The 115,343-nt window shown below is 74.9% G+C and carries 75 protein-coding genes and 2 pseudogenes (1 of these 77 running past the window's edge); 44 read left to right on the top strand and 33 right to left on the bottom strand.

Annotated elements, in window-relative coordinates; genetic code table 11:
- The 4 genes from AC067J_RS34800 to AC067J_RS34785 all read left to right on the top strand — a co-directional run.
- A protein-coding gene (locus AC067J_RS34800) for a SpoIIE family protein phosphatase (RefSeq protein ID WP_478306120.1) crosses the window boundary here: on the top strand, positions 1 to 518 show its final stretch. 1,903 nt of this gene lie to the left of the window's left edge; 518 of the gene's 2,421 nt are visible here — the last part of the coding sequence; its start codon lies beyond the left edge, outside the window; it ends in the stop codon at positions 516 to 518.
- 334 nt (positions 519 to 852) lie between these two features.
- Complete coding sequence (locus tag AC067J_RS34795; RefSeq protein ID WP_478306118.1) at positions 853 to 1,725, top strand: SigB/SigF/SigG family RNA polymerase sigma factor; 873 nt, start codon at positions 853 to 855, stop codon at positions 1,723 to 1,725.
- A 164-nt stretch (positions 1,726 to 1,889) separates the two neighbouring features.
- Positions 1,890 to 2,045 carry a DUF6131 family protein gene (locus tag AC067J_RS34790; protein WP_478306116.1) on the top strand — a complete coding sequence of 52 codons (156 nt, stop codon included), beginning with the start codon at positions 1,890 to 1,892 and terminating at the stop codon, positions 2,043 to 2,045.
- Positions 2,046 to 2,382: 337 nt separating this feature from the next.
- Positions 2,383 to 2,925: a hypothetical protein gene (locus AC067J_RS34785; protein ID WP_478306114.1), complete on the top strand. Its 543-nt coding sequence runs from the start codon at positions 2,383 to 2,385 to the stop codon at positions 2,923 to 2,925.
- A gap of 349 nt (positions 2,926 to 3,274) precedes the next feature.
- Here AC067J_RS34785 and AC067J_RS34780 read toward each other — a convergent pair whose 3' ends face one another.
- Positions 3,275 to 4,495, bottom strand: coding sequence for an MFS transporter (locus AC067J_RS34780; RefSeq protein ID WP_478306112.1), 1,221 nt, complete (start codon positions 4,493 to 4,495; stop codon positions 3,275 to 3,277).
- Positions 4,496 to 4,903: 408 nt separating this feature from the next.
- Here AC067J_RS34780 and AC067J_RS34775 point away from each other — a divergent pair, with 408 nt between their 5' ends.
- A complete protein-coding gene (locus AC067J_RS34775; protein WP_478306110.1) occupies positions 4,904 to 5,800 on the top strand; it encodes a LysR family transcriptional regulator in 897 nt (298 codons plus the stop codon).
- 105 nt (positions 5,801 to 5,905) lie between these two features.
- On the opposite strand, the gene AC067J_RS34770 is transcribed toward AC067J_RS34775, so the two are convergent.
- Positions 5,906 to 7,615: a proline--tRNA ligase gene (locus tag AC067J_RS34770; protein WP_478306108.1), complete on the bottom strand. Its 1,710-nt coding sequence runs from the start codon at positions 7,613 to 7,615 to the stop codon at positions 5,906 to 5,908.
- Positions 7,616 to 7,971: 356 nt separating this feature from the next.
- Between AC067J_RS34770 and AC067J_RS34765 the strand changes: the two genes are divergently transcribed.
- Entirely contained in the window at positions 7,972 to 8,457 is a 486-nt protein-coding gene (locus tag AC067J_RS34765; protein WP_478306106.1) for an N-acetyltransferase family protein, read from the top strand.
- 122 nt (positions 8,458 to 8,579) lie between these two features.
- Here the strand turns inward: AC067J_RS34765 and AC067J_RS34760 are convergent, their stop codons facing one another.
- On the bottom strand, positions 8,580 to 10,952 hold the full coding sequence (locus AC067J_RS34760) for a collagenase (protein ID WP_478306104.1): 2,373 nt from the start codon (positions 10,950 to 10,952) through the stop codon (positions 8,580 to 8,582).
- 418 nt (positions 10,953 to 11,370) lie between these two features.
- Between AC067J_RS34760 and AC067J_RS34755 the strand changes: the two genes are divergently transcribed.
- The 6 genes from AC067J_RS34755 (at position 11,371) to AC067J_RS34730 (ending at position 19,077) form a co-directional block, all read left to right on the top strand.
- A complete protein-coding gene (locus AC067J_RS34755; protein ID WP_478306102.1) occupies positions 11,371 to 12,558 on the top strand; it encodes an aminotransferase class V-fold PLP-dependent enzyme in 1,188 nt (395 codons plus the stop codon).
- Between the two features lie 368 nt (positions 12,559 to 12,926).
- Entirely contained in the window at positions 12,927 to 14,267 is a 1,341-nt protein-coding gene (locus tag AC067J_RS34750) for an ABC transporter substrate-binding protein (protein WP_478306100.1), read from the top strand.
- A gap of 32 nt (positions 14,268 to 14,299) precedes the next feature.
- Entirely contained in the window at positions 14,300 to 15,190 is an 891-nt protein-coding gene (locus AC067J_RS34745) for a carbohydrate ABC transporter permease (protein WP_478306169.1), read from the top strand.
- Positions 15,187 to 16,077, top strand: a complete 891-nt coding sequence (locus AC067J_RS34740; RefSeq protein WP_478306098.1) for a carbohydrate ABC transporter permease — start codon at positions 15,187 to 15,189, stop codon at positions 16,075 to 16,077. Before AC067J_RS34745 ends, AC067J_RS34740 begins: the two co-directional genes overlap by 4 nt.
- Before the next feature lie 2 nt (positions 16,078 to 16,079).
- Positions 16,080 to 17,870 carry a glycoside hydrolase family 36 protein gene (locus AC067J_RS34735; protein ID WP_478306097.1) on the top strand — a complete coding sequence of 597 codons (1,791 nt, stop codon included), beginning with the start codon at positions 16,080 to 16,082 and terminating at the stop codon, positions 17,868 to 17,870.
- A 19-nt stretch (positions 17,871 to 17,889) separates the two neighbouring features.
- Positions 17,890 to 19,077 carry a LacI family DNA-binding transcriptional regulator gene (locus tag AC067J_RS34730; RefSeq protein ID WP_478306095.1) on the top strand — a complete coding sequence of 396 codons (1,188 nt, stop codon included), beginning with the start codon at positions 17,890 to 17,892 and terminating at the stop codon, positions 19,075 to 19,077.
- A gap of 249 nt (positions 19,078 to 19,326) precedes the next feature.
- On the opposite strand, the gene AC067J_RS34725 is transcribed toward AC067J_RS34730, so the two are convergent.
- Entirely contained in the window at positions 19,327 to 20,094 is a 768-nt protein-coding gene (locus AC067J_RS34725) for an SDR family NAD(P)-dependent oxidoreductase (protein ID WP_478306093.1), read from the bottom strand.
- Positions 20,095 to 20,318: 224 nt separating this feature from the next.
- On the opposite strand from AC067J_RS34725, the gene AC067J_RS34720 reads away from it, so the two are divergent.
- The gene (locus AC067J_RS34720; protein WP_478306092.1) at positions 20,319 to 21,686 is read left to right on the top strand and encodes a styrene monooxygenase/indole monooxygenase family protein; all 1,368 of its coding nucleotides are present in this window, start codon (positions 20,319 to 20,321) and stop codon (positions 21,684 to 21,686) included.
- Positions 21,687 to 21,822: 136 nt separating this feature from the next.
- Here AC067J_RS34720 and AC067J_RS34715 read toward each other — a convergent pair whose 3' ends face one another.
- Complete coding sequence (locus AC067J_RS34715) at positions 21,823 to 24,666, bottom strand: hypothetical protein (RefSeq protein WP_478306090.1); 2,844 nt, start codon at positions 24,664 to 24,666, stop codon at positions 21,823 to 21,825.
- Between the two features lie 305 nt (positions 24,667 to 24,971).
- On the opposite strand from AC067J_RS34715, the gene AC067J_RS34710 reads away from it, so the two are divergent.
- Together AC067J_RS34710 and paaI are read left to right on the top strand one after the other, a co-directional pair.
- Positions 24,972 to 26,420, top strand: coding sequence for a WGR domain-containing protein (locus AC067J_RS34710; protein ID WP_478306088.1), 1,449 nt, complete (start codon positions 24,972 to 24,974; stop codon positions 26,418 to 26,420).
- Between the two features lie 137 nt (positions 26,421 to 26,557).
- Positions 26,558 to 27,004 (top strand): hydroxyphenylacetyl-CoA thioesterase PaaI, encoded by a 447-nt coding sequence (paaI, locus tag AC067J_RS34705; protein WP_478306086.1) that lies wholly within the window; start codon positions 26,558 to 26,560, stop codon positions 27,002 to 27,004.
- Between the two features lie 98 nt (positions 27,005 to 27,102).
- Here the strand turns inward: paaI and AC067J_RS34700 are convergent, their stop codons facing one another.
- The 11 genes from AC067J_RS34700 to AC067J_RS34650 all read right to left on the bottom strand — a co-directional run bounded on the left by AC067J_RS34700 (position 27,103) and on the right by AC067J_RS34650 (position 40,916).
- Positions 27,103 to 28,359 (bottom strand): phenylacetate--CoA ligase family protein, encoded by a 1,257-nt coding sequence (locus AC067J_RS34700; protein WP_478306084.1) that lies wholly within the window; start codon positions 28,357 to 28,359, stop codon positions 27,103 to 27,105.
- Positions 28,360 to 28,430: 71 nt separating this feature from the next.
- Complete coding sequence (locus AC067J_RS34695) at positions 28,431 to 29,357, bottom strand: SDR family NAD(P)-dependent oxidoreductase (RefSeq protein ID WP_478306083.1); 927 nt, start codon at positions 29,355 to 29,357, stop codon at positions 28,431 to 28,433.
- Positions 29,354 to 30,670, bottom strand: coding sequence for an MFS transporter (locus tag AC067J_RS34690; protein ID WP_478306082.1), 1,317 nt, complete (start codon positions 30,668 to 30,670; stop codon positions 29,354 to 29,356). The genes AC067J_RS34695 and AC067J_RS34690 overlap by 4 nt, the downstream gene beginning before the upstream one ends.
- Positions 30,667 to 31,896, bottom strand: a complete 1,230-nt coding sequence (locus tag AC067J_RS34685) for a phenylacetate--CoA ligase family protein (RefSeq protein ID WP_478306080.1) — start codon at positions 31,894 to 31,896, stop codon at positions 30,667 to 30,669. Before AC067J_RS34685 ends, AC067J_RS34690 begins: the two co-directional genes overlap by 4 nt.
- Positions 31,893 to 32,945, bottom strand: a complete 1,053-nt coding sequence (locus AC067J_RS34680; RefSeq protein WP_478306078.1) for an ATP-grasp domain-containing protein — start codon at positions 32,943 to 32,945, stop codon at positions 31,893 to 31,895. The genes AC067J_RS34685 and AC067J_RS34680 overlap by 4 nt, the downstream gene beginning before the upstream one ends.
- A 20-nt stretch (positions 32,946 to 32,965) precedes the next feature.
- Positions 32,966 to 34,345, bottom strand: a complete 1,380-nt coding sequence (locus AC067J_RS34675; protein WP_478306076.1) for a KamA family radical SAM protein — start codon at positions 34,343 to 34,345, stop codon at positions 32,966 to 32,968.
- A 36-nt stretch (positions 34,346 to 34,381) separates the two neighbouring features.
- Complete coding sequence (locus tag AC067J_RS34670; protein WP_478306074.1) at positions 34,382 to 36,115, bottom strand: class I adenylate-forming enzyme family protein; 1,734 nt, start codon at positions 36,113 to 36,115, stop codon at positions 34,382 to 34,384.
- Between the two features lie 269 nt (positions 36,116 to 36,384).
- Entirely contained in the window at positions 36,385 to 37,806 is a 1,422-nt protein-coding gene (locus AC067J_RS34665; RefSeq protein ID WP_478306072.1) for a flavin monoamine oxidase family protein, read from the bottom strand.
- Entirely contained in the window at positions 37,803 to 38,042 is a 240-nt protein-coding gene (locus AC067J_RS34660) for a phosphopantetheine-binding protein (RefSeq protein WP_478306070.1), read from the bottom strand. Before AC067J_RS34660 ends, AC067J_RS34665 begins: the two co-directional genes overlap by 4 nt.
- A gap of 129 nt (positions 38,043 to 38,171) precedes the next feature.
- Positions 38,172 to 39,971 carry an AMP-binding protein gene (locus AC067J_RS34655; RefSeq protein ID WP_478306068.1) on the bottom strand — a complete coding sequence of 600 codons (1,800 nt, stop codon included), beginning with the start codon at positions 39,969 to 39,971 and terminating at the stop codon, positions 38,172 to 38,174.
- Positions 39,972 to 40,427: 456 nt separating this feature from the next.
- The gene (locus AC067J_RS34650) at positions 40,428 to 40,916 is read right to left on the bottom strand and encodes a cupin domain-containing protein (RefSeq protein ID WP_478306066.1); all 489 of its coding nucleotides are present in this window, start codon (positions 40,914 to 40,916) and stop codon (positions 40,428 to 40,430) included.
- 127 nt (positions 40,917 to 41,043) lie between these two features.
- Here AC067J_RS34650 and AC067J_RS34645 point away from each other — a divergent pair, with 127 nt between their 5' ends.
- The 4 genes from AC067J_RS34645 to AC067J_RS34630 all read left to right on the top strand — a co-directional run bounded on the left by AC067J_RS34645 (position 41,044) and on the right by AC067J_RS34630 (position 44,174).
- Positions 41,044 to 41,940: a LysR family transcriptional regulator gene (locus tag AC067J_RS34645; RefSeq protein WP_478306064.1), complete on the top strand. Its 897-nt coding sequence runs from the start codon at positions 41,044 to 41,046 to the stop codon at positions 41,938 to 41,940.
- A gap of 59 nt (positions 41,941 to 41,999) precedes the next feature.
- A complete protein-coding gene (locus AC067J_RS34640; protein WP_478306062.1) occupies positions 42,000 to 42,308 on the top strand; it encodes a phosphodiester glycosidase family protein in 309 nt (102 codons plus the stop codon).
- 152 nt (positions 42,309 to 42,460) lie between these two features.
- Entirely contained in the window at positions 42,461 to 42,772 is a 312-nt protein-coding gene (locus AC067J_RS34635; RefSeq protein WP_478306060.1) for an ArsR/SmtB family transcription factor, read from the top strand.
- 193 nt (positions 42,773 to 42,965) lie between these two features.
- Positions 42,966 to 44,174 (top strand): MFS transporter, encoded by a 1,209-nt coding sequence (locus AC067J_RS34630; protein WP_478306058.1) that lies wholly within the window; start codon positions 42,966 to 42,968, stop codon positions 44,172 to 44,174.
- A 96-nt stretch (positions 44,175 to 44,270) separates the two neighbouring features.
- Here AC067J_RS34630 and AC067J_RS34625 read toward each other — a convergent pair whose 3' ends face one another.
- The 7 genes from AC067J_RS34625 to AC067J_RS34595 all read right to left on the bottom strand — a co-directional run bounded on the left by AC067J_RS34625 (position 44,271) and on the right by AC067J_RS34595 (position 53,031).
- Entirely contained in the window at positions 44,271 to 44,798 is a 528-nt protein-coding gene (locus AC067J_RS34625) for a hypothetical protein (RefSeq protein WP_478306056.1), read from the bottom strand.
- Between the two features lie 143 nt (positions 44,799 to 44,941).
- Positions 44,942 to 46,417: a GuaB1 family IMP dehydrogenase-related protein gene (locus tag AC067J_RS34620; protein ID WP_478306054.1), complete on the bottom strand. Its 1,476-nt coding sequence runs from the start codon at positions 46,415 to 46,417 to the stop codon at positions 44,942 to 44,944.
- 164 nt (positions 46,418 to 46,581) lie between these two features.
- The gene (metK, locus tag AC067J_RS34615; RefSeq protein ID WP_478306052.1) at positions 46,582 to 47,790 is read right to left on the bottom strand and encodes a methionine adenosyltransferase; all 1,209 of its coding nucleotides are present in this window, start codon (positions 47,788 to 47,790) and stop codon (positions 46,582 to 46,584) included.
- Positions 47,791 to 47,970: 180 nt separating this feature from the next.
- Positions 47,971 to 49,998 carry an FAD/NAD(P)-binding protein gene (locus AC067J_RS34610; protein WP_478306050.1) on the bottom strand — a complete coding sequence of 676 codons (2,028 nt, stop codon included), beginning with the start codon at positions 49,996 to 49,998 and terminating at the stop codon, positions 47,971 to 47,973.
- Positions 49,999 to 50,157: 159 nt separating this feature from the next.
- Positions 50,158 to 51,132 (bottom strand): quinone oxidoreductase family protein, encoded by a 975-nt coding sequence (locus AC067J_RS34605; protein WP_478306048.1) that lies wholly within the window; start codon positions 51,130 to 51,132, stop codon positions 50,158 to 50,160.
- Positions 51,133 to 51,155: 23 nt separating this feature from the next.
- Positions 51,156 to 52,118 carry a DMT family transporter gene (locus AC067J_RS34600; RefSeq protein ID WP_478306046.1) on the bottom strand — a complete coding sequence of 321 codons (963 nt, stop codon included), beginning with the start codon at positions 52,116 to 52,118 and terminating at the stop codon, positions 51,156 to 51,158.
- Positions 52,119 to 52,173: 55 nt separating this feature from the next.
- A complete protein-coding gene (locus AC067J_RS34595; protein WP_478306044.1) occupies positions 52,174 to 53,031 on the bottom strand; it encodes an SAM hydrolase/SAM-dependent halogenase family protein in 858 nt (285 codons plus the stop codon).
- A gap of 560 nt (positions 53,032 to 53,591) precedes the next feature.
- On the opposite strand from AC067J_RS34595, the gene AC067J_RS34590 reads away from it, so the two are divergent.
- From AC067J_RS34590 to AC067J_RS34510, 17 genes and pseudogenes are all read left to right on the top strand, one after another.
- On the top strand, positions 53,592 to 55,235 hold the full coding sequence (locus AC067J_RS34590) for an alkaline phosphatase D family protein (protein ID WP_478306042.1): 1,644 nt from the start codon (positions 53,592 to 53,594) through the stop codon (positions 55,233 to 55,235).
- Positions 55,236 to 55,623: 388 nt separating this feature from the next.
- Positions 55,624 to 56,877, top strand: a complete 1,254-nt coding sequence (locus tag AC067J_RS34585; RefSeq protein ID WP_478306041.1) for a helix-turn-helix domain-containing protein — start codon at positions 55,624 to 55,626, stop codon at positions 56,875 to 56,877.
- Between the two features lie 406 nt (positions 56,878 to 57,283).
- Positions 57,284 to 57,715, top strand: a complete 432-nt coding sequence (locus AC067J_RS34580; RefSeq protein ID WP_478306167.1) for a cobalamin B12-binding domain-containing protein — start codon at positions 57,284 to 57,286, stop codon at positions 57,713 to 57,715.
- A complete protein-coding gene (locus tag AC067J_RS34575) occupies positions 57,712 to 59,211 on the top strand; it encodes a methylaspartate mutase (protein WP_478306039.1) in 1,500 nt (499 codons plus the stop codon). The genes AC067J_RS34580 and AC067J_RS34575 overlap by 4 nt, the downstream gene beginning before the upstream one ends.
- Positions 59,208 to 60,209, top strand: a complete 1,002-nt coding sequence (locus tag AC067J_RS34570; RefSeq protein ID WP_478306037.1) for an asparagine synthetase A — start codon at positions 59,208 to 59,210, stop codon at positions 60,207 to 60,209. The genes AC067J_RS34575 and AC067J_RS34570 overlap by 4 nt, the downstream gene beginning before the upstream one ends.
- Positions 60,206 to 61,474, top strand: a complete 1,269-nt coding sequence (locus AC067J_RS34565; RefSeq protein WP_478306035.1) for a glutamate synthase-related protein — start codon at positions 60,206 to 60,208, stop codon at positions 61,472 to 61,474. The genes AC067J_RS34570 and AC067J_RS34565 overlap by 4 nt, the downstream gene beginning before the upstream one ends.
- A 285-nt stretch (positions 61,475 to 61,759) precedes the next feature.
- Complete coding sequence (locus tag AC067J_RS34560; RefSeq protein WP_478306165.1) at positions 61,760 to 66,613, top strand: amino acid adenylation domain-containing protein; 4,854 nt, start codon at positions 61,760 to 61,762, stop codon at positions 66,611 to 66,613.
- The gene (locus AC067J_RS34555; protein ID WP_478306033.1) at positions 66,613 to 71,226 is read left to right on the top strand and encodes an amino acid adenylation domain-containing protein; all 4,614 of its coding nucleotides are present in this window, start codon (positions 66,613 to 66,615) and stop codon (positions 71,224 to 71,226) included. The genes AC067J_RS34560 and AC067J_RS34555 overlap by 1 nt, the downstream gene beginning before the upstream one ends.
- A 105-nt stretch (positions 71,227 to 71,331) precedes the next feature.
- Complete coding sequence (locus AC067J_RS34550) at positions 71,332 to 73,260, top strand: non-ribosomal peptide synthetase (RefSeq protein ID WP_478306031.1); 1,929 nt, start codon at positions 71,332 to 71,334, stop codon at positions 73,258 to 73,260.
- Positions 73,257 to 74,150, top strand: coding sequence for a thioesterase II family protein (locus tag AC067J_RS34545; RefSeq protein WP_478306029.1), 894 nt, complete (start codon positions 73,257 to 73,259; stop codon positions 74,148 to 74,150). Before AC067J_RS34550 ends, AC067J_RS34545 begins: the two co-directional genes overlap by 4 nt.
- Positions 74,144 to 75,328 (top strand): cytochrome P450, encoded by a 1,185-nt coding sequence (locus AC067J_RS34540; RefSeq protein ID WP_478306027.1) that lies wholly within the window; start codon positions 74,144 to 74,146, stop codon positions 75,326 to 75,328. Before AC067J_RS34545 ends, AC067J_RS34540 begins: the two co-directional genes overlap by 7 nt.
- A gap of 312 nt (positions 75,329 to 75,640) precedes the next feature.
- Positions 75,641 to 75,853 carry an MbtH family protein gene (locus AC067J_RS34535; RefSeq protein WP_478306025.1) on the top strand — a complete coding sequence of 71 codons (213 nt, stop codon included), beginning with the start codon at positions 75,641 to 75,643 and terminating at the stop codon, positions 75,851 to 75,853.
- Positions 75,854 to 75,861: 8 nt separating this feature from the next.
- Positions 75,862 to 76,860, top strand: coding sequence for a TauD/TfdA family dioxygenase (locus AC067J_RS34530; protein WP_478306023.1), 999 nt, complete (start codon positions 75,862 to 75,864; stop codon positions 76,858 to 76,860).
- Between the two features lie 64 nt (positions 76,861 to 76,924).
- Positions 76,925 to 90,712, top strand: a pseudogene (locus AC067J_RS34525) (non-ribosomal peptide synthetase); the annotation flags it as partial.
- Positions 90,713 to 90,718: 6 nt separating this feature from the next.
- A complete protein-coding gene (locus AC067J_RS34520; RefSeq protein ID WP_478306021.1) occupies positions 90,719 to 92,017 on the top strand; it encodes an MFS transporter in 1,299 nt (432 codons plus the stop codon).
- Between the two features lie 74 nt (positions 92,018 to 92,091).
- Positions 92,092 to 92,943, top strand: a complete 852-nt coding sequence (ddaH, locus tag AC067J_RS34515) for a dimethylargininase (protein ID WP_478306019.1) — start codon at positions 92,092 to 92,094, stop codon at positions 92,941 to 92,943.
- 198 nt (positions 92,944 to 93,141) lie between these two features.
- Positions 93,142 to 93,354 (top strand): hypothetical protein, encoded by a 213-nt coding sequence (locus AC067J_RS34510; RefSeq protein WP_478306017.1) that lies wholly within the window; start codon positions 93,142 to 93,144, stop codon positions 93,352 to 93,354.
- A gap of 230 nt (positions 93,355 to 93,584) precedes the next feature.
- Here the strand turns inward: AC067J_RS34510 and AC067J_RS34505 are convergent, their stop codons facing one another.
- The gene (locus tag AC067J_RS34505) at positions 93,585 to 96,797 is read right to left on the bottom strand and encodes an AfsR/SARP family transcriptional regulator (protein ID WP_478306015.1); all 3,213 of its coding nucleotides are present in this window, start codon (positions 96,795 to 96,797) and stop codon (positions 93,585 to 93,587) included.
- Between the two features lie 414 nt (positions 96,798 to 97,211).
- On the opposite strand from AC067J_RS34505, the gene AC067J_RS34500 reads away from it, so the two are divergent.
- Positions 97,212 to 98,234 carry a hypothetical protein gene (locus AC067J_RS34500; RefSeq protein WP_478306013.1) on the top strand — a complete coding sequence of 341 codons (1,023 nt, stop codon included), beginning with the start codon at positions 97,212 to 97,214 and terminating at the stop codon, positions 98,232 to 98,234.
- Between the two features lie 56 nt (positions 98,235 to 98,290).
- On the opposite strand, the gene AC067J_RS34495 is transcribed toward AC067J_RS34500, so the two are convergent.
- The gene (locus AC067J_RS34495; protein WP_478306011.1) at positions 98,291 to 98,773 is read right to left on the bottom strand and encodes a hypothetical protein; all 483 of its coding nucleotides are present in this window, start codon (positions 98,771 to 98,773) and stop codon (positions 98,291 to 98,293) included.
- 264 nt (positions 98,774 to 99,037) lie between these two features.
- Here AC067J_RS34495 and AC067J_RS34490 point away from each other — a divergent pair, with 264 nt between their 5' ends.
- Positions 99,038 to 99,904 (top strand): S-methyl-5'-thioadenosine phosphorylase, encoded by an 867-nt coding sequence (locus AC067J_RS34490; RefSeq protein ID WP_478306009.1) that lies wholly within the window; start codon positions 99,038 to 99,040, stop codon positions 99,902 to 99,904.
- Between the two features lie 78 nt (positions 99,905 to 99,982).
- Positions 99,983 to 100,312, top strand: coding sequence for a hypothetical protein (locus AC067J_RS34485; RefSeq protein ID WP_478306007.1), 330 nt, complete (start codon positions 99,983 to 99,985; stop codon positions 100,310 to 100,312).
- A 13-nt stretch (positions 100,313 to 100,325) separates the two neighbouring features.
- Here AC067J_RS34485 and AC067J_RS34480 read toward each other — a convergent pair whose 3' ends face one another.
- Positions 100,326 to 104,786: a CHAT domain-containing protein gene (locus tag AC067J_RS34480; RefSeq protein ID WP_478306005.1), complete on the bottom strand. Its 4,461-nt coding sequence runs from the start codon at positions 104,784 to 104,786 to the stop codon at positions 100,326 to 100,328.
- A gap of 79 nt (positions 104,787 to 104,865) precedes the next feature.
- Between AC067J_RS34480 and AC067J_RS34475 the strand changes: the two genes are divergently transcribed.
- Complete coding sequence (locus AC067J_RS34475) at positions 104,866 to 105,249, top strand: hypothetical protein (protein ID WP_478306003.1); 384 nt, start codon at positions 104,866 to 104,868, stop codon at positions 105,247 to 105,249.
- 1 nt (position 105,250) lies between these two features.
- Positions 105,251 to 106,099: a hypothetical protein gene (locus AC067J_RS34470; protein WP_478306001.1), complete on the top strand. Its 849-nt coding sequence runs from the start codon at positions 105,251 to 105,253 to the stop codon at positions 106,097 to 106,099.
- Positions 106,100 to 106,214: 115 nt separating this feature from the next.
- Here AC067J_RS34470 and AC067J_RS34465 read toward each other — a convergent pair whose 3' ends face one another.
- The 3 genes from AC067J_RS34465 to AC067J_RS34455 all read right to left on the bottom strand — a co-directional run bounded on the left by AC067J_RS34465 (position 106,215) and on the right by AC067J_RS34455 (position 108,147).
- A complete protein-coding gene (locus AC067J_RS34465; protein ID WP_478305999.1) occupies positions 106,215 to 106,706 on the bottom strand; it encodes a MarR family transcriptional regulator in 492 nt (163 codons plus the stop codon).
- Positions 106,703 to 107,197, bottom strand: coding sequence for a MarR family winged helix-turn-helix transcriptional regulator (locus tag AC067J_RS34460; RefSeq protein ID WP_478305997.1), 495 nt, complete (start codon positions 107,195 to 107,197; stop codon positions 106,703 to 106,705). Before AC067J_RS34460 ends, AC067J_RS34465 begins: the two co-directional genes overlap by 4 nt.
- A gap of 134 nt (positions 107,198 to 107,331) precedes the next feature.
- Positions 107,332 to 108,147 carry a class I SAM-dependent methyltransferase gene (locus tag AC067J_RS34455; protein WP_478305995.1) on the bottom strand — a complete coding sequence of 272 codons (816 nt, stop codon included), beginning with the start codon at positions 108,145 to 108,147 and terminating at the stop codon, positions 107,332 to 107,334.
- A 415-nt stretch (positions 108,148 to 108,562) separates the two neighbouring features.
- Here AC067J_RS34455 and AC067J_RS34450 point away from each other — a divergent pair, with 415 nt between their 5' ends.
- The 3 genes from AC067J_RS34450 to AC067J_RS34440 all read left to right on the top strand — a co-directional run bounded on the left by AC067J_RS34450 (position 108,563) and on the right by AC067J_RS34440 (position 109,814).
- On the top strand, positions 108,563 to 108,988 hold the full coding sequence (locus AC067J_RS34450; protein WP_478305993.1) for a hypothetical protein: 426 nt from the start codon (positions 108,563 to 108,565) through the stop codon (positions 108,986 to 108,988).
- Between the two features lie 161 nt (positions 108,989 to 109,149).
- Positions 109,150 to 109,482 (top strand): hypothetical protein, encoded by a 333-nt coding sequence (locus AC067J_RS34445; protein ID WP_478305991.1) that lies wholly within the window; start codon positions 109,150 to 109,152, stop codon positions 109,480 to 109,482.
- The gene (locus AC067J_RS34440; RefSeq protein WP_478305989.1) at positions 109,482 to 109,814 is read left to right on the top strand and encodes a hypothetical protein; all 333 of its coding nucleotides are present in this window, start codon (positions 109,482 to 109,484) and stop codon (positions 109,812 to 109,814) included. The genes AC067J_RS34445 and AC067J_RS34440 overlap by 1 nt, the downstream gene beginning before the upstream one ends.
- 62 nt (positions 109,815 to 109,876) lie before the next feature.
- Here AC067J_RS34440 and AC067J_RS34435 read toward each other — a convergent pair whose 3' ends face one another.
- The 4 genes and pseudogenes from AC067J_RS34435 to AC067J_RS34420 all read right to left on the bottom strand — a co-directional run.
- Positions 109,877 to 111,778 carry a serine/threonine-protein kinase gene (locus AC067J_RS34435; protein WP_478305987.1) on the bottom strand — a complete coding sequence of 634 codons (1,902 nt, stop codon included), beginning with the start codon at positions 111,776 to 111,778 and terminating at the stop codon, positions 109,877 to 109,879.
- A 324-nt stretch (positions 111,779 to 112,102) separates the two neighbouring features.
- Entirely contained in the window at positions 112,103 to 113,866 is a 1,764-nt protein-coding gene (locus tag AC067J_RS34430; protein ID WP_478305985.1) for a hypothetical protein, read from the bottom strand.
- Positions 113,867 to 114,280: 414 nt separating this feature from the next.
- On the bottom strand, positions 114,281 to 114,616 hold the full coding sequence (locus AC067J_RS34425) for a hypothetical protein (protein ID WP_478306173.1): 336 nt from the start codon (positions 114,614 to 114,616) through the stop codon (positions 114,281 to 114,283).
- 258 nt (positions 114,617 to 114,874) lie between these two features.
- Positions 114,875 to 115,204 (bottom strand): annotated as a pseudogene (locus tag AC067J_RS34420) (NUDIX domain-containing protein); the annotation flags it as partial.
- Positions 115,205 to 115,343: the final 139 nt, after the last annotated feature.

Here is a 115,343-nt window from a genome sequence, read left to right as displayed (position 1 = left end):
ACGGACTGCGGGCCGCCGCCGGCATGGCGCAGCTGCGCGACGCCCTGCGCGGCCTGGCCTTCACCGGCGCCGAACCGGAACGGCTGCTCCAGCTCCTCAACGAGATGCTCTGCCACCTCGGCGCCGACTTCATCGCCACCGCCGTCTGCGGCCGGCTCGACCCCGTACGGCGCACCCTGACCTGGGCCCGGGCCGGGCACCTGCCGCCGCTGCTGGTCCACGACGGGGTCGCCCGCTACCTGGAGCCGCCCGTCGGGCCGCTGCTCGGCGCCCACCCGGCAGCCGTCTACCGCAGCACGGTCCTGACCCTCGCACCGGACGACCTGGTCCTGCTCTTCACCGACGGGCTGGTCGAGCGGCGCGACGAGGGCCTCGACCGGGGCCTCGAACGGCTGCTCAGGGCGGTCGAGGAGTACAAGGTGCCGGGGATCCCGGGCTGCCTCGACCACGTGCTGCGCCGGCTCCGGGCCCCCAATCCGCAGGACGACACCTGCGTCATCGGCATCCGGCTGGCCTGAAGGGCCGGCCCGGACGGTGGGCGCGGTCCGGGCTGGGGCGTGTGGTCCTACCGGTGGCGCACAGGATGATTCATCCGCCGATGGGTGGGTATCACCAGAGAACGGAGTGTTCGGGCCCACGGCCCCTCCGTACCGGCGGTCCGCATCCGCCGGGTTCACGGCACGCTCACCGTGCCGGGATGCCGCCGCCTGAAGAAGCCGGGTGCCACGGTCTCCCATCCCCTTTCCTGCGCGCCCCCGCCGCCGGCCGTCCGTCGCCGTCCCGCGGGTGGACGCGGCGCCCCGTTCGTCCGGGGCGCGGCGGCGCAGGGACCAGCCAGGGAGATGACCCCCCGTGCCCACCCTCACCACCTCGACGCCGCCCGCACACGCCCCGACCGAGCAGGACTTCCCCCGACCGACCCCCGCCCGGATGCGGGCCATGGGCAAGGCCGAGGCCAGGGCGGTGAGCGACGCGCTGTTCGAGCGCCTCGCCGCACTGGAACCCGAATCGGCCGCCTACGGCTACGTGCGCGGCACGATCATCGAGCTCAACATGCCGCTGGTGCGGTTCGTCGTCGCGGGCTTCCGCAACGGCTCCGCCGAGCGGGAGGACCTCCTTCAGGTCGGCACGGTCGGCCTGATCAAGGCGGTCGACGGCTACGACCACCGGCGGGGCGTGGTGTTCGTGACGTACGCGATCCCGACCATCGCGGGCGAGATCAAACGGTTCTTCCGTGACACCTCCTGGCCGGTGCGGGTCCCGCGCAGCCTCCAGGAGCTCTACCTGAAGGTCGCCCGCCGCTCCACCGTCCTGGAGCAGGAGCTCGGACGGCTGCCCACCGTGGAGGAGCTCGCCCGGGAGCTGGACCTGGACGCCGACGAGGTCGCCGCCGCGCTCGGAGTGGGCCGTGCCTACCGTTCCGACTCGTTGGACGCGCTGCGCGAGGACCGCGAGGACGAGACCGGCAGCGCGCTGATCGACCGCCTGGGGGAGCAGGACCGCAACCTCGCGCTCGTCGAGTTCCGGGAGTCCGTGCGGCCGCTGCTCGGGGACCTCTCGCCGCGCGAGCGCACGGTCCTGATGCTGCGGTTCTGGGGGGACTGCACCCAGTCGGAGATCGCCGGGGAGCTCGGCTGCTCCCAGATGCAGGTCTCCCGGCTGCTGGCCGCCACCCTCGGCAGCCTGCGGGAGCGGCTGGCCGACCCGGCGGCGGAGAGCCGCTGAGGGAGTCGTCGGGGAGCCGTCGGAGTGTCCGACCGGTGGGTCGACCGGTGGGCCGAAGGGCATTTCGCGCCCGCCCGATTGAAGAGCCGGGAACAGGAAAGGCGCAGGAGTGGCCTCCGCAACGGCGGAGGGCGACAGCCGAGGGGGGCAGAACGGAGATCGTCGTGATCGTCCTCGGAGTCATCCTCCTCGTCATCGGATTCGTCACCGGACTTTCCATCCTGTGGACCATCGGAATCATCCTGGCCCTCATCGGCGTGATTCTGTGGATCATGGGCGCGGTCGGCCACGAGGTCGGCGGCCGCCGCCACTACTACTGACCGGCCCGGTGTGCCCGGGCCGAGGGCGGCCGCCCCGGCCGCCCGAGCCGCCCCCGGCTGCCCGAACCACCCGTCCGCCAGATCCGCCAGATCCGCCAGATCCGTCAGACCCGTCAGACCCGCCCGACCTTCGCAGTACCGAACCGTCCCGCCCGGCGCCTTCGCCGGGCGGGACGGTTCCGGTTTCGCGCCACGGCCGGGTGATCACGCCTGGTGACGATCCGATGCCCGGATCGTGCGAGGTCCGTGCCGCCGGTTGAGAGTGTCGGTCCGTACCGGAACCGCGAGGGGCCGGTCGCCTTCGCACGACGTATCCGCAGCCTCCGGAGGAATCCTCATGACCCGCACCAAGCGCCTCGCCGCCGCGGCGGCGGCCGTCACCGCGGCCGTCCTGGTCCCGTTGACCGCCGCCCCGGCGAACGCCGCGCCCGGTCCCGCCACCCACCTCGGCATGACCTGGGAGCTCCTCAACTACGGGCCCGACGGCTCCGTCCAGGTGGGCGGCCCGGGCGGCAGCCCGAGCAACGCCTACCAGGGCGACACCCCGCCGTCGGCCTCGCTGCCCGTGCTCTGCCTCAAGGTGGACGGCAGCCCGGTCCCGGTCGGCATCACCCCCGCCTTCCACAGCGGCTGGGCCCTGGGCACCGTCGCGCTCAGCGCCCCGGTGAAGGGCTACCGCCTCAACAGCCGTGCCGCGGCCGACACCATCTGCCAGGCCACCTTCGGCGCCGGCTGGCGCCAGGCCGAGTTCCACGACGGCCACTACGGCCCGGACCTCGCCCAGACCGGCGGCTGGACGTTCTGGGCCTACGGCAACATCCCCAACAACACCCGCTTCTGGACCGCGATCATCGGCCAGCCGGCCAACCCCTGGGACTGACCCCCACCCCGACGGCCGCCCCCGCCCGGTCCGGGCGGGGGCGGCCGTGCTCGGGCGTGTTTGCAGAGTCCCGCCGGGGCCGCGACTCTGCAAACACGCCCGGCGGTCCACCACCTCGGTGGCAGGTCGTCAGGCCTGCTGCGGCAGGGAGGCGGTGCGTCCGGTGCCGCGCGGGTCAGGACGGCGCCCGTTCGTCACCCGCCGTCCCGCCGGCCGGGCTCGGCGCCGCCCGCAGCCTCCTTCGGTGCCACGGTCCGGAGGGCGGCGTCGGCACCGGCCTCCCCGACGGGGCCCGGTGCCGGCTGCGGGAGGGGGAGGAGGACGAACGGGCGGGTGACGAGCCAGGTCGTCAGGGCGAGGTCCTGCGGGCGCGCCAGACCGTCAGGGTGGTCAGCAGGCCGATGGCCGCACCGGTCCAGAGGGTGGTGGTGAGGTCGGCCGCGTCGACCACGAGGCCGCCGCAGAGGGCCCCGAGGGCGATCGCGAGGTTGAACACGGAGGCGTTGAGGGCGGTGGCGGCCTCGGTGTCGCCGGGGGCGGACCGCAGGATCCAGGTCTGGACGCTCACCGGGACGCCGCCGAAGGCGAGCCCCCAGCCGATCAGCAGCACGATGCCGCCGACCGGCGCCGTGCCGACGAGCGGGAAGAGCGCCAGGACCACGGCGAGCGCCAGGCCGATGGCCATGATGATGCTGCGGATGTCGCGCCCCACGGCCGCGCCGACGACGAAGTTGCCGATGATGCCGGCGACGCCGAAGGCCAGCAGGAGCGGGCCGACCATCCCCGCGTCGATGCCCGAGACGTCCTGCAGGATCGGGCTCACGAAGGTGAAGGCCGCGAAGTGGCCGCCCACGAGCAGGAAGGTGGTCAGCACCCCGGCCCGCACCGCCGGGTTGCGGAACTGTGCGACGAGGGTGGCCGGCCGGACCGGTTCGGCGGCGGGCATCGCCGGCAGGAGGGCGAAGAGGGCGGCCACGACGAGCAGCCCGAGCCCGCCGACGGTCGCGAAGGCCGCCTTCCAGCCGCTGAACTCCCCGATCAGCGTGCCGGCCGGCACACCCAGCACGTTGGCGGCGGTGGCGCCGCCGAAGGTGATGGCGGTGGCCCGGCCGACGAAGGCGGCCGGCACCATTCGGACCGCGATGCCGGCGGCGAGCGCCCAGAAGCCGCCGATGCTGATGCCGATCAGGAAGCGCGCCCCCAGCAGCACGGGGAAGTTCCGCGCCGTGACGGAGAGCAGGTTCGCCGCGGCCATCAGGCCGAGCAGGGCGATCAGGACGGTCCGGCGGTCCCGCCGCCCGATCAGCACGGGCAGCAGCGGCGCGGTGGCGGAGGCGACCAGCCCCGGCACGGTCACCATCAGGCCGGCGGCCCCTTCGGAGACGTCGAAGGCACCCCCGATGGGTGTGAGCAGCCCCATCGGCAGCTGCTCGGCGGTCACCATGGCGAAGGTGCCGACGGCCACGGCCACCAGGGCCAGCCATCGTCGCAGCGGTACGGTCTCCGGGCCGGGGCCGGGGGCCGGCGGGCTGTCGGTGGGGTGCGGCCGGACGGGTTCGACTGTCGTCATGTGGGACGTTCCTCGGGTGGTGGCGGGCCGGCGGGTGCGGTCGCCGGGCGGAGGGTTCGGACGGGGGACGGCGCGGAGTGCGGGGACTGCGGGATGGGCGGGGAGTGGAGGGGGAGCGGGGCGGGCGGGCCCGGCCGGCCGGGCCCGGATCCGTTCCGCCGAGGACCGCCTGACGGACAGGCAGGCGGGAGGGGGGAGCGGGCCGGAAGGCGGGGCCGGGCGGTCCGGTGGGCGCGATGTCGGGGCAACACAGCCGCAGGTCAGGTGAGTTGCACCGGGCCAGGGCCTCGGTGGACGGCGCTGCCGCGGACCCTCCCACCTTCCCCCCGCGGCGCTTTCGCGATCAACGTAGACTTCGCGCGCTGATCGATAACTCCGGGGTTATCGCACGGGAGGGGGCGGACAGCCGTGGAACTGCGTGACATCGAGATCTTCCTGGCGCTGGCGGAGGAACTGCACTTCGGCCGGACCGCCGAGCGGCTGCACATATCCCAGGCGCGGGTGAGCCAGGCCATCAAGAAGCAGGAACGGCGCATCGGCGCCCCCCTGTTCGACCGCACCAGCCGCACCGTGACGCTCACCCCCGTCGGCCACGTCCTGCGCGTCGAGCTCCAGCAGGCCTACGACCTGATCCACGGCGGTCTCGCCCGCGCCAGCGATGCCGCGCTGGGTGTGCGGGGCACGCTCCGGCTGGGGGTCATGGGCGTGCTCGGCAACGAGATGCGCCCGGTCATCGACGCCTTCGAGGCCCGCCACCCGGAGTGCACCGTGGAGGTCGTCGAGTACCAGTTCAGCGACCCGTTCGGCATGCTGCGCGCCGGCAGGCTCGATGTGCAGGTGATCTGGCGCCCGGTGCACGAACCGGACCTCAGCGTCGGCCCCACCGTCCTCACCGAGGGCCGCGTCCTGGGTGTCGCGACCGACTCGGACCTCGCCGGGCGCGAGTCCGTCTCGCTGGAGGACCTCGCCGGCCGGGCGATCCTCGACCCGGGCCCGGGGGTGCCCGGGTACTGGATCGACGCGATGCTCCCCACGTCCACCCCGAGCGGGCGCCCCATCCCGCGCGGCCAGTCCGTGCGGACCTTCCACGAACTGCTCTCGCTCCTCGCCGCCGGCCAGATCGTCTGCCCGGTCAACGCCCACGTCCGCCGCTACTACACGCCGCCCGGCATCACCTTCGTGCCCATCCACGACGCCCCGCTCACCGAGTGGGCCCTCGTCTGGCCCACCGCGGGGAAGTCCGCCCGCCTCGAAGCCTTCCTCCGGACAGCCGCCGAACCGGACGCCGCCCGGCAGATCGGCTGAGCCGACGGCGGCACGGGGCCGGAACCGGGTCCGTGCCGCCGTCGGACGGGTGGGGTGCGGACGCGTTCGCGTACCCGCTCCGGCCCGGCCGGGGCGTGCACAGCCTCAGCTCGCCCGGGCGACGGCCTTCCGGACGTGGGCGGAGACCTCACCGAGCGGGACGTCGAGGGTCTCGCCGGTCGCGCGCTCGGTGAACTCCACCGTGCCGCCCGCCAGTCCGCGCTTGCCGACCGTCACCCGGAACGGGATCCCGACCAGCTCGCTGTCCTTGAACTTGACGCCGGGCCGCTCGTCCCTGTCGTCGAGGAGGGTCTCCACGCCGTCCGCGAGCAGCTGCCCGTACAGCTGCCCGCCGGTGGCCGCGACCTTCTCGTCGGCCGGCTGGGCGACCACGATCACGGCCTGGAACGGCGCGACCGGGACCGGCCAGACGATGCCGCGGTCGTCGTGGTGGCACTCGACGATCGAGGCCATGGCCCGCTCGACGCCGATGCCGTAGCTGCCCATGATCACGTCGGTGGGGGTGCCGGTCGCGTCGAGGACGCGCACGCCGAGGGCCCGGCTGTACTTGCGGCCCAGCTTGAAGATGTGCCCGACCTCGACGGCCTTCTGCACCTGCAGCGGCTCGCCGCACCGGACGCAGGGCTCGCCCGCCGCCACCTCGCGCAGGTCGGCCCAGCGGGTCGCCCCGATGTCCCGGGCCGGGTCGACGCCGCGCAGGTGGACGCCGTCCCGGTTGGCGCCGGTGAACATGTCGGTGCGGCCGCGCAGCGCCTCGTCGGCCAGCACCGGGAGCTCGTCCGCGACGCCGACGGCGCCCAGGCTGCCGGGCAGGGCGCCGAGCGCCTCCCGGATCTCCTCGGGCCGGGCCGGCCGGACCTCGGTGGCGCCGGTCGCGTCGGCGAGCTTCTGCTCGGACAGGGCGTGGTCGCCGCGGAGCAGGACGAGGGTGAGGGTGCCGTCCAGGACGTGGACCAGGGTCTTGATCTGGCGGTCGGCCGGGGCGCCGAACCGGGTGGCCAGGTCGTCGATCGTGCGGACGTCCGGCGTGTCGAAGGGTTCGGGGGCGTCCGGGCCGGCACCGTCCGCGCTCGGCGGGAGGGCGGAGGAGGCCTTCTCGACGTTGGCCGCGTAGCCGCAGGCGGGACAGTGGACGACGAAGTCCTCGCCGACCTCCGACAGGCACATGAACTCCGTCGAGGCCGAGCCGCCCATGCTCCCGCTGGACGCCTCGACCGCCAGCGCGGGGATGCCCAGCCGGGCGAAGATCCGCTCGTAGGCCGCCCGGTGCAGCTCGAACGAGCGGTCGAGCCCCTCGGGGGCCAGGTCGAAGCTGTAGGAGTCCTTCATGGTGAACTCGCGGGTGCGCATCAGCCCGGCCTTGGGGCGCGGCTCGTCGCGGAATTTGGTCTGGAACTGGTACCACATCTGCGGGAGTTGACGATAGGAGTTCAGTTCGAGGGCGAGTGTGGCGAAGATTTCCTCGTGCGTCATTCCCAGCGCCAGATCGGAGCCCCGGCGGTCCTTGAGACGGAACATCTCGTCACCCATGGAATCCCAGCGCCCGGTGCGCTGCCAGATCTCGGCGGGGTGCATCGCGGGCAGTGAGAACTCCTGCGCGCCGATCGCGTCCATCTCCTCGCGGACGACGGCGACCACCTTGGCGCGCACCCGGACGGCCAGCGGCAGCAGCGAATAGTGACCCGACATCAACTGCCTGATGTATCCGGCCCGTTGCAGGAGCTGATGGCTCGGTGCTTCGGCTTCCGCCGGGTTCTCCCGGAGGGTCGGGATGTGCATCTGGGACCAGCGCATGGCCGACTGCTTTCTTCGGGGATCCCGGTTCCGACCCGGCCGGTTCCGCGGGACCCCGAGGAGAGGGAACGTGGGTGGCGATCTGCGGTGCCCGGGGGAGGGCGGCGGTACCCGCCGGGGACCGCCGCGGGGCGGGCGCGATTCCGTGCCCCGGCCCCCGGGGTGGGAGACGAATTTTCCAGAGTCGGCAGGGGAAGGCAAGCCGATATGCCGGGAATCGCCGCTCGGTGCCGGTGGAGCGGCGCCCGGCGGCACCGGCGGTACTGGCGGCATCGGCGGTATCGGCGGCTCCGGCCCCTCCGGGGCTTGGCATAAACAGGTCACGATCGGCGGGGCGGGCGCGTACGCTGTCGCGGATGAAGATCCGAATCGCCTCCGACGAGGACTGGCCGAGCATCTACCCGTTCTACTCCGCGATCATGGCGGAGGGGCGGACGTACGCGTTCCCCGAGCGGCAGAGCCTGGAGGAGGCGAAGCCGTGGTGGATGGAGGCGCCGCCGGGGCGGACGGTGGTGGCCGTCCTGGACGGGGTGATCGTGGGCTCGGCGAAGATGGGGCCGAACAAGCCCGGGCGCGGCGCGCACATCGGGACCGGCTCGTTCCTGGTCGACCCGGCGTACCAGGGCCGCGGGGTCGGGCGCGCGCTCGGCGAGTACGTGGTCGCCTGGCACCGCGAGCAGGGGTTCCACGGGATCCAGTTCAACGCGGTGGTGGAGGTCAACGAGCCCGCGGTGCACCTCTGGACGTCGCTGGGGTTCGAGGTGGTCGGCACCGTGCCGGAGGTCTTCGACCACCCCGAGCACGGACTCGTCGGCCAGCACGTGATGTTCCGCCGGCTCTGAGGCCCGCCGGCTCCGGGGCCCGGCCGCGGGGCGGGGGCCGGGAGGAGGGAGCGGGGCGGACGCGGCGGGAACCGGGCCGCTCGGCCCGGTTCCCGTTCACGCGGTGCGGTGGTGCCGCGCGGTCAGCGGCGCAGCGGGCCCTCGCAGGTGTAGTCGGCGGTGCCGGCCTGGCCGGTGGGCCAGACGTCCACCTTGCCGAACCAGCAGTTCATGTCGGCGAGGTTGTTGGCGGCGCCGGCGCCCCGGTCGAGGAGGTAGTAGTCGATGGTGCCGGCCATGTCCTTGCTGATCTTCGCGGCGTCGAAGGAGCTGGTCAGGTTGGCGGTGATCCGGCCGGAGCAGCTGAAGCGCATCTTGTTGGACCAGTCGCCGTTGTCCTTGCACACGGGGGTGTTCTGGGTGGCCCGGGTGAAGGCGTCGCGGACCTCCGAGGCCCAGGCGTAGTTGAGCGTGCTGTTGGCGGTGTAGGTGGTGACGGGCACGTACAGGCTGGGGAGGCGGCCGATCGCGCTGTCGAGGTACGCGGTGTAGTCGCGCTGGAGGCCGGCGTCCCTGCCGAGGCGGTCGCGCCAGGCGTTGTAGCCGTCGAGGTCGTCGGCGCGCAGCAGGCGGTACATCTCGGTGAACTGGTCGGGGTGCTGCTCGCCGAGCATGTTGAAGAACGCGGCCGCGTACGGGTAGGCGCGGAACTGGTACTGGTCCCAGGTGGCGTGCAGGATCTGGTCGACCGTCAGACGCGTCTTGCCGGCCTGGTCCTCGGCGTGGATCTGGTCGATCATGGTCCGGCGGGCCCGGACGCCGTCCGCGGAGGTGGAGCCGGCGAAGTACTCGGCCGTGCCCTCGTTCATCGCGAAGGTGGCCGCGCTGGGCCAGCGGTCGGTGTAGCCGCTCTCCGGGATGGCCCAGCGGGCGTTGAGGTAGTGGGTGTACTCGTGGCGGAAGAGCTCCTCCAGGCTGAGGGTGGACTCGTGTGAGGTGCGCTGGTAGGTGAAGAAGGTCGAGATGCCTTCCAGGAACATGCCGCCGTTCTCGACGTCGTTGATCCCGAAGAGCAGGTACTGCAGCGCCTTGTAGTCGGTCTTGGTGCCGTACAGCTGCACCGTCAGCACGGGGTGGGTGTCGTCGGCCAGCGGCTGGTCGGTGCCGACGGTCCGGAAGAACTGCGCCTTGACCTGCTTGGTCGCGTAGTAGAGCTGGTCCGCGGTGGCCCGGTCGAGCGGGGTGCGGACGATCAGCGTGCCGTTGTCGTAGCTGTAGGTGTTGGGGAGGATCTCGCGCTGGAGGTCGGTCCGACAGGCCTCGTACTGCCCGCAGATGCCGGTGTCGTTGGTGAGGACGGCGATGTAGCCCCACTGGGGGCTGAGCCGGCCGAAGGTGTTCCGGACGCTGGTGATCATGCTGCCGGCGTTGGCCTTCAGCTCGGGCCTGAGCGACTCGATCGCGAAGAGCCGGGCGTACTCCGACATCGCGTCGCGGACGGCCCAGTCGCTCGCGGTGCCCTTGAGGTGGCCGTAGTAGGCGTAGGCGCGGAGGGCCTCGCGGAAGGCGGGGTCGGCGGCGACCTTTTCCCGGTAACTGCCCTTGTCCTCGACGACGTTGAGGACGCCCTGGTAGTTGATCTGGAGGGCCTGCTGGACCGCCCAGTTCCACCCCGTGTCGCCGATGGCGGGGCCGCCGGGGGCGAAGTACCCCAGCACCCGTGTCATGAGCGGGAGGCTGCCGGGGCGCAGCCCGGGGGCGGTGGCGGCCGCCAGCAGCTCGCCCATGGCGTAGCCGTTCTCGGTGGTCGGCTCGAACATCCGGGGGTTGCCGGTGTAGGCGGCGATGGCCCGCTTCATCGCGGCGGTGGTGGTCTCGTCGTTGAAGTCGAACTCGCCGTGGTTGAAGTCGAACAGGACCGCGACGTGCAGGAAGTACCAGAGTCCGCGCTGGTTCAGGTTGTTGGTGGGCTCGAAGCGCGGCGCGAGGCTGCTGATCCGGTCGGCGACCGTGCGGACGTGCTCCTGGGTGAGGACCTTGGCGAGCTCGGGGCGCCATTCGCCCAACAGCGGGCGCAGGCAGTCGTCGTAGGTGTGGGCGGGGTCCGAGAGGAAGTCCGCCAGTGCCGCCGGGCCGAGGGAGGTGAAGAGGGCCGGGGAACAGGCCGCGCTCGGAGCGGCGAGGGGGGTGACGGGGGTGCCCGCGGGGTCGGCGACCGGCTGCCCGGCGGTCGTCTTCGGCTGCAGGGCGGCGGAGGACGGAGCGCCCTCCGGAGCCGGAGGGCCTTCCTGGCCCGGGTTCCCGTGGGCGGCGCCCCCGTGGGCGACGTCCCCGTGGGGGCCGGCGAGGCTGCCCGGCGCCGGAGTGGCGGCGGGCGCGGCCGAGCCGGGGGCGGACGTGGATGCGGCTGCGCCGGGGGTGGCGGCCTGGGCGCTCTGGATGAGCGGGGCCGCCAGGGTCACCGCGAGTGCTGCCGAGAGCAGGACTGTGCGCAGGCGTGGAGCGGTGGGGGTCACCTGGACTCCTGAGGAGGTGTGAGGGCGTGCTGATGACGTGGAGCAGTGGGGTGCGCAAGCCACCACGTAGGCCGGGGGTGGGGGAGGCAGCCGTACGGAATTGCCCGTGCGGGTCGGCGGCGGTCGGCGGGGCCGGTCCGGAGCCGGGGCGCAACGGGGTCAGAGGTGGGGGTGAAGGAGTCGGCGATGGGGTTGCCGACTCATCGATAAGTAAAATAGTAATGTCAAATTGCATTGCGCAAGTGGGTGTTGTGAGGAGTTCGGGCGCTGGGTAACGAGAGGGTCTCGGACTGCGGTTTTGCGGTGCAGAGGTCTTGACGGGAACTCGGCGGCGGGCGTTTGCTGGCACCCGCTCGTTCGGGGCTGATTGGTTCTGTTTGTTTGTGTGGGTTTGAACGTTCAAATCGAGGGTGAGGCCATGACGGTGCTGGTTGTGCCGGAGTACCTGCGGCAGTTCGCCGAGCCGTTCGGCTATGTGGACTTCGCGCGGTTCGGACCGGTTTCGGCGCGGGTGACCGAGGTGCTGACCGGGTCGGCCGAGCGCCTCCACCGCGAGGGCTGGGAGGTGCTGGAAGGGCTCGACGCGCAGACGGAGACGGCGGCGCGGACGGCGGGCGACGTGCTCGGCTGCGCGCCGCACGAGATCGCGTTCGTGAGCTCGACCTCGCACGGCCTGTTCGCCGCCGCCCACGCGCTCGGCGCCGCCGCACCCCGCGCGGCGTCCGGGGCGTCCGGGGCGTCCGGCGGGACGGTGCTGGTGAGCCGGTCCGACTTCCCCGGTGCGCTCTACCCCTGGCTGCGCGCCGAGGGGAACGGCGGACTGGCGGTCCGCCAGCTCGACGGCCCGCTGACGGCGGACACCGTCCGGGCCCACCTGGACGAGCGGGTGCGCGCGGTCGCGGTCTGCGCGGTCGACGCCGCCACCGGCGCCCGGGCGCCGATCGCCGCGATCAAGGAGGCGATCGGCCCGCACCGGGTCCTGGTCGTGGACGCCATCCAGGCGCTCGGCGCCGTCGAGTTCGCCGCCGAGGCGGCGGACGTCCTCGCCGCGGGTGGCCAGAAGTGGCTGCGGGCCGGCTGGGGCGCCGCCGTCCTGATGGTCCGCGACCGGGTGGCCGGGCAGCTCGCGCCGGGGCTCGGCGGGTGGTCCGGCGTCGTCGACCCGATCGAGGCCCCCGGACACCCCTGCCCCGCCCGGCCGGGCGCCGTCGCGCACACCGTCACCAACCCGGACGGTCCCGCCGTCGCCGCCCTGGGCGCCGCCCTCGCGCTGGCCAGGGACGTCGGCATCGGCCGGATCAACGCCCTGATCGGCGAGGCGCTCGACGGCCTGCTCGGCGCCGCCCGCGCGGCCGGCGCCGAGACCCTCGGCGGCGAGCGGACCGGCGGCGAGACGCCCGGCGTCAGCGGGATCGCCCGGCTGCGACTGCCCGGCGCCGACCCCGCCGCCGTCCACCGCACGCTCGCCGAGGCCGGCGTCTCGACCACCCTGCGCGGTGGCTGGATCCGGCTGTCGCCGCACGCCAGTACCGGCCCGGCGGCGGCCGAACTGCTGGGCGACGCGCTACGGGCCGCCCGCACCGCCCACGCCCTCCGAGCCGCCTGACCCCGGCTCCCACCCGACCCCCCGCTCCCTCCCCACCGCGTCCCGGCCGGACCACCCCCACCGGCCGACCGACCGAACGCCGGACCGCCCGCCCGACCGGCGGAGGACCCACCGCCCGACCGCGTACCACCCGTACCGCCCGTACCACCCGTACGTCCTGTACGACCCGTACCGCCCGAACGCGTACCGCCCGTACGTCCTGTACGACCCGTGCCGCCCGACCACCCGCCCGACCGGCGGAGGGTCGTACCGCGCGGGGGCCGTCCGCACCCGCCCGACCGGCGGGCCGCCCCCACCTCCGGGCCCACCGCCCGCCCCCACCCGATGTTCCCGTCCGCTTGCCGCTCCCCCCTTCCGAAAGGCATGCCATGTCACACCTCTCCCGTCGTGACCTCCTGCGGGCCTCCGGCGCAGGCCTGCTGGCCCTCTCCGCCGGCGGCGCCCTGTCCGCCTGCGGAGGCTCCGACTCCGGCTCCTCCGGCGGCGACGCCGCCACCGGCACGATCACCGTCTGGTCCTGGACCACGGCGGCCGAGGCGCTGCGCGGCGTCGTCCCGGCGTTCGAGAAGGACAACCCCGGGATCAAGGTCGACGTCCAGGACGTCGGCAACCCGGCGATCTGGGACAAGATCACGGTCGGCCTGGCGGCCGGCGGCCAGGGCCTGGCCGACGTCCTCCACATCGGCTGCGACTACCTGCCCGGCTACCTGGAGAAGTTCCCCGGCGGCCTGGCCGACCTGTCGGCGCTCGGCGCCGACGGCTACAAGGACAAGTTCGCCCAGGGCCTGTGGCCGGCCGTCTCCGACAAGGAGGGCCGCGTCCGCGCGCTGCCCTGGGAGGTCAACGCGCAGGGCTTCTTCTACCGCAGCGACATGTTCGACCGGGCCGGGATCGACCCGACCACGTTCCAGACCTGGGACGACCTGATCGCCGTGGCCGAGAAGTTCAAGGCCGCCAACCCCGGCGTCGCGCTGTTCGGCATCAACAAGTCCGGCACCCCCTCCTCCGACCTCGACTTCCTGCAGTCGCTGATGCAGCAGCAGGGCGCCTTCTACTTCGACCTCAAGGGCGACATCACCGTCTCCTCCCCGGAGGCGATCCGCGCGCTGACCCTGGTCAAGCGCCTCGACGACGCCGGCCTGATCCTCGACGCCGCCAGCTCCACCATCTGGCGCAGCCAGATCAAGGAGGGCAAGCTCGGAGCCAACCCGCTGGCGTCCTGGGGCGCGCACTGGATCGAGACCAAGTTCCCCGAGCAGAGCGGCAACTGGCGCCTCACCCAGCCGCCGGCGGTCACCCCCGGCGGCAAGCGCACCGCCATCGTCAACTCCACCCACCTGGCCGTCTCCGCCACCAGCCCCCGGCGCACCGCGGCCTGGAAGTTCGTCGAGTACGCCCTCACCCGGCCCGCCTCCGTCAACTCGATGTTCAACGCCGGCGGCGTCTTCCCCGCGCTCACCGCGGCCTACCAGGACCCGATCTACAGCGCGCCCAACGCCTACTACGGCGGCCAGCCCGTCCTGAAGACCTTCGCCGACCTGCTCGGCCAGGGCGGCGACGCCACCAACTACTCCGGTGACTTCGCCCGCGCCCTCAAGCTCGTCAACGACGCCCAGGCCAAGGTCCTGACCAAGGGCGCCGACCCGGCCGCGGCCCTCCAGGACGCCGCCAAGCAGCTGGCCCAGCAGACCGGGCGCAAGATCAAGTGACGACCGCACTCCGCCCCGCCGCCCCGCCCCGGATCCCGGCGCCGCCACCCTCCCGGCGCCGCGCGGTCCTGCGCCGAAAGGCCCTGCCCTACCTGCTGCTGGCTCCCGCGCTGGTGACGTTCGGGGTGTTCAAGGCCTACCCGATCATCTCCTCGCTGCTGTTGTCGCTCACCACCGGCTCCGGCGCGAACACGCGCAACGCGGGTCTGGCGAACTACCGCAAGCTGCTGGACGACCCGCTGTTCTGGACGGCGCTGGGCAACACCGCCCGGATCCTCGTCGTGCAGGTCCCGCTGATGCTCGCGCTCGCGCTCGGGCTCTCGGTCGCCCTCCACGCGGCGCTCGTCCGCTTCCGCACCGTCTGGCGGCTGGGCATCTTCATGCCCTCCGTCACCGGCCTGGTCGCCACCGGCGTGGTGTTCGCCTTCCTCCTCGACACCGACCGCGGCGCCGTCAACAGCCTGCTGGAGGCGATCGGCCTGTCCGGCGTCGACTGGCTCGGCGACGGCTTCTGGGCCCGGATGGCCGTCGTCCTGGTCCTCACCTGGCACTACACCGGCTACAACGCCGTCATCTACCTGGCCGGCCTGCAGGGCATCCCGAAGGAGCTGTACGAGGCCGCCATGGTGGACGGCGCCGGCCCGCTGCGCCGGTTCTTCGCGATCACCCTGCCGGCGCTGCGCCCCGTCCTGCTGTTCACCGTGGTGCTGTCCACCATCGGCACCCTCCAACTGTTCGACGAGCCGTACGTCCTCACCCGCGGCGGCCCCGACAACGCCACCCTCACCGTCTCGATGTACCTGTACGACAACGGCTTCCGGTACTTCGACTTCGGCTACGCCTCCGCCATCGCCTACGCGCTCACCCTGATCGTCTCGGTGCTCGGCGCGGTCCAGATGCGCCTGATGGGAGAACGCGAATGACCCTGACGACGCGGGCGACCCGCGTGGCACCTCCGACCACCGGGACGACGGCGGGCAAGGGGCTCCGGGCCCGGCTGCGCGGCTGGCCCACGACCCTGATCCTGGCGGCGGTCACCGGCCTGTCCGTCGCCCCCTTCTACTGGCTGGTGGTCTCCGCCACCCACAGCGACGCCGACATCTTCTCCTGGCCGCCCAAGCTGCTGCCCGGCTCCCACCTCGGCGAGAACCTCTCGCACCTGGACGCGAAGATCGGCATCGGCCGGGTCCTCCTCAACTCCCTGCTGGTCTCCGGGGTGCAGACCGTCGGCGCACTCGTGGTCGCGCTGCTCGCCGGCTACGCCTTCGCCAAGTTCAGGTTCCGCGGCCGGACGACGCTGTTCGTCGTCCTGCTGTCCACCCTGGTCGTGCCGGACCAGGTGCTGCTGGTGCCGCTCTTCAAGATGATGATGTCCTTCGGCCTGATGGACAGCTACCAGGCGCTCATCCTGCCCGGCCTCTGCGTGCCCTTCGCGATCTTCCTGATGCGGCAGGCCCTGGCGGGCATGCCGGACGAACTCCTCGACGCCGCCCGGGTGGACGGTGCGGGCGAGCTCCGGGTGCTGTTCGGCGTGGTCGTCCCGGTCATGCGGCCGGTCCTGGCCGCGCTGGGGATCTTCCTGTTCCTCGGTTCGTGGAACAGCTTCGTCTGGCCGCTGATCGCCCTGCGCAGCCCCGACATGCACACGCTGCCGGTCGCCCTGGCCACCCTGCACGGCATGAAGAGCAACACCGACTACGGCCTGATCCTCGCCGGGACCGCGCTGTCCACCCTGCCGATGATGGCCCTCTTCCTGGCCCTCCAGCGCCAGTTCATCTCCGGCCTGCTGGCCGGTGCCACGAAAGGCTGACCATGGAACCACCGACGAGCGAGCAGGCCGAGCAGGCCGAGCACGAGGAGATCTGGGAGCCGCACGCCCCCGCCACCACCGCCCGCCCGCGCCGGGTCGCCGCCGACGGCCTCGACCTGCTGGTCACCGGCGAGGCGAGCGTCCGCACGGTGTCCGAGGGTGTCATCGAGGTCACCGCCGAGGACAGCGGCGAGGTCCGGATCGAATGGCGCACCCCCTGCGTCGACGCCACCGCCTTCTGGACCCCCGACGCCCGCGGCACCGGGTGGCTGCCGGCCGCCTGGAGCGCCCCGCGCCGGGTCACCCTCTCCCGCGGCGCCCCCGTCGCGGTGCTGGTCGGCACCGGTGACACCGCGATCTGCGCCTTCGCCGCCGACCGCGAGGACGCCCTGGCCGGCGCCGGAGTCCTGGAGGAGACCGGCGACTTCCGCTACTGGGTCCAGGCCACCGGCCGGCTCACCGTCCGGATCGACACCTCCGGCCGGCACTACGCCCGCTGCCTGGCCGCCGTCGCCGACTGGTGGCAGGCCGGCCGGACCGCGCACGTCCCCGACGCCGCCCGCCTCCCCGCCTACTCCACCTGGTACTCGCTGCACCAGAACATCACCCCCGAGGCCGTCGAACGGCAGGCCGCCCTCGGCAAGGAGCTCGGCCTCGACACGATCATCGTCGACGACGGCTGGATGACCACCGACCGCACCCGCGGCTACGCCCACTGCGGGGACTGGGAGCCCCGCTCGCTGCCCGACACCGCCGCCCACGTCGGCCGCGTCCACGACCTCGGCGTCCGCTACCTGCTCTGGTACGCCCTCCCCTTCATCGGCAAGGACAGCGCCGCCTGGGACGCCCTCTCCGGCTACGCCCTCGTCCACGCCGACCACATGGGCGCCGTCGTCGCGGACCCGCGCTACCCGAAGGTCCGGCAGCACCTCGCCGACAGCCTCGCCCGGGCCGTCGAGGAGTGGGGGATGGACGGGCTGAAGGTCGACTTCGTGGACTGGTTCGGCGTCCAGGACCCGCCGGAGGCCGGGCCCGAGGCCGACTGCGCCACCGTCGACGAGGGCCTGCACCTGCTGCTCGCCGAGATCCGCCGCCGGGTCGACGCCGCCTGCCCCGAGGGCATGATCGAGCACCGCCAGCCCTACGTCAGCCCCGGCCTGTGGCCCTACGCCACGATGATCCGGGCCACCGACTGCCCGCTCAGCCCGCACGAGAACCGCCAGCGCACCATCGACACCCGGCTGATCGCCGGTCCGCTCGCGGTCCACGCCGACATGCTGATGTGGCACCCCACCGAGCCGCCCGAGCAGCTCGCCTGCCACCTCATCAACGTCCTCTTCTCCGTCCCGCAGATCTCCGTCGACCTCGCCGTCCAGAGCCCCGCCCAGCGGGAGGCGCTCGCCTTCTGGCTCGGCGTCGCCCGCGAGCACGTCGACACCCTGCAGCTCGGCGAACTGCTCCCGGCCCGGCCCGACCTCGGCTACCCGATGGTCACCGCGGCCTCCGCCGGGACGGGCACCACCGTCGTCGCCCGCTACGCGGCGCTGCCGGTGGACGCGGGCACCGGTGCCGGTCCGTGGCGTACCCTGCTGGTCGCCAACGCCGACGCCGATCCGGACGTGCGCCTGGTCGGCGGCCGGGGCAGCGCCGAGGCCACCGTCCGGGACGCCCGCGGGCGGACCGTCCACCAGGGCACCGTCGACCTCGTGGACGGCGGCGTCACCGTCGCCGTCCCCCGGGGCGGACTGCTGACCCTGCGCCGTCCGGCGCCGGAGCCGGAGGGCGACAACTGACCCACCGACCGGAGCAGCCATGACCGAGGGAACACGCCCCGCGCGCCGCGCCACCACCATCGCGGACGTCGCCCGCGCGGCCGGCGTGTCCCGGCAGACCGTCTCGAACGCGCTCAACGCCCCGCACCGCGTCCACCCGGACACGCTCGCCCGGGTCACCGCCGCCGTCGAACGGTTCGGCTACCGGCCGGACCAGTCGGCCCGCTCGCTGCGGACCGGCGAGCGGCGCACCATCGGCTACCTCGCGCCGGTGGACGACCCGTTCGACCCGAACCCGCTGATGGCGGGGTTCCTGGAGGCCCTGGTGGACGCGGCCGGGGCGGAGGGGCACCGGGTCCTGCTGGTCCGCGCGGCACCGGGGGAGGCGCAGGCCAGGGCGGCGATCGACGACCTGGTGGCGGCCCGCCAGGTGGACGGGCTGGTCCTCGCGGACGTGCTCCCCGAGGACGCCCGGGTCGCCCACGCGGCCCGGGTCGGCGTCCCGTTCGCCTCCTTCGGCCGCACCGCGCCGGGGCTGCCGCAGCACTGGGTGGACATCGACAACGCGGCCGCCACCGCGGAGATCGCCCGCCACCTCGCGGAGCGCGGCCACCGCCGGGTCGGCTTCGTCGGCTCGGCGGCGCGGGCGGCCGGCGCGGTGCCGGAGGGGGCGGCCTGGGCGGTGCCCGGTGAGGTGATCGGGGACGCGAGAAGGGAGCCGGGAGGGGAAGCGAGCGAGGCCGTGCCCGGGGAGGTGGCCGGGCGGGCCGGCGGGGAAGCGGCATCGTCGACCGGGCCGGGGGAGGAGCCGGGGGCGCCGGCCGAGCTGCCGTGGCTCGCGGCGCGCCGGGCGGGCTTCCACCGGGAGGCGCGTCGGCTCGGCCTGGAGGTGGTGCCGGTGCCCGGGGCCGGGGCGCTCCGCACCCTGCTGCGGGACCCCGACCGCCCCACCGCCCTCGCCGCGGACAACGATCTGGCGGCCCTCGACGTCTACGAGGCCGCCCGCGCCGAGGGCCTGCTGGTCGGCCGCGACCTCGCGGTGACCGGCTTCCACGACACCCCGCTCGGCCGGCACCTGTACCCGCCGCTCACCTCGGTCCGCCTGCCGCTGCGCGGCATCGCGGCCGGGCTGGTGGGGCTGCTGCTGGCCCAGGTACGGGGCGAACAGCTGACCGGGGCCGGGCTCGAACTGCCCGCGGAACTCGTCGTGCGGGCGAGTTCGGGCTGAGCACGGCCTCCGGAACGGGACCCTGGCCCGGTGGGGCCGGGCTGGGGGCCCCTGGTCCGGTGTGGGGCCGGGCCGGGGGTCATGGCGTCCGGTCCGGCCGCCGTCGGGACGACCGGCGGCCGGACTGCTCGTCCGGGGATCCACTCGTACGTGCCCGCATGCCCTGCCCGCCCCGCATGCCCTGCTTGCCCCGCCCGTCCGCTCGGCGGCGGCGGGCGTTCGGGGCAGGCGGCCACGCCTTGGCGCCCCTCAACGGCCGTGTTCGGCGCCGCCGTTGACCTGGATGACCTGGGCGGTCAGGTGGCCGGCGGACGCCGAGGCCAGCCAGCGGGCGGTCTCCGCGACGTCGGCCGGGCGCCCGGCTCGCCGGGTGTCGGCCTGGGCGATCAGTGTCTTCTCGCGCTCGGCGGAGAGCCCGCCGCGGAAGAACTCGGTGTCGGCCACGTAGCCGGGGGCGATCACGTTGACGGTGATGCCGCGCGGGCCCAACTCGGCGGAGAGGTCGTAGGCGTAGGGGTGCAGGGCGGCCTTGGCGGCGCCGTAGGAACCCGAGCCGGAGCCCCGGTACGCGGCGATCGAACCGATCAGCAGGACCCGTCCGCCGGGCGAGGCGAGCCGGTCCTTGAGCGCCTCGGTGAGCAGGACGGCCGTGAGGGTGTTGGCCCGGAAGTTCTCCTGCCAGTGCCAGGCGGTGCCGGCGAGGCCGTCCGGCCGGTCGGCGGGTTCGCCGAGGGCGGCGTTGCCGCCCGCGCTGTTGACCAGGACGTCGACCCGCTCCCACCGCTCCGCGATGCCCGCCGCGGCCGACCCGGCCCCGGCCGGGTCGGCCAGGTCGGCGGTCAGGGCGACCGCCGCCGGGGCGCCGGGGTGCGCGGCCCGCAGCCGCGAGGCGGCCCGTTCGAGCACCCCGGCGCGCCGTCCGACCAGGACCACCTGGTCGCCGTCACCCGCGAAGGCCTCCGCGACGGCGTACCCGATACCGGTACCCCCGCCGCTCACCACCACCACCCGTGCCATCCGCCGGGCCTCCCCTCGTCGTCGACAGGCACCGCGTTCCCGGTCCCGGTGTCCGCGCACGTCCGGCGGCTCGCCCGGGCCCGGCTCCGGTCAGCCTACTGATCCCGGTGCGGGCGCCGCGTGCGGAGCGGAGGGCCGTCACACGATGGCCATCCGGCTTCACCGGAAGACGAGTTGACGTAGTGTTGCCGTCACACGGTGGACATCGACGGGCGGAGGACGCCATGCGCCGGATCGCGATCGTCGGGGCGGGCCAGGCCGGACTCCAGCTCGCGCTCGGGCTGCTCGCGCTCGGCGGGTACCAGGTGACGGTGGTCTCCGCCCGGACCCCGGAACAACTGCTCGGCGGGCCGGTGCTGTCGACGCAGGCGATGTTCGGCCCGGCGCTGCGGATCGAGCGGTCGGCCGGACTGGACCTGTGGGCCGCGGCGGCGCCGGCCGTCCGGGACGTGGACGCCGTGCTGGTGCCCGAACCTGGCCTCCGCGCACTGGAGTTCACCATGACGCTGGACGAGCCGGCCCAGTCGGTGGACCAGCGGATGAAGATGGCGCGCTGGCTGGAGCTGGTCGCCGAGCGCGGTGGCCGGGTCGAGTACCGGAGCCTGGACCGGGCCGGACTGCGGCAGTTGGCCGAGGCGCACGAGCTGACGGTCGTCGCCGTCGGCCGCGGCGGACTGGCCGGGATCTTCGAACGGGACGCCGCCCGCTCGCCGTTCGACGCCCCGCAGCGGACGCTGGCCGCGCTGTACGCGCACGGGGTCGGCGCGCCCGACCCGACAGCCGGGCCGAGGGCGCGGATGCACGCCGTGCCCGGCGTCGGCGAGCTGTACCTCCAGCCCGCGCTGACCCTCTCCGGACCCTGCGACATCCTGCTCTGGGAGGCCGTTCCCGGCAGCCCGTTCGACTGCTTCGCGGACCGCCCCGCCCCTGCCGAACAGCTGCGCAGGATGCGGGAGTTGCTGCGGACTTACCTCCCCTGGGAGGCGGAGCTCTGGACGGCCGCCGAGCCGACCGACGCCGGAGCGGCCCTGTACGGGGCGCTGACCCCGGAGGTCCGGCGGCCGGTCGCCCGGCTGGACGGCGGCAGCGGCGGCATCGGTGGCATCGGTGGCGGCAGCGGCGGCGGTGCGGTGAACGGCGGTGCGGCGGGCGGCGGAACGGGCGGTCCGGCCGTGCTCGGCATCGGCGACGCGCTGGTGGTGAACGACCCGATCACCGGCCAGGGCGCGAACAGCGCCGCCCGGGCGGCCGCCGCCTACCTGGTGGCGATCGTCGCCCGGCGCGGGGAGCCGTTCACCCCGGAGTGGATGCACGACACCTTCGAGCGCTTCTGGCACCGGCACGCCCGCCACACCGTCGAGTTCACGGCGTCGATGCTGACCATGCCCGACCACCTCCAGGCCGTCTTCGGGGCCGCCGCGGAGCATCCGGCGGTGGCCCGCAGGCTCGCCAACACCTATGCCGAGCCGGTCGATCACGCGGCCTGGCTGGCCGCGCCGGAGCTGACGGAGGAGTACCTCGCCACGGTCCGGTCCGCCGCGCCGGGCGGCGGCCCGGGCACCGCGCCGGCGCCGGACGGCCCGCTGCCGTAGCGCGCTGCGGTGGCAGCGCCCCGGCACGTCCGTCGGGCAGGTCGGCCGGTTGCGCCCGCCGGGAGCCCGGGCGCCGGCTCGAAGCCGGGCCCGGGCCCGTCGCCGTCCGGCGGACGTAACCGCCGTGCGGTGTACGTCAGTTGCCGTCGCCGACGCGCAGCTCGGTGGCGATCTGGCGGCGGCCCGAGACCAGCGCCTCGGCGAGGATCCCGGCCGCGACCAGCGCGGCGAGACCGAGCGTCGGCGGTACCACGGCCCAGCCGCTGACCGGCAGGCCGGGCGGCACGCGGGTCCCGAGCAGGGCGGAGATGTCGAAGACCGGCCCGAGCACGCCGACGGCGGTGATCGCCGCCAGCGCGCCGCCGAACGCGGCGAGCAGGGTCTGCGGCAGGGTCTCGGTGAGGATGAGGGACAGGCCCTGCCGGGGGCGCAGGCCCATGGTGCGCAGCCGGGCCAGCGACGCGGCGCGGTCGGGGGCGGCCCGGAGCAGGGTGAGCAGGACGGCGAGCAGCGCGAACGCCCCGGCGCCGGCCGTGGTGGCCCGGAACAGTCGCGAGGCGGCGTGCTGGACGGGGTCGGCGGCGACCTCGGCGTTGAACTCCTCGCTGGTGTACATCGCGTACCCCTCGGGGAGGGAGTCGGCGTTCGGGCCGGCGGCCGGGATTCCGGTGAGCCTGGCGGTGTCGGCGACGATCTCGGTGACCGGCAGCTGGTGCGCCAGCCGGAGGACGGCCTGCCGGTCGATCTCGCCCGTGGCGAACCAGTAGGTGCGGCGGGCGAGTTCGGGCAGCAGGGCGACGGCGGGGCCGGCCGGGAGGACGATGAACGGGCGGGTCGAGTCGCGCAGGGCGGGGGTGGCGTCGACGGTGGCGATCCGGGCGGCGGTCAGCTCGCCGTTGCTGCGGAAGCGGATCCGCCGGCTGTCGGCGTCGCCGCCGAGCAGGGCGACGAGGTCCGCGGAGTACAGCGCGGGGACGGGGGTGTCCGGCGGTCCGGTCGGCTCGGGGACCCCGCCGGCGGGGGCGGCGGCCGCGGCGCCGCCGAGCGCCGCCGGGTCGAAGGCGCCCCGGCCGAGGGAGCGGGAGATCTCGGCGTAGGCGACCGGGTCGGCGACCACGACGGAGATGGTGAGCGGGCGGTCGCCGGGCCGGAGCACGACGACGTCGGTCTCCATGAAGACGGCGGTGGAGGCCGTCACCCCGGGCAGCCCGCCGGCGGCGGCGGTGAAGGAGTCCGGCAGGGTGATGCCGGTCGGCCCGCTCAGCATGACGTCGCCGCCGGCGGCGAGGCGGGAGCTGTGCGCCCGGCCGGAGTCGACCGCGTCGACCAGGTTCGCGCCGAACCCGGCCGTGGTGGCGGCGAGCAGCAGGGCGAGCACCGGCAGGACGGCGGGGCGCGGGCGGTCGCCGGTGCCGCGCGCGGCGCGGGCCAGCCCCAGGAAGCCGACCGCGCCCCGGCGCCGGCCGACCAGCCGGGCCAGGGCGCCGACCAGCGGCGGCTGGATCCGGGCGATCAGCAGACCGGCGGCGAGCGCGATCAGCAGCGGGGTGGCGACCACCAGCGGGTCGAGGCCGCTGCCGGCCTGGGCGACGCCGCGCCGCCGGACCTCCGCCACGGCCGCGACCGTCAGGGCCAGGACGGCGAGTTCGCCGACCGCGCGGCGCCGGCTGCCGGCCGGGCGGGGCGGGGCGAGCAGCGCCGCGGCGCGCAGCGGGAAGGCGAGCAGGCAGACCAGTGCGACGAGGGCGCCGGCCAGCACGGAGGTGCCCCAGCGCGGGGTGGGCAGCAGCAGGAGGGCGAGCGCCGTGCCCAGCGCGGCGGCGGGCAGCACCGTCACCGCGCCTTCGCCGAGCAGCCGCCGCAGGATTCCGCGCCGCGATCCGCCGCGGGCCCGGAGCAGCCGGATCTCGGCGGCGCGCCGGTCGGCGGCCAGCGCGGCGGCCAGGAAGAGCACCACCGCGACGACGCCGGCCAGCCCGGCCGGGCCGATCGCGGCCAGCGGGGCGGCGGCCTCCCGGCGTTCGGCGGCCAGGGTGAACAGCTGGGGGAGCAGGGAGACGGTCCGCAGGTCGGAGCGGCCGGTGGTGACCATCAGGCCGGCGGCGGTCGGGCCGGTCAGGTAGGAGTTGATCTCGGTCGTGGCGAGGGGGAGCCGGTCGACGCGCAGGGAGTCCGGGTCGACCGGCTGCCGCCAGAAGGCGTGCCCGCCCTTGGCCCAGGTGATGAGCCTGGGCAGCGAGTCGTCCCCGACGACGCCGGTGGTGTGCCAGGCCCGCAGCTTCTCGTTGGTGTCGGGGATGTCCAGGCAGCCGCGGGTCACGCAGTCGAGGTCGGTCCAGTACGGGTCCGCCTCGTCGTGGGCGGTGTAGAAGCCGACGACCTCGACCCCCAGGGCGGGGGACGGGTCGCCCATCTCCTCGGTGAGCACGTCGCCCAGGCGGATGTTCAGCTTCCCGGCGGCCTGTGCGGAGACCGCGATCGGCAGCGGCCGGTCGAGGGGCGCGCCGGCCGGCCAGCGGCCGGCGACCAGGTCCGCGTGCCCGGCGATCCCGGCCAGGTGGAGCAGGCGCAGGGACGGCGAGTAGCCGTCGGGGCGGGCGAGGTGCGGGTTGCCGAGGGTGGTGGGCTTGGCGCCGTACACGCCGTGGACCGGGCCGCTGTCGGCGATGCGGAACTCCCCGCCGGTGCGGGAGGCCAGGGCGGCGGCGACCTCCGCCAGCGTGTCCTTGTCGTCGCCGCTCCGGATCGTGGAGGTGCTGTACAGGCTGGTCCCACTGGCGTTGCGGGAGCGCAGGAAGTCGCGCAGGGACGCGTCGGCGCTGAGGTCCACGGCCCGGGGCAGTGCGGCGGTAAGGAAGACGGCGGCGAGGACGAGCACGGCGTTGAGGACGGCCGCGAACCGGGCCGACCGGAGTCTGGTGCGCACCCACGGTGCGGGCCGGTGCTCGGCGCGGACCGGGTCGAGGGTCTGGTCCTGCATGCGCGTCTCCCCGCCCCGTACGCCCCGCTCTCCCGCCGTGGACGCCACACCGATTCCGGCACCTGATCACCGGATAGCGGACGATGCTGTCAGAACCGTGCACGGAACGGAAGGTCCGTTCGGGCAGGATGACGGCCCCTCCGGCCGCCGGGCTGTCGGAGGCGTCCTCTATGTTCTGGGGTGTCACGAGGCGGACCGCCCGGGGACCCCGTTCCCCGGCAGCCCGCAGCACACCCGAGCACTCCGCAGCACTCTGCAGCACACCCAGCACACCCAGCACATTCGCGCCCGGAAGGGGCCCCGCCATGCCGGCCACCGCCGCCGATCAGACGACCTACCTGGAGCTGTCCGAGGACAGCGGCAGCGCCCACAAGTTCTACGAGGTCCGGGTCGCCGGGGTGGACGTGACCGTCACCTACGGCCGGATCGGCGAGAGCGGCCAGACCAAGACGACCGCGTACGCGTCGCCGGAGAAGGCCGCGGCGGCGGCCGCCAAGAAGATCGGCGAGAAGGTCCGCAAGGGCTACGCCCCGGCGGTGCGCGGGGTGCGGCAGCCCCGGGCGGTGACGCGGCGGGCGATCGTCAGCAGCCGTTCCACGGCCAGCCAGGCCCCGGTGCTGTGGCGCTTCCACTCCGGCGCGGCCGCGTTCGGCATCTTCGTCGGCGAGGAGCACGCCTGGGTCGGCAACGAGCGCGGCGACGTCTACACGCTGACCCACGACGGGCGGGTGACCGGCCGCTACGGGCTGCCCGACGGCGTCAAGTGCATCGTCGCGGACGACTGGTGGATCTACGCGGGCTGCGACGACGGCAAGGTGTACGACCTGGGCGGCAAGGTGCCGCGGGTGGCGTACGAGATAGCCGAGGACGTCGACATCTACTGGCTGGACATCCACGACGGCGTGCTCGGCGTGGCCGACGCGCGCGGCGGCATCACCACGGTCGACCACGAGGACGAGTTCCAGTGGCGGCGCAAGGCCGAGGGCATCGACGGCTGGATGGTGCGCTGCGACGCCGACGGCGTCTACCACGGCCACTCGCGCGGGGTGGCCCGGTACGCGGCGCGCGGCGGCGAGCCGGTCTGGCACACCCGCACCGACGGCGAAGTGCTGTTCGGCTGGCAGGAGCGGGACGAGGTGTTCGCGGGCACCTCGCGCGGCTCGGTCCACCGGCTGCGCAAGGCCGACGGCTCCGAGGCCGCCCGCTACCGCTGCGACGCGGCGGTGTTCTCCTGCGCGGCCTCGCCCGACGGCCGGTACGTCTTCGCCGGGGACAACCACTCCTCGGTGTACTGCTTCGCGGCCGACGGCACCCGGCTGTGGAAGCTGGGCACCGGCTGCGGTTCGGCGTACAGCATGCAGTACCGCGACGGCCGGCTGTACCTGGTGACCACGGACGGGTCGCTGGTCTGCCTGGACGCGAGCGAGACGGCGGTGCGCGAGGCCGAGCAGGGCCGGCTGCCGCAGGCCGCCGAGGTCGACGGCAGCGGCTGGACGGCCGCGGTGGCCGGGGCGGAGATCGAGGCGGTGGCCGCCGGTTCGGCGGGCGCGGCCGGCGGCATCGAGGTCGAGTGCGTGCAGGACGGCTCCCGGCTGCGGGTGCGGGTGGTCTCGCCGGGCTTCGACGCGACCCGCCGGGTGCAGTTCCCGAAGGACATCCGGGTGCCGGGTGCCCGCTACCTGGTGGCCGAGGTGCTGGAGTCCGGCAGCGGCTCGTTCTACCGGGCGCGCGGTGACATCAAGCGCCTGCTCTGAGGGCGTCCGCGCCGCGGCGGATTCCGTTCACCCGGAGGACCGTTGACAGCCCGTCGCGGGCCTCGGTGTAATGCCGTTGCCATGCGGAAGCGCGGCACACCGACCACTTCGGGCCGTTCCGGGGAAAGCAGGATTTCATGGGTGCGGAGACTGCGGTGGCGCCGGAACCCGTCGGGCTGAACTCCCGGATGGCGGCGCTGTACGAGCGGGACCTGACCTGCCAGGGGCTGGGCATCGCGCTCGACGAGGTGTCCACCGGGCGGGCGCTGATGCGGATGCGGGTGGTCCCGTCCATGGTGAACGGGCACGGGACCGCCCACGGAGGCTACCTCTTCCTGCTCGCCGACGCGGCGTTCTCCTACGCCTGCAACAGCTACGGCCCGGTGACGGTGGCGCAGGCCGCGCAGGTGACCTTCCTGGCGCCGGCGGGGGTCGGGGACGAGCTGGTCGCCGAGGCGGTGGAGCGGGCGCGCTCCGGGCGCACCGGCGTCTACGACGTGGCGGTCCGTACGGCCGCGGGGAAGGTGGTCGCGGAGTTCCGCGGCCAGAGCGTGATGCTGGCCGGGAAGCCGCACACGGGCTGACCGGCGGCGGGCCGACCGGCCGAACCGGCTGGTCGGCCGGTTACCGGTGACCGGGCGGGGGCTTCCCCACCCGGCGACCGGTCACCGGCGCGCGGGCGTCAGGCCGGCGGGCGCTCGTCCACCACCTGCTGGAGCTTCCCGGTGCGGGGGTTGGTGACCAGCTCGGAGCGCGGCACCCACTCGACGCGGAGGTCGTGGATCGCGCCGTCCGCGACGTCGTGCGGGTAGAGCGGGCGGGCCGCGTACACCGCCTCGACCAGCTGCTCGCTCAGCCCTGCCGGGGGCGGCTCCTCGGTGTAGCCGAGCCGCAGGACCAGGCCGTCCTTGCCGTCCCAGCGGCGCTGCACCAGCTGGATGCCGGAGATGACCTGGTCCGGGTCGGCGGCGACCAGCACCGCGCGGATCTCCTCGGTCGGCATCGCGACGGTCCCGATCCGGGCGCCCTCGACCGACCGGCCGACCAGCCGGAACCGCCCGCGCTCCGGATCGACCCACTCGGCACGGTCGCCGGTCGGGTAGCGCAGGATCGGCATCAGGGTGCGGAACAGGTTGGTGACCACCACCCGGCCGGGCACCCCGGCGGCGGTGATCGGCTCGCCGGTCACGTCGTCGACCAGCTCGACCACGGTGCGGTTCGGGAACGCCTCGTGCACCCGGACGTCGTCGCCCGGCACCGGCGCGCCGACCAGCCCGGCGTCCACCGAGGCGTAGCCGATCGAGGCGACGGCCGCCTTGGGGAACGCCCGGGAGAGGAGCGGCCGCAGGTCGGCGAAGAGCAGGTCCCCGCCGAAGAGCAGCAGTTCGATCCGCTCGGCGGTCTTCCCGTTCTTGACCAGGTACTCGGCGACCGAGCTGAGCTTCATCGGCTCGCCGGCCAGCACGTCGACGCCGAAGTCCTCGATCAGGTCGGCGATGTACGCGTTGGGCGCGGCGCCGACCGGCAGTCGGACGTTGTCGACCGGCGCGTGGTGCAGGGCGTTCTCGATGTAGAGGAAGCCGCCGTACAGCTCGCCGGCCCAGAACAGGTTGGCGACCCGGTGGCCGGGCTTGAGGCCGGCCTGGACCAGGCCCGCGCCGAAGGCGGTGACCGAGTCGGCGTGCTCGGTGCGCGACCAGGGCGAGAACTTGGGGACGCCGGTGGTGCCGCCGGTCTTGTAGACGCCCGCGTCGAGCAGGGGCCCGGTCAGCAGGCGGTTCTCCGGCCAGGAGTTGGCGGCCCAGAAGGCGGTCTGCTCGATGACGGGCAGTTGGGTGAGGTGGTCGATGCGGTCCGGCAGGTCGCGGTACAGCTCCGCGTAGAAGGGGGAGTTCCTCCGGGCGAAGTCGACCAGCTCGGGCAGTGGTTTGGCGGGCACGGTGCTTCTCCTGACTGCTGGGGGGGGGTGTGGGCGGCGCGGGCACGTCCCCGGCGCGTGCCGGGCGCGGCTCAGCCGGCCTCGGGCCGGCCGATCCAGGTGCGGGCGAGGGTCTGGACGGCGGAGCCGTCCCGGTCGGCGAGCTTCTGCTCCAGGTACTCGGCGGCCCAGGCGTTGGTCGGGACGCGGAAGGCGGGGCGTTCGGCGCGCAGGGTCCGCACGACGACCTCGGCGACCTCCCGGGCCGGCTGCCCGGCGGCCTCCCAGCCCTGGCCGCCGACCCAGTCGAGGTAGTCGGCGAAGGTGGCCGCGTACGGGCCGGAGGCGGCCTGGATGGTGCGGCGGTCGATGTCCGGGAAGATGCCGAACCGGGTGTCCGGCACGAAACCGGGGACGACGACGGAGACCCGCACGCCGTGCGCCTCCGCGACCGGGGCCAGGCTCTCCATGAACCCCTCGACGGCGAACTTGGCCGCGCAGTAGGCCTCGTTGAACGGCTGGCCGACCACGCCGTGCACGCTGCCGACGGTGACCAGCCGGCCGCCGGAGGCGCGCAGCAGCGGCATCGCGGCCCGGCTCACCTCGACGACGCCGAAGAAGTTCACCTCCAGGTTGGCCCGCAGTGCCGCCGTGGTCGACATCTCCAGCGTCGGGTCGGAGTTGGAGACCCCGGCGTTGTTGACCAGCGCGTCCAGCCGCCCGTACGCCGCGGCCACGCCGTCCAGACAGGCGGCGACGGAACCGGCGTCGGTGACGTCGAGGCGGCGCACGTCCAGCGTGACGCCGGCCTGCCCGGCCGCCTCGGACAGCTCCCCTGCGCCGTCCGGGTCGCGCAGGGTGGCCACCGTCGTGTACCCGGCGCGGGCCGCCGCGACGGCGGTGGCCAGGCCGATGCCGGAGGAGGTGCCGGTGATCAGCACGACCGGTGCGTCCGTCGCGTCCGGTGCATCCGGCAGGCTCGGGCCGTTCGGCGCGTCCGGCGCGTCCGGCGCGCTCACGAGGCGCTCTCCGTCAGCTCCGGCGCGGCGTCCTCGGCCTGCTTCTTCTCCCGGGCGGCCGCGTCCAGCAGCGGCTGGATCCCGAGCGCGGGCAGGAACGAGCAGGCGGCGAGCAGGGTGCCGCCGACCATCGTCCAGCGGGCCGCGTCCAGGATGCCCAGTCGGTCGGTCAGCGCGGACACGGCCAGGCCGCCGACCAGCGCGGCCAGCGGGATCACGCCCCAGGTGACGGTCCGGAACGCCGCGTGCATCACGCCCTGGTTCTCGGCGGACATCCGGGCCTGCCGGGTCGGCGCGCTGCACACGTTGATGCAGGACATGAAGAAGCCGTAGCAGCCCATCGTCACGGCGATCACCGGGCCGGCCGGCAGCGCGGGCGCGGCCAGCACGCCGAGCCCGACCAGGCAGTGCAGCAGCAGCGACCAGGCCAGGGTCCGGCCCAGGCCCAGGCGTTCGCTGATCCGCGGGGCGACCACGGCGCCGGCCAGCGCGCCGACCGCCCCGACCGACATGGCCGCGCCGAGGACGCCGACCGACACGCCCAGCCCCCGGTAGGCGAGGACGGGCAGCACGGTGACGAAGATCGGACCGCCCGAGTTCAGCGTGACGGCCGACATCACCACCCGCCGCAGCACCGGGTCCGCCCAGTTCAGCCGGAAGCCGGCCGTCAGCCGCTCCCAGACCGTGCCCTCGACGACGTTCCGCCCGCCCCAGGGCCGCATGGACCGGAAGCAGGCCGCGGAGACCAGGTAGCTGGCCGCGTCGACCACCAGGGCGGCCACGCCGAGCGCGCTGTAGAGGCCGGCCGCGATCGACGGCCCGGCCACCTCGGAGACCGAGTTGCTGCCCTCCAGCCGCGAGTAGGCACGGACCATCTGGTCCTTCTCCACCACGGCGGGCACGGCGATCAGGTAGCCGACGTTGAAGAAGATGGTCGCGCCGCTGATCGCCGCCACGCAGCAGAACAGCAGCGGCGTGGAGAGGAAGTCCAGCCAGTACGCGACCGGGATGACCAGGACCGCCGCCAGCCGGACCAGGTCGCAGACGAGCATGGTGAGGCGGTTGTCCCACCGGTCGACCAGCACCCCGGCGATCGGCCCGAGCAGCGGGATGCCCAGGTACTGGGCCATCGCCACCACGCCGACCTGGAGCGGGGAGGCGTGCAGCACGAAGATCATCAGGGTGGGGACGACGAAGACGGTGATCCGGTCGCCGACCACGCTGACCGTCTGCCCGGTCCAGAACAGGTTGAAGCCGCGTCCGAGGTCGGCCGGCTTCCGCAGGCCCGCGAGGCCCGCCCGCTGCGGGCTCACGAGGCCTCCCGGACGGCGAAGGTGGCCGTCTTGCCGGTGCGGTCGTTGCTGACCAGGTCGTCGACCGGACGGACCCGGAAGTTCTCCGGGTCGTGCTGGAAGGCCGTGCTGAGCGTGAACGTCGCGGCGAGCAGTTCGGCGCGCAGCCCCTCGGCGTCCACCGCCGCGCCCGGGTCGGTCAGCAGCAGGACGTCCACGCCGGTCGCGCGCCCGCCGTTCTCGGTGACCAGGACCTGCGCCCGGGCGACGCCCGGCTCCCGCTCCACCCGGGCTACCAGCTCGTCCACGTGCAGGCCGAGGCCGCGCACCTGGACCACGCTGTCGCGCCGGCCCAGCACCCGCATCGCCCGGCCCGGCCGGCCGCACGGGCAGGCGGTCAGCTCGCCGGCGTCGCCGGTGCGGTAGCGCAGCACCGGGTTGAGCATCTCCGGGTCGAGCGTGGTGAAGTCCAGCAGCCCGTCCGGCCCGGCGTGCACCAGCTGGGTCGGCAGCGGGTGGAAGGTGTCGGCCGGGCAGTCCGGGGTGTTGGTGCCGACCACCCAGGTCTCGGTGGAGCCGAACATCCCCCAGCGGCGGGCGTCCGGCGCGACGGCCGCCATGTCCTCCTCCAACTGCGGTTGCCAGGCCTCGCCCAGCCAGAGCACCTTGCGCAGGGCGGGCAGCTTGATCCCGGCGGCGCGGGCGTGCGCGAACCACAGCCGCAGCACGCTCGGCGTGCCGCCGATCGCGGTCACCCGGCGGTCGGCGAGGAAGGCCAGCCAGTCCGGGTACTCCTCCCGGGTGACCGAGCCGAGCGCGATGATCCGGCAGCCGGACAGGTCGGCGAGCCCGGCGGCGAGGAAGTGCGCACCCCACATCCGCCCGGCGCCCCAGGCGTTGACGAACACGTCCTCGCGGTCGAGCGGCTGCCAGTGCGCGTGGACGCCCGCCATGTAGAAGCCGGTGGGCGCGTAGCCGACCTTGGGGGCGCCGGTGGATCCGCCGCTCTGGAACAGCCAGGTGGCGCCGGTCTCCGAGCGCGGTTCCAGGTGGGCCAGGGCGGTGTTGAGGTCGTCCTTGACCAGCGGCGGCAGCGCGGCCAGCTCCTCCAGGGTGCGGACGGCGCCGGGGCGGTCCGCGTAGCGCGGGGCCAGTCCGGGCACGGTCCGCAGCCGGCCGAGGGTCCGTTCGGCGACGGGCAGGTGCGGCTCGGCCGCTTCCGGCGGCAGGGAGAACGCGTCGGTCATCGGGGGTCCGTTCGGGGGGTCGTCGGGGTCGTTGCGGCGGGCGCGGCGGGCGCGGCGTCGGCGAGCCACTTGGCGTGCGCGTCGCGGTAGGCGGTGAACCGGGCGCGGGTGATGTCCCGCTGCAGGGTGCGGTGCGGGTCCGACCAGTCCGGGGCGATCACCCCGTCCGGCTCCAGCTCGGAGAACCAGTACCGCTCGCCGTCGTACAGGAAGTCGACGCAGAAGAACGGGATCCGCAGCTTCTCGGCGAAGTACGCGGTGGCCTCCGCCAGTTCGTCCGGCACCGGCGGGAACTCCATCGCCCCGCCCCGGCTCGCGTTGGCCACCGGCGAGCCGGGCTCCGGGATCCGCTTCATCACCGCGTACGGCTCGCCGTCGACCACGTAGACCCGGTAGTCGACGGTGCCGTCCCCGAGGTACGGCTGGGCGATCAGCGTGGTGTCGCCGCCCTGGGCGAGGCTGGCCAGGCCCCGGATGTCCTCCGGGCCGCGCGCCAGGTTGATCCCGCCGCCCCCGCACCAGCCGGACGGCTTGACGATGGCCGGGTAGGTCAGGCCGCCGAGCGCCACCTCGTACAGGTGCTTGCTGATGTCCCGGCCGGTGCCGATCCGGATCGACGGGATCGGCGGCACCGGGGAGTCGGCGAGGTGCAGGACGGTGGCCAGCTTGTCGTTGCCGATCAGCGAGACCTGCGGCGGGAACGGCAGGTAGAAGCCGGCCTGTTCGAGGACCGCGTACAGGGCGTACTGGTTGAACACGTCCATCGACTGGTACGGCAGCGAGTAGAGCGCGGTGATGAAGAGGGTGTCCTGCGGGGTCACCGGCTCCTCGTCCACGTAGACCACCGGCCGGGCCGGGTCGGTGGCGTCCACGGTCACCGCGTCGGGCGCGTGCCGGCACCAGGTGAGGCCCAGCTCCCCGGCGATCTCCTCGTAGAGGTCCCAGAAGAAGTGGTGCCAGGTCGCGGACATCCGGCTCGACTCGCGGTCCGGGAAGATCCAGCACATCCGGCGCAGCGGGCCGGGGTCGTTCAACGGGGTGGGGTTCACCACGGGTCCTTCCAAGGGGTTCAGGATGCTCCGCCGGAGCGGTCGGCCCACCAGCGGCGGCCGGACTCCGGAAGGGTGTCCACCGGGTCGTAGTACGGGTGGCGCCGGTCGAGCGCGTCGTCCTCGGCCGGGCCGCCGCCCTCGCGGATCTCCAGCTCGGTGCGGTAGTTCTTGGTCCAGTACGAGACGCCGCGCTCGCGGTCGTACGCCACCGCCTGGTGCACCCAGCGCTTGCCGAGGTCCGGCACGTCGCAGACCAGCCGGGGGGTGGCGTAGCCGGGCAGGTAGCCCATGATCGCCTCCTGGAGCCGCTGCGCCTCGTGCACCGACGTCCGCCAGTGCTCGGCGTTGGGGATCATGTCGCAGAGGTAGAAGTAGTAGGGCAGGATGTTCGCCTCGCCCTGGAGGGCGAAGCAGAGGTCCAGCAGGTCCTCGGGGGTGGCGTTGACGCCGCGCATCAGCACGCCCTGGTTGCGGACGTCGCGGACGCCCGCGTCCAGCAGCCCCCGGGCGGCCTCGGCCACCAGCGGGGTCACCGACCGGACGTGGTTGGCGTGGGTGTGCACGGCCAGGTTCACCGCGCGGCGCGCGGCGAGGGAGGCCACCCGGGCCACGCCCTCCCGGATCTGCGGCTGCAGCCAGTGCTGGGGCAGGCCGACCACCGCCTTGCTGGCGAGCCGGATGTCGCGGACCGACTCCAGCTCCAGCAGCCGCAGCAGGAACGACTCCAGCTGCGGCCAGGGCACGTTGGCGAGGTCGCCGCCGGACACCACCACGTCGCGCACGGTCGGGGTGCGCTTGAGGTAGTCCAGCATCTGCTCCTGCCGGTGGGCCGGGCGGAGCACCAGCCGGGTCTTGGTGACCTGCGGGGTGGAGGTGCCGACCAGGTCCATCCGGGTGCAGTGCCCGCAGTACTGCGGGCAGGTGGAGACCAACTCGGCCAGCACCTTGGTGGGGTAGCGGTGGGTGAGGCCCTCGACCACCCACATCTCGGCCTCGTGCAGCGAGTCGCGTTCGGCCTTCGGGTGGCTGGGCCACCGGGGGTGCCGGTCGGCGCGCACCGGCAGCATGTAGCGGCGGACCGGGTCGGCGAGGAACGCCTCGGTGAACGCCTCCGGCCCGGTCGGGGCGTGCGCCGCCATCGTGTTGAGCATCTGCGGCGGCAGCAGGATCGGCATCGTCGCGAACTCGGCCTGATCGGCGGTGAGTTCCTCGTAGAACCGGTCGGTGAGCAGGTCGCCGGCGACGGCCCGCAGCTGCCGGAGGTTCTTCACGCAGTGGGCCCGCTGCCACTGGGCGTCCCGCCACTGGGCCTCGGTGACGTCGCGCCAGCCCGGCAGCCGGCGCCAGTCCGGCTCGACCAGCGGGGTGCGGACGTACTGGTACGGCTGCCCCGTCACAGGGCGTGCGGGGGGTACGGGGCGGTCCATCCGGCGCTACCGGCCGGTGAAGAGCGTGGCGAAGCGGGTCCGCAGCTCGCGCTTGAGCACCTTGCCGGTCGGCCCGAGCGGGAACTCCTCGGCGGTGCGGGCGATCCGGACGGCGGCGAGCGCGGCCAGCCCGGCCGCCGCGAGCGCCTTGTTGGCGGCCTCCAGGACGTCCTCGGCACCCGCCTGCTCGGCGTCGGCCTGCAACTGGACGACGGCGAGCGGGCGTTGGCCCTCCCCGGCGCCGCCGGGCACGCCGACCACCGAGCAGTCGCGGACCAGCCCGGCGCAGTCGGCCAGCAGCACCTCCTCGATCGGCAGGCTGTAGACCGGCCCCGCCACGGTGTCGATGACGTCCACCGTGCGGTCGAGGTGGTAGAACGAGCCGTCGGCCTCGCGCCGGGCGACGTCCCCGGTCAGCCAGTAGCCGTTCAGTTCGAAGCTGCCGGTCAGCTTGGCGTTGTTCCAGTAGCCGGGCGTGCGGGACGGCGTGACCACGCCGAGCAGCCCGACCGTGCCGTCCGGGACCTCCGCGCCGTCCTGGTCCAGCACGGCCGCCTTGATCACCACTTCGAGCGGCTTGCCGACACAGCGGTCGTCGCGGACGCTCTCCGGAGTCGTCACCTGGCCGAACAGCGCCATGCCCATCTCCGAGGAGCCCAGCCCGTCGACGAACTGCGAACCGGGCAGCGCCGGTTGCTCGGCCTTCTCGCTCGGCAGCAGCCACGGCCGGATCAGCCCGGCCGGCCGCTCGCCGAGCCCGACCAGCCGGCGGATGTGCCCGTAGTGCGCGCTGTCGCCGGTGTTGAACCAGGAGTGGACCCTGGCCGCGCCCGCCACCGGCAGCTCCCCGGTGGCGAGTTCGACGAAGGTGCGCGGGAAGGAGGCGACCATGGTCGGCCGGAACGCCTCCATCACCGGCTCGACCACGGCGCGCCGCCAGTCGGCCATCACGACGGTCGGCAGGCCGAGCAGGGTCGCGGTGAGGAAGTAGCTCAGACCACCCGCGTGGGTGTGCGGCATCAGCGACATCAGCCGGTCGTACGGCTCGGCGGGGAACCGCACCATCCGCGGCTGCTTGCCGTCCCAGAACTGGCGGTGCGCCAGCATCGTCGACTTGGGGGTGCCGGTGGTGCCGGAGGAGTGGATCAGCGCGACCACGTCGTCCGCCGCGTGCCGGTACGGGTACGCCTCCGGGAGCCCGCCGGACGCGGCGGCGTCGAAGGCCTGGATCTCGGCGGCGAGCGCGAGGAACCGCGGCCGGCGCTGCGGGTCCTCGCGGTACGCGGCGGCGAGGCGGGTGGTGTCGTCGGCGACCACGCCGACCACGCCGACGTGGTTGAGGTAGCGGACCATCACGTCGTGCCGCATGGCGTCGTTGACGAGCGCCGGGACGGCGCCCAGCGCGGTGAGCGCGAGGAAGTGCAGCAGCGGCTCCAGGCCCTCGCCGACCACGACGGCGACCGGCTCGCCCGGGCGCACGCCGTTGGCGTGGTACCAGGCGGCGTACCGGTCGCGCAGCGCGGCGAGGTCCAGCAGGCTGTGGCCGCGCAGCACGACGGCGCCCCGGTGGTCGGTGTGGTGGCTGAAGGCGAACGGGACCGCGCGGTTGGGGTTCACCGCGATGGCGTGTTCGAGGAAGTTGCCGGCCCCGAGGTCGGGCTCGGTCATCAGCCGCTCCCGGGCGGCGAGCGGTGCCACGGGGCTCTGGCCGGCGGGGTGGATGGAACTCTGGTCGCTCATGGCGGTCTCCTGAGGGGGTGGCCCGGGCGCGGTTTCTTGTGGAACGCGGGGCGGGCCGAGTGGTGTGGGAGAACTGGTGCTCGGCGGACAGGTTCGTGCGGTGGAGCTGCTCTCGCGGGGTGGCGCCGGTCCTGCGTGCTGCCGCTCGTGCGCGCAGGCGTGGTGCTCGCGGCGCTCTTGGTGCCGGTGGTGTCGGTGGTGCTCGTGGTGCCGGTGCTGCTTGTGGTGTGGGTGGTGCCGGTGGGGCTCGTCGTGCGGTGGGGCGCGGCTCAGTGGTGGCCGTCGAGGATCTCCGCGACCGCGCGGTGGCCGGAGCGGATCGCGCCCTCCATCAGCCCGAAGAACTCGGTGCTGGTCTCGGTGCCCGCCCAGTGCACCCGGCCGTGCGGGGCGGTCAGCGTCAGCCCCTGCCGCAGCCAGTCGCCGGGGCCGAAGAGCGCGGCGTAACAGCCCTTGCTGTACGGCTCGTTGACCCAGTCGGTGACATGGAAGCCGATCGGCTCCGGAAGCACCGGGAAGAGCCGGGCGGCCTGCGCGACGGCCGCGGCGCGCTGCTGCTCCGGGGCCAGCGCGGCGAACCGGTGCGCCTCGGCGCCGGTGACGAAACCGGTCAGCACCCCGACCCCGTCGGCCGACGGCGAGTCGTCGACCGTCGAGAGCAGCGGGCCCTCGGCGTTGACCGACCAGCCGGACAGCCCGTGGTCGCGCCAGACCGGCGACGGGTAGACCAGGTTGACCTTGACCGCGCAGCCGCGTCCGGTGCGCTCGCCGGCCCGGCGCGCGGGCGGGTCGGGCCGGTGGTCGAGGCCGTCGGCCAGCAGCGGCGGCAGCGCGACCACCACGGCGTCCGCCCGGTAACCGCCCTGCCCGGTGAGGACGGTGGCCCCGTCGGCGTCCTGGTGGACCGCCAGGGCGGGCTCGCCGAGCCGCAGCCGCGCGCCGGGCCGGTCGGTCAGCCGCGCGGCGAGCCGCTCGCACAGGAGGTGGGCGCCGCCCGCGACCCGGTCCTGCTGGGCGCCGCCCTCGAAGGCGTTGAGGTAGCGCAGGCCGCCGCCCGAACGGAGGTAGAAGGCCATGTGCAGGACGGACAGCTCGGCCGGGTCGGCGGCCATCATCTCGCCGAGGAAGAGCGGGAAGAACAGCCGGGCGTCCGGGTGGGTCAGGTGCCGGTCCGCCCACTCGGCCGCGGTGAGGGCGTCCAGCCGCTCCGCGTCCGGGGTGAGCCACGGCGCGTCCGGCCGTACGGCGGCGGTGAGTTCGGCCAGCCGGTCGAACAGGTCGCCGAGCGCCACGGCGTTCAGCGGCGGGAACCGGCCGTCCCGGGTGGCGTGTTCGGGCCCGCCGAGGGCGAAGCGGCTGGCGCCGAGCATCGTGGTCGGCGTGGTGTCGAGGTCCGACTCCTTGAGCAGGGCGAGGAGTTCGGTGTGCCGGTCGCCCAGGTAGGCGGCGCCGGCGTCGACCCAGGAGTCCGGGGCGACCTCACGGCCCTGGATCCGGCCGCCGACCCGCTCGCGGGCTTCGAGCACGGTGACGTCGACCCCGCGGGCCGCCAGCCCGTTCGCGGCGGTCAGCCCGGCGAGGCCGGCGCCGATGACGACCGCGGAGCGGGCGCCGGGCCTGTCGGCGCCGGTGCCGATGTCCGTGCCGGTGCCGCTGTGCTCCGGCCCGGCAGGCGTGTCGCGGCCGCTCATCCGGCGGCCGCGATCAGCTCGGCGAGGCCTTCGGGCGTGGGCGCGAGCACGAAGTCCTCGAAGGACAGCTCCACGCCGTACGTGCGGGCGACGGCGCTCAGTACGCGGGTGGCGATGAGCGAGTCACCGCCGAGGAGGAAGAAGTCCGAGTCCGCCGCGACGTCGGCGGTCTCCAGGACGCGGCGGAAGATCGCCACCACGTCCTCGGCGTCGGCGGAGGTGGTGTCAACGCTCATCGAGGCTCTCCTTTTCGTGACCGGCAGGTGGCGCCTGTCGGCGCACCTGGTGGGGTAGGTGAAGGGCTGGGGCGGTCGTGGCCGGGGGTCTGCCCGGGGCCCGCCCCGTGTGTCGAGTGCGTCCAGCGTCTAGTGGGCGGAGTGCGCTGCGTGCGGTGCCCGGGTTGGGTCCGCCGGGTCCGCCGGGTCCGCCGGGTCCGCCGGGTCTGCGGGGTCCGCCGGGCCGACCGGGCCCGCGCGGCCGGCCGGGACGACGGGGGTGGCGGGGACGGCCGAGTACCGGCGGTGGGAGCCCGCCCGGTCGACCTTGCCGCTGGCGGTGAGCACCAGCTCGGGCACGACCGTGATCCGGCCGGGCACGAGGTGGCCGGGCACCCGGCCGCCCAGGTACGCCCGGACGTCGGCGGCCAGCGTCCCGGCCGCCGCTCCGGTGCGCGGCACCAGGTAGGCGACCAGCGCGGACCGGCCGGCCACCGTGGCCCCGGCCACCGCCACCGCGTGCACACCCGGGTGGCCGGCGATGTGTGCCTCGACCTCGGCCGGGTCGACCCGGATGCCGCGCACCTTGATCTCGCCGTCCAGCCGGCCCTGGTGCGTCAGCACGCCGTCCGGCGCCCGGCTCACCCGGTCGCCGGTGCGGAACCAGCGCGCGCCGTCGGCGACCGTGAACCGGGCCTCGGTGGCCTCCGGCAGCCCGTGGTAGCCCGATGCCACCGCCGGTCCGCCGATCACCAGCTCGCCCCGGTCGCTGATCCGTTCGACCACGTGCGGCAGGGCCCGGCCGATCGGTGCCCGCTCACCGGCCGCCCAGTCGGGTCCGGGGGAGGGGGCCTCGGGCCCGTGCAGGTCGACGGCGTGGGTGATCAGCGTGGTCTCGGTGCAGCCGTAGGTGTTGAGCAGGCGGATCCGTCCGGTGTCGAGCCGGCTCCAGTCGGCGAGCCGCGCCGGGTTGGCCGCCTCGCCGCCGATCACCAGCAGCCGGACCGAGTCGGGCAGGCCGGCCTGCTCCTCGGTGAGGTGGAGGACCAGTTCGTGCCAGAACGCGGTCGGCAGGTCGAGGACGGTGATCCGTTCGCGCTCGACCATCCGCAGGAACCGGGGGAACGACCCCTTGTGCGCCTCGTCGTCGAGCACGAGGGCGGCGCCCGCGGTCAGTGTAGGGAGGATCTCCTCGAAGCAGGTGTCCCAGTTCAGCGAGGCGAACTGCAGCACCCGGTCGTCGGGGGTCAGTCCGAACAGCCCGCGCAGCGAGTGCACGGTGGCGGAGATCGCCCGGCGGGGCGTCACGACGGGTTTCGGCTGCCCGGTCGAACCCGACGTGAAGAGGATGTAGGCCGGCCGCTCCGGATCGGTCCCCGCCGGATCGCTCCCCGCCGGTCCGCCCGGTGGCGGGCCGGCGAGCTGTGGCGGACCCGGTGGACCCGGTGGATCCGGCAGGCCCGGCACGGCTGGTGCGCCCGGTGTGCCCAGCGCGCCCGGTGGTCCCGGCGGGTCCGCCGGGGGCGCGTGCGGTGCGGCTAATCGCGGGAGGTCGACGACCTCCGGCGGCGCCGCGGCGGCCGGGTCGTCGCGGCCGTCGCGGCCGGTGTCCGGCTCCGCGAGCCCGGTGCGGCACCCCACCGCCGACAGCATCGCCTGTCGGCGCTGCGGCGGGAAGGCCGGATCGACCGGGCAGTACACGCCCCCGGCCGCGAGCACGCCGAGCAGCCCGACGACCGTCTCCGGGGCGTGGACCGCCGGGACGGCGACCACGCCGGGGGAAGTCCCCAGTCGATCGGCCAGAGTGCTTGTCAATGCTTCGAGTTGGCGATAAGTCAGGGTGCGTCCATGGCGGACGATCGCCGGGCGTTCGGGAAATCGCCCAACAGTTTCCGTGAACGCGTCAAGCAAGTCGGAAGTGGCCTCGCGGATGTTGCGGTTATTTGTCATGCCCGCCCCAAGGAATGCCGTGCGAGCTCTTGTCGGTGCTCGGCGGACCGGGACTCTACCTTCGAACATGCGTAGCCACAATGCTTGTTGGGGATGTCGCTTCAAGGATGTGTGGTTGACATGTGAACGTGACGGGGTCTGCCTGGGCGGGTTGCTGTGACCGAAGTGGCTTCGCTGTGCAGTCATCTGGCTACCCCGGGTGATCAGCCCGCCCCTTTGTGCCGTTCGAGTACGTGCACGATTCGAACTGCCGGTCGTTTGGCGGAAAGTGGAAGGCGACCGCTTCTGACCGACCGTCAAAAATATCCTGCGTACCGGAACATGTCGGACGTTCCCGCCGGTCGTGGCCGGGGGAGCGGCCCTTGGGTCACCGCCGGAGCCGAAGGGCCGCGGAAATCCGGCGCGGGTGCCGGATTTCCGGGAAGAACGCCGACGGAGCGTCAGGTCCTCCGCCCGTCACCGGCGTGCGGCGTCCCACACCTCGCTCGCCCCGAAGTGGACGTCGTACCGGTCCTGCAGGGCCAGCAGTCGCTCGAAGGGCTGCCGCCCCCAGGCGGCCTCCGCCAGCTCGCGGAAGTACCCGAAGCGCTCGATCCCCGGCGCCGCGACGACCAGGAGGTCGGCCGGGCTCCCGCCCGCCGCCCCGAAGGCGTGCGGCAGCATCGGCGGCACCGAGACCACCCCGCCGGCCGGCACCGTCACCAGGGACTCGCCGAGCAGGAACTCGGCCGTCCCGTCGAGGACGTGGAACAGCTCCCAGGACACCGCGTGGTGGTGCGGCCGGGCGCCGTCCGCCCCGACGCCCAGCGTCAGCCGGTTCGCGCCGAACGCGCCGCCGGTCGCGTCCGCGTCCACCAGCAGGCCGAACGCGCCGCCCGCGGGCAGCGCGAGACGCTCCGCGTCCTCCGGCCGGACGACCAGTCCCTCGCGTCGGTCCGTCGTCATGGCTCTTCTCCCTTTCCTCTCCGGGTCACGCGTACGGCACCATTCGACCCGGGGGAGTGATCACCCCACCAGGAGCAGTCGGAGCAGGTGGTGATCACCGATCGAGATGAGCGGAGGGGGCCCGCGCATGGAGCTCAGGCAACTGCAGTACTTCGTCACCGTGGCGGAGGAGGGCGGGTTCGGCCGCGCCGCCGAGCGTCTGACCATCGTGCAGTCCGCCGTGAGCCAGCAGATCCGCCGGCTGGAGCGCGAACTCGGCGTGGTGCTCTTCGACCGGTCCACCCGGGGCACCCGCCTGTCCGCCGCCGGTGAGCGCCTCCTCCCGCAGGCACGCGCCGCACTCGCCGCCGCCGACCTGGTCCGCCGCACGGCGGCCGGCATCCGCGCGGGCGCCGACGGCGTCCTCCGCCTCGGAGCCGTCCAGGCCCCCGGGACCCGCCTGGACGACGTCCTGACGCGGCTGGCCGACCGTGCGCCCGGCCTCCGGGTGCGACTGCGGCAGGGCTCGCCCCTCGAACGGCTGGAGGCGCTGCGGACCGGCGAACTGGACGCCGCCCTGCTCCGCGCCGTCACCGCCCACCCGGGCCTCGACCTGGTCCCGGTCTGGCGCGACCCCCTCTACGCCGCGCTCCCCGCGGACCACCCCGCGGCCGCCGGGGCCGAACCCGAACTCCGCCTCGACCGACTGGCCCACCTGCCCCTGCGACTGGCCCCGCGCGACCGCAACCCCGCCTTCCACGCCCTCGTCACCGACGCCTGCCGCGCCGCCGGCATCGCACCGCCGCCCGGCGAACCGTTCACCACCCTCCGCGAGACCCTCGCCGGGATCGGCACCGCCGCCACCGCCTCCTGGACGGTCTTCTACGAGGTCGGCGGCCTCCCCGAACTCCCCCGCGTGGGCGTCCGCCGGCTCGCCGGCCCGACCGTCACCACCTTCCTCGCCCTCCCCGCCGGCACCCGCGCCCCCGCCCTCCACCAGCTCCGGCAGGCCTTCGGCGTCCTCCCCGAGCCCCGGCCGCGCTGAGTCCGCAGCAGACCGCCGGCCCCCGGCGTGGCGATCGGGCGGCACCCGGAAGGGGCGACATGATGCTGCCCAAGCTCAACGACGACCTCACGGAGGGCTCCATGGACCCGGCCGTCAGCAGCGGGGGCGCCGCGCAGCAGACGCAGACCTCGACGCCCTACGTCTTCATCGCGCAGTGGCTGATCATCGCCGGGGCGGACACGGGGCTCAACCTCGACGGCGGCGGCTCCACCGCGATGGCGTGCAGCGCCGGGGGGAACCTTCCGGTCCTGATGAACATCCCGTTCGGCAGGGAGACGCAGGCGCCCGCGGGCACCCAGCGCGCGGTGGGGAACTACTTCGGCGTGGTCACGCAGCGACTGCCGTAGCCGCCTTCCCCTGCTCGTCCCCTGCTCGTCCTCCTCCCTTCCTCTCGTCCCGCTCCCTTCCCGCCCCCTTCCATCCGCACTTGACACGTTTCTTCGTATCGAGAATATTGGATGCGTCTTGCGGGGTCGTCGTACGGGAGGAGTGCGGGGCGGTGGATCCGCTGGCCGTTCACAAGGCGCTCGCCAACCCGGCGCGCGCGGAGTTCCTGCGCTGGCTGAAGACGCCCGAGCGCTACTTCGACGAGGACTACTACCGCGAGCGCGGCGTGGGCTTCCACATCGGCGTGTGCGTGACCGACATCCGGGAACAGTCCGGGCTGGCCCAGTCGGTGGTCTCCGGCTACCTGCAGATCCTGCGGGACGCGGGGCTGCTCGTGTCGGAGCGCATCGGCAAGTGGACCTTCTACCGTCGCAACGAGGAGACGATCGCCGCGTTCGCCGCCTACGTCCGCGACGAGCTCTGACCCCTCCCTGATCCGGTCCGGTCCGGTCCGGCCCGGCGCGCCCCCGCGCCGGGCCGCCCTCGGGCCTCCCCTTCGTCCGACCCTTGTCCCGCCGGATCCCCCATTCCCGTCTGATCCATCTAACTTTCTAGATTTGTAGCTCGGTGTGAGGAGCGGCTGGTGAGCCGCCCCGGGCCGGGTGCGGAAGGCTGCCATGCGAAAGACCGGTCTCGTCATCCTGACCCTCGCCCTGGGGGTGTTCGGGATCATCACCACGGAAATGGGCGTCGTCGGCGTCCTCCCCCGGATATCCGAGGAGTTGGGCGTCGCGCCGTCCACGGCCGGCTGGCTGGTCGGCGTCTTCGCGCTCGTGGTCGCCGCCACCGGGCCGTTCATGACCCTCCTGGCCTCCCGCGTCCCCCGCAAGGTGGTCCTGGTGACGGCGCTCGCCGTTTTCGCCGTCTCCAACGCCGTCTACGCGCTGACCGACCGGTTCGAGGTGATGTTCGCCTTCCGGGTCGTCCCGGCGGTGTTCCACCCGGTGTTCTTCGCGGTCGCGCTCACCGCCGCCGCCCGGCTCGTCCTGGCGCAGCGGGCCACCCGGGCCGCGACGACCGTCTTCGCCGGCGTCACGGTCGGCTTCGCCTTCGGCGTGCCGCTCACCTCCTACCTCGCCGAACACCTCTCCCTCGCCGCCGCGTTCTGGTTCGGCGCGGGCGTCAACCTGCTCGCCCTCCTCGGCGTCCTGGCCCTCTTCCCGTCGATGCCCGCCGACGAACGCCTGTCCTACGGCGACCAGTTGCGGATCCTGCGGCGCCCCCGGCTCTGGCTGGCGGTGCTGGCCGTGGTGTCCGTGTTCGCGGCGATGTTCTCGGTCTACGGGTACTTCGCCGAGTACCTGGAGCGGGTCACCCGGCTGAGCGGCTCCCAGGTCGGCGCGGCGCTGATGGCCTTCGGGGTGGTGATGGTCGCCGGGAACCTCTTCTTCGGCCGTTTGCTGGAACGCGACCCGGTCCGCACGGTGACCGTCTTCCCCGTCCTCTACGTGCTCGTCTACGCCGTGGTCTACGCCGTCGGGTCGTGGACCGTCCCGATGGCCCTCGGCGTGCTGCTCTGGGGGGCGGTGCACTCGGGCGGGCTCGTCGTCAGCCAGAGCTGGCTGGCCCGGGACGCCCAGGACGCGCCCGAGTTCGGCAACAGCCTCTTCATCTCCTTCTCCAACCTCGGCATCACCCTAGGCAGCGCGGCCGGCGGACTCGTCGTCTCCTCCCTCGGCGCCCGCCAACTTCCGTGGTCCGGTACGGCGTTCGCCCTCATCGCCCTCGCCGCCGTCCTCCTCCGCCGCCGCCTCGACCCCACCCCGCCCCCGCCACGCCCGACAGCCCCCACCACCGCCACCCACCCGGCCCCGGCCCCCCGCTGAGCAGCCCCGCCGCACTCCTCCCGAACGCGGGAATGGCCCGGCCCGGCCCGCGGCGCCGTGGGCCGGGCCGGCGGGTGGATCGGGAGGGACTCGGTATCAGAAGACCTCCAGCAACGGCGAGGTCATGAACGAGTCCAGTTTCGCCGCGACGAACAGCGATGCGAAAGCCACGTCGGCTTCGTCCGGAGTGGAGAAGCTCCACGCCGCCCCGTCGAACCTGATGCGATGGGTGTCACCCCCGTCCACGACGACGAACCCCGGCCAGGCCGGACGGGCCTCGCGAAGGGTCTCACCGGTCGACACCGTCACGTGCCGTCTGCTCGGCCTCAGGGGACGCGATCCGACCAACCTGTCCGACTGGCGGAGCAGTTCGAGAGCGACGCCACGGCGGATCCGACTGCGGGCCGGGTATCCCGGGTTGCCCATGCCGTCGATGGACAGTATGTCCAGTCCGTCGAGTGTGAACGTCCAGCGTTCCAGGTACCCACCGAAGCGCGTCAGGCCGCCGGAATGCCGACGAAGGACTCGGACCCTACCGAGCGGGGTGTCGATTTCCGCGGAGACCTGTCGGGTCCTCGCCGGACCGAGCCAGTCCCTCAGTCGCCCGGAGTGGTGCAACTCCACTGCGACCTCCCCTGATTCTGCCGGCTGGCACTGCTCCAGACCGATCGGACGGTGCCATGGAATAGCCTCTTCGGTTTTCCTCCGCGCTACCGTCCTGTCGGCAGGGTCGGGCTTCAGTCCGCCGGAAGCGACATGATGATCAGTCAGCTCCAGCTGCTGTGGAGCGGCTTGCCCTCGGCGTAGCCGGCGGCGCTCTGGATGCCGACCACGGCCTTGTCGTGGAACTCCTCCAGGGAGGCGGCGCCCGCGTAGGTGCAGGAGCTGCGCACGCCGGCCACGATCGAGTCGATGAGGTCCTCGACGCCCGGGCGGGCCGGGTCGAGGAACATCCGGGAGTGCGAGATGCCCTCCTCGAACAGGGCCTTGCGGGCCCGGTCGTACGAGGAGTCCAGCGAGGTGCGGTCGCGGACGGCGCGGGCGGAGGCCATGCCGAAGGACTCCTTGTAGCGGCGGCCGTCGGCGGCGGTGTGGAGGTCCCCGGGGGATTCGTGGGTGCCGGCGAACCAGGAGCCGATCATCACGTTGGAGGCGCCGGCGGCGAGCGCCATGGCGACGTCGCGCGGGTGGCGCACGCCGCCGTCGGCCCACACGTGCCGGCCGAGCCGGCGCGCCTCGGCGGCGCACTCCAGGACGGCGGAGAACTGCGGGCGGCCGACACCGGTCATCATCCGGGTCGTGCACATCGCGCCCGGGCCGACCCCGACCTTGACGATGTCGGCGCCCGCCTCGACCAGGTCCCGCACGCCTTCGGCGGTGACCACGTTCCCGGCCACCACGGGCACGCCCGGGTCGAGCGCGCGGACCAGTCCGAGCGCCTTGAGCATGGCCTCCTGGTGGCCGTGCGCGGTGTCGACGACCAAGGCGTCGACACCGGCCTCCAGCAGGCGGGCGGCCCGGCCGGGGACGTCGCCGTTGATGCCGACCGCGGCGGCCACGCGCAGCCGGCCGGCGGCGTCGACGGCCGGGGTGTAGAGGGTGGCGCGCAGCGCGCCGGTGCGGGTGAGGACGCCGACCAGCCGGCCCGCGGCGTCGACGGCCGGGGCGTAGCGGTGGTTGGCGGTGTCCAGGGCGGCGAAGGCCGCGCGCGGGTCGGCGGCGGCGGTGTCGGCGTCGAGGAGTAGCAGGTCGCGGGACATGACGCCGTCCAGCGGGGTGAAGCGGTCCACGCCGGTGAGGTCGCGGTCGGTGACCACGCCGACGGGCCGGCCGTCGTCGTCGACCACCACGCCCGCGTCGTGGGCGCGTTTGGGCAGCAGGGCGAGGGCCTCGCCGACGGTCTGCGCGGGGCCGAGCGTGATCGGGGTGTCGAGGACGAGGTGGCGGCTCTTCACGAAGGCGACGGTGTCGGCGACCACCGACGGCGGGACGTCCTGCGGCAGCACGGCGAGCGCGCCCCGGCGGGCGACCGTCTCGGCCATCCGGCGGCCGGCGACGGCGGTCATGTTGGCGACCACCAGTGGCACGGTGGTGCCGGTGCCGTCGCCGGAGGAGAGGTCGACGTCCTGCCGGGAGCCCACGGCGGAGCGGCCGGGGGCCATGAAGACGTCGTCGTAGGTGAGGTCGTGGCCGGCCGGCGGGGCGGCGAGCAGCCGGCCGGTGCCTGGTTCCAGGAAGCGCATGGGATGGGTCCGCCAGGGGGAGAGGGGGCGGGCGGCGCGGGGCGCGCCCGCCCCGGTTCGGAAGGCGTGGACGGTGGGACGCACGGAACGGGGTGTGGGATGCGGGACGCGGGATGTAGGACGCGGGATGTGGGGCGCGGGAAACGGTGGGGTGGGCGGCGGGGTCAGGCCCCGGCGGCGGCGCGCAGGGCCTGGGCGCGGTCGGTGCGCTCCCAGGTGAAGTCCGGCAGCTCGCGCCCGAAGTGCCCGTACGCGGCGGTGGCGGCGTAGATCGGGCGCAGCAGGTCGAGGTCGCGGATGATGGCGGCCGGGCGCAGGTCGAAGACCTCGGCGACGGCCGCGCCGATCCGGTCCGGGGCGACGGTCTCGGTGCCGAAGGTCTCGACGAAGAGGCCGACCGGCTGGGCCTTGCCGATCGCGTAGGCGACCTGGAGCTCGCAGCGGGTGGCGAGGCCGGCCGCGACCACGTTCTTGGCGGCCCAGCGCATCGCGTAGGCGGCGGAGCGGTCGACCTTGGACGGGTCCTTGCCGGAGAAGGCGCCGCCGCCGTGCCGGGCCATGCCGCCGTAGGTGTCGATGATGATCTTGCGGCCGGTCAGGCCGGCGTCGCCCATCGGGCCGCCGATCTCGAACCGGCCGGTCGGGTTGACCAGCAGCCGGTAGCCGTCGGTGGCCAGCTTGATGCCGTCCTCCGCGAGGAGTTCGAGCACCGGATCGACGACGAACTCGCGGATGTCCGGGGTGAGGTGGCCGTCGAGGCTGATCTCGGCGGCGTGCTGGGCGGAGACCACCACGGTGTCGAGGCGGACCGGACGCCCGCCGTCGTACTCGATGGTGACCTGGGTCTTGCCGTCCGGGCGCAGGTAGGGGACCGAGCCGTCGCGGCGGGCCTGGGCGAGGCGGCGGGAGAGCCGGTGCGCGAGGTCGATCGGGACGGGCATCAGGGTCGGCGTCTCGTCGGTGGCGTAGCCGAACATCAGGCCCTGGTCGCCGGCGCCCTGCCGGTCCAGGGAGTCCTCGTCGCCCTCGACGCGGGCCTCGTAGGCGCTGTCGACGCCCTGGGCGATGTCGGGGGACTGTGCGCCGATCGAGACCGAGACGCCGCACGAGTTGCCGTCGAAGCCCTTCTCGGAGGAGTCGTATCCGATCTCCTGGATCTTGGCGCGGGCGAGGGCGGCGACGTCCGCGTAGGCGGTGGTGGTCACCTCGCCGGCGATGTGCACCTGGCCGGTGGTGATCAGCGTCTCCACGGCGACCCGGGAGGCCGGGTCCTCGCGGAGCAGCGCGTCGAGGACGGTGTCGCTGATCTGGTCGGCGATCTTGTCGGGGTGGCCCTCGGTCACGGATTCCGAGGTGAACAGCCGCCTGGACATGGCGAATCCCTGGGAGGTCGGCGGTCCGGGCGGACCGCGGGCGGGTGGAGCGGGGCAGGACGGAGCAGGGTGGAACGGGGCAGGACGCGGCAGGGCGGGCGGAGCCGGTGCGGGCGCGGGGGTGCGGGCGCGGGGGTGCGTGGGGCGCGGCGGGAGAGGTGCGTGCGGACGGTCCGGGGATCAGACCGCCACACCGGTGGGCGGCGCGGGTGCGGGTGCGTGCACGGCGGCGGCGGCCGGCGCGTCGAGAACGGGCTCGGCGGCGGGCCGGAGCGGGTGCAGGGCGAGGACGGCGCGGGCGATGGCGTCCGAGTCGCCCAGTGTCACCGAGTTGACGCCCGGCCGGATGCCGGCCGCGGTCACCCAGTGCACGGCCTCGGTCGGGACGCCGTAGGCGAACCGCCGGGGGTGGGCGTGGCCGTCCGCGTCGATCAGCCGGTAGGGGCGTTCGGTGACGGACAGGCCGCCGGTCTCGTACGCGGTGCCGGAGGCGTCCAGGATCCGGTGGGTGCGGGCCTGTCCGGCGTCGAGCAGGCGCCGCAGCAGCCGGTCTCGGGTGCGGCGGAGGTCCGGTTCGGGCAGCCGTGCCTCGATCAGGGCCGGTGCGCGCAGCGGCGGCGCGTCGACGGCGGGCGAGTGCGCGGTGAAGACCGGCTGCGGGCCGGTGGTGTCGAGGCCGATCCGGACGTCCGGGCCGAGCACCTCGACCACGCCCGCCTCGACCAGGGCGCGCAGTTCGTCGATCCGGGAGGCCGGCGGGCCGATGGAGAGGAAGGCGTTCAGCGGGGTGTACCAGGACTCCAGGTCGTCACGGTAGGAGGAGCCCTCGATGCCGCCGTGGTCGACGGCGAGCCGGATCTCGTTGCGCAGGTCGCGCAGCACGTCCAGGGCGGCCTTGAGCGGTCCGCTGAGGTTGCCGGCCCGGGCCTCGCGGGCGTCCCGGACCAGGTGGCCGAGCAGCCAGGCCCGGTGCTCGGCGCGGCCGGTGAAGTGCCGGCCGGCGTGCGGCTGGGCCAGCGCGTGCCAGTCCCAGCGTTCCGCCGCGGGTATCCGGTGCCGGTCGAGCAGGGCGGCGAGCCGGCCGGGTTCGGTGGCGAGGTACTCCTCGCCGAGCCGGGCGCCGGTCTCCGGGTGGCCGGTCGCGGCGAGCAGGGTGGCGTAGTAGACGGCCTCCACCTCGCGGGCGACCAGTGGCCACAGGTCCCGGGCGAAGCGCACCGGCTCGCCGGCCTCGGCGCGTTCGCGCAGCCGGGCGACGTACTCCTCGGTGAGCAGCCGGGGGGTGTACCGGCCGTGGGCGCCCTTCTCGTTCTCGCCGCGCGCGTGGTACGGCACGCCGCGCCGGGAGCCGGCCAGGATCAGCGGTTCCTGCCCGGACGGGCGGTAGACGAGCCGGCCGTCCCGTTCGGCGAACTGTCCGCCGCGGCCCCGGGTGAGCAGTGCCAGGTGGTCGAAGAAGTTGAGGCCGAGTCCGCGGACCAGGACCGGGCGGCCGGGCGGCAGGGTGGAGAGGTCGACGTCGGCGGGGTTGGCGGGCGGCAGGTAGGTGAGCCCGTGCGCGGCGGCGGCGCGGGCCAGGGCGCGTTCGCCGGCGGTGGGCCCGGTCGGGAGGTGGCCGAGTGCGAGGACGACCGCGTCGAGGCCGCCGAGCCGCCGGCCGTCCGCGAGGGTGAGTACCTGGGCCGCTCCCGGCAGCGGGTCGGCGTCGGTCAACTCGACTGCCCGGGTGCGGTGTTCGATCACGCGGCAGTGCGCCGGGGCGGCCGCGCGGACCCGCCGGTGGACGTCCAGCAGGTACCGGCCGTAGAAGGCGCGGGTCGGGTAGGCGTCCGGTGTCAGGTCGCGGGCCTCGGCCTGGACCTGGTCGTCGTAGTCGCCCGGACTTCCTTGCGGGACGACGGACTTGGCCCACTCGTAGAGGCTCGGGCCCTCCTCGACCGGGCCGTCGATGGTGACGCTCGGGTCGGTGAAGACGGTGACCTGGGAGGCCACGGTGTTCATCAGCAGCAGGCGGGACTGGCTGGTCCGCCAGACCCGCCCGGCGCCGGGCGGGTAGGGGTCGACGAGGTGGACGGTGAGCGTGGCGGACGAGGGGTGGGACCGCTCGTTGGCCAGCAGCCGTTCGAGGACGGAGAGGCCGCGCGGGCCGGCGCCGACCACGGCGATCTGCCGGTGCCGGGCCGACGGGCCGGGGGAGTGGGGAGCCATGGTCGATGTCCTCCCGTTCTGGGGCGACGCCCCGCCGGCGAAGGCGGAGTCCGGCGGGGCGTCGTGCGGTGGCGGTGAGCCGGTGAGCGGGTGAGCGGGTGAGCCGGTGGGCGGGTGAGCGGGTGAGCCGGTGGGCGGTGCGGTGCCGCCGTCGGCGCGTCAGGGGTGGCGCAGCAGGATCTTGCCGAGGCTCTCGCGGCGCTCCAGCTGGGCGTGCGCGGCGGGGGCGTCGGCGAACGCGTACTCGCGGTCGATCCGGGCGCGCAGGGTGCCGTCGATCAGCCCGGAGAAGATGTCCCCGGTGCGGGTGGTGAACTCCTCGCGGGTCTGCACGTGGTGGGTGAGGCTGGGCCAGGTGAGCCGCAGCGAGCCCTTCTGGACGAGGAGGAACGGGTCGATCGGGTCGGGGGTGCCGCTGGCCCGGCCGTAGACGACCAGGGTGCCGCGCGGGCGCAGCGAGTCGAGGCTGTCCAGGAAGGTGACCTTGCCGACCGAGTCGTACACCGCGTCGGCGCCCGCGCCGTCGGTGACCCGGCGGACGACCTCGCGGAAGTCCTCCCGGTCGTAGCGGACCACGGTGTCGGCGCCGAGCCCGGCGATCAGCTCGGCCTTCTCGTCGGTGGAGACGGTGCCGATCACGTGCGCCCCGGCCCGCTTGGCGAACTGGACCAGGAACTGCCCGACCCCGCCGGCCGCCGCGTGCACCACGACCACCTGTCCCTTGGCGATCGGGTGGGAGTCGTGCGCCAGGTAGTGGGCGGTCAGGCCCTGGAGCATCGCGGCGACGGCCTGACCGGAGTCGAGGGCGTCCGGCACGGCGGTCGCGAGGCGGACCGGGACGGTGACGAACTCGGCGTAGGCGCCCGGCACTTCGCCGTAGGCGACGCGGTCGCCGACGGCCACCTCGGTCACGCCGGGGCCGACGGCGTCCACCGTGCCGACGGCGTCCATGCCCGGGACGAAGGGCAGCGGGACGGGGAAGACGCCCTGCCGGTGGTAGACGTCGACGTAGTTGACGCCGATGACCTCGGTGCGGATGCGGATCTCGCCGGCGGCGGGCTCCGTCACCGGCACGTCGTCGTCGACGCGCAGCTGCTCGGGTCCGCCGTGGGCGTGGACGCGGATCGCCTTCATGGGGTGGTACCTCGGCTGTTCTGCTAGGCGGGGTTGGCGGGTACGGGTGACGGCAGGCTGCCGCCGTCCGGGGTGGGCGGGGGGTCGGGGGCCGGCGCCGGGCGCGGCGCCGGCGCGGGGCGGTTGGAGACCAGGCCGCCGGCGATCATCAGCGCGCCGCCGGCCAGCTGCAGCGGCGTCGGTGCCAGCGAGAGCGCCAGCAGGCTGACGACGACCGTGAAGGCCGGCTCCAGTTGCAGCACGCTCGCGGTCTCCCAGGGCCGCAGCCGGTCCAGTGCGAGGTGCAGCGTCACGTAGGCCAGGCAGAAGTTGGTGACGGCGAGCAGGAGTTGGAGTCCGAGGGTGCCCGCGTCCGGGTGCCAGCGCAGTGGTCCGGGGGCGAGCAGCAGGACCGGCAGCAGCACCACCGCCGCCGGGACGAGCCGCCAGAGGCTCAGCTGGAGCGCCGGGACCTTGGCCATCAGCGATTTGGCGGGCAGGAACGCGAGGCCGGCCAGGACGGCGCCGGCGAGCACCAGCAGGTCGCCGCTGCCGACGGCGGTGAAGCCCGCGCCCGGCTCGCGCAGCACCACCAGCACGCCGCCGGCCAGGGTGACCGCGAGGCCGGCGGACTGCCACCAGCGGAGCCGGTCGCCGAGCAGGAGCACCGAGGCGAGGACGGCCGTCGGCCCCTGGAGCTGGATCAGGAAGCCGCCGTTGACCGGGCTGGTCCGGCTCAGGCCGGTGATCACCAGGGCCAGCGAGAGGCCGGTGCCGACCACCGAGACGAAGCCGACCCGCGCCCAGTCCCGGGCGGAGAGCCCGCGCGGGACCAGCGGTCGGCGGCGTGCCGCCAGGTAGCCACCCAGCAGCACGGCGCCGATCGACAGGTTGAGCTCGGTGGTCAGCAGCGGATCGATCTCGCGGGTCACCCGGTTGGCCAGGACGGCGCCGGCGCCGAAGAAGGCGGCGGTCAGCAGCGCGTAGAGGTAGCCCTGCGCACGCACGGTGGTGGGCCCTTCCGGTCGGTGGGGTGGGAGGAACGGGATCCGTGCCGTCGGGTCAGCGGGCCTTCACCCGGATGGTGTGGCCGCGCTCGACCCCGTACCGGGCGGCGAAGTTGCCCTGGTTGAGGGCGAGGCCGAGCTGGTTGCGGCTGGCGATGTAGGCGAGCGGCTCGCCCTCGCCGGTCTCGCCGAAGGTGCGGCGCAGCGGGGTGGCCAGCCGGGCGGCGCCGATCTCGATCTCCAGCTCCGCCTCGAAATCGACGCCCTGCGCGTCCAGGAATTCCCGGGTGATGCTGGTCCAGACGTTCCCGTAGTTCTTGTCGAGAATCGCGACCTCGCCGACTATCCAGCCGTCCTGCACCGTGGGTTCGGCCACGTCCAGGAGCGTGATCTCGGTGACGTCGATTTCGTCGCCGATTTCGCTGAACGGTATCCCGCCGGCGACGTGCGCGGCGGCGGAAATCACGATGTCGCGGCCGTAGAACGTCGGGTCGATGACCGGGCGGCGGACCTTCTCGGAGGTGATGCGGCGCACCTCGGCGACGCCCGCCTCCTTGACGATGCGGGTGAGCAGCCCGTTGTTCGGTGCGAAGTACGTGTGCCCCTGGGGCGTGCGCAGCCCGATCGCGTTGTCCTGGACGCCGGTGTGCGGGAAGGTGACGCACGCGAACACGGCGTCGCCGGGGAAGTACCGGAACGAGTCGCGGATGTAGAGGCTGGCCTCGTAGATGTCGAACGGGGTGACGTCGTGGGTGACGTCGATGATGTTGGCGTGCGGGGCGATGCTGAGCACCATGCCCTTGCAGATGCCGACGGCGTCGTCGACGAGTCCGAAGTCGGTGAGCAGCCCGACGATCGGCCGGGGCGCGAGCAGGCCGGAGGCGACGGGGGCGGCGGTGGGAGAGACGGACATGCTGAACCCTTTCAGGATTACCGAAACGGGACGGCGTGCGTGGGGGTGATCACCGGAGCGCCGCGCGGGCGGTCGGGAGAATCCGGCGGGAAATCCCCTGGGTAAAGGGTGATTCAAGCGGCGCGAGATTGAAGCGAGGCTAGCACCCGCTCGGTCCCGAAGAAAGCCGGTCCTGTTGCGGCCGCATTAAGTCGGTTTGACAAAGCGGAATGATGCCGACCACTTGGGGAAATGTGCCGGTCGGAGCCGTGGAATAGTGCGGCGGAGGTGTCGGAAAATATCACGGCCGGGGTCGGACGGGTGCGTACGTGCGCACCCGCTTTCGTGTGCGGACGACTGTGGGCGGGCCGGTGGCCCTGCGGGTGGACGGTCGGGGTCGGAACGCCCTGCCGTGGTGCGATATCTGACTGATTGTCTTATTCAGGCGGTGTCATCACCTGATGATCACTTGTGCGCCGGCGTGCGGTCGCCCGGCGTACGGGGCGGGCCGGTCGAATCCCTCCGTGCACAGCCGGTGCCCAGCCGGCCCCAGTCCCGCGTACGGAAGGCAGCCCCGACACATGGCCCGCACAGACGACCAGGCCTCGCAGGACCAGCAGTTCCGGGAGGCCGCGACGCGGCTCGGGGTCGGCCGCCGCCGGTTCCTCACCGTCACCTCGGCCGCCGCCGCGCTGGCGTTCACCACCAACCTGCCGGGCGCGCACGCGGCCGACGCCGAGCTGGCCCCGCGCACACTGACCGAGGACCCGTTCACGCTCGGCGTCGCCTCCGGGGACGCGCTCACCGACGCCGTGGTGATCTGGACCAGGCTGGCGCCCCGGCCGCTGGAGCCGGGCAACGGGCTGCCGCCCGCCGGCGTCGTCCGGGTGGACTGGGAGGTCGCCCGCGACGAGCACTTCCGCCGGGTCGTCCGGCGCGGCACCGCGCGGGCCCACGCCGAGTTCAACTACACCGTGCACGTCGACGTCGACGGCCTCGACGCGGACCGCGTGCACTGGTACCGGTTCAGGGTCGGCGGCTGGGTCAGCCCGGTCGGCCGGACCCGCACCTCCCCGGCGCGCGGCCGGAACATCGAGCGGGTCCGCTTCGGCCTGGTCTCCTGCCAGGCCTACGAGGACGGCTACTTCACCGCCTACAAGCACCTCGCGAACGAGGACCTCGACGCCGTCTTCCACGTCGGCGACTACATCTACGAGTACGGCATCGACGCGGCCGGCGGCGACCGCCGGTACACCGACCGGACCCTGCCCTCGCTGTTCGGCCACGAGACCACCACGCTGGAGGACTACCGCCTGCGGTACGCCCTCTACAAGGCCGACCCCGACCTCCAGGCCGCGCACGCCGCCTTCGCCTGGTACGTCACCTGGGACGACCACGAGGTCGAGAACAACTACGCGGCGGGCATCCCCGAGAAGGGCCAGTCCCCGGAGGCGTTCGTCGCCCGCCGCGCCGCCGCCACCCGCGCGTACTGGGAGAACATGCCGCTGCGGATGCCCCGCCCGGACTCCTCCGACCTCAAGCTGTACCGCCGCCACCACTACGGCCGGCTGGTCCAGTTCGACATCCTCGACACCCGCCAGTACCGCTCCGACCAGGCCAACGGCGACGGCTGGCAGTTCCCGAGCCCGGAGTCGCAGGACCCGGGCCGCACCCTGATGGGCGCGGCCCAGGAGCGCTGGCTGCTGGACGGCTTCCGCAAGTCCAGGGCGGTCTGGAACGTCGTCCCGCAGCAGGTGGTGTTCTCCCGCCGGAAGAACACCACCGAGGCGCTGTCCCGCCTCTCCATGGACGCCTGGGACGGCTACCCGGCCGCCCGGGAGCGGCTCCTGGCGGGCGTCGAGGACATCGGGGTGGAGAACCTCGTCGTCCTCACCGGCGACGTGCACGTCGCCTACGCGATGGACGTCAAGCGGAACTTCGACGACCCGGACTCGCGGACCGTCGGCGTCGAGATCGTCGGCACCTCGATCGCCAGCGACGGCGACGGCGCCGAGAAGCCCGCCAACTGGGCCACCCTGACGGCGGCCAACCCGCACCTGAAGTTCTACGACGGCCGGCGCGGCTACACCGCGATCACCCTCGACGAGGAGCACGCGCGGGCCGACTACCGGGTGGTCTCGCACATCACCCGGCCGGGCGGGACGGTCAGCACGGCCGCCTCGTTCGTCAGCGAGGCCTACAACCCGGGCATGCAGCGGGCCTGACACCCCGCCGCCCGCCCGTCCAGCCGCCGGCCCGGCCGTACCGCTCCCCGATGCGGTACGGCCGGGCCGGTCCCTTGCCGGCAGGGGACCGGAGCCCGGGCCGGCTCGCGGACGTGCGCCGGTCCCGTCGCGCCCACGGCACGGGCGCCGGGCCGCCGTCCCAGGCTGATCCACAAGGCACGCCCGAGGGTTCGTGGACGATGCGGAGGCCTCGTGAACGTGCGGTGATCGATCGTTGATCGGCCGTAGAACCGGGCCGTGGAGCATCGGCGCCAGGGGGGAACACGGTTCGACGGTCACACCGGTCGGCGCCGCCCTCGGCGTGCCCGGCGGCCGTGCGGACCGCCGGTCCCCGGTAGCTGGCCAACCCACGGAAGGCGGACGAGGCATGGACGGCGGTCAGTCGCTGCAGTCGACGGCGGGCTTCGGAGAGCTGCTCAGGATCCGGCGCGAGCGGGTCGGCCTGACCCAGCAGGTGCTCGCCGATCACGCGACCCTGAGCGTCCGGGCGATCCGGGACATGGAGAGCGGCCGGGTGCAGCGCCCCCGGCAGGAGACGGTCCGGCTGCTGGCCGACGCGCTGCGGCTGGAGGGCCGCAACCGGACGGTCTTCGAAGCGGCCGCGCGCCGCCAGGCGCTCGCCGAGGAGCCCCGCGAGGAACCGACCGCCCCGCCGGTCGCCCGCGGCGCGATCGTCGGCCGCGAACTGGAGGTGGAGGTGCTGGCCGACGCCCTCGCCGTGCACGGCGACCGGCTGGTCACCGTGGCCGGCCTCGGCGGCGTCGGCAAGACCAGGCTGGTCCTGGAGGTCGCCCGCAGACTCCACCTCGCGGCCCGCTGGTCGGTGCGGTGGATCGACTGCGCCCGGCTCCCGGCGGCCGGACCCGAACGCCGCGCCGACCTCGTCAGAGCCATCGGCGACCGGCCGACCCTGCTGGTGCTGGACGGCGCCGACGCCGGGGTGGACGCCGTCCTGCTGGACGAGCTGTTCCAGCGCTGCCCCGGCCTGCGCGTCCTGATCACCGCCCGGGTGCCGCAGCCGCTGCCCGGCGGCCAGGTGATCCCGCTCGCCCCGCTGCCCACCCCCGGGCCCGAACTCGACCACGACCCGGCCGCGCTGGCCGAGGTCGGCGCCGTCCGGCTGCTCCTCACCCACCTGCGGCGGCTGCGCCCCGGCTATCGGCTGGAGCGCGACGAGGCGCCCGCGGTGGCCGCCCTCTGCCGCCAGCTGGACGGTCTGCCCGGCGCCCTGGAACTGGTGGCCGGCTGGTCGACGGTGCTCTCCCCGCGCCAGTTGGTGGCGCGGCTGGCCGACGGACCGTTCCACCTGGCGCCGCCGCCGGCCGGGTACGGCGGGCGCGGTGACGTCGGCGCGGCACTGGGCGCGGCGCTGGACCGGCTGACGCTCGGCCAGCGGGACCTGCTGGAGCGGCTGGCGGCGGAGCCGGGGGACTGGTCGGGGGAGGACGCCGCCCAGCTGACCGGCCGGCCGCCGCACGAGTGCTTCGCGGCGGTGCACGAGCTGCTGGCGAGCGGGCTGATCCGCAGCGTCCAGGCCCGTGAGGGCGTCCGGTTCACCGTGCTGAACCTCTGCCGCCGGCTCTTCGGGGCCGCGTACCCGGTGCTGGCGACGGCGAGCTGACCGGGCAGGCCGCCCCGGGGACGCGGCCGCTCGGCCCGCCGGTCGGTCCGCCGGAGGCCGGGGACAGTCGGGGGCGACCGGGGACGTGGCCGCCCGATACTGCCCGTCTCTTGCCGGGCGAGCTGCCGGTCCGGTGCCCGGACGATCCCTAGCGTTCTGTTCACGGCCGGGCGACCGGGCGACCGGGCCACCGGTGAACGGGCGGACCGGGCCGACCCGACCGATTCGACCGATTCGACCGACTCGACGGACCGGGCGGGCCCGGATGCGCCGGCCGCGCCGCGTGTGCCGGTGGGGCCGCTCCCCGGAGGCCCACCGCCCCGGACCCCCGCGACCGCCGGCCGGGACTCCCACCACCTACCGACAAAAAAGGTTTTGCGCCGTGGAGCAGCAGAAGCAGCACGGAATGGCCGAGCCGGCCGGTCTGGACGTCGTCGTGACGACCATGGCCTCGGACTCGCACACCTGGAACCTGGTCTTCCTCCAGCTGCTGCTGGAGGAGCTCGGACACCGGGTCACCAACCTGGGCGCCTGTGTGCCGGACGGGCTGCTGGTCGCCGAGTGCCGCCGGATCGAACCGGACCTCATCGTCCTGAGCAGCGTCAACGGGCACGGGTTCAACGACGGGATGAGGGTGATCGGCGCGCTGCGCGCCTGCCCGGAGCTGGGCCGCACCCCGACCGTGATCGGCGGCAAGCTCGGCATCGCCGGCCCCGGCGACCCGTCGCGCCGACAGGCCCTGCTGGCCGCCGGGTTCGACGGGGTCTTCGAGGAGGGGCGTTCGGTGGCGGAGTTCCAGTCCTACGTCCGGTCGCTCGCCGTCGGGGTGCTGCTGTGACGGGGCGCGATCCCGGCGGCGGGCCCGATCCCGGTACCGGGCGCGCTCCCAACGGCGGGCCCGCCCGCGCGCCAGGGTCGGCCCGCGCCTCCGGACCCGCCCGCGCCTCCGGACCCGCGACGACCGCCTTCGGGCCTGCCGAGACCGGTTTCGGCGCCTTCGTCGCCCAGGCCCGGGCGGCCGGCGCCCTGGTGGTCCAGCCCCGGATGGGCATGGCCGACCCGCTGCGGATGCGCGACGGCCTGCTCGCCACCCGGGACGCGGGCGCCGTCACGGTCGGCACCCTCACCCTGGACAGCTACACCCGCACCGGCGACCTCGCCGCCGCCGGGCGCGCCCTGGCGGACGGCGTCGGCCTGAACGGCTACCCGATCGCCACCCACCCGCCGGACGTCACCCGCGCGGTGCTGCGCGGCGTCGTGGACGCGGGCTTCCCGGTGCAGGTCCGGCACGGCTCGGCGATGCCGGAGCACATCGTGCGGGCGCTGCTGGCGGCCGGCCTGGACGCCACCGAGGGCGGCCCCGTCTCCTACTGCCTGCCGTACAGCCGCACGCCGCTGAACGAGGCGGTGGCCTGCTGGCAGCGCAGCTGCGAACTGCTCGCCTCGATCCGGGAGTTCGGTGCGGAGCCGCACCTGGAGACCTTCGGCGGCTGCCTGATGGGGCAGCTCTGCCCGCCGAGCCTGCTGATCGCGGTGAGCGTGCTGGAGGGCCTGTTCTTCCGCCAGCACGGGCTGCGCAGCATCTCGCTCAGCTACGCCCAGCAGGCCGATCTGCGCCAGGACGAGGAGGCGCTCACCGTGCTCGGCCGGCTCGCCGACGAGCTGCTGCCCGACGTCGACCGTCACGTCGTCCTGTACGCCTACATGGGCGTCTTCCCGCGCTCCCCGGGCGGGGCCCGGCTGCTGCTGGAGGAGGCGGCCCGACTGGCGGTGCGCACCGGTGCGGCCCGGCTGATCGTCAAGACCACCGCGGAGGCGCACCGGATCCCCACCGTCGGGGAGAACGTCACGGCACTGGAGACGGCCGCCGCGGCCGCCGCCGACGAGCGCACCCGTCCGCCGCTGACCGCCGTCGCGGACACCGGGATCGAGGCGGAGGCCCGGGCGCTGATCGGCGCGGTGCTGGAGCTGGACGCCGATGTCGGCCGGGCGCTGGTCCGGGCCTTCGCGGCCGGCTACCTGGACGTGCCGTACTGCCTGCACCCCGACAACGCCGGGCGGGCCCGAAGTTCGCTCGGCCCGGACGGCCGGCTGTCCTGGTCGGGCGTCGGATCGATGCCGATCGCGGGCCTCACGGGCGGGCCGCGCCCGCCGATCCTCGGCTCGGCCGAGCTGCTCACCGCGCTCTCCCATGTCCAGCGAACGTACGACGCCCGCGCCGCCGCCGGTGCCACCGCCCGCTCGGGCGGCACCGCTCCCGAACCGCCCCGCCCCGCGCCCACGCCGCCCCGCACACCCGCCGCACGACGAGAGTTGGGACTCACCTCACCATGACCGAGACGACCCCTGCAGCCGCTCCCGGACCGGTCGACCCGGGCCGGCACCTGACCTCCCCGGCCACGCGCAGCGCACTCCGCATCCAGCATCAACTGCTGACCGCTGCACGCGAGTTCCTGAGGGGGCAGGGCTTCACCGAGCTGCTCCCGCCGATCATCGGGCCGGTCACCGATCCGGGTTCGCGCGGATCGAAGCAGGTCGACATCGACTTCTACGGCCACCGCTACAAGCTGATGACCAGCGCCATCCTCTACAAGCAGGCCTCGCTGCTGGCGTTCGACAAGATCTTCTGCATCGCGCCGAACGTCCGGCTGGAACCGCTGGAGACCGCCGGGACCAGCCGCCACCTGGCCGAGTTCCACCAGCTCGACGTGGAGGTGGCCGGTGCGAGCCGGGACGACGCCGTCCGGCTGGTCGAGGAGCTGGTGGTGCACATGGTCGGCGGCGCGGTCCGCGAGCTGCCCAAGGACTTCGCCGAACTCGGCCGGGACGTCGACGCGTTCACCGAGCTGCTGAAGGGCTCGTTCGGCCGGATGCGGCACGCCGAGGCGGTGGCCGAGCTCCGGGGGCTCGGCCACCCGCAGAGTCCGGACGCCGAACTCGACTGGGCGGGCGAGGCGTTGCTCTCGTCCAGGCGCGACCGGCCGTTCTTCGTCACCGACTACCCGAAGGGTTCGCGCGGCTTCTACGACCGGGAGAACCCCGAGGACCCGGGCCTGCTGCGGAACTTCGACCTGATCGCGGCCGAGGGCTACGGCGAGCTGTGCAGCGGCAGCCAGCGCACCAACGACTACGCGGAGATCGTCACCCGGATGCGGGAGACCGGCGAGAACCCGCAGAAGTACCGCTGGTACCTGGACCTGGTGCGTGAGGGTGTGCCCGCCAGCGCCGGGTTCGGCATCGGTGTCGAGCGGCTGACCCGCTACGTCGCCGGGCTGGACGCGGTCTGGCAAGCCAGCGCCTTCCCGAAGCTGGCCGGGGTGGTGTCCCCGTGAGCGACCTCTCCGCGCCCGGCTTCCCGGAGGAGGAGGTCCGGCAGCGCGCCCGGGCCGGGGCGGCGGCGGCCTTCCCGCCGCCCGGCGAGTACGGGCGGGTGCTGTTCGGGGCCGAGCGCGGCGACGGGCGGCAGGATCCGCAGGACGCGCTGGACGCGCTGCGGATCGTCCCGCCGGTCTTCATGCCGCAACGCCTGGCCCGGCTGATCGACCTGGGTCGCGAGCCCGACTACCGTGACGTCGAACTCGCCACTCCCGTGGGCGGGTTCACCTCCGCTCTGCCGGTCTACGTGTCCGCCCTCGGCTCCACCCGGGCGGCGGGCGGGGACCTCGGCCTCGCGCTCGGCCGGCAGGCCGGGGCGCTCGGCCTGCCGATGGTGATCGGCGAGAACGTCGTCCCGGTGAACGGCTACGGCCGGCTCGGCGAGGCAGCGGACCGGGCGCTCCTCGGCCGACTGCGCGCCTACGCCGAGGAGTTGCCGGACGGGCTCGGCGGGGTCGCCGTCCAGCAGTCGACCGAGGACGCCGACGCCGAGGTCTGGAACCTCGTCTACAGCGACCCGGCGGCGCTGCCGCTGCTCGAATCCGGGCGCCTGGCCTTCGAGTTGAAGGTGGGGCAGGGGGCGAAGCCCGGCCTCGGCGGGATGACGGTGCTGGACGCCGACGCGGCGGGGCGGCTCGGCGACCGGTACGGGCTGGACGGGGTGTTCGGCGACGGCCGGGTGCTGCGCTCCAGCACGCCGGGCACCTTCACCGCGGAGATCCTGCGCCAGCAGGTCCGGCTGATGCGCAACAACTTCCCCCGGGCCAGGGTCTGGGTGAAGCTGCACCCCGGCCGGGACGTCGCCGAGGCGGCCCGGGTGGCCGCGGAGGCGGGGGCGGACGCCGTCACGGTGGACGGCGCCGAGGGCGGTACCGGCTGGGCGCCCGGGGCCTTCCCCGCACAGGTCGGCCTGCCGCTGGCGGAGTGCCTGCGCCGGCTCGCGGCGGCCGGGCCGCCGCCCTGCCTGCTGGTCTCCGGGCGGATCTGGGAGGGCGCCCGGGCGGTCAAGAGCCTGGCGCTCGGCGCCCGCGCGGTCGGGCTGGGTCGGGCGGCCCTGCTCGCCACGGCCGAGGACCCGGAAGCCGGGCTGGTCCGGTTCACGGACTGCCTCGCCCTCGAACTGAGGCTGCTGATCAGCGCCCTCGGGAAATACGCGCCGGCCGCGCTTGACCGCGACGACGTGTGGTCCGCCGGATTCCCCGGAACGGCCGCCGGAGGATAGCGGAACGGCCGCCGGAGGAAAGCGGAACGGAATTCCGTGGCAGCCCGCCGAAGCGCCCCCGTGCGCGTCGGCGGGCTGCCCGTGCCTGCCGGCGGCCCCGGTCCGGATGGCCGCCCGAACTGTTCGTCGACCATCCGGCGGAAAGCACCAGACGGAAAACGGCGGACGGAAAGCGGCAGTTGAAACTGCCGATGCACTTCCGCGCATTCTGCCGATTGGGCCGGAAAAGCCGCCCTATCGTCGACACCACTGCCAGCAGCGTCGCTAATTCATCGGGGTTGGATGATGGAATCTCGCGGTTTCCCCTTCATGTCCGTCGCGCGTCGGTTCCCGGACCGGCCGGCCGTACGGCTCGGCGGCCGGACGGTCCGCTACCGGGAACTGGACGAGCTGAGCGGCGCCCTCGCCGCCCGGATCGCGCCCGGCCGGACGGTGGCCGTCACCGGCAGGGACCGGCTCGACCACGTGGTCGGTCTGCTCGCCGCCCTCCGGGCCGGCGCCACCTACCTGCCGCTGGACCGGGACGCCCCCGAGGAGCGCAACCGCTGGATCCGTGCGGACGCCGGCGCCACCTTCGCCTACACCGACGGGGAGCTCGTCGAGCTCCGCACGGCGGGGCCCGAGGGCGACGGCCGGGAGGCGCTCACCCCGGACGCGGGGCTCCGGGCGCACGCCGGGTACCTCGTCTACACCTCAGGCACCACCGGCCGCCCCAAGGGCGTGCACGTCCCGCTCGCCGCGCTGGCCGGCCACCTGGCCGCCGCCGTCGAACGGTTCGGGCTCACCGAGGACGACGTGGTGCTGCACTTCGCCCGCCCGACCGTGGACGTGGCCGTCGAGCAGGTGCTCACCGCCCTCTCCACCGGCGCCTGCGTGGTCGTCCCCGAGCAGCAACTGGTGGCGCCCGCCGCCCTGCTGGACCTGCTGGACGCCGAGGGCGTCACCGTGGCGAACGTGGCCGCCGGCTACTTCCAGGAGGTGGTGGCCGCGCTCCGCGAACGAGGCCGTGCGCCGCGCACCCTGCGGCTGATGATCTCCGGCAGCGACCGGCTCTATCCGGACACCGCCGCCGGCTGGTGGGCCGCCACCGGCGTGCCGCTGCTGAACGCCTACGGGCCGACCGAGACCGTGATCACGGCCACCGTCCACGAGCTGGCGGGCCGGGCGGGGGACGCGGACACCGTGCCGATCGGCAGCACCCTCGGCGACCGCCGGGCGTACGTGCTGGACGACCGGCTGCGGCCGGTGCAGCCCGGTTCGGCCGGCGAACTGTACCTGGGCGGGCCGCTGCTGGCCTCCGGCTACCACGGCCGCCCGGGCCTGACGGCCGGCCGGTTCGTCGCCGACCCGTTCGCGCCGGAGCCGGGCGCCCGGATGTACCGGACGGGCGACGTCGTCCGGCGGGCCGGAGCCGGAGCCGGGGCTCGGGCCGGAGCCGGAGCCGGGGCCGGGGCCGGGGCCGGGGGAGGGGCCCGGATCGAGGCCGGGGCCGAGGCAGGGACGGGCCCGGCCGGCGAGGGCGGCCCGCTGGAGTTCGTCGGCCGCACCGACCACCAGGTGAAGATCCGCGGCTTCCGCGTCGAACCGGGCGAGATCGAGCAGGTGCTGGCCGGGTACCCGGGCGTCGCCGCCGCCGTCGTGGTGGCGCACGAGGGCCGGCTGGCCGCCTACACCACGGGCACCGCCCCCGACTACGCCGAGCTGCGGGCCTTCCTGGCCGAACGGCTGCCCGAGCACATGGTCCCGGCCACCGTCACCCCGCTGGAGGCGTTCCCGCTGACCGCCGGCGGCAAGGTGGACCGGGCGGCGCTGCCCGAACCGCAGGCCGCGCCCGCCGCCCCGGCCGCCGGGCGGCGCCCGCCGCGCACCCCGGCCGAGCAGCTGATCGCCGCCGTCTGGGCGGACGTGCTCGGGGTGGCCGAGGTCGGCGCCGACGACAACTTCTTCCACCTGGGCGGGGATTCGCTCACCGCCGTGCGGGTGGTCGGCCGGGTCTTCGACGTCTTCGGCATGATCTCGCCGTACACCATCTTCGACGCGCCGACCCTCGCGGAGTTCGCCGCCGCCGTCACCGCCTCGGCGGGCGGCGAGCGCCCGGCGCCGACCAGGGCGGGGGCCGCCGAGGCGCCGCTCTCCAAGTTCCAGCGCGGGCTCTGGGTCCTGGACCAGTGGAACCCGGGCGCGCCGACCTACGTCGTGCCGTGGGTGTTCCGCTTCGACGGGCCGGTCGACCCGGAGCTGCTCCGCCGGGCGCTGGCCGGCGTGGTGGACCGGCACGAGGCCCTGCGGACCACCTTCGCGCTCGGCGAGGACGGCCCCCGGCAGGTGGTCCACCCGTCCGTGGAACTGCCGTTCACCGTGGTGGAGGCCGCGCCCGCGCAGGTGGGCGAGCTGCTCGCCGAGGCCGCGCTGGTCCCGTTCGACCTGGAGACCGGCCCGCTGGTCCGCGCGCACCTCTACCGTTCCGGCGCCGCGTCCACCCTGCTGCTGCTCTGCCACCACATCGTCTGGGACGAGGGCTCGCTGCCCGTCCTGGAGGCCGAACTCGCCGAGTTCTACGCGGCCCTGGCGGCGGGGCGCCCCGCCGTCTTGCCCGAGCTGCCGGTGCAGTACGCCGACTACAGCGCCTGGCAGTACGAGGACGCCAGCGCCGACCGCCGGCTCGACTACTGGCGCGGCCACCTGCGCGACGCCCCGACCGAGCCCGCGCTGCCCACCGACCGGCCCCGGCCCGAGGAGCAGGCGTTCCGCGGCGCCTTCCACCGCTTCGCCATGCCGCGCCCGGTCGCCGATGCCGTCCGGGCCCTGGCCCGCAGCGAGGACGCCACCCCGTTCATGGTGCTGCTGGCCGGTCTGGCGCTCACCCTCCACCGGCGCACGGGGCAGCGCGACCTGGTGCTCGGCTCCCCGGTGAGCATCCGCGGCCGGGCCGAACTCGACGCGCTGATCGGCTACTTCGTCAACCTGCTGCCGCTGCGCGTGCGGCTCGACGAGGGGGCGGACTTCCGCGAACTGGTCCGGCACGTCCGCGAGGTGGCGATCGCCGGGTACCGCCACCAGGAGACGCCGTTCGACGACATCGCCGGCGCGGTCCTGGAGGACCGGTCGGACGACCGCACCGAGGACCGCAACCCGCTCTGCCAGGTGCTGCTGGAGCTGCACCCGCTGGACTCCCGGCCGTTGACGATCGGCGGCACCGAGGTCACCCGCGAGCTGCACTCCAACCCGGTCTCCCGCTTCGACCTGTCGATCTCCGTCGACGACCGGGGCACCGACTTCACCGGCCGTTTCGAGTACGACTCAGACCTGTTCGACCCGGCCACCATGGCGGAGCTGTGCGAGGCCTGGCTGGGTACCCTGGCCGCCTCCGTCGAGGCGCCGGTGCACGCCCTGTTCGAGGCCCGGGCCGCCCGCGACCCGCACGCCACGGCCCTGGTCTCCGGCGAACAGCGCATCGGGTACGGCGAGTTGAACACCCGGGCCAACCGGCTCGCCCACCGGCTGGCCGCCCGCGGGATCGGCCCCGGCGACACCGTCGCCGTCCTGGTCGAACGCGGACCGGACCTGGTGACCGCACTGCTCGCCGCGCTCAAGGCCGGCGCCGCCTACACCCTGCTCGACCCGGACTTCCCGGCCGAGCGGCTGGCCGGCGCGGTCGCCGACAGCGGCGCCGCCCTGCTGGTCACCCACCGGAACGCGGAGCCGCCGTTCCCCGTCGCCGGCCACCTCGACCTCGACGCCGAGGCCGCCGCCGTCGCGGCCGGCCCCGGCCACGACCCCGGCCTGCCGGTCACCGGCGCCGACCTCGCCTGCGTGATGTTCACCTCCGGATCCACCGGCCGGCCCAAGGGCGTCGCCGTCCCGCACCGCGCCCTCACCACCACCTACCTGGGCCAGGACTACGCCCGGTTCGGCCCCGACGAGGTCTGGCTCCAGTGCTCCCCGGTCTCCTGGGACGCCTTCGCCCTGGAGCTGTACGGCGCGCTGGCCTTCGGCGGCACCTGCGTCCTCCAACCCGGCCAGCGGCCCGACCCGCAGGCGATCGCGGAGCTGACCCGCCGCCACGGCGTCACCCAGCTCCAGCTCTCCGCCAGCCTGTTCAACTTCCTGCTGGAGGAGCTGCCGGAGACCTACGACGACCTCAAGGTGGCCTTCACGGCCGGCGAGCGGGCCTCCGTCACCCACGTCGGCAAGGCGCTGGAGCAGTACCCGCAGCTGGTCGTGGCCAACGGCTACGGCCCGGTCGAGAGCCTCGGCCTGACCACCTGCCACCGGGCGACCGCGCAGGACGCCGCGGGCAGCTCGATCCCGATCGGCCACCCGCTGCACGGCAAGGCCGTGCACGTCCTCGACGAGCGGCTGAACCCCGTCCCGCCCGGCACCGCCGGCGAGTTGTACGCGGCCGGCGGCGGCCTCGCGTACGGGTACGTCGGCCGGCCCGGCCTGACCGCCGAGCGGTTCGTCGCCTCCCCGTTCGGCACGCCCGGCGAGCGGCTCTACCGCACCGGCGACCTCGGCCTGGTGACGGAGGACGGCCTGCTGGAGATCACCGGCCGGATCGACGACCAGGTGAAGATCCGCGGCTTCCGGGTCGAACCCGGTGAGATCGAGGACGCGCTCACCCGCCACCCGTCCGTCCACGAGGCCGCCGTCACCGTCCACGAGCGCGCCCCGGGCGACCACCGGCTCGCCGCGTACGTCACCGCCGGCGGCACCCCGCCCGACCCGGACGCGCTGCTCGACCACCTGGCCGCACTGCTGCCCGAGCACATGGTGCCCGCCACCCTCGACGTGCTGGACGCGCTGCCGCTCAACCCCAACGGCAAGGTCGACCGGCGCGCCCTGCCGGCCCCGGCCGACCGCCGCGCCGCCGCCCCGGCCGGGCCGCTCGCCCAGGGCTCGCCCACCGCGGACCCGCTCACCCCGGGCCAGCGGCTGGTCGCGGACGCCGTCCGGGCCGTCCTGGAACTCCCCGACGACCTCGGCCCGGACACCAACTTCTTCCGGATCGGCGGCAATTCGCTGGCCGCCGTCCGGGTCGCCATGCGGCTCTCGCAGGACACCGGGACGCGCGTGCCGCCGCACGTGGTGTTCCGCGGCCGCACCGTGGGCGCCATCGCCGAACGGCTGGCCTCGTGATGACGGACCGTCAGAACACCCGACCGACCGAAGGGAACGAGGCCGTGAGCCCGTCCGAAGCCCCGCCCGCCGCCCTCCCGGACGGGCACCCCGACCCGCTGCCCGACGGCGTGGTTCGCACCGCGCCCGTCTCCGGCCTGCAACGCGGCCTCTGGTTCCTCGACCGCCTGAACCCGCGGGCCGCCACCTACACCACCCCCTGGACGTACGACGTCACCGGACCGCTCGACCTCACGCTGCTCCGGCGGGCCCTGGACGGCGTCTCGGCCCGGCACGAGGCGCTGCGCACCACCTTCGCGCTGCACCCCGACGGCCCCCGCCAGCACGTCCACCGCACCCTCGCCGTCCCGCTCACCGTCACCGACCTGCGCGGGCTGCCCGAGTCCGAACGGGCCGACCGCGCCGAACGGTTGATCGCCGAACGCGCCGCCGATCCCTTCGACCTGGCCGCCGGCCCGCTGCTGCGCGCCGAGGCCGTCCGCCTCGCCGACGACCGCACCACCCTCCTGTTCGTGGTCCACCACATCGTCTGGGACGGCTGGTCCGCCGAGGTCTTCGAGCGCGAACTCGCCGAGCTGTACGGCGTCGGGCTGCACGGTGCCGAGCTGCACGGCGTCGGGCTGCACGGTGCCGAGCCGTACGGTGCGGAGAGCGCGCGGCGCGCACCCGCGCTGCCCGAACTCGCCACCCAGTACGCGGACTACGCGCTGGACGAGCAGGACACCCCCTACGAGGAGCACCTCGCCTACTGGAAGGACCGGCTCGACGGCGCTCCGACGCTGCTCGAACTGCCCGGCGACCGCCCCCGGCCCGCCGAGCGCAGCCAGCGCGGCCGCACCGAGGGGTTCGACCTGCCGGCCGGCACCGCCGCCCGGGTCCGGGCGCTCGCCGAGCAGGAGGGCGTCACCCCGTTCACCGTCCAGCTGGCCGCCTTCGCGCTGCTGATCGGCCGCTGGACCGGCGCCGACGACCTGCTCGTGGGCACCCCCGTGACCACCCGCAACCGCCCCGAACTCGCCGACCTGCTCGGCTACTTCGTCAACCTGCTGCCCCTGCGGATCCGGCTCGCCCCCGGCGCGACCTTCCGCGGACTGCTCGCCGACGTCCAGGACGGCGCGTTCGACGCCTTCGGCTACCTCGACGTGCCCTTCGACCAACTGGTCGACCTGCTCGGCACCGACCGCACCCCGCAGTACCCGCCGCTGGTCCAGGTGGTGTTCGGCGCCCACACCGAGGACCGCACCCCGCTCGCCCTCGGCGCCGCCACCGCCGAGCGCACCGTCCGCTCCAACGGCACCGCCAAGTTCGACCTCACCTGGTCCGTCTTCGAGGACACCGCGGGCCCCGGCGGGGGAGCCGAGGACGGCGGACTGCGCGGCGAGGCCGAGTACAGCAGCGACCTCTTCGACCCCGGCACCGTCCGCCGCCTCGCCGCCGACTACGCCGACCTGCTGGACGCCGCACTCACCGATCCGGACGCCACCGTGCTCCGGCTCACCTCCGCCGGACAGCCGCACCGCCCCGCCCGGCTGGAGCAGGGCCGGTGCCTGCACCACCTCTTCGAGCAGGCCGCCGACGCGTACGGCGACCGGCCCGCCGTCAGCGACCCGGACGGCACCCTCGACTACGCCGAACTCGACCGCCGCGCCAACCGGCTGGCCCACACCCTGATCGCCCGCGGGGTCCGCCCGGGCGACCGGGTCGGCCTGCTGCTGGACCGCACCGCCGCCGTCCCCGTCGCGATCCTCGCCGTCCTCAAGACCGGCGCCGCCTACGTACCGGTCGACCTCGCCGCCCCCGCCGACCGGGCCGCCCTGGTCTTCGGCGACACCGCCGTCACCGCGGTCGTCACCGACCGGCCCGACCGAGCCCCCGCCGGACCCTGGCAGACCGTCGACCTCACCGCGCACGCCGGGGAGATCGCCGCCCACCCGGCGACCAGGCCCCCGGCGGCCGGCCGCCCCGGCGACCTCGCCTACCTCATCTTCACCTCCGGCTCCACCGGCCGCCCCAAGGGCGTCGCCGTCGCCCACGAACACGTCAGCCGCCTCCTGGACTCCGGCCGACCGCACTTCGGCTTCGGCCCGGAGACCGTCTGGACGCTCTTCCACAGCCACGCCTTCGACTGGACGGTGTGGGAGCTGTGGGGCGCCCTGCTGCACGGCGCCCGCCTGGTCGTCGTCCCCTACCTGACCAGCCGCTCGCCCGACGAGTTCGCCGGACTCCTCGACGACGAGCGCGTCACCCACCTCTGCCTCACGCCGTCCGCGCTGCGCCAGCTCGAACCGGCCCTGCGCCGCCACCCGCGGGCCCTGCCCGACCTGCGGTGGATCATGCTCGGCGGCGAGGCCCTCGACCCCGGCGTCGTCCAGCGCTGGCACGACCTCGACCCGCTGCCGCCCGCCCGGCTCTGCAACCTCTACGGCATCACCGAGACCACCGTCCACGTCACCACCCACGACCTCGCCGGGGGCGGCGCGGGCTTCGAGCGGAGCCTGATCGGCGAACCCATGCCGCACCTCACCGCGCTCGTCCTGGACGACTGGCTGCGCCCCTGCCCGGCCGGCGTCCCCGGCGAGCTGTACATCGGCGGCGGCAGCCTCGCCCACGGCTACTGGGGCCGCCCCGGCCTCACCGCCGGCCGCTTCGTCGCCGACCCGTACGGCCCGCCCGGCGCCCGGCTCTACCGGACCGGGGACGTCGCCCGGCGCCTGCCGGACGGCGGGCTGGATTACGTCGGCCGGGCGGACTTCCAGGTCAAGCTGCGCGGCTTCCGGATCGAACTCGGCGAGATCGAGAACGCCGTCACCGCCCACCCCGACGTCGACGCCTGCGTGGTCACCGTGCACGACGACCGGCTCGCCGCGTACCTCACCGGGCGCGAACCGGACGACCTGCGCGGGTTCCTGGGCCGCTCGCTGCCCGCCTACATGATCCCGGCGAGCGTCACCGTCCTCGACGCGCTGCCGCTCACCGTCAACGGCAAGGTGGACCGGGCGGCGCTGCCCGCCCCGGGGCGGGCAGCGCCCGTCACCGCGGGCCGGCACGTCGAACCGCGCACCCCGGAGGAGGAACTGTTCGCCGCGGTCTGGACGGAGGTGCTCGGCGTCCCCGGGATCGGGGTCCACGACGACTTCTTCCACCTCGGCGGCGACTCGATCCGGGCCGTCCAACTGGCCGGCGCCCTGCACGACCGCGGCTGGCAGGTCGGCCTGCGCGACGTCTTCAACGCGCCCACCGTCGCCGCCCTGCTGCCGCTGGCCCGCCCGGCGGCGGCCGACCCCGGGGCGGACCGGCCGTTCGCGCTCGTCACCGAGGAGGACCGGGCCGAGCTGCCGCCGGAGGTCGTCGACGCCTACCCGATGGTCTCCATGCAGCTCTCGATGGTCTTCCACATGGAGGTCGCCGGCGGCACCGACAGCTACCACAACGTCAACTCCTACCGGATCGGCGGCGACCTCGACGAGACCGCGTTCCGCCGCTCCGTCAACGAGGCGATGACCCGGCACGCCGTGCTCCGCACCGGCCTCGACATCTCCGGCTACGGCGAACCGCTCCAGCTCGTGCACGGCACCCTGCCCGCCCCCGTCTCCTTCGCCGACCTGCGCGGCGCGGGCGGGGAGGAGCAGGACGCGGCGATCCGCGCCGTCTTCGACGACCACCGCGAGCGGCCGTTCGACCTCGCCGCGCCACCGCTCTTCCGGATCACCGTGCAGCGGCTGGCCGACGACGCCTACCAGCTCACCGTCTCGGAGCACCACGCGATCCTCGACGGCTGGAGCTTCACCTCGCTGCTCACCGAACTCCTGGAGCGGCACGCCGCGCTGGCCGCCGACCCGGCGTCCGCGCCCACCCCGCCGCCGCGCACCTCCTTCCGCGACTTCGTCGCCGTCGAACGGGCGGCGGCCGGGGAGCGGGAGTCGCTCGCCTACTGGCACCAACGGCTCGACGGCGCCACCGGCCAGCTCTGGCCCGGCAGCGAGGACGTCCACGAGCTTCCGCGCACGGTCGAACGGGTCCTCCCGGACGCGCCCGGACGGTTGCGGCGGGCCGCCGACGCGCTCGCCGTCCCGGTCAAGTCGGTCGCCCTCGCCGCCCACCTGCACGCGCTGGCCCGGATCACCGGGCGGGAGCGGGTCACCACCGGGCTGGCGATGAACGGCCGGCTGGAGCGGCTCGGCGGCACCGAGGTGTACGGGCTCTTCCTCAACACCGTGCCGCTGGTCGCCGAACCGGGGGAGGACCTGGTGGAGCTCGTCCGGCACGTGCACCGGGAGGAGCTGGACATGATGCCGCACCGCCGGGTGCCGTTCGCCCGTCTGGCCCGGATGATGGCCGACACCGCGCTCGACAGCCAGTTCGGCTACCTGCGGTTCCACGCCCTGGGGCGGCTCAGCTCGGCCCGGATCGAGGACGGCCGGATCGGCTCCGAACCCACCCTGCGGCACGAGCCCAACAGCTTCGCGTTCGGCGCCTCGCTGATCCAGGACCCGGTCTCGCAGCGCGTGCTGCTCGCCGTGGACCACCAGCGCGCGGTGGTCGACGACGCCACCGCCGAGGAGTTCATCGACGCCTACGAGGCGGCGCTGGCCCGGCTGGCCGCGTCGGTCTGACGCCGCCGACCGCCACGCCGACCGCCCCCTTCCGCTCGCGCGCCCACCCGCTTCGCGCGCCCACCCGACGTGACCTGCCCCGACCTGACCGAGGAGTGCCCCCGCATGACCACCTTCGCCGAGCCGGCCGCCACCGCCGCCCCCGCCACCGCTGCCCGTGCCACAGGGCCCACCGCCGCCCCCGCCGCCCCGGAGACCGCCGGCACCGCGCCCGCCGACCTGCTGGCCGGCCTGCGCGCCGCCGTCGCCGCCCACCCCGGCCGGCCCGCCGTGCACGCCGCCGACGGCAGCCTCGACTTCGCCGCCCTGGACCGCCGCACCGCCGCCCTGGCCCGCGCCCTCCGCGCCCACGGCGTCCGGCGCGGCGACCGCGTCGGCATCCACCTCGCCCGCACCGCCGACCTGCCGGTCGCCCTGCTCGCCGCCTGGCGGGCCGGCGCCGCGTACGTCCCGCTGGACCCGGCCTACCCGGCCGAGCGGATCGCCTTCATGGCCGCCGACGCCCGCCTCGCCGCCGTGGTCAGCGCCGACGCGGCCCCGCCGGTCCCGGCCGGCGTCACGGTGCTCCGCCCGGACGCCGACGCAACCGACGCCGACGCAACCGACGCCGACGCGGCCGACACCGACGTGACCGACACCGACGGCACGTGGTCCGACGCCGCCCCGCACCCGCTCGACTCCGCCTACGTCATCTACACCTCCGGCTCCACCGGCCGCCCCAAGGGCGTCGAGGTGACCCACGGCGGCGTCGCCCACCTGGCGGACGCCCTGGCCCGGACCGGCGCCTTCCGCCCCGAGCCGGCCGTCGTCGGCTGGAACGCCAGCGTCTCCTTCGACGCCTCCGTCCCGCAGTGGACCAGGCTCTGCCGCGGCGACACCCTGGTGGTGATCGACGACGCCCGGCGCGCCGACCCGGCCCGGCTAGCCGCGCTGCTCGCCGAGCACGGCGTCACCGACCTCGACCTGACACCCTCGCACTGGCAGCTGCTCCGCGAGCCGCTGGCCGGTGCCCGGGTGCCGCGCCTGTTCATGGGCGGCGAGCCGGTGCCCGAGCGCACCTGGCGCGAACTGGCCGACGGCGGCATCGAGGCGTTCAACCTGTACGGGCCCACCGAGTGCACCGTCGAGGCGGTCACCGCCCGGATCACCGGCCCCGGCCCGCACCTGGGCGAACCGCTGCCCGGCATCCGCGCCCACCTGCTGGACGACCGGCTCGCCCCGGTCACCGAGCCCGGCGCCGTCGGCGAGCTGTACCTGGCCGGGCCCGGCGTGGCGCACGGCTACCCGGGCCACCCGGGGCTGACCGCCGGCCGCTTCGTCGCCGACCCGTTCGGCCCGGCCGGCACCCGGATGTACCGGACCGGCGACCAGGCCCGCCGCACCGCCGGGGGCCTGCTGGAGTACGTCGGCCGGGTCGACCGGCAGGTGAAGCTGCGCGGCTTCCGCGTCGAACTGGGCGAGGTCGAGCACACGCTGGCCGCCCTGGACGGGGTCACCGCCGCCGCGGCCACCGTGTACGAGGCCGCTCCCGGGGACGTCCGGCTGGCCGGCTACGTCACCGGCGCGGTCCGCCCCGCCGAGCTGCTCGCCGAGCTGCGCCGCACCGTGCCCGCCCACCTGGTGCCGGCCACCGTGACCGTGCTGGACGCGCTGCCGCTCACCCCGAACGGCAAGGTCGACCACCGGGCCCTGCCCACGCCGCAGGCGGAGACCCCGGCGGGGAGCGGGGCGGAGACCCCGGCGGACGGCGCGGCCGCGGGCGTGGACGAGCAGGTCGCGGAGGTCTGGCGCACCGTCCTCGGCGTCCCGAGCGTCGAGCCCGGCGACGACTTCCTCTCGCTCGGCGGCCACTCGCTCGCCGCCCTGCGCGTCGTCCACCTGCTGCGCCGCAAGCTGAACGTCGAACTCCAGCTCCGCCACCTGCTGGACGCCGACGACCTGGCCGGGTTCACCGCGGTCGTCCGGCGTGCCGCCGAGGCGGGCACCGCCGCCCCGCGCCCCGCGCTCACCGCCCGCCGGGCGGCCGTCCGATGACCACCGCCGTCCCCCGGGCCGCCGCCTCGCAGGCCGCCGTCCCCCGGGCCGCCGTCCCCCAGGCTGCCGTCCCGCACGCCGCCGTCCCGCAGCCCGCCCGCGCGCAGGCCGCCCGTCCGCGGATCGAGGGCGACTGGCTCTTCGTCCCCGCACCCCAACCCCAGCGGCCCTTCCGGCTGTTCTGCTTCCCGCACGCCGGCGGCGACGCCACCGCCTACACCCCGCTGGCCCGGGCCCTCGCCCCGACCGCCGAGGTCTGGGCACTGCGACCGCCGGCCCGCGGCGGCCGCAGCCGGCACCCCATGCCGGCCGACTTCGACGCGCTCGTCGCGGCCGTCACCGAGGCCCTGACCCCGCACCTCGGCGGCGGCGTCCGGTTCGGCTTCTACGGGCAGAGCTTCGGCGCCCTGCTCGCCTACGAGGTGGCCCGCGCGCTGCCCGCCGACCGCCGCCCCGAGCTGGTGGTGGCCGCCGCCGCGCCCTGCCCCGCCGAGTGGACCGAGCGCGAGTCCAAGGACCTCGACGCGCCCGAACTGCTCAGGCTCACCGGCCTGGACGAGACCGTCCGGGAGGAACCCGACCTCGTCGACCTCGCCCTCGCTGGCATCCGCACCGACCTCGCCGTCAGCGCCACCTACCGGTACCGCCCGCACGCGCCGATCGGCTCCGCGCTGTACGCGGTGGCCGGCGCCGACGACCCGATGCTCGCCGCCACCGACCTCACCGGCTGGGCCGCGCACACCCGCGGCGCCTTCGGCCACCACGTCGTCCCCGGCGGGCACCTCCTCGCGACCGTCGACCGGCCCGGCCCGGTCGCCCTCCTGACCACCCTCCTGGCGGGCCGCCAGACCTCCGTCCCCGCGCACGACACCAGGGAGCAGCAATGGTGACCACCACCTCCGTCGACCTCACCGACCCGGCCCTCTGGGCCCGCCCGGACACCCCGGCCCTGGTCGACGAGCTGCGCCGCGAGGCGCCCGTCCACCGCACCGACACCCTGGACGACGGACCGGTCTGGTCGGTCATGACCTACCGTGAGTCGGCGGACGTGCTGCGCAACGCGGCCGTGTTCAGCTCCGAGTCCGGCTCGCTGCTGGGAGCGGGAGTCGGCAAGGTGCCCGTCGGCTCCGGCCGGATGATGGCCCTCACCGACCCGCCCCGCCACCGCGAACTGCGCGCCCCCGCCAACCCGTTCTTCTCCAAGGGCGGGGTGCGCGGCGCCTCCCGGTCGATCGCCGAACGGGCCGGGGAGCTCTTCGACCGGGCCGTCGAACAGGGCGAGGTCGACCTCGTCGACGTGGTCTCGGCCCTGCCGCTCGCCGTCATGTGCGACCTGCTGGACGTCCCCGAGCAGGACCGCGAGATGATGGTCCGGGTCTGCGACGTGGCCTTCCTCGGCAACACCCCGGAGGAACGCCGGGCCGGCCACCAGCAGTTGATCCCCTACCTGATGCACCAGGTGATGCTGCGCCGCACCGACCCGCGCGACGACCTGATCTCCATGATGGCCACCTACAAGGTCGGCGGACGACTGATGCCGGTGGAGGACGTGGTGCTCAACCTGGACAACATCGTGGTCGGCGGCGTCCAGACGGTCCGCCACACCGCCGCGATGGGGCTGCACACCCTGGTTCAGCGTCCGGACCTCTGGCGGAAGCTGCAGCAGGGCGAGGTGTCGATGGACTCCGCCGTGGACGAGCTGCTGCGGTGGACCTCGGTCGGCCTGCACACGCTGCGCACCGCGAGCCGGGACGTCGAGCTGGCCGGGCGGCAGATCCGCCGCGGCGACCGGGTGGCGGTCTGGGTCTGGTCCGCCAACCGGGACCCGGAGGCCTTCGACCGGCCCGAGGAGGTCCTGCTCGACCGCTCGCCCAACAAGCACCTCGCGCTGGGCCTGGGCGCCCACTACTGCATCGGCGCGCCGCTGGCCAAGGCCGAGCTGGGCGCGCTGTTCTCGGCGGCGCTGGAGAAGGCCGCGGCGATCGAGCCGGCCGGCCCGGTCCAGTACAACCGGTCGATCATCAACTTCGGCCTGGACCACCTCCCGGTCCGGCTCACCCCGCGCTGACCGGCGCCCCCGCGGCCGCCCGCGCCCGCACCCGAAGCCCCACCCCGCCCCCGAAGCCCCACCCCGACCACGCGCGCGACCCCGACCACGAACGCGACCACGGGCCCGACCCCGACCACGGGCCCGTGGTCGTTCGCGTTCGCGTTCTCGTTCGGGGTCGCGTTCGCGTGAGCGCCCGCGACCCCGGTCCGGGGCCCCGCCCGGCAGCCGGCTAACTGCCGCTCACCTGCCGGGCCTTGTGCCGCTCGGGCCCGTCCGGCGCCGATAGCCTCGAACCACACCCCAGGCCACACCCCCTTCGAGGAGACCACCATGAGCAACCCGTTCGAGGACGACAACGCCGGCTACCTGGTGCTGGTCAACGACGAGAACCAGCACTCGCTCTGGCCGGTCTGGATCGACGTGCCGGCCGGCTGGACCACCGTCCACGGCGAGGCCACCCGCCAGGAGTGCCTCGACTGGATCGAGGCCAACTGGACCGACATCCGCCCGGCCGGTCTGGTGGCCGGCCTCGGCGCCCGGTGAGCGCCGCCATGCCGAGCTGGGAACTGAACCCCGGACGCCCCGCCCTCACCCGCGTGCCGGCCGGCGCCGACCTCGCCGAGGCCTGCGCCTGGCTGCGCGACAACGAGGCCGAGCTGACCGCCGCCCTGCACGAGCACGGCACGATCTTCCTGCGCGGACTGCCGGTGGCCGCCAGCGCGGACGTCGCCGCCGTCCGCGACGTGCTGATCCCCGAGCCGACCCCGTACCGGGAGAAGGCCACCCCGCGCAGCGACTTCGGGGACGGCGTCTTCTCGTCGACCGACCTGCCGCCCGCCCAGTCGATCCGGATGCACAACGAGAACAGCTACACCCTGACCTTCCCCGGCCGGCTGCTCTTCGCCTGCCTGACCGCCCCGGAGGAGGGCGGCGCCACTCCGACCGCCGACGTCCGCAAGGTCCTCGCCGGGCTGCCGGACCACCTCGCGGAGCGCGGCCGGTCCTCCGGCTGGACGCTCACCCGCAACTACTCGGACTACGTCTCGCTCGGCTGGCGGACCGCCTTCGGCACCGAGGACCGCGCCGACGTCGAGCAGTACTGCCGGGAGAACGGCATCTCCTGGGAGTGGCAGCCGGACGGCAACCTGCGCACCGGCCAGCTGCGTTCCGCCACCATCCGCCACCCGCACACCGGCGAGGAGGTCTGGTTCAACCACCTGGCCTTCTGGAACGAGTGGTCGCTCGACCCGGACATCCGGGAGGCCATGGTCGACGAGTTCGGCCCGGACGGCCTGCCGTTCAACACCGGTTTCGGCGACGGCGAACCGCTCACCCGGGAGGACGTGGACGCGCTCAACGCCGCCTACGAGGCCGCGACCGTCCGCGAGACCTGGCAGGTCGGCGACGTGATGCTGGTCGACAACGTGCTCTGCTCGCACGGCCGCGACCCGTTCCGCGGCGACCGGAAGATCGCCGTCGCGATGGGCCGCCCGGTCGACGTCCTGGACTGCCGTCCCAGCGTGCCGCCCACCGCCGCCGCCCCCGCCTGAGGCCCTGAGGCCACCACCCATTCCCCACGCAGTGGCGTGAGTCGACGTGAGTAGAGGAAGCACCGTGATCCCGGTTTCGTACGCACAGCAGCGACTCTGGCTGGTCGACCAGATCGAAGGGCCGACCGCGCTCTACAACCTGCCGTTCGCGGTCCGTCTGCGCGGTGCGCTGGACACCGCCGCGCTGCGCGCCGCGACGGAGGACGTGGTCGCCCGGCACGAGGCCCTGCGCACGGTGTTCCCGGTGGCCGGGGGAGTCCCGGTGCAGCGGATCCTGCCGTCCGCGGAGGCGGCGATCGCCTTCGAGACGGTGGACTGCGCACCGGGGCCCGGGGCGGCGGACTACCCGGCCGTACTGGACCGGGCCGCCGCCCGCACCTTCGACCTGGCGGCCGAACTCCCTCTCCGGGTCACGGTCTTCTCACTCGCACCGGACGAGCACGTGCTGCTCGTCGTGCTCCACCACATCGCCGGCGACGGCTGGTCGCTCGGCCCGCTGCTGCGCGACCTGGCCGCCGCCTACCGGGCCCGGCTGGCCGGTGACGCCCCCGACTGGGAGCCGCTGCCGGTCCAGTACGCCGACTACACCCTCTGGCAGCGCGAGCTGCTCGGCGACGAGTCCGACCCGGACAGCCTGATGAGCCGTCAGCTCGACTACTGGAGAGGAGTCCTGTCCGGTCTGCCGGAGGAGCTGGAGCTCCCGGTGGACCGCCCCCGCCCGCCCGCCCCGACCGGTACCGCCGACGCCGTCCCGTTCGCGTACGGCCCCGAACTGCACGCCGCACTGGCCGGCCTGGCGCGCGCACACCGTTCGACCCTGTTCTCCGTCCTCCAGGCCGGCCTGGCCGCCCTGTTCACCCGGCTCGGCGCCGGCAGCGACATCCCGCTCGGCACCGGCGTGGCCGGCCGCTCCGACGAGGCGCTGAACGACCTGGTCGGCTTCTTCGTCAACACCCTCGTCCTGCGCACCGACACCTCCGGCGACCCCTCCTTCGCCGAACTCCTCGGCCGGGTCCGCGAAGCCCAGCTGGACGCCTTCGCGCACCAGGACGTGCCGTTCGAGCGGCTGGTCGAGGAGGTCAACCCGGCCCGCGCGCTCGGCCGCCACCCGCTCTTCCAGACCCTGCTCGTCCTGCAGAACCACGAGGAGGGCGAACTCGGCCTGGCCGGGCTGGAGTCGGCGCCCGAACCGCTCGGCCTGCGGGTCGCCAAGTTCGACCTCAACATCGGCATCACCGAGCGGCACGGCCCGGACGGCGCCCCCGCCGGGCTCACCGGCTCGGTCGAGTACGCGGCCGACCTCTACGACCGGCCCACCGTCACCGCCGTGTTCGAGCGGCTCGGCCGGCTGCTGGCCGCCGCGGCCGCCGACCCCGCGGCGCCGATCGGCAGCCTCGACATCCTCGGCCCCGAGGAGCGCACCCGCCTGCTCGACACCTGGAACACCACCACCGCCCCGGTCCGGACCGGCTCCCTGCCCGAGCTGTTCGAGGAGCGGGCGGCCCGCACGCCGGACGCGGTGGCGCTCGCCCACGACGGCGGCACCGTCGGCTACGCGGAGCTCAACGCCCGCGCCAACCGGCTCGCCCACCACCTGATCGCCCGCGGCGTCGGCCCGGAGAGCCCGGTCGCCCTGCTGATGGAACGCTCGGTCGACCTGGTCGTCGCCACCCTCGCCGTGCTCAAGGCCGGCGGCTGCTACGTCCCGATGCACGCCGGCCTGCCGCCCGAGCGGATGGCCGCCCTGCTCGCCGACACCGGGGCCCCCGTCCTGCTCACCGACCGCGCCGACCCCGGCTTCCCGCACACCGCCGCCGTGGTCCGCCCCGGCGACGGGCACGACGCCCCCGACCACGACCCCGGCCTGCCCGTCCACCCCGACCGGCTCGCCTACGTGATGTTCACCTCGGGCTCCACCGGCACCCCCAAGGGCGTCGCCGTCCGCCACCGCGACGTCGTCGACCTCGCCGCCGACCGCCGCTGGCAGGACGGCCGGCACGAGCGGATCCTGCTGCACTCCCCGCACGCCTTCGACGCCGCCACCTACGAGCTGTGGACGCCCCTGCTGTCCGGCGGCACCGTCGTGATCGCCCCGCCCGGCACCCTGGACGCCGCCGCGCTGCACGCCGTCGCCACCCGGCACGACGTCACCGCCGTCTTCCTCACCAAGGCGCTCTTCGACCTCGTCGCCGAGCAGGCCCCGGAGACCTTCGCCGCCCTGCGCACCGTCTGCACCGGCGGCGAGGCCGCCTCCGGCACCCTGATGCGCCGCGTCCTCGACCGCTGCCCCGACCTGCTGCTCGCCCACGTCTACGGCCCCACCGAGGCCACCACCTTCGCGACCCACCACCACCTCACCGCCGCCGACCTGGCGGGCCCCCGGGCGCCGATCGGCCTGCCGCTCGACAACATGCGCGCCCACGTCCTGGACGCCCGGCTGCAGCCCGTCCCGCCCGGCGTCCCCGGCGAGCTGTACGTGGCCGGCGCCGGCCTGGCCCGCGGCTACTGGCGGCGCCCCGCGCTGACCGCCGAACGCTTCGTCGCCGACCCCTTCACGCCGGGGGAGAGGATGTACCGCACCGGCGACCTGGTCCGCCGCCGCGCCGACGACGGCGCGATCGAGTTCCTCGGCCGGATCGACGGCCAGGTCAAGCTCCGCGGCTTCCGGATCGAGCTCGGCGAGATCGAGGCCGTGCTCTCCCGCCACCCCGCCGTCCGGCAGGTCATCGTGATCGCCCGCGAGGACCGCCCCGGCGACACCCGGCTGGTCGGCTACTGCGCCGCCACCCCGGACGACCCGGCCGGACTCGCCGCCGAAATACGGCAGTTCGCCGCCGCGACGCTCCCCGCCTACATGGTCCCGTCCGCCGTCGTGGTCCTCCCCGCCCTGCCGCTCAACGCCAACGGCAAGGTCGACCGCCGCGCCCTGCCCGCCCCCGACCTCGGCGCCGACACGGCCGGCCGGCCTCCGCGCGACGACCGCGAGCGCACGCTCTGCGCGCTCTTCGGCGAGATCCTCGGCATCGACGACATCACCATCGACGACGACTTCTTCGAACTCGGCGGCCACTCCCTGCTCGCCACCCGCCTGGTCGGACGCGCCCGCGCCGAACTCGGCGCCGAACTCGCCATCGGCGACCTCTTCCAGGCCCCCACCGTCGCCGCCCTCGCCGCCCGCCTCGCCACCGCTACCGCCGGGGCCGACGGGACGGGCGGGACCGGCACCGACGCCACCGGCCCCGCCCGGCCCGCACTGCGCCCCGCGGAGCGCCCCGAGCACCTGCCGCTCTCCTTCGCCCAGCGCCGCCTCTGGTTCCTCGGCCAGGCCGAGGGCCCCACCGCCACCTACAACGTCACCCTCGCCCTGCGGCTGACCGGCCCGCTCGACCCGGCCGCCCTCGAAGCCGCCCTCGGCGACGTCGTCGAGCGGCACGAGGCGCTGCGCACCGTCTTCGGCGAGCACGACGGCGTCCCGTACCAGCGCGTGCTGCCCGCGCCGCCCGCCGCGCTGCTCACCGTCACCGACCGCCCCGTCGAGGAGCTCACCGGCCACACCTTCGACCTGGCCGCCGACGTGCCGCTGCACGCCTACCTGCGGCCCGACGGCCCGGACGAGCACGTCCTGCTGCTGGTCATGCACCACATCGCCAGCGACGGCTGGTCGCTGCGGCCGCTCTTCCGCGACCTCGCCGACGCCTACACGGCCCGGCTCGGCGGCGAACGGCCGGTCCTGGAGCCGCTGCCGGTCCAGTACGCCGACCACACCCTCTGGCAGCGCGAGCTGCTCGGCTCCGACACCGACCCGCAGAGCCTGCTCTCCCGCCAACTCGCCTACTGGCGCGGCGCGCTGGCCGGCCTGCCGGACGAGCTGCCGCTCCCCGCGGACCGCCCCCGCCCGCCGGTCGCCGGCCACCGCGGCGACGTCGTCCCGCTGGAGCTGGACGCCGCCCTGCACACCCGGCTGACCGCCCTGGCCGCCGAGCACGGGGTCACCCTGTTCATGGTGCTCCAGGCCGCCTACGCCACCCTGCTGCACCGCTTCGGCGCCGGCGACGACCTGCCGATCGGCACGCCGCTGGCCGGCCGGCTCGACCCGGCCCTCGACGACCTGGTCGGCTTCTTCGCGAGCACCCTGGTGCTGCGCACCGACCTCGCCGGCCGCCCCACCTTCGCGGAGCTGCTGGCCCGGGTCCGGGAGGCCGACCTGGCCGCCTACGCGCACCAGGACGTCCCGTTCGAGCGCCTGGTCGAGGAACTGAACCCGGCCCGCTCGCTGGCCCGGCACCCGCTCTTCCAGGTGATGATCGCCTTCGACAACACCACCGGCGGGGGCGGCCCCGAGTTCCCCGGCACCCGCACCGCGTACGAGCCGCTCGGCCTGCCGACCACCGCCTTCGACCTCACCCTCAACCTCTCCGAGCGCCACCTCCCGGACGGCACCCCGGCCGGGCTGGAGGGCGGCCTGGAGTTCGCCACCGACCTCTTCGACCCGGCCACCGCGCAGCGGCTCGCCGCCGCCCTCACCGCGATCCTGACCCAGGCCGCCGACCACCCGGACCGCCCGGTCGCCGAGCTGGACGTGCTCGGCGAGGCCGGCCGGGCGGCGCCGGCCGGCTGGCACGGCGCCGTCCGCCCCGGGGCCGACGTCCTCGTCCCGGCCGCCTTCGAGGCGCAGGCGGCCCGTACCCCGGAGCTCACCGCGCTGGTCTTCCGGGACACCCGGCTGACGTACGCCGAACTGAACGCCCGCGCCAACCGCCTCGCCCACGGCCTGCTGGCCGCCGGAGTCGGCCCGGAGTCGGTGGTCGCCCTCGCGATGCCCCGCTCGGCCGAGTCGGTGGTCGCCCTGCTCGCCGTCCTCAAGGCCGGTGCGGCCTTCCTGCCGCTGGACGCCGACCACCCCCGCGACCGGATCGCCCACATGCTGGCCGACGCCCGCCCGGCGGCCGTCCTCACCACCGACGGCTGGCGGCTGCCCGAGGTCCTGGCGGGCCTGCCCGTCCTGCCCGCCGACCCCGGGGCGTGGGCCGACCGGCCCGCCGGCGACCTTCCGGCCACGGCCGGCCCGGAACACGCCGCCTACGTCATCTACACCTCCGGCTCCACCGGCCTCCCCAAGGGCGTCGTGGTCCGCCACGCCGGCTTCGCCAACCTGCTCGGCTTCCACCGCACCGAGACCATTGCCGTGGCCGAACGGGCCCGCCCCGGGCGGCGGTTCACCTTCGCCCAGACCGCCTCGCTGTCCTTCGACACGGCACTGGAGGCGGTGCTCTGGATGGTCGCCGGCCACGAACTCCACGTGCTGGACGACGACCTGCGCCGCGACGCCGCCGCCGTCGTCCGCCACCTCGCGCGCACCGGCGCCGACATCCTCGACATCACCCCCGGCCACGCCGAACGGCTCGTCGAGGAGGGCCTGCTCACCACCTGCCCGCCCACACTGGTGATGGTCGGCGGCGAGGCCGTCGGCCAGTCGCTCTGGACCGCCCTCGCCGCCGCCCCCGACACCGCCGTCCTCAACGTGTACGGGCCCACCGAGTGCACCGTCGACGCGCTGTTCCACCCGGTCACCGCCGACGACCGGCCGCTGATCGGCCGCCCGTTGCCCAACCTCCGCGCGTACGTCCTCGACGGGAACCTCAACCCGGTGCCCGTCGGGGTCCCCGGTGAGCTGTACCTGGCCGGAGTGGGCCTGGCCCGCGGCTACCTCGGCCGCCCGGCCCTGACCGCCGAACGCTTCGTCGCCGACCCCTTCGGCGCGGACCCCAGCGGCGCGGACCCCTCCGGCGGAGGGGAGAGGATGTACCGCACCGGCGACCTCGCCCGCCGCCGCCCGGACGGTGCGGTCGAGTACCTGGGCCGCACCGACCACCAGGTCAAGGTGCGCGGCTTCCGGATCGAGCCCGGCGAGATCGAGGCCACCCTCACCGCCCACCCCGACGTCCTCCAGGCCGCCGTGCTGCCGCGCCAGGACGGCACGGCCGGCACCCGGCTGGTCGCCTACCTGGTCGGCACGCCGCGGCTCGACCCGGCCGCGCTGCGCGCCCACGCCGCCGCGACCCTGCCCGACTACATGATCCCGGCGGCCCTCGTGGTCCTGGACGCACTGCCGCTCAACGTCAACGGCAAGCTCGACCGGGCCGCCCTGCCCGCCCCCGACTTCGCCGCCGCGACCGGCGGCCGGGCCGCCCGCACGGCCCGCGAGGAGATCCTCTGCGGGCTCTTCGCCGAGGTCCTCGGCCTGCCGGAGGTCTCCGTCGACGACGACTTCTTCGCCCTCGGCGGCCACTCGCTGCTCGCCACCAAGCTGCTCAGCCGGGTCCGTTCGGCGCTCGGCGCCGAGCTGGGCATCCGCGACGTCTTCGAAGCACCGACCGTCGCGGGCCTGGACCGCCGGCTGGACGGCTCCGGCGCCCGCCCCGCCCCGACCGCCGGCGACCGCCCGGAGCGGCTGCCGCTCTCCTTCGCCCAGCAGCGGCTCTGGCTGATCGACCGGATGGAGGGGCCCAGCGCCCTCTACAACATGCCGCTCGCCCTGCGCCTCACCGGCGCACTGGACCGGGCCGCGCTCACCGCCGCCCTCGGCGACCTGGTCGCCCGGCACGAGAGCCTGCGCACCGTCATCGCCGAGCACGACGGCGAGCCCCACCAGCGGATCCTCGCCCCCGCCGGAACCCCCCTCGCGGTCGAACTCCTCGACTGCGCGGCCGACGCCGTCGACGCCGAGGTCGACCGGGCCGCCCGCCGCCCCTTCGACCTGGCCGCCGAGCCGCCCGTCCGCGTCACCCTGCTCCGGGTCGCCCCCGAGGACCACGTGCTGGTGGTCGCACTGCACCACATCGCCGGCGACGGCTGGTCGATGGGCCCGCTGCTGCGCGACCTCGCCGGGGCCTACGCCGCCCGGCGCGACGGCACGGCGCCCGACTGGGAGCAACTCCCGGTCCAGTACGCCGACTACGCCCTCTGGCAGCGCGAGCTGCTCGGCGACGAGAGCGACCCAGGGAGCCTCGCCGCCCGCCAACTCGCCTACTGGCGCGAGACCCTGGCCGGGATCCCGGAGGAGATCGCACTCCCGGTCGACCGCCCGCGCGGCGCCCGCGCCGACCACCGCGGCGACCGGGTGGCACTGACCCTCGACGCCGGACTCCACCGGGCGCTGGCCGAGTTGTCGCGGGAGAACCGCGTCACCCTGTTCATGACCCTGCAGGCCGCGCTGGCCGCGCTGCTCACCCGGCTCGGCGCCGGCACCGACGTGCCGATCGGCTCGGTCGTCGCCGGCCGCTCCGACGAGGCGCTGGACGAGCTGGTCGGCTTCTTCGTCAACACCCTCGTGCTGCGCACCGACACGTCCGGCGACCCGAGCTTCGCCGAGCTCCTCGGCCGGGTCCGGGAGACCGGCCTCGGCGCCTACGCGCACCAGGACGTGCCGTTCGAGCGCCTGGTCGAGGAGCTCAACCCGGCCCGCTCGCTGGCCCGCCACCCGCTCTTCCAGGTCGCGATGGTCCTGCAGTCCAACGCGGAGGCCGAGTCGGAGCTGGCCGGCCTGCGGACCGAGGCGCTGCCGGCCGGCACCGGCGTCGCCAAGTTCGACCTGAACGTGACGCTGGAGGAGTTCTTCGGCCCTGACGGTGCGCCCGCCGGACTGGACTGCGCGATCGACTACGCCACCGACCTGTTCGACCGGGAGACCGTCGAGTCGATCGCCGCCCGCTTCGGCCGGCTGCTGGCCGCCGTGACCGCGCGGCCCGGCGAGCGGATCGGCCGGGCCGACCTGCTCGGCGACGGCGAGCGCGCCGAACTCCTCGGCGGCGACCGGCCGCTGCCCGCCGACCGGCCGCTCGTCCCGGCCGCCTTCGAGGCGCAGGCGGCCCGCACGCCGGAGCTCACCGCGCTGGTCTTCCGGGACACCCGGCTGACGTACGCCGAGCTCGACGCCCGCGCCAACCGCCTCGCGCACGGCCTGGCCGCGGCCGGCATCGGCCGGGAGTCGCTGGTCGCGCTGGCCCTGCCCCGCTCGGCGGGGACGGTCGTCGCCCAGCTCGCCGTCCTCAAGGCCGGTGCGGCCTTCCTCCCGCTGGACGCCGACCACCCCCTCGACCGCACCGCCGGGGTGCTGGCCGACGCCCGCCCCGCGGTCGTCCTCACCGACGCGGCCTGGCCGCTGCCGGAGGCCCTGGACGGCCTCCCGCAGCTCCGCACCGACGAGGAACTGTGGGCGGGGCAGCCCGCCGACGCCCTCCCCGTCCGGATCGGCCCGGCCGACGCCGCCTACGTCATCCACACCTCCGGCTCCACCGGCCGCCCCAAGGGCGTGGTGGTGAGCCACGGCTCCATCGCCGCCCTGCTGGCCTCGCACCGCGCCGGGACCTTCGCCGGCTCCGAGCGGCGGCACGGCCGGATCCGGGCCGCCCTGACCGCCTCGCTCTCCTTCGACGCCTCCTGGGACAGCCTGCTCTGGATGGTCGCCGGCCACGAGCTGCACCTGATCGACGACGACCTGCGCCGCGACCCGGCCGCCCTGGTCCGGCACTTCCGCGCGACGGGCGTCGACGCCGTCAACGTCACCCCCAGCTACGCCGAACAGCTCATCGCCGAGGGCCTGTTGGACGAGCCGGCGCCGCGCGTGCTGCTGCTCGGCGGCGAGGCCGTCGGCCAGTCCCTGTGGACCAGGCTGCGCGGGACCCCCGGCACCACCGTGCTCAACCTGTACGGGCCCACCGAGTCCACCGTCGACGCCCTGATCCAGCCCTTCGCCGACTCGGAGCGCCCGTCCCTGGGCCGGACCGTGCCCGGGACCAGGGCCTACGTCCTCGACGGGCAGCTGAACCCGGTGCCCGTCGGGGTCCCCGGCGAGCTGTACCTGGCCGGGGCGGGCCTGGCCCGCGGCTACCTCGGCCGCCCGGCCCTGACCGCCGAACGCTTCGTCGCCGACCCCTTCGTCGCGGACTCCTCCGGCGCGGACCCCTCCGGCGCGGAACCATCCGGCGCAGGGGAGAGGATGTACCGCACCGGCGACCTCGTCCGCCGCACCCGCGACGGCCGGGTCGAGTACCTGGGCCGCACCGACGACCAGGTCAAGGTGCGCGGCTTCCGGATCGAGCCCGGCGAGGTCGAGCAGGTGCTGGCGCGGCACGAGGCCGTCCGCCAGGCCGTGGTCACCCTGCACGAGGCCGCGGACGGCGACCGCCGCCTGGTCGCCCACTGCGCGACGGTCGCCTCCGGGGCGGCGGCCGACCCCGCTGCCTCGGCCGCTTCCGGCGTCGAACTCGCCCTCGAACTGCGCCGGTTCGCCGCCGAGTCGCTGCCCGCCCACATGGTCCCGGCCGCCGTCGTCACCCTCGACGCACTGCCGCTGACCGCCAGCGGCAAGATCGACCGCCGCGCCCTGCCCGCCCCGGACTTCGGGCTCTTCGCCGGCGGCCGGGCCGCCCGGACCGCCCGCGAGGAACTGCTCTGCGGCCTCGTCGCCGAAGTCCTCGGGCTGGCTACCGTCTCGATCGACGACGACTTCTTCGCCCTCGGCGGTCACTCGCTGCTCGCCATGAAGCTGGTCAGCCGCGTCCGCACCGTGCTCGGCGCGGAGTTGGGCATCCGGGACGTCTTCGAGGCGCCGACCGTCGCCGGCCTGGACCGGCGGCTGGACGGCTCGGGCGCCCGGCTCGCGCTGACGGCCGGCGAGCGCCCGGAGCGGTTGCCGCTCTCCTTCGCCCAGCAGCGGCTCTGGCTGATCGACCGGATGGAGGGCCCGAGCGCCCTCTACAACCTCCCGATCGCCCTGCGCCTCACCGGGCCGCTCGACCCGGCGGCCCTCGAAGCCGCCCTCGGCGACCTGGTCGCCCGGCACGAGAGCCTGCGCACGCTCGTCGTCGAGCAGGACGGCGAGCCGCGCCAGCGGATCCTCGCCGCCGCCGAGGCCCGCGTCCCGTTCGAGCACCGCCCCGCCCCGCCCGTCGACCCCGTCGACCCAGCCGACCTCGCGACCGACCTCGCCGCCTGCGCCGCGGTCCCGTTCGACCTCGCCACCGACCTGCCGGTCCGCGCCCACCTCCTCCCGGTCGCCCCGGACGAGCACCTGCTCGTCCTCGTCCTCCACCACATCGCCGGCGACGGCTGGTCGATGGGCCCGCTGCTGCGCGACCTCGCCGGGGCCTACGCCGCCCGGCGCGACGGCGCGGCGCCCGACTGGGAGCAACTCCCGGTCCAGTACGCCGACTACGCCCTCTGGCAGCGCGAGCTGCTCGGCGACGAGAGTGACCCCGGGAGCCTCGCCGCCCGCCAACTCGCCTACTGGCGCGAGAAGCTGGCCGGGATCCCGGAGGAGATCGCACTCCCGGTCGACCGCCCCCGGCGCGCCGACAGCGGCCACCGCGGGGACCGCGTCGTCCTCCCGATGGGCGCCGAACTCCACCGGGCACTGGTCGAGTTGTCGCGCGAGCACCGGGTCACGATGTTCATGACCCTGCAGGCGGGCCTGGCCGCGCTGCTCACCCGGCTCGGCGCCGGCACCGACGTGCCGATCGGCTCGGTCGTCGCCGGCCGCACCGACGAGGCGCTGGACGAGCTGGTCGGCTTCTTCGTCAACACCCTGGTCCTGCGCACCGACACCTCCCCCCGGTCCACCGGGGACGCCCCTCCCGGCGGCCCGACCTTCGCCGAGCTGCTCCACCGGGTCCGGGAGACCCAGCTCGACGCCCACGCCCACCAGGACGTGCCGTTCGAGCGCCTGGTCGAGGAGCTCAACCCCGCCCGCTCGCTGGCCCGCCACCCGCTCTTCCAGGTGATGCTGCTGCTCCAGGGCGGCACCCCGGGCGGGGCCGGCGACGCACCGCTCGACCTGGCCGGACTGCCGGCCGCCGTCGAACCGGTCGGCGGGTACGAGGCCAAGTTCGACCTCTCCGTCGGGATGGGGGAGTCCTTCGACGACGACGGTGCGCCCGCCGGACTGGAGTGCGCGATCGACTTCGCCACCGACCTGTTCGACCGGGAGACCGTCGAGTCGATCGCCGTCCGCTTCGGCCGGCTGCTCGCCGCGGTGGCCGCCCGCCCCGAGCTGCCGATCGGCCGGGTCGACCTGCTCTCCGCCGCGGAGCGCGTCGAACTCCTCGCCGGCGGCGAAGCGCTGCCGTCCGAGGTGCCGCTGCTGCCCGCCGCCTTCGAGAGCCAGGCGGCCCGCACGCCGGACGCGACCGCGCTGGTCGCCGGGGAGACCAGGCTGACCTTCGCCGAACTCGACGCCCTCGCCGACCGCCTGGCCCACCGCCTGGTCGCGGCGGGCGCAGGACCGGACTCGCCGGTCGCCCTGGCACTGCCGCGCTCCGCCGAGACGGTGGTCTCCCTGCTCGCCGTCCTCAAGTCCGGCGCCGCCTCCCTCCCGCTGGACGCCGAGTACCCGGCCGACCGGACCGCCGCGATGCTGGCCGACGCCGCGCCCGCCCTCGTCCTCACCGACGACCGCTGGCCGCTGCCCGAGCTGCTGGACGGCCTGCCCGCCCTCCGCCCCGGCCCGGTGGACGGCGCCGCCGCCGCCCGTGCGGTCGCCGACCGGGAAGCCGCCCGCGCGACGGGCGACGGGACGGGTGCCGCAACGGGCGACGGGACGGGTGCCGACAGCGGCCCCGCCCCCCGCCCCGCCGCCCGCGCCACCGCCGGGGACACCGCCTACGTGGTCTACACCTCCGGCTCCACCGGCCGCCCCAAGGGCGTGCAGGTCGAACACGGCTCGATCGCGGCCCTGCTCGCCTCCCACCGCTCCCCGACCGGCCCGATCGGCGCGGCGGAGCGGTCCCACGGCCGCCTGCGCGTCGCCCTCACCGCCTCGCTCTGCTTCGACGCCTCCTGGGACGGCCTGCTCTGGATGGTCGCCGGCCACGAACTGCACCTGATCGGCGACGAGGTCCGCCGCGACGCCGCCGCCCTCGTGCGGCACCTCCGGACCGAGGGCGTCGGCGTCCTGGAAGTCACCCCCTCCTACGCCGAACAGCTCCTGGACGAGGGCCTGTTGGACGAGCCGGCGCCGCGCGTGGTGCTGCTCGGCGGCGAGGCCGTCGGCCAGTTCCTGTGGACCAGGCTGCGCGGGACCCCCGGCACCACCGCGCACAACCTGTACGGCCCCACCGAGTCCACCGTCGACGCGCTCGCCCAGCCCTTCGCCGACACCGACCGCCCCGCGCTGGGCCGGACCGTCCTCGGCACCCGGGCCTACGTCCTCGACGGGCAGCTGAACCCGGTGCCCGTCGGGGTCCCCGGCGAGCTGTACCTGGCCGGGGCGGGCCTGGCCCGCGGCTACCTCGGCCGCCCGGCCCTGACCGCCGAACGCTTCGTCGCCGACCCCTTCGTCGCGGACCCCAGCGGCGCGGAACCATCCGGCGCAGGGGAGAGGATGTACCGCACCGGCGACCTCGTCCGCCGCACCCGCGACGGCCGGGTCGAGTACCTGGGCCGCACCGACCAGCAGATCAAGATCCGCGGCTTCCGGGTCGAACCGGGCGAGATCGAGCACGTGCTGACCCGCCACCCGCGCGTCCTCGCCGCCACCGTGACGGCCCGCGAGGATGCCGCCGCCGGCCCCCGGCTGGTCGCCTACGTGGTCGCCGACGACCAGTCGCCCGACCCGCGTGACCTGCCCGACCTGCCCGACCCGCTCGACCCGGCCGAACTGCGCGCCTTCGCCGCCGAGTCGCTGCCCGCCCACATGGTCCCGGCCGCGTTCGTCACCCTCGACGCCCTGCCCCTGACCGCGAGCGGCAAGGTGGACCACCGGGCCCTCCCCGCCCCGGACTTCGCCGCCTCGCCCACCGGCCGCCCGCCCCGCACCCCGCGCGAGGAGCTGCTCTGCGGCCTCTTCGCCGAGGTCCTCGGACTGCCCGGGGTCTCCGTCGACGACGGCTTCTTCGACCTCGGCGGCCACTCGCTGCTCGCCATGAGGCTGCTCGGCCGGATCCGCACCGCGCTCGGCGCCGACCTCGGCATGCGGGCCCTCTTCGAGGCCCCCACCGTGGCCGGGCTGGCCCGCCGCCTCGACGCGGCGGACGCCCCGACGGCCGCCACTGCCACCGCCGCCACCACCCGCACCACCGGCGCAGGCGCCCCGGACCGGCCGGCGGGCGCGGACGCCCTCGACGTCCTGCTCCCGCTGCGCGCCGGCGGCACCAAGGAGCCGCTGTTCTGCGTCCACCCCGCCGCCGGCATCAGCTGGGTCTACTCCGGCCTGCTGCGCCACCTCGGCCCCGACCGCCCGGTCTACGGCCTCCAGGCCCGCGGCCTGCACGGCGGCTCCCCGGCCGCCGTCACCGAGATCGCCGAGGACTACGTGCGCGAGCTGCGGGCCGTCCAGCCCGAGGGCCCGTACCACCTGCTCGGCTGGTCCTTCGGCGCGGTCGTCGCCCAGGCGATGGCCGTCCGGATCCAGGCCGACGGCGCCGAGGTCGCCCTGCTGGCCCTGCTCGACGGAGCGCCGGCCGACCAGGCCCGGCACGCCGACGCCCCGCCGTCCGACGAGCCCGTCGACACCCTCGCCGAGCTGCTCGTCTCGCTCGGCTACGACCCGGCCGACGGACGCGGCCAGGCCGACCTCACCGAGCTGCTCGGCGAGGCCGCCGGCATCCTGCCCGACGTCTTCGAACACCACCGCAAGCTCATGGCCGAACACGTGCCGGACCGCTACCGGGGCGACGCCCTCTTCTTCGGCGCCACCCTCGACAAGCCGGCGGACTGGCCCTACGAGGCGGCCTGGCGGCCGTACGTGGACGGCCGCGTCACGCTCCACCGCGTCGCCTGCGAGCACGGCGCCATGACACAGCCCGAACCCGTCGCACGGATCGCCGCCGTGCTGGCCCAGAAGCTTGGAGAGTGACCCGTCATGACCACTGTCTCCGCCCCGCCGCCGCCCGTGGCGGACCAGCCGGACAAGGGCCGCAGGAGCCGCTGGGGCCTCTGGGCGCAGGGCGACTTCCGCAAGCTCTGGATCGGTGAGACGACCAGCGGGCTCGGCACCGCCGTCGGCAACGTCGCCCTCGCCCTGGTGGCCGTCGTCACCCTCGACGCCTCCCCGTTCATGGTCGGCGTGCTGACCGCCTCCGCCTGGGTGCCGTGGCTCTTCCTCGGCCTGCTGGCCGGTGCCTGGGTGGACCGCTGGCCCCGGCTGAAGGTGATGCTGGTCTGCGACCTGCTGCTGCTGGCGCTGTTCGGCAGCGTGCCGGTGGCCGGCTGGTTCGACGTCCTGACCATGGGCCAGCTGGTGGCGGTCGCGCTGCTGGCCGGCGCGGTCAAGGTGTTCTTCTCCACCGCGTACGGAGCCGTGCTGCCCGCCCTGGTCGCCAAGGACGACCTGCTGGAGGCCAACGTCAAGCTGCGCTCCGGGGACTCCGCGGCGGAGATCGCCGGGCCCGGCCTGGCCGGCCTGCTCTCGCAGGTGTTCGGCGCGGCCAGCGGGCTGCTCGCCGACTCGGTCACCTACCTGGTGTCGGCGCTCTGCGTGGGCACCATCCGGGTCCAGGAGACGCCGCCGCCGGTCTCCGAACGGCGCGGCATCCTGAAGGAGATCGGCGAGGGCGTCCGCTTCCTGGCGCACGACCCGTACCTGCGGACGCTGGCGGTCTTCGGCGCCGTCGGCAACCTCGGGCTCAACGGCATCCAGGCGGTGCAGACGGTCTTCCTGGTCCGCAGCGTGGGGGTGACGCCCGGCGGGATCGGCCTGGTCTTCGCGGTGGTGTCGATCGGCGGCCTGGCCGGCGCGGCGCTGGCGGGCCGGATCGCCCGGCGGTTCGGCACGGCGCGCGGGCTGCTGCTCTGCGAGCTGGTCGCCGCGCCCTTCATCCTGCTGCTGCCGCTCGCCGGTGAGCAACTGCCGCTCGCGGCGAGCGCCGTCGCCTGGTCGGTCGCGGTCTGCGGAGTGGTCGCCGGGAACGTGATCGCCGGCAGTTTCTACCAGTCGTACTGCCCGCCGGCGATGATCGGCCGGATCCGGGCCAGCGCCTCGACCGTCAACTTCAGCGCCATCCCGGTGGGCGCGCTGCTCGGCGGCTGGCTGGGCGAGGTGCTCGGCGCCCGCACCACCATCTGGATCATGGCGGGCGTGCTGCTGTCGGCCGGTGCGGTGCTGCTGGCCGGCCCGTTGCGCGGCCTGCGGAACTTCCCCGAGCGGCCGGCGTCCTCCTGACCCCGGCCCCACCTCCCCACCTCCCCCCAGCTCCTTTCCCTCACCCTCCTCCCTCACCTTCCCGGAGCCCCGCCATGACCCGCCCCGCCGTGACCCGCCCCGCCGTGACCCGCACCGCCGTGACCCGCACCGCCCGCCCGCGCCGCTACCTGATGTGCCGCCCGACCCACTTCGAGGTCAGCTACACCATCAACCCGTGGATGGACCCGGCCAAGCCGGTCGACACCGGCCTCGCCGTCGCCCAGTGGGAGCGGCTGTACGAGCTCTACGCCGACCTCGGCCACCGCGTCGACCTGATCGACCCGCTGCCCGGCCTGCCCGACATGGTGTACGCGGCGAACGGCGCGACCGTCGTCGACGGCCGGGTCCTCGGCGCCCGGTTCCGCAACGTCGAGCGCGCCGCCGAGGGTCCGGCCTACCTGGAGTGGTTCCGCGCCAACGGCTTCACCACGCACGACCCGGAGCACGTCAACGAGGGGGAGGGCGACCTGCTGCTGACGGGGAGCCACCTGCTGGCCGGCCGGGGCTTCCGCAGCGTCTCCGCCGGGCACGCCGAGGCGCAGGAGTTCCTCGGCCGGCCGGTGATCGGCCTGGACCTCGTCGACCCGCGCTTCTACCACCTCGACACCGCACTGAGCGTGCTCGACGGCGACGAGGTCATGTACTACCCGGGGGCGTTCTCGGCGGGCAGCCGGGCGGTGCTGCGGAGGCTGTTCCCGGACGCGGTGCTGGTGGAGGAGGCGGACGCCGAGGTGTTCGGGCTCAACGCGATGAGCGACGGCCTGAACGTGGTGCTGCCGGAGGCCGCGACCGGGGTGGCGGACCGGCTGCGGGAGCGCGGCTTCCGGCCGATCGGGGTCGACCTCTCGGAGCTGTTCAAGGGCGGCGGCAGCGTGAAGTGCTGCACCCTGGAGATCCGCCCGTAGCGGGGCGGCCCCTGCTGGGCCTCCTGCTGGGCCCCTGTTGGGCCCTGTTGGGGCCGGGCCCGTTCGACACCCGGATCAACGACGGCGATCGACGCACGGTGCTCGTGCGTCGATCTGCCGTTGAACGGGTCTTGCCATGCTGATCCCGTCAGCCCGGAAAACCCCTTCCCACCAGGGAAGACGTCCCAGGGAGCAGTCATGGCGAAGCGTTCGAACCCCCGCACCGTCCGGATCCGCCTGGCCGCCGCGGGCCTCGGCCTGGCGATCGCCCTCGGCGCGGCCGGCACGGCGATGGCCGACGGCGCGGCCGGCGCGGGCCAGGGCGGGGTGGTCACCACCCCGACCCCGACCCCCACCCCGACCCCCACCGACGGCGGCGGCCACGGCGACTGGAACAGCACCGGCTCCTGAGCCCGGTACCGGGCCCCGATCCGGCCCGCTCCCGTCGAGCAGAACCGTTTCTGCAGAACCGCCGCCCCGCCGCCGTCCTCACGGATCCGCGGCCCCCGGGACACCCGGAATCCACAGGACCCCCGGTACCCACGGACCGCCCGGCACCCCCGGAACCCCGGGGACCCGCAGGACCCCCGGGCTCCGGAACGCCCCCGCCCGCAGGCCCGATACCCCACCGACCGGCCGGCTCACGGATCCACCAGCGCGAACGCCGGCTCCGCGAGCAGCTCCGCCACCTCGGCGGCCTCCGGCAGCCCCAGCCGGCCGAAGATCTCGAACGCCTGCCGGAGCCTGGCGCCCGCCTCGGCCCCGCGCCCGAGGTCGGCCAGCGAGCGTCCCAGCACCACCAGCGCCTGCGCCTGGTCGCGTTCCGCCCCCAGCTCCTCGCAGAGCGCCAGCGCCTGCCCGGCGTGGTCCAGCGCCTCGTCGGCCCGGCCGAGCGAGCGCAGACTGTCCGCCAGCCGGTAGCGCGCATGCGCCGCCCGGTCCCGCAGACCGGCCCCGACCGCCACCGCCAGGCACTCGCCGAACCAGGTGACCGCCTCCTCGTGCCGCCCCAGCGCGTGCAGCGCCAGCCCCAGCACGTACAGGGTGTACGCCCGCCCCGGGTCGTCCTGCCGGGTGCGCAGCTCGGCCAGCACCTCGTGGCAGATCGCCACCGCCTCGTCCGCCCGACCGCTGCGGACCCGCGCCAGCGCGGCGTTCACCGTCGTCACCAGCGCGCCGGAGCGGTGCCCCAGTTCGTTGGCCAGCAGCAGTGCCTCGTCGTAGAGGTCCACCGCCTCGTCGTAGCGGCTGAGGAACTGGCAGATCAACCCGAGGTCGTTGAGCGCCTGACGGAGGATCACCGTGTCCCCGGCGGCCCGTGCCGCGCCGGACGCCTGCCGGGCGGCCGCCTCGGCCGCGTCCAGCCGGGTCGCGGCGAGGGCGACGTTGCCGCGCAGGAAGTGCGCCCGCCCCTCGGCCCGGACGTCCCGGTGCCGGGCCGCCGCCTCGGCCAGTGCGTCGGCGGTGGCGGCCAGCTGACGGCTCGGCGGGGTGAGGACGAACGGGGTGAGTGCGATCAGCAGGTCGATCGCGGCCCGCAGCGCCGGCCCGTCCGGCCCGCCGCCATCGGTCGCACCGCCGCCATCGGTCGCACCGCCAACTGCCGCGGACCCTCCCGCCGCGCCGCCTCCCGCCGCGGAAGCCCCCGCGCGCGCCGCTACCTGGGCCGCCAGTGCCACCGCACCCGCCCGCTCCGCCGTCGCCCACTCCCGGGCCGCGTCCCGCCCGGCGAGCGGGACGCCGGGGGAGCGGGCCGGGCCGAGCGCGCCGGCCGCCGGATCACCCGGCACCGCGTGCTGGAACGCCGTGCACGCGGTGGCCAGCAGGTGGTCCAGCAGACGGTCCCGGGCGGCCACCGCCTCCCCGCTGTCCCCGTCCGGCTGCGCGCCCTCCACCGGCCGCCGCCGGGCGAACGCCCGCAGCAGGTCGTGGTACCGGTACCGGCCCGGGAACGGCGACTCCACCATCGCCACGTCCACCAGCGCCTCCAGCAGGTCCTCGGCGTCGTACTCGTCGAGGTCCAGCAGCGCGGCGGCCGCGGCCAGGCCGATGTCCGGCCCGTCCACCGAGGCGACCAGCCGGAACGCCCGCGCCTGGTCGGCGGTCAGCTGGCGGTAGCTCAGTTCGAAGGCCGCCGCGACCGCGAGGTCCCCGATCCGCAGCTCGTCGATCCGCCGCCGCTCGACCTGGAGCCGGCGGCTGAGCGTCTCCACCGTCCAGCCGGGCCGGGCGGCCAGTCGGGCGGCCACGATCCGGACCGCGAGCGGCAGGTAGCCGCAGGCCACCACCAGCTCCAGCGCCGCCTCCCGCTCGGCGGCCAGCCGCTCCGCGCCGATGGTGCGGCCGAGCAGGTCCAGCGCCTCGGCGGGCTGGAACACGTCCAGGTCGACCTGCACGGTGGCGGGCAGCCCGGCCGGCCGGGTGCGCCCGGTGGTGAGCACCGCGCAGCCCACCGCGCCCGGCAGCAGCGGCCGGATCTGCGCGGCGTCCTTGGCGTTGTCCAGCACCAGCAGCAGCCGCCGCCCGTCCACCACCGAGCGGAACAGTGCCGAGCGGGCGTCCAGCCCGTCCGGGACGGCGTCGGCCGCCACGCCGAGCGCCACCAGGAACCCGCTGAGCACCGCCTCCGGATCGGCCGGGACGGGGTCGGAGCCCCGCAGGTCCACGTACAGCTGGCCGTCCGGGTAGGCGTCCCGGACGCGGTGCGCGACGTGCAGGGCCAGCGCGGTCTTGCCGACCCCGCCCATGCCGACCACCGTCGCGATCACCAGCGCCTGCGCGGTGGGCGCGCCGAGCGCCCCGTCCAGCACCCCGACCGGCGCCGTCCGCCCGGTGAAGTCGGCGGCGTCCGGCGGCAGCTGCGCCGGCCGGGGCGGCGGAGCGGCCGGCCGGGCCGCCCCGCGGTCCTCGGCCGGCTCCTCCCGCCGGCCCGCCTCGGCCTCGGGGGCCTCCGGCCCGGCGCCCGCCGCGGGCGCCACGACGGCCACGGCCGCCGGCTCCGGTGCGGCGGGTGCGGCCAGCGCGGGGTCCCCCTCCAGGATCCGCCGGTGCAGCTGCTCCAGTTCGGCGCCCGGCCCGACACCCAGCTCCGCGAGGAAGAGTTGCCGGACGCCCCGGAACACCGCCAGCGCGTCCGCCTGCCGCCCGGCCTGGTACAGGGCGCGCATCAGCAGCCCGTACGCCCGCTCGTGCAGCGGGTGTTCGGTGGTGAGGGCGGTCAGCTCCGGGATGCAGCGCGAGTAGCGGCCGAGCCCGAGGTCGAGGCCGATCCGCTCCTCCAGGAGGGTCAGCCGCAGTTCGTCCAGCCGCTGCCGGTGCCGCTCCGCGAACGGTCCGGGGATGCCGGCCAGCGGCTCGCCCTGCCACAGTTCCAGCGCCTGGTTGAGCAGGTCGCGGGCGCGCAGCGGATCCGCGCGGGCCGTCCGCTCCGCCTCGGCGGCCAGCGACTCGGCCTCGGCCGTGTCCACCGCGAGCTTGGGCAGGACGAGCCGGTAGCCGTCGCCCATCGACACCAGGACGCTCGGCGCCTTGTCGTCGCTGCCGCCGTTGCTGTTTCCGCTCCCGCCGCTCCCGCCGTTGCCGTTCCCGCCGTTGTCGCTCCCGCTCCCGCCGCTGCCGTTGCCGTTCCCGCCGTTGCCGCCGACTTCCGCGGCGCCGTCCAGGATCTTCCGCCACCGCCAGGCATAGGTGCGGACGGTGGTCATCGCGGCGTTCGGCGGCTCCTCCCCCCAGAGCGCCGCGATCAGGTCGGTGGCGCTCGCCGAATGGCCCGGCCGCAGCAGGAGGACGGCCAGCATCGCCTGCTGCTGCGGACTGCCCACCTTCAGCGCCGTCGCGCCGCGGTGCGCCCGCATCAGACCGAGTAAGGAAAAACGGAGATCGCCCAATCCTGCCCCCAGCTGCCCCAGGACAGTGCCCGCCCCGCTCGTGCACATGTCAGACTTTGTGTCACCTATTAATCACAGTGCCCCACCCGGTGTCGAGACGCCGTTGAGCCTGCGGTGACCTGGCGTTGAACGCCACCGTGCAGGATGGACCGTGCCGGGGGCCACCGGAGACGGTCCGGTCCGCCCCCACCCCAGCCCTGCACACCGGGCGCAGGGAGACCCCCTGATCCCCGAACTCCTCTACCCCCCAAGGCCGCTGCCGCCGCGGGCCGGTCCACCCCGCGCCTGCCTCCGCCCGGACGGCCGGGAACCCCGCGCTCCGGCCCCGCCGTCGGCCGCCGGTGGCGCCGGGCCACGACCATACCTTCGGAGGCGGACGCCGTGAACACCGCTCTGCTCTACCAACTGCTCGACGTCGACCCGGCCGACGGGCCGGCCGAACTGCTCCACCGCTCCCGCACCAGCCGCCACCTGCCCTCCCTGGTGCTCTCCGCCCTCGCCGGCGACGCCGTCCGGATGGGCGAACCCGCCCGCGCCGAACTCCGCCGCGCCCGCGACCGCGCCGACCGCTACACCCGCCTCGCCGGACACCTCGCCCGCTCCACCGGCGTCCGCGCCCTCCGCGGCCTCCCGCTCGCCGGCTACTACCCGGCCGGGCTGCTCCGGCCGCTGGACGCCCTCGACCTGGTCGCCCCCGGCGAGGCCGCGCTCTGGCAGGCCGTCGTCCGGCTGGTCACCGACCAGCCGGTGGAGCACATCGAGGTCGCGCTGACCGGCGACCGGCCCCACCACACCGCCGTCACCGTCCACTGGCCGGCCGAGGACCCGCTCGTCGACCCCTGGTACCGCGTCCGCCTCACCACCGCCGCCCTCGACGGGGACGGCGCCGGCGTCCCGGTCCGCCCCTACCTGGTCGCCGACGACCACGTCGAATGCCTCATCGCCCTCGCGGAGGAGGGCCTCCGCCGCCCCTTCCTCCCGGCCGACGTCCTCGACGTCGCCGCCCTCGACCGGCAGCCCTTCGAACCCGCCGAGACCGCCGCCGTCATCGCCGCCTACCGCCTCGCCCCCGAGGCCGCCGCCCTCATCGACCTCGCCGCCGCCCACCTCCCGCTCGGCCCGCTCGCCCTGGTCCGGGCCACCCTCGAAGCCGAACTCGCCCCCGAGCACCGGCGCCGTTCGGAGGCCGCCACCCCCCGGCTCCCCGCCCGCCACGGCACCCTGCTGCGCCGCGCGGTCATCCGCCACGACTGGGACGAGGCCCGGCTGGTCCCCGCCCCCGACGGCCCGCTCCTGCTCACCCCCGTCGCCGACTACCTCCTGACCCCGGCCCCGGACTCCGCCACCCCGGCCGGGCGCGCGGCGGCCCTCCGGGCACTCCACGACTGGGACGCCCTCTGTTGACCGGCCGCCCCGACCGGTTGGTGTGACCGGCCGCCCCGACCGGCCGCCCCGGTCGGCTACCCCTCCACCGGTTCGGCGTCGCTCAGGTCCTCCACGCGTACCGGCCGCAGCCCCTCGAACACCACGGCGAGCCCGTACGGGTCACAGACCGGCAGGGCGCCCTCGGTGAACCGCACCTGCCAACCGTCCACGTGGAAGTCGATCTGCGGGGCTCCCAGCGGAAGTTCGACGGCGGAGCCCGCGAGGTGGCGCCCGGCCTCCTCCGCCGTCAGCCCGAGCACCTCCGGCTCCGCCGCCAACACCTCCCGCACGAACCCGAGCGCCGCCCCGACGAAGCGGTCCACGTCCGCCACCACCTCGCCGAGCAGCGACAGGTCGACCTGCTCCGGCTCCTCGCCCGCCTCCAGCAGGACGTTGACCTCCACCGGCTCCCCGTACAGCCCGGACCGGGGCGGCTCCGCCACGCCCCACACCCGCAGCCCACCCGGTCCGTCCGCCACCGGCACCAGCCCGCCGAACCCCATGTCCTCCACCGTCATGCCCCGCAGTCTTCCACTTCGCCGTCCCCGCCGCGGGCCCCTTCGCCGGCCGTCGGCCGTTCCGCGTCCCGCTGCAGGACCTTCACCGCCTCGTCCTCCGCCCCGGCCCGCCGGTACGCCTCCGCCGCCGCCTCCCGTACCGCCGCCACTTCCCCGTCGGCCCGCCGGACCCTCTCCGGCCGCCGGGCGGCCTCCTCCCGCCGCGGCCCCACAGTCCTCGTAGGGTGGTCGGAGCTGGACCGACCACCCTACGAGAGGTGTTCCATGCCGACGACCCGGCCCGCATCCGACCCGGCCCCGCGCGCAGAACTCGGCGTGATCGGCGGCTCCGGCCTGTACGCGCTGCTCGACGACGTCACCGAGGTCACCGTCGGGACGCCGTACGGCCCGCCCAGCGACTCCCTCTTCATCGGCGAGGTGGCCGGCCGGCGGGTGGCGTTCCTGCCCCGCCACGGGCGCGGGCACGACATCCCGCCGCACCGGATCGACTACCGGGCCAACCTCTGGGCCCTGCACTCCCTCGGCGTGCGCCAGGTGCTCGGCCCCTGCGCGGTCGGCGGCCTGCGCCCCGACTACGGGCCGGGCACCCTGCTCGTGCCGGACCAGTTCGTCGACCGCACCTCGGGCCGGGTGCAGACGTTCTACGACGGCGTCCCGCTCCCCGACGGCTCCGTCCCGGGCGTCGTGCACGCCCCGATGGCGGACCCGTACTGCCCGGCCGGCCGCGGCGCCGTCCTGGCGGCGGCCCGCGCCGCCGCCTGGGAGCCGGTGGACGGCGGGACCCTCGTCGTGATCGAGGGGCCGCGCTTCTCCACCCGCGCCGAGTCCCGCTGGTTCACCGCCAACGGCTGGTCGGCGGTCGGCATGACCGGCCACCCGGAGGCCGTCCTGGCCCGCGAACTCGCCCTCTGCTACACCTCCCTGAACCTGGTCACCGACCTGGACGCGGGCGTGGAGAGCGGCGACGGGGTGACTCACGCGGAGGTGCTGGAGGTCTTCTCCCGCAACGTGGACCGGCTGCGCACCGTCCTCTTCAAGGCCCTCGAAGCCCTCCCCGCCACCCGCACCTGCCCCTGCCCCCGGGCCCTCGACGGCTTCACCCCCGGCCTCCCCGGCGTCCCGGGCCCCTGACCCGCCCGGACACCCGCCCGGACACCCGCCCGGGGAGGGGGCAGCCGGCGGCGGCGCCCAGCCGTGCAGACTCGACCCATGGAGCACTTCGCCGCCAACCCCGACACCCTCAAGGGCGTCGTGACACTGCTGGACGACGGGGGCACGCGCTGGGTCCTGCACCGCAGGCGACTGGACCTGCGCGCCGTCCGCCGACTCGTCAGGGACGCCGCCACACCCCTGGTCTGGGGCGACATGGGCGGGATCAGCCCCCGTGCCACGGCGGACGGCGACCGCCCGGAACTCTGGGCACTGATCAGGAACGCGTACGCGGGGCCCGGCGGTGACCCCTCCTACGGGCGCTACCTGGCACACGAGTTCCGCGTCGCGCCGGGCCGCCGCCTGCTCTACGTCGAGGACCACTGCTGAGGAGTCCGGCCCCTCACGCGCCCGCGTGGACGTAGGCGGCCCAGACGTGGGGGCGGTCGGGTATCCGGCTGCGGAGTTCGCGGACGGTGTGGTGCAGGGCGAGCGCGCCGGCCGCCGTGTCACCGGCGGTCGCCCGGCGGTAGAACGCGCGGGTGACCTGGTCGGCGTAGGTGCTGTCGATCTCCCAGAGCGTGCCGACCGCCTCGGGGAAGCCGGCGACCAGGAAGGCACTGGTGATGTGGATGGCCTCGTCGCTGAGCCGGTCCGAGGTGCGGGCCGTGCCGCAGGCGGTGAGGAAGGCGAGCCGCGCGGCCCGCGGCCGGGCCCGGCAGATCTCCAGGACGGAGAGCCGCTCGCCGCTGGGCAGGTGGAGCAGGGCGCCCGACGGTTCGCCCGGGTCGGTGGCCGCGTGGCAGCCGAAGTGCACCCACTGGGTGCCGCCGAGCGCGCGGAGCACGGCCTCACGGGTCGCCGCGGCGCCGACCAGGGGTGCGGGTGCGCGGAGCAGGTCGGCGGCGTAGTGGGCCGCCGTCGCGACGCCGGGCATGTCGTCCTCGGGGGCGGCGACCAGCAGGGCGGCGCTCCCTCCGGCGGCCCCGCCGGTGCCCTCGCGGTGGGCCGCCCGGGAGCGCGCGTACGCCAGGGTCTGGAATCCCGGGACGTACGAGGACACGACGGCGTCGAGCGCGGCGCCGCAGCCGCCTTCGCCGCAGTCGGGCAGGGTGCACTGGGCGGCGTGCAGCGGAAGGGCGTGGAAGGCCCCGGTGGGGATCCACCAGATCCGCGGCCAGGGACCGGAGTCGGGCACGGGGCCGCCGGCTCCCAGGTGGTCGAGGACCGGGCGGACGATCCGGTGCCAGGTCCAGGAGAGGGTGCGGCGGGCGGTGGCGCCGGCGTCGACGAGGGCGGCGGGGGAGGGCCGGGCGGCGCCCTGGCCGTTGATGGCGTCGACGGCTCCGCGCAGTAGGCGGGCCGTGTCGGTGAGCTCGTCGGTGCCGGGGTCGAGCGGCAGCGCGGTGATCGACCGGCCGGTCACCACGAGGGCGTGGCAGTGGTGCGGGCCCTGGTGCAGCAGGACGACCGGCCCGTCGGCGGCGAGGCCGCGCAGCCGGTCGCCGGTGAGCGGGCGGAGGAAGTCGTCGAACCCGGGCAGGGCGCGGATGCGTTCGATCAGCTCGTCGAGGTCCCGCGAGGCGTGGAGCCCGGCGAGCCGGGCCCGCTCGGGGACGGCGTGCGAGGACCGGCCGGGCTCGGCGGCCGCCGGGTCACCGGCGGTGGCCCCGGTGTCGGTGGGGCCGGTGGCGGTGGTGCCGGTGGCGGCGGGGCCGGTGTCGGTCAGGTCCGAGAGCAGGTCGGTGAGGCGCTCGAACTCGTCCGCCGGTTCGGCGTGGGCGGCCCGCAGTTCGCCGAGGTCGGCGCGGGCCTCGATCCGCCGGGACAGCAGCAGCCCGCGACCGCGTTCCAGCAGCTCGACGGCCCGGTCGACGTCGGGACCGGCGACGGCGCCGAGGTCGGAGGGGTGCAAGGCCGCTGGGCGGGCCGCCCGGGGGGCAGCCGCCGACCCCGCCTCCGTCCCCGGCCCCGCCCCTGACCCCGCCCCCGTCCTCCGGTACGCATCCACGTCGACGCCGTACGCCGCCAGGCGGGCACGGACGTCCCGGACGGTGATCGACGTCAGGATCAGCTCGGTGATCCCCCGCAGATCCCCGTCGAACGAGGCGAGTCCGTGCTCGGCGGCCTGCTGGGTGCTGCCCCGGTCGGTGACGCGCGGCAGCAGCTCGACGGCCGCCTCGACGTGGGCGAGCGCCGTGGCGATGCCCGGTCCGGACTCCCGCAGGGCTCCCGCCGCGGCCCCGATCTCCTGGTGCGCCCGCAGCCACGCGGGGGCGGTGAGGGTGTCCATCAGCGGGCCGGCGGCCTCGCCGAGCAGGCTGTGCATCAGCCGTCGCGCCGCGGCCTCGACGGGGTCCGCGGGCGTCCGCCCGGGGTGGTCCGGTGCGCCTTCGGTGACGGCCGGCGGCAGCGGGAGGGGCAGGTCGCCGGTGACGAGGGTGAGGGGGGCCCGCAGCAGGTCGGCCCAGCCCTCGGGGGCCTCCAGCGCGACGGTGTCGACGACGCGCCGGGCCTCGTCGGTGAGGTTCCGGGCCTGTGCGGGATCGCCGGTCCGGACCTTCAGGACCCGCTGGACGAGGACCCTGATCAGCGTCATCGCGGCGTTCATCCGCCGCGGGTGGCCGGTCGGGCACGCGGCGAAGGTCGCGCGGCACCGTTCGAGCTGCTCGTCCGTGACGACGGCCGTGAGGCCGCCGCCCGGGCCGATGGCGTCGATCATGTTGAGGTAGTCGTCGCCCATCAGGTCGAACCCGGCGGTCCGGGCCGCCTCCCGGTCCTCCTCCGCGGCGCCGAGGTCCCTGAGCCGCAGGGCCACTTCCCGGGCCCGGGCCAACTGCTCCGGGTCGTGGCCGAGTACGTAGTTCTGCAGGGCGCTGTGGAGCTCGGTGTGGGCCGACATGAACGCGTGGTAGGGGCCGGTGGTCCGGCGCGGGTCCTTGGGGACGGCCGCCGCTTCGGCGAGGATCGCCGCCGCCTCGCGCGCGGCCTCCGGGTCGAGGCGGAGGGCCGAGAGGAAGGTGAGCGCCTGGGCGAGGATCTCGTCGGTGGCCTCGGAGTCCTGGGGGGCGTGCGTGCGGGCGTACCGGAGGAGCGTGACGATCTCGTCCATCGCGCCGGGGTCGCGGGAGGTGGCGGCCCGGGCCGCCAGGGCGGCGCCGAGGGTCCCGGACACGTGGGCCCGCAGGAGGGTCTCGTCCTGGGGGAGGTCCGCCAGGATCCCGCGGATGGCCGTGATCTCGTCGTCGAGTCCGCCGGGTTCCTCGGCGCCGTCGAGCCGCAGAGCGCCGAACCGGCCCATCAGGGAGGTCATCCGGGCGAGTTCCGGGTCCTCGAAGCCGCCGTCCGGCTCGCCGGCGGCGGCCGTGGCCGCGGCGAGCGGCAGGGCCACGTCGTAGCGGCCCTCGTTCAGCAGGCCGGTCAGCGGCAGGCCGGGCGGGGCCGAGGCGGCCGCCTGCCCGGCCAGCGCCCCCGCCTCCGCGGCCAGCCGGGCGGCGGAGGCCGGGTCGGACGCCCGCAGCTCCTCGGCCCGGACGCCCGTGAGGGAGGCCAGGAGGGCGACGTAGGCGTAGCGCCGCGGCTCGTCCGGCGGGACCGCGGCGAGCGCGGCGCGGAACCGGGCGATCCGCTCGTCGGAGACGGCGAGGTCGACGAGCGAGGTCGCGATCGAGAAGACCTCCAACTCGATGTCCGGGGGCGCCCCCAGGTGGTCGTTCAGCTCCCTGAGGCGGTCGAGGAGGCTGCTCGCCGCGCCCGGATCGTCCGGCCCGGGCGTGTCCGCTCCGGGCACGGCGGTCCCGTCGCCTCCGACGCCTGCACCGTCTCCGCCGCCACCTCCACCGCTACCGCCACCTCCACCGCGCTCGCGGGCGAAGGCCTCCTGTGCGTCGGCCAGGGCGGCGGCGACGACGGGATGCGCCGGATGGCCGGCCGGGGTGGCGGCGAGGGCCGACTCCAGCCGCCGCACGCCGCAGGCGATCCGGCCGGCGTCGTGCTCCCGGACGCCGGCGTCGGCGAGGGTCATGCCGATCCGCAGCTCGAACTGCCCCGCCCAGGAGGTCGAATCGGCCTGGAGGGAGCGCACCATGTGCAGGGCTTCCAGGGCCTCCGACGGGAGGGTTCCGGCGGGGGCCGTCGCGATCAGCCGGTCCACCTCGGTGAACGGGGGGTCCCCGAGCAGCCGGGCGGCGTCGAGGACGGTCCCGAGGGCGAGCGTGGCCGCCTCGGCCGCGGCCTGGTCCAGGTCGCCAGGGGCGAGGGCGGACAGCACCCCGCTCGCCACCCGGCCGTGGTGCGCGGCCTGGGCCAGCCCGTCCGGGTCGGCGGTCAGGTGGAAGCGCGCCAGCTCGAACCCGAGGGCCTGCATGGTCAACTCGATGTCCCCGTCCGGCCCCTGCGGCAGCAGGCTCCGGGCCAGCACGGACCAGGCAAGCGCGCGCTCCAGTGCCGTCAGCCGGTCGGGCCCGGCGGTGTCCGGTGCTTGGAGCAGCTCGCCGTGGGCCGCGGCGGCGAGGTGGGCGAAGCGTGCGTCGTGGAGCGGGTCGGCGGGGTCGAAGGACTCCGTGAGCTGGGGCGGGAACTGCACGTGCGCGGGGACGCGCGGCTGCAGGAAGCCGAACGTGGCGCTGATGAAGAGCACGTTGACGGCGGCTTCCGGGTCGTCGGGCCCCTCGTGCCGGAGCCAGAAGGTCCAGAAGGTCGCGAGGACCTTGTCGAGGTCGACGAGGTCCTCGGGTGAAGGGGCGGCCTCGCCCAGGAGCGCGAACGCCTCGTCCGCCGCTCCGGGAGCCCGCAACGGTGCGTTGCCGCGAGCCTTCTGAGCCGCCAACACCCGTTCCACCACGCGTTCGTGAAGCCCAGTCACAACTCCACACTATCCTGGCGTATCGTCGGAACGCCGTGCATCGGCGGGAACCGGTCGGCGGAAACCGAGGGGAGAGGCCGTGGGATCCGGGGGTAAGGAGCAACGGGTCTTCGAGGACGCCGTCGAGTACCTGTGCCGCAACGCCGAGGCGCTGCGCGAGCTGGTCGGACCGGCGCACTGGGACGGGCCCTTCGCCCGCGTCCGGGACGGCGCACCGGCCACCGAGGACTGGCGGGAGGCCGTACGGGACCTCCACGAGGCGGCCGAGGAGGCCGGGATCCCCGGCGGGATCGGGCTGCGCACCACGATGGGCGTCGGCGACTGGCCGGGCGGGCCCGTGCCGCGGTCGGTCGGCTGGATCTGCCCCACGGGGCGCTGCGCCCGGATCGACCTGCCGGACGGGGCGGCGTCGGACGCCCGGGTCTGCGCGCTGAGCGGCGGACCGCTGCGCCGGGTGGACTGAGATGGGCCTGGGACTGCTCCTCGAACTCCAGAAACGCATCCCCGACGGATGGTTCCTGCGCCGGCTGCTGCCCGCCGTGCTCCTCGTGGTCGTCGCCGCGCTCGGCAGCCGGTTGGGGTGGCGCCACTGGTCCGACGTCGGCCTCGCCCGCGAGAGGACCGCCGGCGTGCTGCGGTTCGACGGCGGCCTCACCTCCGACAGCGCGGCGGTGCTCGCGCTCCTCGCGGCGGCCGCGGTGGCGGCCGCGTTCCTGGCACCCTTCGCCGCCGGGGCGGTCGGCGCGCTGGCCTCGGGAGCCTGGCCCTGGTGGCTGACACCGCTGGGGCGGCGGCTGACCCGCCGCCGGGAACGGCGTTGGGCACCGCCCGAGCAGATCGCCAGGGAGGCCGTGCGGGCCCGCGCGGCCGGGCACGAGCTGCGCGCCGCCCGGCTCGACGCACGCCGCGCCCGCGCCGCCCCGACCGGGCCCGCCGGCCCCACCTGGTCGGGCGACCGGCTGCGCGCGGCGGAGGAGCGCATCCGGGCGACGGCCGGCGCGGACGTCGCCGAGGCCTGGACGGGGCTGCTCCTCGGCGCGCCCGACGCCACCCGGGAGGCACTGGGCGCGGCCCGCGAGGCCTACGACACCGCCTGCGAAGCCCTGGTGTGGGGCGTGGCCTTCACCGTCGTCGGCCTCTGGTGGTGGCCCTCGGCCGTCGTCGGGATCCTCGTCGGCCTCGCCTCCTGGCGTTCGCTGCGCCAGGCCGTGGAGACCCTCTGCCGCACGGCCGAGGCCGCCTTCACCCTCCGGCACACCGACCCCCCGGCCGACCGCCCGGCCGAGCCCGGAGCCCTGGGTTCCGAGCCCTGAGTCCTGAGCCCTGAGCCCTGAGCCCTCGCACCGGCATCCCGCCCGGTGGCCGCCCGGTGGCCGCCCGGCGGCTCGCGGGTCAACGCATCGCCCCGGAAGGGTTGCCGGCTGTCGATCAGCCCGCCAGTGCCGCGAGCTCCGCGTCGGCCCGCTCGGTGACCAGGGCGAGGACGCGGCCGGCGGCGGCGAGGTCCTCGGCGGGTATCCCGCCCCACACGCGGGCGGAGACGGGGGCGGTCTCCGCGCCGACGGTGGCGAGCAGTTCGCGCCCCGCATCCGTGGGGCCGAGGTGTGTGCCGTCCGAGACGAGCAGCTGCCGGGCCAGCAGTTCGTCGAGAGCGGCGTGGATGTCGGCCGGATCGGCCTTGAGGGAGGCCCGGACCTGGGCGACGAGGTCGTCCCGCGTCCGAGGGGCGTCGGAGGTGACGGCGGCGCGCAGCGCGATCTGCTGCTGGAACGTGGTGCCGTGCCGGGCCAGGACGTGCTCCAGGACGCCGCGGGCGGCGTAGTGCGCCAGGCCGAGCATGCGGGAGTCGGCGACGGGCCCGTCGGTGGCGGCGGCGCCGGTGGCAGAGGCGGTGGTGCCGGTGCCGGTGCTGGTGGTCATGGTGTTGTCCCCTGAGTGCTCTCGTCGTTCGGTAGGGATGGAGCGAGAGGTGCGTCGAGCAGGATCGTCAGCTCGTCGGTGAGCGCGCGCGTCCGTTCGGCGTCGAGGCCGCCGAGGGGCTCCAGCAGCTGCTGGAGCAGTTGCTGGACCACCGTGATGGCCTGCCGGGTGACGGTCCGGCCCTGCTCGGTGAGCGCGAGTTGTACGGCGCGCGGGTCGCGGGGGTCGCGGGTGCGCTCGATCAGGCCGGCGGACTCCAGGGCGCGCGCCAGCTTCGAGACGTACAGCGCCTCCAGGCCGGTGTGGTCGGCGAGTCGGCGCTGACTGGGCCGCTCGCCGGTGCGCTGCATGCCGTGCAGCGACGCGACCAGGACGTACTGCGCGTGTGTGAGGCCCAGTGGAGCCACCGCGCGATCGACTGCGACGCGCCACTTGTTGGCGAGTCGCCATACCAGGAAGCCGGGCGTGGGGCCCGGTGAACCCTTGCTCATGCCAAATAGAGTACATGGCTACTATGTCCATGGCTACTATTCCGGCGCGGGCGTGAGCGTGCGGGCGTGAGTGTGGGTGTCGGCGTCGGCGACTGCGGGTCGTCGAGCGTCAGTCCGTCCGTCCGTGGTCCCGCTCAGGCGGTGGTGCGGGCGGCCGTGTAGAGGACGGTCAGGCGCGGGTCCTCGACCTGTCCGCCCTGCTCCTCGACGAGCGTGGCGAGCCGGGTCAGGAACTCCTCGCGGGCGGCCGGGGCGAGTTCGGCGACGTTCGGGAACGTCGACCACAGGTCGCGCGCGGTCCGCGGTGTCAGCGTCTGGTGCCACTCGACCGCGTCGACCGCCACCTCGCCGAACCAGCCGCCGGCGGTCAACTGCCGCCGCCACCGGTCGGCGTCGAGCGCACGCGGGCGGCTGTCGCGGTAGCCGGGTTCGGCGGGGAGCAGGTCGCGGTACACCTCGTCGAGCCGGTCGCGGAACGGCGTCGGTCGGCGGGTGTCGCCGAACTCGGTCCACCAGGCGGCCACCCGACCGCCGGGGCGGACCAGTTCGCCCAGCCTCCTGGTCGAGGCGACCGGGTCCAGCCAGTGCAGCGAGGTCGCCGCCACGGCCAGGTCGAACCCGCCCGCGCCCGCAGGGCCGAGGTCGGCGGTCTCGAAGTCGGCGATCACCACCTCCAGCCGGTCGCAAGCGAGTTCGGCGGTGAGGATCGCCGCCAGGTGCTCGCCCGGCTCGACCGCGACCACGTGGGCGCCGGCCGCCAGCAGCGGCCCGGTCGCCAGACCGGTGCCGGCACCGACGTCGAGGACCCGTGTGCCCGGCCGCAGTCCGCAGCGGTCCGCCAGCAGGTCGAACACCGCGTCCGGGTACGGCGGCCGCCCCCGCCGGTACGTGTCGGCGGCGGCGTCGAACGACATCCGGTGCCCCGGCGGCCGTGCCTCGGGTGTGCCCATCCGGCCAGTCTGCCACCACGGCCGGTGCGCGGCACCGGGGTCGAACCCCGACGCCGGAGAAGGCGAGCAGCCTTGTGCTGTTCCGGCGAAAGCCCGTCGGCGATCGTCGGCGGTGTTCTCCGCAGCCGCTCGTGATTCCCGTGATTCCCGGGAATCGCGACAATCCGGGAGCTGCGGGGCGGACTTCCTCGGTTCCACCGCCGAAAGCATCCCTCGGCCGGAGGAGAATCCCGCCGGTTCGGGCGGCTCCGGTTCCGGTTCCGGTATCGGCGGAGTCGATTCCGGCGCGGAACCGGTCCGTCCCCGTGCCGATTCGGACAGTGCGCACACGACGACCGGTCGTTGCCGCGGCTGCCTGTTGTCATGGTCTGGCACCTCAAGTTGCCAGGAGTACGAGTCGCACGAAGGAGTCAGGATGTTCCGCAGGAATTCCGCTCGCATAGCGGCCCTCGCCGTGACGGCCGGTTCGATTCTGCTGGCGGTCCCCGCCACCGCCAACGCCGGCACCACCGCCTACACCCCGCAGACGGCCTGCGGTTCCAGCTACGTCACGAAGGATTCCTTCAACCTGCCGGGCAACACCTCGACGGTCTACCTGACCTACAGCAGTTCGACCGGCAAGAACTGCGTCGCCACCATCAAGAACACCAAGGTCGGCACCCCGACGCCGACCGGGGCCTATCTGACCTTCGGCGACGGCAGCGGGAGGCAGGAGGAATTCAAGGACTTCAGCTACTACGCCACGGCCTACATCTACGCGCCCGGGCAGTGTATTTACTACGGCGGCCGGGACTACAACTCCGGTACCTGGTGGGGCAAGGGCCCGGGCTGGTGCGGGTGAGCGGAGCCCTCGCCCACCCGCCGCGACCGACCGGCGGGTGAGCGGCGGGTGAGCGGCGGGTGACCGGCGGGTGAGCGGCGGGTGAGCGGCGCACTGCCTTCGGAACGGCTCGGGCCCCCGCAGACCTGCCTCTGCGGGGGCCGGAGCCGTGGGCGAGCGGCGTGTTCGGTGAGCCACCCACCCGGTGCGCTCGGCCGCTGAGCCCGCTGCGCGTCCTGGAAGCCCTCCGCGGTCTCGTCGCGCCCGGCGGGACCGTTGCCGTCACGTCGTCCGAACAGGGCGGCATCTCGCTCGACACCGAGGGCGGCTACGAGCTCTACAAGGCCGGCGAGGCCGCGCTCAAGCGGTTGGTGCGCAGCTACGCCACCCGCCACGCGGGCGACGGGCGGACCGTGCCGCCGATCGACGGTGCCGTGGTAACGGGCGTCGTGGCCGAGTCGTCCCGAGTGCGAGTACTCGGGACAGGACCGGCGCTCCGCGCCATGATGGTCTGATGCCCGAACAGATCATCGATCCGCTCGTCGCCGTTCCGCTGACCGTGGTCGAGGCGGCGACGCTCGTCCTGTTGTGGTTCGTGGCCTCGATCCAGCGGTGGGCGGCGGAGGGCAGGGACGCGCCCGGGCTGGACCGGGCCGTCGACATCGGGCTGGTGAGCGCCGCGGTCGTTCCCGGCGTGGGCGCCTACGTGTTCTTCCGCCTGGACATGCCGATCAGCGCCGTCTCCCAGTGCCTGGTGGCTGCGCTGCCGACGTACGGCGTCGTCGGCGTCGTCGTGAACAGCCTCCGGGCCCGGCGGTTCCGGCGTGATCGCCGGGACGGCTCCTGACACCGCAACGGTGCCCACACCCCGGAGCCCGGCCGGTCCGGAGGAGGGTGCCCGCATGCGCCTCAGCCCTTCCTCCGCAGCACCAGGTACTGGTCCGGCCTGGCCAGGTCCCTGCTGTAGTGGAGCGTGCCCTCCGACGGCATCGTGATCAGGCGGTAGATCGACCCGTCGGAGATGCACGTCGCGCCGGGCGAGGAGCCGGACTCCCTGGACGCGTAGGCGACCCGGCTCTCGTCGGCCGAGCTGAGCGTCCAGGCGCCCTCGCACCAGATACCGGTCTTCGGCGTCTCGGCGCGGATCTTGCTCCTCTCCTCGCTCGGCGCCGACTGGACGATGGTGAGGGTCACGGTGGTGACGTCCCCGTTGGCGGCCTTCTTCTCGCCGACCCACGTCCCGAGGAACTTCGCGGGGATGATGCCCGGCCCCGGGGCGGTCGGGGACGAGCCGGGCTCGGGGCTCTCGTCGGCCAGGCCGGAGGGGTCGTCGGTCGGCTCGGGGCTCTCCGAAGCCGGGGCGGCGGGTGCCGTCCGGTCTCCGGTCGGGGCGGTCCGGCCGGGGTCGGAAGCGGTGGACTGCTGGTCGTTCTCCCGTAGCTTCTCGACCAGCAGGTATCCGCCGCCCAGCAGCAGTACGACGGCCAGTACGGCCGCCAGCGCGCCGTACCCCCGCCGGCCGCCTGGCTGTTGTGGGTACGGCCCGTAGCCCGGCACCGTGGCCGGTACCGACGGCATCGGGGCCGGGGCCGGGGCCGGGGCGGGGATCGGTCCGGAAGCCGGGGGCGGCGTGTACGGCCCGCCCGGCCCGACGGGTCCAACGGCCGGCGGGCCGAAACCCGGCGGGGCCGGCGGCCCGAACCCGGGCGCACCGGTGGCCCCGGGCACGCCGGTGGCCCCGGGCAAACTGCCGCCCGGTACGGCCTTCGCCGCCTCGGCCACGCGCGCCGCCCTCGCCGCCTCGGCGACCGTCCGGCCCCCGGCGGGAGCCCGGGTTCCGGCCGCCGACTCCGGAGCCGTCGCAGCAGCCACGTCCCCCGCGGCCGCCGCCTCCCCGGCCTCCCGCTCCCCTTCCAGGTCCAGCAGCTGTACGGCACTGCGCCCGACCGCCGCTGCCAGCGCCGTCGGCAGCCAGTCCCCGTGCCCCAGCCGGGCGGCGGCCGTGCCGTCGCCGTCCAGCCGTTCCCGTAGCCGTTCGGGCGTCGGGCGGGCCGACGGGTCCTTGGCCAGGCAGTCACGGACCAGGGAGCGCAGCGGGTCGGCCAGTCCGGAGAGGTCGGGCTCCTCGTGCAGCACCCGGTAGAGCAGGACGGGCGCGCTCACCCCGGAGCCGAACGGCATCGTGCCCGTCGCCGCGTACGCGAGGACCGCGCCGAGCGAGAAGACGTCGCCGGCCGGCCCGGCGGGCAGGCCGTTCGCCTGCTCCGGCGACATGAAGCCCGGCGAGCCGACCACCTGGCCGGACTGGGTGAGCACGGTGGCGGCGTCCAGTGCGCGGGCGATGCCGAAGTCGATCAGCCGCGGTCCGTCCAGGGTCAGCAGCACGTTCGACGGCTTGACGTCCCGGTGCACCAGCCCGAGGCCGTGCACATGGGTGAGCGCCTCGGCGAGGCCGACGCCGAGGGTGCGGACGACCGGCTCGGGCAGTGGCCCGAACTCCCTCACGGCGTCGGTGAGCGCGGGCCCGGCGACGTAGCCGGTGGCCACCCAGAGGTGCCCGCCGTCGGTGTCCGCGTCCAGGACCGGTGCCGTCCAGGTGCCGCCGACCCGCCGGGCGGCCGCCACCTCCTGACGGAACCGGGCGCGGAACTCGGGCTCCCCGGCCAGGTCGCGACGGATCACCTTGACGGCGACGGTCCGCCCGCCCGTGGTCCGGCCGAGGTAGACCCGGCCCATCCCGCCCGCTCCGAGCTGCCGCAGCAACCGGTACTCGCCCACCTGCCGCGGATCGTCCGCTGCCAGCGGCTGCATGCCCACGCTCCCCTCGACGCCCGGCGTGGCCGTCCCCGCCTCACACGTCCGGGGCAGACGCTATCGGCCCGGGACCACCCGTGGAACGGGATCGCGATCACTGAATCATCATCAGATGATCACAGTGCAGCCGGGCCCTGTCGACCCCCTCTCAGCCCCCTCTCGGCCCCGCTCCCCACAGCCTCCCCGTGGCTCTCCCGCACCGCCCGCCCGACCGTCGACGAGCGACGACCCCGGATGCCTCCCCACCGTGAACGGTCCGACCGGCGCAACCGGCGACCGTCACGGTGGGGACCGTCGCACGCGGTACCGAAACCCGCGGTACTAGAGCTCCCTGACATGCGGCGGGTTGCCGGTGGAGACGGAGAGCTTCCCCTGCTGGATCTGGACGTCGCTGCCGCGGAACAGCACCCCGTACTCCTTGGTCATCGCGACGCTGCCCCTGCCGAAGGTGACCCCGATGCCCCGCTCGAAGGTCACCCACTTCTTGAACTCGTTGATCCCGAAGAACACGATCCGGTCCGGCAGGGTGACGAACATCCGCTCACCGTCGTGACTGAGCTGCATCCCACCGCCGACGGTGAGGAGGCCCTTCACGTGCCCTTCTCCTGCGTGCAGCTCGTTCAGATCGGCCTTGTCGGCGATGACGTCGCCGAGGTCGTGCCCGCCGTCCCGGTAGACCCGGAGGCCGGCCTTGGGGAACTCGATCCAGCCGTCGGTGGTGTCCCGGCCCTGGACCCACTTGGTGTTGAGGCCGTTGAGGTCGGCTTTGTCGGCGGAGACGGTGCCCCATTCCTGGGTGCCGTCCTTGCGGACGTTGATGCCGGTTTGGGGGAAGTCGATCCAGCCGTTGCCGTGGTCGCGGTCGCCGACCCATTTGGTGTTGAGGCCGTTGAGGTCGGCTTTGTCGGCGGAGACGGTGCCCCATTCCTGGGTGCCGTCCTTGCGGACGTTGATACCGGCCTGAGGGAAGTCGATCCAGCCGTTCCCGGCGGCGCGGTCGCCGACCCATTTGGTGTTGACGCCGTTGACGTCGGCGCGGTCGGCGGTGACGACGCCGAGGTCCTTGTCGGGCCCGTGGTAGACGTCGATGCCGGTGTCGGGGAAGTCGATCCAGCCGGAGCCGGCGGTCCGTCCCTTCACCGTCCCGGTCTTCACGTCCTGCACGTCGGCGGTCCTGGCGGTGACCGTACCCAGGGCACGGTTCGGGTCGTCCACCTTCACGCCGTCCGCGGTGAAGGTGACCCGGCCCTTGTCCGAGGTCCCCTCGACCCACGGGGAGCGCGTCCCGCTCCCGAACTCCGGGACGAGCGCGTGGACGGTGGTGGTGAGGAAGTACCCGTGCAGCGCCTGCCCGCCGTTGTCCGTCCCGGCGACGAGGGTGTACGTGGTGCCGCGCTTCGGGGCGGGGACGGACCAGGTGTAGGCCTTGTCGACCACCGGGGGCGCGGTGACCGCCTGCACGGCGTGCTGCTCGGTGCCGTCCGGGTGGCGGATCCAGTAGTCGAGGTTGCTGGGCCCGTTCCAGTTCAGTTCGACCCACTGGCCCGCGTCCGTGTCCAGCAGGGAGTACGTCGGGCGGAAGTTGCGCGGGACCTTCGGCGCCTGCTTGGCGAGCGCCAGGGTGGTGGTGAAGGCGTCCGTCGGCATGGCCGCGTTGTCGTCGCCGCCGCCGGACCTCTCGTGGATCTTCACGAGGACCAGGCCGTCGCCCCGGGTGACCGGGATGTTGTCCAGTTTCAGGACGATCCCCTCATTGCCGGGCAGGGTGACCTTCTTCCCCGGCCACGTGCCGTGCTGGGCCCGGAACACGCCCCTGGTGTCGTCCCAGGCGAACTTCGGGTCGTCCAGCCAAGGCGGCGGCATGTACGTCAAGGTGAGGCTCGGTGTGATCGCCGCGGAATCCGCCGTCAGGTGCTCGGGGTCGGAGCCGACCGGGATCTCCACGTCGATGTACCTCCACTCCACGTCTTCCTGATGGGAGTTGGAGACGATCAGGTACACCGACCCCACGGACGGTGCCCCGTCGAACGACGCCTGCAGTGACGTCGGATCCGTGACGATCTCGTAGTGCAGCAAGGACGGCACAGCGCGGACTCCCTAGCTCGGCGTTGCACGGGATGCGGGCGGCGGACGCGCAGTGGGGGCCAGGTTGCTGCCGGGTGCCGTTCGGGTCCTTCGAGGCCGCACGCCCCGCCCGGGGACAGGTGCCATCAGGCTTTTCGACAGTAGGCAGCCCCCGTCGGTCCGAACACCGCGATCACGTGGAGCTGGCCCGAACCGATGCCCCATCTGGCCGGAACCGCGGATACCGGAACGCCTCGGACTCGATTCGACCAACGCCCCTAAATTTCATCGGAGTTGGGGAATCCGTGACGGTTGGGGAGCCGGCTTCTCCTGTGCGTACTGCCACCGGTGCAACACCCGCCGAGTCCCTTGGCCCGTGGGGTCGTTGTGAAGCGCCTGCGTCGACCGTGAGGCGGTGCCCGCCGCAGAACGGGGTCAGGGAGCCCAGGGCAGTCGGACGGCCTCGATCCAGGAGTCGTCCAGCAGTGCTTCGACGAGGGCGGTCGGCCCGGCGACCTTGGTGGCCCACAGGTCGTAGTCGGTGCACAGGACCCACGACCGGTCCTCGGCCCAGAGGTTGGACGGACTGAAGTCGACCCCGGGATCGTCGTACAGGGCCGAGGCGTCGCCGAGGCGACCCTCGCGCACGAGGAGGTTGTCGAAGTCGGCGGCGACTCCGAGGGACAGCGGGGTGTAGTAGGCGAGGCAGCGAGTGGCCGTCTCCCCGGGCGGTTCGGGCCGGGGGAGCGAGGGACGGGGCTTCGTCGTCACTCGGCGGGGGTGCCGCGGAGGAGGAAGGGGAGGTGGGTGCCTCTGGTGAGGGCGTCGAGGGCCTGGGTGGTGCGGCGGTACTGGTCGGGGGGCATGGCGTCGGGGAGTTGGGCGCGGTGGAGCCAGTGGACGGCGGTGACGGTGCGGGGTGGTCGGTGGCGGGCGACGGTGGATTCCTGGGGCCGAGGTGAGGCGGCCGCCCCAGTGGATGAAGGTGAGGGCTTCGGGGAGGTGGTGGGGGTCGGTGTGGTCGGTGGCGAGGATCGAGCGGAGGGGGAGGACGAGGCCGGTCTGGGTCTCGGTGTGTCGGCGGGCGGCGAGGTGGGGGAGTTCGTCGCGTTCGGCGTCGCCGCCGGGGAGGTGGAGTCCGGAGGTGTGGGAGCGGCCGATGAGGAGGAGGGCGCCGTCGCGGTTGAGGATGAGGGCCTGGTGGCCGAGTCGGCGGCGGGGCGGGTTGGTGAGGATGTCGGGGAGTTGGTGCAGCAAGTTCGGCTCCTGGGTTGTGGGTTGTGTGGGTCGGGGTGGTTCCGGCCGGGCCCGCGCTGGGGGCGGCGGGCCCGGCTGGGGTTCCCGCGTGGCGCGCCACACCGGCACGCGGGAGTTCAGGGGGTGGTGTCGGGGCCGTCGGGTTGGTCGGGCGAGAGCCAGGCGAAGCAGGCGGGGAGTCCGGCGCTGATGCCGGTGGCGAGGATGAGGCCGAAGATCAGGAGCTGGGGTCCGAGGGGGC

The sequence above is a fragment of the Kitasatospora sp. NPDC042419 genome (assembly GCF_056437345.1).
This window is presented reverse-complemented; position numbering and strand designations above follow the sequence as displayed.

Bases quoted from the DNA above. Each gene is read 5' to 3' on its own strand.
- AC067J_RS34540 (WP_478306027.1), top strand. From the start codon at position 74,144: ATGGTGACCACCACCTCCGTCGACCTCACCGACCCGGCCCTCTGGGCC.
- AC067J_RS34715 (WP_478306090.1), bottom strand. From the start codon at position 24,666: ATGCAGGACCAGACCCTCGACCCGGTCCGCGCCGAGCACCGGCCCGCA.
- AC067J_RS34545 (WP_478306029.1), top strand. From the start codon at position 73,257: ATGACCACCGCCGTCCCCCGGGCCGCCGCCTCGCAGGCCGCCGTCCCC.
- AC067J_RS34740 (WP_478306098.1), top strand. From the start codon at position 15,187: ATGACCCTGACGACGCGGGCGACCCGCGTGGCACCTCCGACCACCGGG.
- AC067J_RS34630 (WP_478306058.1), top strand. From the start codon at position 42,966: ATGCGAAAGACCGGTCTCGTCATCCTGACCCTCGCCCTGGGGGTGTTC.
- metK (WP_478306052.1), bottom strand. From the start codon at position 47,790: ATGTCCAGGCGGCTGTTCACCTCGGAATCCGTGACCGAGGGCCACCCC.
- AC067J_RS34580 (WP_478306167.1), top strand. From the start codon at position 57,284: ATGGCCGAGCCGGCCGGTCTGGACGTCGTCGTGACGACCATGGCCTCG.
- AC067J_RS34640 (WP_478306062.1), top strand. From the start codon at position 42,000: ATGATGCTGCCCAAGCTCAACGACGACCTCACGGAGGGCTCCATGGAC.
- AC067J_RS34665 (WP_478306072.1), bottom strand. From the start codon at position 37,806: ATGAGCGGCCGCGACACGCCTGCCGGGCCGGAGCACAGCGGCACCGGC.
- AC067J_RS34720 (WP_478306092.1), top strand. From the start codon at position 20,319: ATGCGCCGGATCGCGATCGTCGGGGCGGGCCAGGCCGGACTCCAGCTC.
- AC067J_RS34560 (WP_478306165.1), top strand. From the start codon at position 61,760: ATGGAATCTCGCGGTTTCCCCTTCATGTCCGTCGCGCGTCGGTTCCCG.
- AC067J_RS34710 (WP_478306088.1), top strand. From the start codon at position 24,972: ATGCCGGCCACCGCCGCCGATCAGACGACCTACCTGGAGCTGTCCGAG.
- AC067J_RS34585 (WP_478306041.1), top strand. From the start codon at position 55,624: ATGGACGGCGGTCAGTCGCTGCAGTCGACGGCGGGCTTCGGAGAGCTG.
- AC067J_RS34440 (WP_478305989.1), top strand. From the start codon at position 109,482: ATGCCCGAACAGATCATCGATCCGCTCGTCGCCGTTCCGCTGACCGTG.
- AC067J_RS34605 (WP_478306048.1), bottom strand. From the start codon at position 51,132: ATGAAGGCGATCCGCGTCCACGCCCACGGCGGACCCGAGCAGCTGCGC.
- AC067J_RS34620 (WP_478306054.1), bottom strand. From the start codon at position 46,417: ATGCGCTTCCTGGAACCAGGCACCGGCCGGCTGCTCGCCGCCCCGCCG.
- AC067J_RS34735 (WP_478306097.1), top strand. From the start codon at position 16,080: ATGGAACCACCGACGAGCGAGCAGGCCGAGCAGGCCGAGCACGAGGAG.
- AC067J_RS34785 (WP_478306114.1), top strand. From the start codon at position 2,383: ATGACCCGCACCAAGCGCCTCGCCGCCGCGGCGGCGGCCGTCACCGCG.
- AC067J_RS34505 (WP_478306015.1), bottom strand. From the start codon at position 96,797: ATGCGGGCGCACCGCGGCGCGACGGCGCTGAAGGTGGGCAGTCCGCAG.
- AC067J_RS34490 (WP_478306009.1), top strand. From the start codon at position 99,038: ATGCCGACGACCCGGCCCGCATCCGACCCGGCCCCGCGCGCAGAACTC.
- AC067J_RS34435 (WP_478305987.1), bottom strand. From the start codon at position 111,778: ATGCAGCCGCTGGCAGCGGACGATCCGCGGCAGGTGGGCGAGTACCGG.
- AC067J_RS34450 (WP_478305993.1), top strand. From the start codon at position 108,563: ATGTTCCGCAGGAATTCCGCTCGCATAGCGGCCCTCGCCGTGACGGCC.
- AC067J_RS34610 (WP_478306050.1), bottom strand. From the start codon at position 49,998: ATGGCTCCCCACTCCCCCGGCCCGTCGGCCCGGCACCGGCAGATCGCC.
- AC067J_RS34495 (WP_478306011.1), bottom strand. From the start codon at position 98,773: ATGACGGTGGAGGACATGGGGTTCGGCGGGCTGGTGCCGGTGGCGGAC.
- AC067J_RS34780 (WP_478306112.1), bottom strand. From the start codon at position 4,495: ATGACGACAGTCGAACCCGTCCGGCCGCACCCCACCGACAGCCCGCCG.
- AC067J_RS34595 (WP_478306044.1), bottom strand. From the start codon at position 53,031: ATGTCCGTCTCTCCCACCGCCGCCCCCGTCGCCTCCGGCCTGCTCGCG.
- AC067J_RS34670 (WP_478306074.1), bottom strand. From the start codon at position 36,115: ATGAGCGACCAGAGTTCCATCCACCCCGCCGGCCAGAGCCCCGTGGCA.
- AC067J_RS34770 (WP_478306108.1), bottom strand. From the start codon at position 7,615: ATGCGCTGGTCCCAGATGCACATCCCGACCCTCCGGGAGAACCCGGCG.
- AC067J_RS34460 (WP_478305997.1), bottom strand. From the start codon at position 107,197: ATGAGCAAGGGTTCACCGGGCCCCACGCCCGGCTTCCTGGTATGGCGA.
- AC067J_RS34590 (WP_478306042.1), top strand. From the start codon at position 53,592: ATGGCCCGCACAGACGACCAGGCCTCGCAGGACCAGCAGTTCCGGGAG.
- AC067J_RS34535 (WP_478306025.1), top strand. From the start codon at position 75,641: ATGAGCAACCCGTTCGAGGACGACAACGCCGGCTACCTGGTGCTGGTC.
- AC067J_RS34520 (WP_478306021.1), top strand. From the start codon at position 90,719: ATGACCACTGTCTCCGCCCCGCCGCCGCCCGTGGCGGACCAGCCGGAC.
- AC067J_RS34655 (WP_478306068.1), bottom strand. From the start codon at position 39,971: ATGACAAATAACCGCAACATCCGCGAGGCCACTTCCGACTTGCTTGAC.
- AC067J_RS34650 (WP_478306066.1), bottom strand. From the start codon at position 40,916: ATGACGACGGACCGACGCGAGGGACTGGTCGTCCGGCCGGAGGACGCG.
- AC067J_RS34510 (WP_478306017.1), top strand. From the start codon at position 93,142: ATGGCGAAGCGTTCGAACCCCCGCACCGTCCGGATCCGCCTGGCCGCC.
- AC067J_RS34455 (WP_478305995.1), bottom strand. From the start codon at position 108,147: ATGGGCACACCCGAGGCACGGCCGCCGGGGCACCGGATGTCGTTCGAC.
- AC067J_RS34685 (WP_478306080.1), bottom strand. From the start codon at position 31,896: ATGACCGACGCGTTCTCCCTGCCGCCGGAAGCGGCCGAGCCGCACCTG.
- AC067J_RS34550 (WP_478306031.1), top strand. From the start codon at position 71,332: ATGACCACCTTCGCCGAGCCGGCCGCCACCGCCGCCCCCGCCACCGCT.
- AC067J_RS34725 (WP_478306093.1), bottom strand. From the start codon at position 20,094: ATGGCACGGGTGGTGGTGGTGAGCGGCGGGGGTACCGGTATCGGGTAC.
- AC067J_RS34570 (WP_478306037.1), top strand. From the start codon at position 59,208: ATGACCGAGACGACCCCTGCAGCCGCTCCCGGACCGGTCGACCCGGGC.
- AC067J_RS34485 (WP_478306007.1), top strand. From the start codon at position 99,983: ATGGAGCACTTCGCCGCCAACCCCGACACCCTCAAGGGCGTCGTGACA.
- AC067J_RS34465 (WP_478305999.1), bottom strand. From the start codon at position 106,706: ATGACCACCAGCACCGGCACCGGCACCACCGCCTCTGCCACCGGCGCC.
- ddaH (WP_478306019.1), top strand. From the start codon at position 92,092: ATGACCCGCCCCGCCGTGACCCGCCCCGCCGTGACCCGCACCGCCGTG.
- AC067J_RS34750 (WP_478306100.1), top strand. From the start codon at position 12,927: ATGTCACACCTCTCCCGTCGTGACCTCCTGCGGGCCTCCGGCGCAGGC.
- AC067J_RS34755 (WP_478306102.1), top strand. From the start codon at position 11,371: ATGACGGTGCTGGTTGTGCCGGAGTACCTGCGGCAGTTCGCCGAGCCG.
- AC067J_RS34555 (WP_478306033.1), top strand. From the start codon at position 66,613: ATGACGGACCGTCAGAACACCCGACCGACCGAAGGGAACGAGGCCGTG.
- AC067J_RS34470 (WP_478306001.1), top strand. From the start codon at position 105,251: ATGGGCCTGGGACTGCTCCTCGAACTCCAGAAACGCATCCCCGACGGA.
- AC067J_RS34765 (WP_478306106.1), top strand. From the start codon at position 7,972: ATGAAGATCCGAATCGCCTCCGACGAGGACTGGCCGAGCATCTACCCG.
- AC067J_RS34530 (WP_478306023.1), top strand. From the start codon at position 75,862: ATGCCGAGCTGGGAACTGAACCCCGGACGCCCCGCCCTCACCCGCGTG.
- AC067J_RS34730 (WP_478306095.1), top strand. From the start codon at position 17,890: ATGACCGAGGGAACACGCCCCGCGCGCCGCGCCACCACCATCGCGGAC.
- AC067J_RS34645 (WP_478306064.1), top strand. From the start codon at position 41,044: ATGGAGCTCAGGCAACTGCAGTACTTCGTCACCGTGGCGGAGGAGGGC.
- paaI (WP_478306086.1), top strand. From the start codon at position 26,558: ATGGGTGCGGAGACTGCGGTGGCGCCGGAACCCGTCGGGCTGAACTCC.
- AC067J_RS34660 (WP_478306070.1), bottom strand. From the start codon at position 38,042: ATGAGCGTTGACACCACCTCCGCCGACGCCGAGGACGTGGTGGCGATC.